This is a genomic window from Pedobacter sp. KLB.chiD, from assembly GCF_047040275.1.
Classification (GTDB): domain Bacteria; phylum Bacteroidota; class Bacteroidia; order Sphingobacteriales; family Sphingobacteriaceae; genus Pedobacter.
On sequence record NZ_CP178207.1, the window covers coordinates 1,960,215 to 2,075,557 of the forward strand.

The window sequence follows — 115,343 nt, forward strand, 5'->3', positions numbered from 1 at the left end:
AAAAAGCCTTAATTTTATTCAGGCAGCAGGGGTTCCATTGGTAAGTCTGACTGCTTGGACCGCTCTTTTTGCAGAGGAAAGCGTTAAGGCTGGTCAACGAGTGCTGATTCAGGGTGCTACAGGTGGTGTGGGTAGTTTTGCCGTGCAATTTGCAAAAGCGAAAGGGGCTTATGTAATTGGTGTAACCTCAACAGATAACGTGGAATATTTGAAACAACTGGGAGCAGATGAAGTAATAGACTACATGAGTCAAAACTTTGAAGAACTTTTAAGCGATATTGATGTAGTTGTTGAGGCATCATCCCTGCGTAACAGTTCCGAGCGGCTTAAAGCAATAAGTGTATTAAAAATTGGCGGTACCTTTGTCAGTGTTAATGTAGATTTTCCAGCCGATCAGCAGGTACTTTCGGCACTTAACAGCAAACAGGCTAAGGGAGAATTTCCTGCTTATCAGCCTAGGCAGGTATGGCTAGAGGAAATTGCCGGGCTAATTGACAATGGGGAAGTAAGCGTGGTTATTAACGAAGTTTTTCCGATGGAAAAAATCGCTGATGCCCATAGAAAAAGTGAATCTGGGAATATTGCTGGCAAGTTAATACTGCAAATAAAAGAAATTAATCTAGGTGAAAAGCTTTAAGACTCTTAGTGAATTCCATGAATTCAGACAATTGCCTAAACCTTTGCACCCACTATTTAGTGTAGTGGATATGAGCGATGTGCCACTGATTGACGACGAAACCCCAGTTACCATGATTTTGGAGTTTTATTCTATTTCGATTAAACGTATGAAGAACGTCAGTGTAAAATACGGACAAAATTCTTTTGATTTCGATGAGGGGATTTTATTCTTTATCGCGCCGAACCAGGTTTTTAGTGTTGCCCTCACAGAAGAGGCAAAACCGGTCGAAAGATCAGGATGGGTAATAAATATTCATCCTGATTTTCTTTGGAATACAACGCTGGCCAAGACTATTAGAAATTATGATTTTTGGGGATATTCAGTAAATGAGTCCCTTTTTCTTTCGGAAAAAGAAGAATTAATTATTCATCAAATCGTGCAAAACATCCTTCAGGAATACAGGTCTAATATTGATAAATTCAGCAAGCAAATCATTATCTCACATATTGAAAGTCTTCTTGGCTATGCCGACAGATTTTATCACCGGCAATTTATTACACGAGAAAAAAGAAATTACCAGCTACTAGACCGTCTTGATCAATTATTGGCGGACTATTTTGACAACAGCGATTTATTTAACAATGGACTGCCAAGCGTGTCATTTGTTGCCAATGAATTAAATCTCTCGCCTAAATATCTTACAAGCATGCTTAAAATGCTAAGCGGACAAAGTACCCAACAGTATATACATAATAAATTGATTGCCAAAGCCAAAGAAATGTTGACAACCACCGAGCTATCCGTTAGTGAAATTTCATTCCTGTTAGGTTTTGAGCACATACAATCCTTCAGTAAATTATTCAAGGCAAAAAATAATATTTCGCCTGTAGAGTACAGAAAATCCTTTAAGTGATGGCATGATATACCTAAAGGTGTATGTTTCGACCAACCAAAGTTTTCTAAAGGGTAGTCTTTTCTCAACCAAAATTTTTTTTCGGACAGCAAAAAGCCGCATTCCAACAGAGAAGAGGGTAAATTGTTCTCTGCAAAATTTACAAAAAAGTTATGCCGAAGTAAGCCGCCTCTTAAAAATATCAGAAGCCGCATTAAGCGATCATATTACCAAAGCCAACTACGATAAAGCCATTCCGTTTGCTATCGTCATGTTCTGTCAAAACATTCTTAAATAATTTAGATCCGATTATCAGTTGCTTAAATTATTTTAATTCTTTTTTGTTTTTGGAGCTATTGGTTTTTAACCCATCAGCGTATTACAATAAAATACGCTATGGAAAATACCCCAAACATTAGGCAATTATTTACAGAATATCTCGATAATAGAATTGATAGGGAAGGATTTATCCAGTTGCAAAAATACTTTGGGGAACAAACCAGTCGAGAAGAATTGCACAACCTTATTATTAATGCTTTGTATGAAGAGCATTATTTTGACCAGGAAAAAGAATTGCAGCATACCGTAGATAGTGTACAACAGCGCCTACGGCAAAGGCTGCAACCGGCAAAACCAAAAACGATGTGGCTGCGCCGTTACTTACCTTATGCGGCAATTATCCTTTTATCAATTGTATTTGGGATCTCCTATTATATTTTAAATAAAGCAAAACACAATGCGGTTGCTGTAATAGAAGATGTTAACCCAGGTACCAGGGGTGCAACACTAACGCTGGCAAATGGAAAAAAAATTCGCCTGAATTATAATATTGGACATATTGCTGATGAGGGAAATGTTTCAATTGATAATAAAAAAGGCGAGCTTCAGTACAGCATTGAAAATGATGAAATCACTACTGAAAGTTCGAACACGCTGAGCACTGGCAACGGTGAAACGTATAGTATTGTGCTGCCAGACGGCACCAAAGTATGGCTCAACGCCGCTACCACTCTAAGGTATGCTCCAACCAAACTTGAGCGAATGGAAAGAGTTGTCTGGGTAGCCGGCGAAGCCTACTTTGAAGTGGCGAAAGATAAAAAGCATCCCTTTATTGTAAATAGTAACGCTCAAAAAATTGAGGTACTAGGTACGCACTTTAATGTGAATACATATAAAGCTGATGGCAGCGCGATTACCACACTCGCTGAAGGGTCTGTTAAAGTTTTAACCGATCAAAGTTCAAACTACCTGAAACCAGGGCAACAAGCTATCACAAATGGCGGCACAATCACAATAGAAACGGCTGATTTAGAAACAGCACTGGCATGGAAAAACGGAAAAGCATATTTTAAAGACGCGCCATTAGAAGAAGTGATGGATGAAATAGCCAGATGGTACGATGTGCAGATTAAATACGAGGGTAAACCCGCAAAAGCACTTTTTAATGGTGGTTTTAGCAGAAGCACCAAACTATCAGAAGTATTAGAAATTTTAAAAGCCAGTAATATTCAAGGCAAACTGATCAAGGAAAATAACCAGGTTACACTTATAATTAATTCCAATAAAACTTAAACCGCTGCCTATGTAGAAATTGAAAATTTAGTTAATGATGATTAGCCACATCTAAATAAAACCGGAGCATTGTTGTAGCAATACTCCGGGGGATGTGGTTTACCGAGACTGAAATGCCAAACAAATCAATCAACTAATAAAGAGGGATGATATTCCTCTAAAAACCATAACCAAACTTATGTTTATTTTCCATCAATACCAAACCAGGTATAGAGGTAAATTTTGGTGCATACCAAAGTTTTTTCGGCCTGTACCACTGATTACCTTCTTATTGCTTCTTGCGGCTATATCCGGCCATGCCCAAAACAGTATAAACCTTAAAGTTAAAGATAAGCCCATTAGTGAAGTAATAAAAGCAATTGAAAAGCAAACCGGGTATACGGCTTTTTACGACGCTACTGTTTTAGACAAGAGCAGGCCAGTAAGCATTACAGCCGACGGTTTATCAATAAAAACTGTGCTTGATAAGCTGTTTGCCAATACAAATTACAGCTACCAGATTATTGCGAAAACCATTGTAATAAAAGAAAAGCCCCGCCCCGCCGGGCAGGAAAAAGCCAAAGCCAACCCTATTAATGGCCGTGTACAGGATGAACAGGGCCAACCATTGGTAGGTGCGAACGTAAAAATAAAAGGAACCGATAAAACTACCACAACCAATATTGATGGGTCATTCAGTTTCAGTGATGTAAATAATAATGATGCATTGCAGATAAGCTTTGTTGGCTACCAGGTACAAGAGCTTACAGCCACCAATAATATTGTGGTAAAATTAAAGATGGCAACTGCTGATCTTGGTGATGTAGCAGTTGTAAGCACCGGCTACCAAACTATACCGAAAGAACGCGCAACAGGTTCTTTTGTACAGATTGACAATACTTTGCTAAACCGTAGAGTAAGCACAAATATATTAGACCGTTTAGATGGTATAACGAGCGGCTTAATTTTCAACAAAATAGCTGGCCCTGTAGGTATAGCACCCACCAATGAAAAACTTGGCATCAATATCAGGGGGCGGGTGACCATTGATGATAAAGTTAGTGCCGACCCATTGGTAGTTTTAGACAATTTTCCCTACGAAGGTGATATCAATAATATTAATCCGAACGATATTGAGAGCATTACAATCTTAAAAGATGCCGCTGCTGCGTCAATATGGGGAGCAAGATCAGGAAATGGAGTAATTGTTATCACAACCAAGAAAGGAAGATTTAGAGAGGGGCTTAAAATTGACTTCAATTCAAATGTAACAACCGGCATGAATCCTGATTTAAAGTATTCCCGCAATTACCTTAATTCATCAGATTTTATTGATGTAGAAACATACCTGTTTAATAAAGGGCAGTACGATGTAAATCTAACTGACGTCAATTATTATCCTGTGATATCGCCCGTTGTCGAACTTCTGTCCAAACAAAAGGCAAATCCATCAAATACCGACATATTAGCGCAAATAAACAATTTACGTAATGTCGACGTCAGAGATGAGACTGCTAAATACTTTTATCAAAAGAGTATAAGACAACAATATTCACTGAGTTTAAGTGGTGGTTCTGAGAAATCTATTTACGCTCTCTCTGTAGGTTACGACAATAACAGGGAGAATCTGATCGGATCTGGCAATAATAGATTTACCATCAATAGTACCAACACCTACCGTCCACTAAAAAACTTAGAACTTACTGCATCAGTAATATATACGAAAAGCAAAAATGCTGTTGGTTACCAATATACATCACCTTATCCTTATGTAAGCTTGGCGGATGAAAATGGTAATCCGCTTGCAGTGCCATATGGAAGGCGTACGAGTTATTTAGAAAGTACAGCTGCATTAGGTTTTTTGGATTGGAAATATAGACCGCTGCAAGAACAGGAGTATAATGATAATACAACCCAACTCAGCAATATTTTGTTAAGAGGTTCTGCACGCTATAGCTTTACCAGCTACCTAAATGCAGAAATTCAGTACCAATTTGAGCAGGAAAACGCGAAAATTCGGGGATATAGAGATCCCAATAGTTACGAAGCGAGGAATAATGTAAATTTATATAGCCAACGTGCCAGTAATGGATCTTTTACTTATCCCTTTCCAAAGGGTGGAATACTGTATTTAACAGATCGAAATCTTAATTCAAACAATTTCCGGACTCAACTAAATTTTAATAAAAATTTTTCAGACAAACATTCAGTAAGTGCAATTGCAGGTACAGAAATACGGGAAATAGTAAATGAAGGCAATAATCGAATTCTATACGGTTACAATGATGATTTTGGTACCGCCGCTACCAATCTGAACTATAATGTTGCGTATCCTGTTAACCCTTCTGCATTGGGGTCAATTGTACTACCTTCGCCGTTAGGGACGGTAACTGGTCGGACGAACAGATATCTGTCCTATTATGCGAACGGCGCATATACATTTCTTGATAGGTATACCTTCTCGCTAAGCGGCCGTAAAGATGGCGCAAATATTTTTGGTGCTAAAACCAATGATAAAATTACCCCCTTATGGTCAACAGGGCTAGCTTATGATATCAGCAAGGAATCTTTCTACAATTTTCCGCTTATACCATATCTAAAATTTAGAGCTTCCTACGGCTATAATGGAAATGTTTACAATGCATCGGCGTATTTAACAGCAATTTACGATGTTAGTGCAGCAACAGGACTACCAACGGCAACAATTACCAGCGCACCAAATGCTGAGTTAAGGTGGGAAAAGATCAGGAATAAAAATTTAGCAATAGATTTTGCATCAAAGAAGAACCGGGTGAGTGGTTCTATTGAACTCTATGACAAATTAGGAAAAGATTTGATTGAAGATGCCTTATTGCCCGCTTCAACTGGCTTTACAAGCTACAAAGGAAATGCCGCCACAGTACAAACAAATGGACTAGATTTAATTTTGAATACTATTAATATAAACGCGGAATTAAAATGGACAACAAATTTTTTATACAGCTACAATAAAGACAGGGTTATTAGTTACGATACAAAATACACTTCATCATATTTAACCGCCAATCGATCAAACATTAGTGGCCCAGCAAGGTACGGCCTGTATATCAACGAAGGAAAGAGCCTGTTTGGCGTTTACAGTTTTAAATCAGCTGGTCTCGATCCCCAAAATGGAGACCCTATGGGCTATTTAAATGGCGTTGTAAGTAAAGATTACACCAGCATCCTTAACAACACTAAAATTGATGATATCACCTATCACGGCTCTTCAAGACCAATGAACTTCGGTTCGTTCAGAAATACGTTTTCATACAAGGGATTTACCCTATCGGCCAATATGACCTACAAATTCAATTATTTCTTCAGGCGAAAATCTACACCACTCGTATATGCTGATGTGCTAACCAATGGCAGTATAAATGCAGACTTTACTGCCCGATGGCAAAAACCTGGAGATGAATTGATTACCAACATCCCGTCAGTTGTTTATGACTTTAATTATAATCGCAATACCTTTTATCAAAGCTCAGAAACCCTGGTCGAAAAAGGAGATCATGTTCGCCTCCAAGATATTACACTGGCTTATAGTTTTACCAAAAATGCATTGAAACAACTACCTTTTGCCACACTTGAAATATATAGTTATGTAAACAATGTTGGCATTCTGTGGCGCGCGAACAAGTTTAAGCTCGATCCCGATGTGAGTGATTACAGCTTTGCGGCTTACAATTCCTATCCGCTTCCAAGAACATTTTCTTTAGGCATTAGAACAACTTTTAAATAACATGAAAAAAATTATAATTTTTATCCTTCTCATGCAGGTAATGCTGGGATGTAAAAAGCAGGATGCCTGGTTAGATGCCAAATCAAATAAATCAGATGTTATCCCATCAACATTGGAAGACTTTCAGGCTTTGTTAGATAATAATGCGGTAATGAATACCAATTATCCATCTAATGGTATTGTTGGAGCTGATAATTCATTTGTCCTTGATGCCACTGCATTAACCGCGGGGCAGGTTAATGAAAGAAATGCCTACAAATGGTCGCGAGACATCTATGAAAACAGTTTGGATGGCGGTGCACATTGGCAATATCCCTATCAAACTATTGAATATGCAAACGTAGTTCTTGATGGCTTGGCAAAAGCTGAAATTTCAGCAAATGCATCCTTCAACAATATAAAAGGGCAGGCGTTATTTTTCAGGGCCTTTGCTTACTACAGCCTTCTTCAAATATACGCCAAGCAGTATAGTAAAGAGACAGCTTCAACCGATTTGGGTCTACCACTCAAAGTGAGTTCAGATGTGAATATTGTGGTAGGGCGATCTAGTGTACAGGCTGTTTATGACCAGATCATTAACGATTTAACTTTAGCTGAGCATATTTTAAATGACGTGCCACTGTTTAAAACGCGTCCTTCCAGGCCAGCGGCGCAAAGCCTTCTTGCCAAGGTGTATTTGAATATGGGCAATTATGCAAAAGCAAAAGAATATGCTGATCAAGTGTTAAGCAGCAATAGTTCTTTGATTGATCTAAATACGCTGAATGCTGCATTAACTTACCCTTTCCCCACATTTCAATCTAATAACAATACTGAGATCTTATTTTATGCTACCGCAGTTGGACTATCCTTTAATTCCCTAACCAATTTACTTGTAGTTGATGAACTTTATAATCAGTATGATGCTAATGATTTAAGAAAAACCATTTTCTTCAGGACCAACGCAAATTCAACCCGTTCTTTTAGAGGAAGATATTCTGCTGGCACAGTAATTTTTTGTGGGCTTACAACCAATGAGGTTTATCTGATACGTGCTGAATGTTTGGCAAGATTAGGGAATTACCAATCGGCAATGGCCGATATCAATACGCTTTTGAGACAACGATGGAAAAAAGATAATGGTGTGTCAAGGTATGTTAATCAAACGGCAAGCAATGAAAACGATGCATTAAATATTATCCTTTCAGAACGGAGAAAGGAACTGCCTTTTAATGGAAGTATTCGCTGGGAAGATTTAAAGCGACTAAATAGCGATCCCAGGTTTGCTAAGACTTTAAGCCGTACAATCAATGGCCAGCAATATACATTACCTCCTAATGATAATAGGTACGTGTATCCTATCCCTTTAAATGAGACCAATTTTAATCCACTAATAATCCAAAATGAAAGATAATGATAAAATATATTTTTAAAACTTTACTGCTTATTATTATAGCCTTTAATGTAAAGGCTCAAGATACAAAAACAAGACAAACTGCTTACTTAAGGTTTTCATACGATGATACCCTGCCGATAGACAGGGTGAAATTAAAATTTTTTGATCACCACTGGGCTAATAGTATTAACGGCATACTACAGCCAAAGATAATCGTGGGAGATAGCTTAACAAACAAATTTGAAATTGTATTTAAAAACAATGAGGAATTTATTTTTGGTACCTTCTCTGGCGCACGTACACCGATTTTTAACAATTACATAATTGAAAAAGGAGACAGTGTAACCGTTAGGATAACGAAGTTTGGCACCAGATTTAGTGGCAGGGGGATTGAAAAATATCAATGTATTTACCAAATTGAGCAAGCTCTTCAAGTGATAGAGGACAGGAGAATTGATTCTCTAGGTGCTTTATTTGCTGCTGGTAAAGAACCTGATTATACCTCCCTTTCAGGTTATAAATTAATGTTAAAGGATAATGTAGAAAGATCTGCAAATAAAAAGAGGGTGATGGTTGCGATTCTTAAAAAGTACGAAGGCAAAATTTCAAACAAAATACTGCAATTAATCAAAGCTGAATTTTTAGGGCGTTTCGAGACCGAAACTGTTAGCATTGCATTTAATGCTCATGCACGCTTAGCCGGTTTGCCATCAAATGTTGTTTTGAACGAAAAAAAGGAAATTGAAAAGCTCTACGATCTTAAAGTGTTGGCAGATTTCAGCGAGTTTGATCCTGATGTTCTCGAAATATCCAACGGCTATCAGTATTATTTATATGAACTTCTGCGGTTCCGACCAAAACAACAAGATTTTGGCGATGGCTTTGAAATTATAAAAAGCAATTTTTCAGGCAATTTAAGAGATAAAATATTAACAGCTTATGTGGTTTTAAGCTATAATAGCAGACCTGATATGCCCCAGCTTAGAAATGAAACATTAAAGCTGGTCAAATTAGATTATTGCCTGGAAGCTTTAAATAACATTTTTGGTAATAGGATGCCTGGTGCTAAAGCCTACGATTTCGCATTACAGGATAGCAGTGGAAATGTTGTTAAACTAAGTGATTTTAAAGGTAAAGTTGTGGTAATGGATTTTTTCTTTACGGGTTGTGGTGGTTGCTGGCAATTAAATAAAGAGATGGCCAACATTTACAAACAGTACCAGGGCAACCCTAAAATTGCTTTCGTATCTGTTAGTATTGATAAAGACATCAACGAGTGGAAAGCTTCACTTCAAACAAACCTTTATACCCATCCCCATAGTACTAATCTATATACCAATGGTTTGGGAACTACACACCCCATAATTACGCATTATGGGATAGTTGCTTATCCAACAGTTATCATTATTAATAAAGCCGGTAAAATTGCCAATGGTAACCCGCCACGGCCCTCAACGAAGGAAAATGAGAACATGATAATTAAAATGCTGGACGATCTAATGTAATTTTTATGAGCAAAGAAGGAACTGCCTTTTAATGGAAGTATTCGCTGGGAAGATTTAAAGCGACTGAATAGCGATCCCCGGTTTGCTAAGACTTTAAGCCGAACAATCAATGGCCAGCAATATACATTACCTCCTAATGATAGTAGATACGTATATCCTATCCCTTTAAATGAGACCAATTTTAATCCATTAGTAATCCAAAATGAAAGATAATGATAAAAAATATTTTTAAAACTTTTCTGCTCATTATTATAGCCTTAAATCTAAAGGCTCAAGATAAAAAAGCAAGGCAAACTGCTCACGTAACGTTTTCATATGATGATCCGCTTCCAACTGACAATGTAAAATTGACATTTTTTGCTCATCAGTGGGCTACTAGTATTTATGGCGTACTACAGCCAAACATAATCGTGGGAGATAGTGTAGCAAATAAGTTTAAAATAGTCTTTGAAAAAAATGAGGACCTTATTTTTGCCACCTTTTTACACACAAATAAATTTGGAGCAGCTATACCGATTTTGGCCAATTACATAATTGGAAAAGGAGATAGTGTAACCGTTAGGATAACGAAGTTTGGCACCAGATTTACTGGCAGGGGGATTGAAAAATATCAATGTATTTACCAAATTGAGCAAGTTCTCCAAGTGATAGAGGATAGGAGGACTGATTCGCTAAATGCTTTATTTGCTGCTAATAAAGAACCTGATTATACCTCGCTTTCAAGCCGTAAATTAATGATAAAGGATAACGTAGAAAGGTCAGCAAATAAAAAGAGGGTGATGGTTGCGATTCTTAAAAAGTACGAAGGCAAAATTTCGAACAAAATACTGCAATTGATTAAAGCTGAATTTCTGGGGCGTTTCGAACGCGATAAAGTTGACCTTGCATTTCGAGCTTACAAAACCTTAGCCGATTTGCCGCCAAATGTTGTTTTGAACGAAAAAAAGGAAATTGAAAAGCTCTACGATCTTAAAGCGTTGGCAGATTTCAGCGAGTTTGATCCCGATGTTCTCGAAATATCCAATGGTTATCAGTATTATTTACACGAGCGGCTCCGGTTCCGCCCAGATCAACAAGATTTTGGCGATAGTTTTGAAATCATAAAAAGCAATTTTTCAGGCAATTTAAGAGATAAAATATTAACAGCTTATGTGGTTTCAAGCTATCACAGGAGACCTGATATGCCCAAGCTCAGAAATGAAATATTAAAGCTGGTCAAATTAGATTATTGCCTGGAAGCTTTAAATAACATTTTTGGTAATAGGATGCCTGGTGCTAAAGCCTACGATTTCGCATTACAGGATAGCAATGGAAATGTTGTTAAACTAAGTGATTTTAAAGGTAAAGTTGTTGTAATGGATTTTTTCTTTACAGGTTGTACCGGTTGCCGGTGGCTAAATCAACAGATGGCGAATATTTACAAACAGTACCAGGGCAACCCTAAAATTGCTTTCGTATCTGTCAGTATTGATAAAGACATCAACGAGTGGAAAGCTTCACTTCAAACAAACCTTTATACCCATCCCCATAGTATTAATCTATATACCAACGGTTTGGGAACTACACATCCCATAATTACGCATTATGGGGTAGTTTCTTATCCAACAGTTATCATTATTAATAAAGACGGTAAAATTGCCAATGGAAACCCACCACGGCCTTCAACAAAGCTAAACGAAGATATGCTAATTAAAATCCTTAATGATTTAATATAATTTTTATGAGCAAAGACGGCAACTATGAAATTGCCGTCTTTATAAAAGATCATTAATCTTCCTCTCTATTAATATCAATTTGCTTGAAATTAATTATTCTATTCTACCCAAGTTCCTGCACGATAGGGCTGAAAATTCTGAGAATCGGTATTGTTCCCGTTAGGATTGATTTTGGTGTAGTCGCATATATCATTTGACTGCTCGCAGGCACCCGTATCTGGCCGATCACTTTTTAATTGATAAACACCATCAACTAAAACGTACTCTCCGGCAGCACTACTTTCGCTGGCTGCAAATGAACTACCTACAGCGATGATAATCGCTCCTGCTAATAACAATTTAAAATTTTTCATGATAATAAAAATTTGGAATTAGTTTGCCTACTCTAATACAGGTTTTCGGCTACGCCTGTTTGTTTCTGGCCAGAAACGTTTATTGTATTTCTATACTCATTTGTTGTTTTTTACTGTTTTGTTGTTTAATGGCTATGGATGTAATCAGTACAAAGAATAGATTAAACAAGAGGTGTTGCGGCCAAGATAAATGCTTAATTACGCCCCCGCAGCTACAGGGTACATAGGCAAATACGTGGAGTAGTACCAGAGCAGTGTAAATGGTAAACAGGCTCATCAATACCAGGGAGGCGTAAAGACCGATCAATCTTGTTTTATCATAGATCAGCGCGCCAACAATTGCAATCTCTGTTAATGGTACAGCCCACCTCAAAAACGGCGTAAAACTGTTGGGGAATGGTTGGTTGTTTAAATCTCTGGTAAAGCCCTTAAAATCTATAAACTTGCTTAAACCAGTGTAGAGAAATAAAACCACCAGTAGCAGTACCGTAATCTCGGTGATGATTGTTTTGTGGCTCATGGCATTAGTTTTAGATTAATGTAGAGTGAGAAAGCTATCGGCACTGAACAGGCCGTAAACATGCAGATATGATCGGCGATCATGGTTATCTAAACCAGAAACGATCAACACATCAAATGTAAAATATTTAGTAGTTACCACGCAAGAGGTTAATAGGAAACGCACGCGTAATAGCAAGCGGTAAGTAGTATAAGGCGCATAAATAGGGCATTTTAATTTTTTCCATGTGCGCGTAATAGCATTAAGGATGTAATTAAAGCAAGAAAATTATTCTATATTTCTATTATTCGCCCATTTTTTAATAGCCGAAATATGCTCTTTGGTTACAATCAATCGCTCCTTTTCCGTTTTCGATATAATATTGTTTATAGTGTGTTTAAAAACGAGTGCTAAGGTGTCACGCTTTTGCCCCTCTTCATAATCAACTACGAAATTCAAATTTATAATTACGGAGCGGTTGATCTGCATGAAATTTAAATTTTCAAATTGTTCTTCTAATGAAGATAAGGTTTTCTTTATCCTGTATTCATTCCCATCCAAAGTAACCAGGAATATAAGGTGGCTAACTCTATAGAAGTATAAAACTTCAAGGGGCGCATCAAATATAACGCTCCGCCCCTGATGTAAAACTTCTAACTTCCTACTGAAATTGGGGTTGGTTTCCATGATTGAGTAGTTTCCGCACACATCCGTGTGGTTATTAGTTGTATAAATTTACGAAATTATGGTGTAGGCACCACATTTCTAAAAATAATCAGGTTCGTTATATGAACCTGCAATAAGTTGGCAAGGGTATTCTATCATGTTCTCGCTCCAGTATCTGCTTTGGCGAACAGATAGAATCTTCTTGCGACAGATGCTTGAAATGGATAATTTCCATCAAGGGCAGGAATTATCTTTATCTCATTAAAGATGTATTTAATCAATGTAACTATTGGTGGATAGTTAATGTTTTTTCAGCGAAAAATTTTTAAAGAATTTAGCTTAAGTAATTTTTGGAAGTTGTTAAATTAGTAAAAAAGAAATTAAATTATGAGTAAAGAAAATACTGGCCAAATTACTACGCTGCCATTAACTGGCGCGATTCTGGACGAATTTATAAATGTAGCTAATAAGAAATTTGATGATGTACTGGACACCATTGAAGCCAGACATCCGGCATTAGTGCGAAAAATGTGGCGGCCAAAAGATTATATTAATGATGCCCTAAAGCCAGATATGCTCCCGATAAATCGAGATTATGCACTTTCATTAATTGAAGCATTTTTGATTCATCATGTAATTGATCTTGCTACCGAAGTAGACGATCAAGGTGTGCAAATGAACTAAATCACAAGTAAGGGCGAAAAATCTTATCAAAGTTAACTCCTATATGCCTGGATATTGGGCATAGACCATAATAAATCTGCAAGAGTATTCAATTTGTTCATGCCAGGGAAGAAGCTGTGAGAACTGATTGAATTTTCTTGCGCCTTATTATTTGAAAAAGATGTTTCCGCCGAAGGCAGGAATTATCTTTTTCTTTAACTTATCATTTTCTCAAAATTCAAATATTTGGCGAATTGTTTCATTAATTGATACTTCGGTACTTAGGTCATTCTGTCATTACAGCTCTTACTTTCGTAAGATAATATGTTCTGCAACATCATTTCCAGATAGATATTGGACGGCGTATTATAAACTCGTTATTGTTGAATGAATAACGCCCGAATAAACGCTTTATTTATAGCCTGCTATCAAGAAAAATTAGTGGTCAATGATCGATGGTATCACTTAAATGACGTTCTGAATTTCAACGGTGAAAGCTTAGCCTTTGCTTTAAACAACTTGCTGAAGGACTGCGGATGTTCAAAACCAAGTTCATAGGCAATTTCACTGATGGTTAAATTAGTAGTTGACAGTTTTTCCTTGGCTTTTTCGATTAACTTGTCATGTATATGTTGTTGTGTGCTTTGCCCTGTTAAGGCTTTTAGTAAGCTACCTAAATATTTTGCTGATATATTCAGTGTGCCGGCAATGAATTCGACTGTCGGCAAGCCATTTAACATCAGTTCACTGTTGTCAAAATAATCTGCCAATACTTTTTCTAAGCGTTCCAGGATTTGATGATTGGACTTTTCCCTGGTGATAAACTGACGATTGTAAAAGCGTTCTGAATAACTTAGCAAACTTTCAATTTGTGATACAATAATTTGCTTGCTGAATTTATCTATATTGGAAAGAAGTTCTGCCCGGATGTTTTTAATAATACTATTGATTGTGGTTTCTTCTTTCTCTGAAAGCCATAATGCTTCGTTTACGGAATATCCAAAAAAGGCATAGTGTGTAATCGTTTTTATAAGCGTTGTATTCCACAGGAAATCTGGGTGAATCAGTAAGATCCAACCCGAACGCTCAATTGTAGGGTTGGGGACGGGTTCGATCCTGAAAACCTGATTGGGTGAAGTGAAAAAGGCAACACCATCCTCAAAATCATATTCCTGCTGTCCATACCTGAATTTGGCATTCATCCCTCTTTTGATAGATATCTGGTAGAAATTAAATATCCAATTGGTTTCACAGATATCAGCGGGTCGTTGAATTTCGGCATAATTTACAATGCTGATCAACGGATGTTCCGGTTGTGATAAGCCTCTTAACCGATGAAATTCGCTGATCGATTTTATTCTTCGTGTCTGCCGATGTTCCATAATACAAATTTAACCATTGTTATCTTCCCAAATGCCAAAAGTCTTGTTATTGTTTACCCAAATTTGCTAAACAACTGTTATAGTGAAGTTATTCTTCTATTCTGTGTTGCGTTCTTAATTATGCGTTATATTGCATTGGTGTTAATTAATCGTTCCCAGTTAGCAAAAGCAAATTTTTCTTTGTTCTCCTGACTGAGCGATGTTGCTTCCAAAAAGTTGCGGGCATCCCGCCCCGGGCGGTATTGGTAAGGGTAGTCTGCAGAAAAAAGGATGCGGTCTGTCCCAATAATTTCAATAGTACGTTGTAGATACGAATGGCTGAACATTCCACTTGCCGTCACATATAGGTTTTGACGCACATAATCAATAAATGGCTTATTAAGTTTAGTAGCTCTGTTCATTGAAGCCAATCGTTCTGTGTAAAATAAAATCACTTCGCCCCAATGACCAAGAATGACTTGAAGATTAGGAAAACGGTCAAAAACACCAGCTAATATCAGCCTGATAAATTGTATGCCTGCCTCATAATGCCAGCCCAGCCCAAAGGTAGAGAAGGCAATATCGGTCAATTCATCAAAACCTGAATAATAAATATCTCTGACTGCTTTTTGGGGAATCTGCGGATGAATAAATAGCGGAACACCAAGAGATTCTGCACATTCAAATAATCCCCAGAAGTCTTTATGATCTAAATTTTTCTCGCCGGTTCGACCGCATAGCATTACGCCTTTCATTCCAAGATCTTTTACGGATCGTTCTAATTCTTTTACTGCATCCTTTGGTGAAAAGATGGGCAATGCTGTAAGCCCATGGAACCTGTCAGGCGTTTTCTTTACAATTTCCGAAACAAAATCGTTAGTTTCAATAGCTAAGTTAATACTTTCTCTCCCTAAATTATGAAGGCTAGGACTGGTTAGCGAGAGCACCTGAACATCAATACCTGTTTCGTCCATCAACTGAAGCCTTCCGTTTCCCATGTCCATAAGGCGAGTTTCAATTTCACCAAAGTGCAGCTTATGGGTTGGGTCATCTTTGTCTGCATTTTTTTCCCATGCATCTTTGACTTTCTTTGTCAAAAAATGTTCTTCTATAGCAATTAATTTCATATAACTGTCGAATTTTGTTAATACAAAGATCAGGATGGTTGTAAAAAGAAATGTAGCCAATTTTCTTTTTTTTCAAGCCAAAAGGTATGAACACCGTTTATTGTTAAGCGCCAGTGCGATCGTCCTGGAGATCAGAAAATTGACTATGTTCGGTCTGATTATCTCACTATTGGAGTGGTAAACCTACAATATATTAATTTCTTCAGCTACAGTTCCCCGTATTATACCGGTCAAACTCATTGTAGCAAGCACAGCTTCGGTCTTATCAACTTGTTAAACTATACAATTATCATTCTATTTAAAGAAATTCATAATGATTTTTTCCCCATATAAAATGAGAAACATACGTCAAACCACAAGCTGTTTATTGCGAATAGGACAGGAGAGTGGCAAACAAAATGATTGCACTTATTTCTGCAAAACGATGTACTGTCCTGCAAGCCTATTGTATTTGTTAATCAAATAAATACACCGATCTATACAGGAAATGGGATTGTATAGCACGTATTTGAACCTATATAGGTAAAGAGGGACTATCAGCTAGAATACCAGCTTGAAAATACATACCTTTAAAATTAAGGATAAATGGTAACCCAGGTAAGTAACAGATACTTATGGCATCAGTTTACTTAATTGCACGATGATAAAATTCCGAAAAGGAGAAAACTTTTTAAAACCGGTATATACTTATTCACCAGATTGTATTATACTGTTTATGGGTTTAGCAATTGCTGTATACTTTGAAAGCAGTGCCTTCTCAATCGGATTTACTACAGCTATTTTAACAGTATTCTTTTTAATAAGGAAAACTAAATTTACCCATAGCGTATACTTAATAATAATTTTGTGCTTATTTCTTTTAACACCGCCCTATTTCTAGCATTTGCAGTATTCTATATACCTGCTACGTTCGCCCAGGGTTTACCAAAGAAAGGTTCCAACCTATCTAATCCAAGCCTAAGTAAGTATAAAGGTAGCTGGATTTCGATCAATGGAACAGATACTATCAGAATGAAATTGAAAGTTGAAAATGTTTCCATTCAACATGGGCTCGACATACATGCCGATGCACTTGTAGGTTACGTTTCTATTAAGCATGGTAACCAACTAATATATGACAACCTTAAAAACTTTGCCTCCAGTTATAAAGATAAAGCTTATTCAATATTTGCTGGATTAGATCAAAAAAGTGATACTATAAGCGGTACTTTGGTAGATGAACCAAAAATCAAATTTTACGATATTAAAATTATCAGAAAAGACAATAGAAATCTTGAAATTGTGTTAGGTCGTGACAAGGTGTTGAAAAGCGGTACGCCAACAAAAAGTGGAAGAACATTTCCATCAAATATGATATTCAGAAGGGAAAAAGAATAGGCTTATAGAACAAAACATCTTTAATTCTATTCTTCTGCAGTTTAACTTTAATTTTAATATGGGCATATCGGTATGCCCATATTTTGTAGGTACTGATATGGTTTGGCAACTAAAACCTGATTTTACAATTAAAATTGTTTAGCCACGTTTTCAAATATTTGAAATTCGTTTAATTTTTATAGAAAAATTTGGTTAATTAAAGCAAAAGACTTGACAGTATGGTGATACCTACAATTACTAAAAATAAAAAAGCCCGCAATCTGTTTGTTGCGCGCGGCTATCAGGCTGGGAAAAACAAAGTGATTGCACCTATTGTACCGCGAACAGACGTCCTCAACTGCAAGGCGAGGTTGTCTTTTGGCCGCCCGGGAATTTCCCAGGCAGCGGCAAAAAACCAACTAAATTCTAATGCCTTGTGTGTTAAAATTTTGAAGGTTATGAAAAAAGCCCCGGTATTTTATCATCCCATTACGGAAAAGGTTCCACAAAAGGGAACAGCCCATCTGTACGAGTGATGAATTGATAAATAAATCCTGTTTTGTCAATGCCTCAGCAAGACTGCAACTCGGTGTATTATCAACCTCTTCTGACTGCTTCAATAGCTCACCAAATTCTTCGGTTACAAAAGGTAGTTGCGCTACTGGCTCGTAGCGTTCCGACTTTGGTTGTATAATCTCGCCTACGGTGGATAAGATGACCTGCCCGGTGTATTGGCTGTTCCCGAAATCCATCCAATAGCGTGGTCGGTCATGATAATAAGACTGCAAACAACACTGATGAAGAATATCAGCGATAACGAAACGAGCCTTTACATTGTCCACGCATGAAATGGTAATCATAGCACTTGCGAAATTAGGGAGATTATCGGACTGATCCCTTTCAAACCTTATTTGTTCTGCCTTCCAGTTATTGCCTGACCATCGGTTAATGCGGTTAATGAGTGCGACTGATTTATGCAGGCCAATTTCGCATTCCGCAAAACGCTGTCTGCCAATATTTGCATGGGAAATTACATCATCATCCCACAGCCTTACGGACAAACCGGGGTGCTCCAACTCTAAAAGACTGTGGTTCATCTCCATCAATGCTGTCATTACTTTGGAACCTGTACCACCAGCGCCTATTACATTAATAGTAATAGGATTAGTTGCAGTCACTAATTCGGTCGCGGTAAAATGGGCTTTAATTTTCATGACAGAAGGTGTTTAACGGTAAAACTTGTTTTTTTAAGTTGTTCTTTTGGGAATTTCACATCTGTATCAATTAAACCTTTCCAGAGCTGTACAGCATCTCCCTTTACAGGATTGTGACCATCGAATAGGTGGCTGAAATAGCTGTTGAAGAAATAATTTTCCCATAATTGCATAAATTCCTCGGTCGAGGTTGAACTTTTAATATCGACATCGACACTTCCCATGCATACGCTGCCATTCTCATAAACATTGAAAAAGGGTGCATGGAGTAGAGTAGTGTTTTCGGTGGGTCTGTGGTTGGTGGCCAAAGCAAAAACGGAAAGTTCTTTCTTTGTTGCTAGCCATAGCATTGCCGGCACGTTTGCTGTTCCATTTTGTATTTCAAGACCAGGGCTAAAATACAGTTGTCTTCGCTCGCCTTTGGTAAACCATAGCAAGCAACCTTTTTTATCTGCATCTATCCTCAGCACTTTTTCGGGGATAATAGCTTTACAGTTGAGAAAACCATTTTCTCTCTCTTTGGCTGTCACTAGTGCCTTTGCTAACTGCCTACCTTCACTTTCCGTAAGTGGATGGGCATTTTTCGGCCTGCCATTATGGTCAAAGTCAAAATGTTCTACATACGTATTGTTGATCTCGTCTTTTGACTGATAAAATACCAACGCAGATGACGGGTAGTGTAGTTTTCCGAAATGTTGTGTTATATCGTTCATAGTAATAATTTTTTGATATTGTTAAGTAAGTAGGTTAGTTTATCGATCATGGAAAACACCCTCTTTTCAAAATCCAGATTACTTGTACAGTGTTTGCCATTAAATTTATTTATGATCGTTGGTTCTTCGATTGCTCCGCACTCATTAAACTCGCAATTGATGGTGTCCCACAGCTGATCACTGACAAGACCTACCGAATCCGAATAAAAGGAAATGTATTGATCCATCCGCAAAATCAGATCGGGGTCTTCGTCCTGATCAGGTGGCAGGTTACGGTATATGTTGGATGCCGGAAAGTCAGAGTATAAGGCATACGCTTCCTTAGCTACCTCCATGCATTGCAGGTCAAATTCATTCTTAGGGATAAGCGCATCAATACGTTGTTTAAAATAGGTTAGGTTCTCAGACTTCGTTATCTTCTTTTTGATCAGGTCACCTGCGTACTTAGCAACTTTAAACTCTTTACTGTATACATCACGGCAATCTGTTTCCTCATCATCATCGAAGAATATCCAATCCTGTAGCATATCGTATTGCCAAAACAGGTAGCTACTTTCATCCCGATAATATGGAACATCGACAATTTGGTATAGGTAGCCGAAAACAGAAAACAATACAACTGCATTTTCCTTACGTTCTCTATATAACCAGTACAATGGTACAACAGGGATATAATATATTGTACAATTGTTGCTGTAACGTTCACATGTTGCAAAAAAGGACTTGCCTTGGTCATGCATGATGTGAATACTTTCACAATGTTCAATGTTGTTTATTTTTTCCGTGAGATTGGCTAAAGCTGTTGCAATATTGTATGGAAAATCATAACCCTCCAATGGCTTCAATTCAATTGAGTAATGTCTGGCCAGTTGTGAAAGGGATTGCTTTAAATCCCTTTCTATCTCTAATGGCCTCTTGCGAGTTTCTACAATTGTAGCTCCACAAAGTTTTGGGCTGAACCGCATTCCTATAATACCATTGGCAGCATGTTCACTGGGACTGCCTTTTGCCTGTCTTTTCTTATTTGGCTTGCATCTTTCGGTTTTTTTATCCAATTGACGAAGCTTCCCAACTGATTGTGCAAGTCTATTTGCTTTTGCTTCAGCCGCTCGGTGATGATATGTTGCTGCATAATTCATGATGTAAATATTTGTTAACCTTTTGTTCCCATAACGCTCTCGAAGCGGTATTGTACCTGATCTTCCTTAATTACTGGGCCTGATATTTTACACGTTGTCAGGATCGGATAAATATTGGCATAAAAGTTCATCACTGCCTGTACTGTCCAGTGCGGCTCGGGGTCGGTGAGTTTTATATCCTGCCCTTTGTCTTTAAATATAAAAACCCTTTCTAGTTGTGTTGCTAATAACATGATTTGAAGTTTTTAAGGTTCGACATTGATCTGCATTTCAGATTCCGTTTGTACAGGCTGTGAAAAAATATTTGGCGCAAACTGCCTTTCGCAGATTTCCTGCTTTTCTCTGATCTGTTCCCGGAATTGAGGAAAATCCGAAAGCTTTGAAAGTACCGTCCACGCATCCCTATATTTTTTTTCATGAATAAGTGTATCGGCCTTTTTCATCGCTTCGTGGTATTTCTTATCCTTTCCGTCTGCTTCCTTCTTCTCCTGATCTGCCTTCGCCTTTTCCATTGTCGATTGTTTTTTCATTTCCTCAACCTGCTTGACGAAAGCGTCCATGTTATCCAATAAGCCGGACACGGATTGCATCGGTGCAGTGATCCTTTCAAAATATTGTTCGCATAGTTCCCGCGGTGTGCCTTTAATGATGAGCGGTAGAAGATTGGCACTTGCGCTGTCCGCGCAGTTGACGTTCTGCAACATCGTAGATACGATAAGCTGATCGTCAATTCCTTTGCTGATGATGATCTGTAGGTCGCCATTTAATTTGAGTTGGGCGATCTGGCCAAAAAAATTAGTCGTTGCCATAAGTTTCTTTTTTAATGTTTAATAAATAGTTAATTGTCTCCTCGTCGAAATCTGTATTATGTAGTTCCTTCTCGTATGCTTCAATAATGCGATTAAAATCTGCCGTAAATTCGGCTCCCGTGTAGTGAAGCTTTTTCAATGCGCCACCTTTTGAAGCCTTCAAAATCTCCTTTAGATGAGCTTTGGCACGTTTTTTCATTGCTGTGTATTTTCTACCCGATGGCAAAAGATTATTAATCTGGTGCAAAACGTCTTCGTAGATGAAAATCTTGCGATAATCATCGTTCCGAACCGCTTCAACGAAGCGATTGTATAGCCAGTCTACCAATGTGCTGTCAGTGATTGTTTCCATGTGAGTTATTTTAAGCGTTCAACGTATTCATTATATCGTTTGGTAAGGTCAGCACCCCTCTTGAACCGTTCAGTTTTATAACTAAAAATTTCTTCAAATAGCTTCACAGTTTTATTTTGGAGATCAATATAGTAGCGGTAACAAGCGTTGCAACGTCTGTCGTGCATCGTGCAATGTTCCTCCAATAGTTCAATTTCGTGAGCGGGATCGCCAAGTTCCAATAGTGGCCTGATTAGGTGTTCTACAATGTAGCCCTGCTCCGGGGTACTGCTTGAATCGGCAACGCAGATCAGTTTTTTGCCGTTGCTCAATGTGATATGGAGATTTGATCGTGTCATGGCGTTGGATTGTATATTTCTAGCTTACGATCGCCAAAAAGTAGATTGATGGCCAGTTTAAAGTTATAGTCACAGTGCTGTTGCCCTGCATACTCGATCAGGCAGGCAATTGGGAAAATGGAGCGGTAGGTATCAAAAAGCTGATCGGCAAAACGTCTTGGTCGCTTCCAAATCGTACTTTGGTTTTTTTCGATCGCAATTTGTGCATGCGCTACAAGGCTGTACCAATAATCAGCCGTGCAAAACCCTTTCTCGTTCCACTGCGCACGGATTTCGATTTCATTGTTTTGATAATATTCGCATTTGGCTTTGATAGCCTTCACGATATTGTTCAGTTCCTCCGGAAATAGTTTGGCAAGTAAAAGCCCCTTGTCCAGATTGTCCATGTTTTGTAATGCTTTCATATTTTATATTTTAAAAGGCTACCACCTTTACAGGCGGTAGCCTGTTTGTTTTAGTTAAGGTTAAAAATGACTGATCCATCCAAAGCATAAGCTGAACACAACTCAAATGCCTTTTGCGATTTCAATTGTGCGGTACCGCCCAAAACGATGCTCTTTAGCTTGGCTTCTTGATCGGTGTATTTGCGTACATTCTGAAAGTAGCCCGTTACTGCATTGTATGCGCCGTAAATAGTACCCTTTGTTGTTTCCAACTGTTGTGTTTCGCTCATCATGGCATAGGCAAAGGCATCATCTACCGTGTTTTTAAATACGGTGGAAAGCTTGTCATCTGCTCCTTTCTTGATATAATCAAGGGTTTCCTTGTTTGGCGCAAGTGCCATTTGAATCAACTTTTTTACCTCGTGGTCGTTGATGCGAACCTTTGCCCATTTGTTAAAAATACCTTCAAGGTTTTGGCTCATCATATTAGCCATGCCCATGATCTTATGGGCGTCTTTTAGGCGTTGGTTTGCCCCTGCGGTATGCTTGATCCTTACTACATTGCTCATGTTGTGCAGTGCAGCGTTGAGCGTATTTTGGCAAACGATACGGACAGGTGTAAATGCGGCTGTGATACTTCCGCTTCCATCGTGTGAGGTGGTGAGGAAAAGGTATTTTTCGGTTACATCGTCCCCCTTGCCGACACGGATATAATCCGGAAGTTTGGCGGTAATAAAAATACGCTCTCCATTGCCTAAAGCCCCTGCTGTCTCGTACAAAATCCCATCACCACCGCCTACGATGGCATCAAAGAAGGTGAAGGCTTCACGGTTTTGCACAATTTCGTATGCCGACCCTACTACGCCCAGTGGCGTATTGTTGTCCGCACGGACTGTGGCATAATAGTTAGGTACCATAATGTCGGTAGCTTCGATCAGCTCACCGCTGTCGCCTATACTTATTGTCCTGCCCTGGGTGAAAAGTGGGGATTTGATAACCTCGTAATCCAGTCCCGCATACCTGATTGCTTCTTCGCTCGTTGGGTGATGGTCAACAATGCTGCCCAGTCCGTGCCATGCTTTTTTCTTTACCGAAAAAAATGAATATTCGCCTGTCTGTCTGTTTTTATTGATGTTATGTGCCATGACTTTAAAATTTGTAGTTTTTAAAAGATTGAATTTTGTTGTTAAAATGGTAGGTCGTCATCACCTTCGCTGTAACTGGCTACCAAACCTGCTGACGTATTGTGTTTCGCACTGTCCTGTACAGCATTGGTTGTAGTCTTTTTGCCACCCCCATGAAATTTGATCTGTGAGGTAGTGAAGTTTAACGCTGCTTGCGGCTGTCCGTCCCGGCCTGCCCAAGCCCTGGCAAAAACCCTCCCCGTAAGTTCTACCAGGGTGCCTTTTGTCAGAAACTTTGCCACTTTAGGGCTTAGCCAGTAGGCGCAGTCAAAAAAGGTGGTTTGCTCTACACGCTCGCCCGCTTTGTTCTTGTAGCTCTCGTTAATGGCTACTGAAAAGTTTACCACTTGCTTGTCTTCTGCCACGTTGCGTACTTCCGCATCCCGTGTCAATCGTCCGATAATGTTCATAATCGTTCTTTTTAAAGGTTATACATTAATTTTTATGTTTCCCTTTTTCGCCGTGGCCCTGAGCTGTCAGCCCCTCCCACGAAAATTTTCCAAAAGAAAACCGGAAAAAAGAAAGCAGACATTTAGTGCGGTCAAAGCGCAAAGACCAAAAGGAAACGGAATAATTGGAGGGGACCCATTTATGGGGAGGAAACCGTTTATGCCGTAGTCTTTTGGTGGGCATGAGGGTTGGCTGGCCGCAATACCTTGGCTGCCTTTTTACCGGTTGATTATGGAAATGTTTCTTTAACGATTTATAAAAAAAAGGCAATTATTGATCACTACTAAGAAAATTTAAATAGTCTTTGTTATATATGAAGCCTCAGCTCCTGATTAATATGCGCAATATCATGATGCAACCATGTTAAGCATCCTATAAATAAATGTTTGGATTAGAATTGATTGCATCAGGGATTGCAGCGGCATCCTCCTGGAAGGAGATACAGCGGAAAGCCCGGCCTGAAAGGGATGCCGTGAAATAAATTGCAATTGATAGTTTCTTAAGATACATTTACAATTGACGCCTGTGCCTCCTTGCAATTACTTACAAAAAGATTAAGTCGGATGCGAAATATGCTTTGAAAAAACAACAACGGGGGTGCTATGAGGATAAAAAGATATTTTTAGTCTTCTGTAAAAAATAATTCTGAGTTGCAGAGTTCAAATTTTTGTATATCGAAACGGAAAGAAGTTTTCATTAAATTGGCTTTAAGATACTTTCATTGTTTTGTGCCATTTTTAAATTTCTTAAGATCTTGCGAGATTTCAAACTTGAATCGGCACACGCGTATCGGAATATTTGATCGATAATTTCCTGAATTTTTCCTGGTTAAGTGCGTAGACTTTTTACATGTGATTAAAGAAAAATTCGCCTACTGCAAATAGGCTGGCCTTTTTTAATCATAAAATGATCCTGAAAATTTATTAATATAATCAATGGTAATTCAATGTATTATTGATTTTTTATATGTATCAAAAAACTATTTTTTTGTATTTCTTTTATAGTTAATTTTACTTCAATATCAAACTAACTCGTTCAGCAAATGCTGCAAATGGAATTAAGTCATGATATAAACTTAACCATCTAAAACAAAAACTATGAGAACGCCTTACTACTTTATCCCTTTCCTAATTCTACTATTTAGTTGTACGATTGATCAAGAATCGTACGGAAACGATTCCATTGGAAAACTTAGCCCACTTACCCAAGAGGTAATTTCCAGGCCTTCTTTGCAGGAACTCAAACAGGCACAAGGTTTTCTTTCAATTGCGGAAAGACAAGCACTTTGGGAGACTAAATTAGACTTCATTTTAAACAATCCTAAAGAGAACTTTACTATTGATCAAAGAGGTATTATTTTGTCTTTAAAAACCTTTTTGCATAAACATGATATGCATACATTACTCTCCAACCCCCAACTAGGTATAAATTTTTTAACTAGAAATTTAGCTTATTGGGAAAAAAATTTCAGTAAGGCCCAGCTGAATATACTAATAGAAAGTCCTTATCTAAATAAAGATATGTTAATATCATCATTTTCAGAAGTAAAGATGCTTAAGATGATTGGAATGTCGGAAAAGGCGGCGGTTGCCGGAGGACACTGTACTTGTATTTATGATGGAGGATGTCATGGAGCTGGAAACTTTTGCCAGGGTGCAAGTAGCTGCAATGTTGATGATGACAAAGAAATGTGTGGCATATTTGGAACAGCGCACTGTGAAAATAGATGCACCGGTGTTCAGCCTGATCTTGATTAAAGATGATGGGAAATTTTAGAGCGATTTCTGCTAGCGTGATAATCAGCAGCATTTTGTTTGCTATACTAACTACAGCTTTAGTGTACAATCTTTCTGGGACTCTGGCCTACCTTAGAATTCAAATTGATTCATTTGCATATGTTCCGGAGTTACGATTTTGTATATATTTTTTATATGCGACTTATCTATTTTCCGGAATTAATCGTAATCCGGTGCTTTTTTTAATTATTTGTCTACCATTCATTTTGATTGATGCTACAGCTTTGATTGGCGGCGGCAAAACAATTCCTGTACGCTTTCCTTTTCAAACCATTTATCCATTGCTTGGAACACTAGCTGCCTACTTAATCGTCAAGAGCTATAAGTTAGGGATAATGATACTGGCCTTCTGTATGGTATTCTTTATCATTGCAAAAACATACATTACGCCAAACCTATTATGGTATATGCACAAGAAAAATCAGTCGGAGCATTTAAGTAAAATGGAACTCTTAAAAGATACTTTTATCACCATAGATCAGAAAAATATTTGCATTAAAGATACGGTAATGTCTGAAGTAATATTAGCCGAGTTTTATTTTGAAGGCTGTTCTCCATGTACAGAAAAATTGCAAAGTCTCGTTGATGTATCGAAAAAATTTAATAGTTCAGATTTGGGTCTTGTACTAATTTGCGATGGTTCAATTACTTCATTTAAAAAATTCCAACAAGCTGCGAAGAGGCTTGTTAGTACGGGTTTTACATTTTTATATGATGATAAAAGGCTTTGCCAAAAATATGGTATAAGAGGATATCCAACAGAATTTTTAATTTATAAAGGGAAGATCGCAGGAGCAGATACCGGGTTTGGAAAAGACATCAGTATGCTTTGGCAAAAAAGTGAGATAACTAAAATAAAAAAGCTATTAAACCATGAAAATTAAACTCGAGCAATTCTTCTTATTACTTTTTATTATTCTTATTTCTTGTAATGACGCTGCGAGAGCGGAAATTTCTATTGATGGATTGAGTAGTAGATCAAAGCATAAAAGTTTTACTATTTACAACCTTGGAAATTCAGATCTGATCATAGAGGGGTTTACTTCGAGTTGCGAATGTACCATTATGAATCTAAAAAGGGGAAGCAGGATAGCCTCCGGTGATTCGCTCGTGGTACCTGTGAAGGTTAACCCGGAAAATCAAGACAAAGATATGACTGTCTTTATTTCAATCCTGACAAATGCTAAACCAAGGGTTACATCATTTAAATTTGAACCGTAATAATTCTGTATTGAGCTTTTCCATTCTTCAGATTATCTAGCTTAAAATTGGAGATCTAGTTTGCATAAAAAATCATGTTCTGCAGGATCAAAACCCCACTGTTAAGAGTTTCTGTGCAATAGTTTTTAAGCAAAATGATAAAAACTACATTTTTATACGCTAGGTTTAGGAAGTTCTAGATAACTTGTTCTGCTTATGAAGCGAAAAATTGCGGGTAAACCCGAACGAAATACCGTGCAATAATTTACAATTGATAGTTATACTGAAAGCGAAGTAATGTATTGTTAAAGACCACATTATATGTTATTCCAAAAAGTTTTCCCAAATATAGGTTGGTTCGAAAACGTCAAGGCAAGGAAGAAGTTACAGACAGATAATCAAGAATTGGCGATTAAATTGGTGCCCACATCTGCGAAGAAACACCCGATTTTACCCATCCGTCAGATTGTGATGAATAATATCAAATTTTGTTTTCTATTTCTTGTTTCAAATTTTTTGGCTTAGCTTCATCGGCTCAAAGTCTCTATCAACCTATGGAATTATCATATTTATTCATTGACGGAAAAAGTGCGATTGATTTTATTAAGTCTGATTTTCAGGAGTTAGAAACTTTAACAGATACTGAAAAAATATTTCATCCAATATTGTATCTGAAATTCAATAAAACTTTAAAGATTGCTGATAAAAAATATACATTTTTTGACAAACGTATTGATCAAATCTATGCATATTATGATGTAACTGAAAAAGATAAGTTTGCGCTATATATTTTACTCGATATCAAAAAAGACGATTTAAAGACATTTTCCAAAATCTGGGGGCATCCCGGAAATGTTTCTTATGATGATTTTGCCTCTGGCGAATTTGATTCGCAGATGTGGCATAAGGATGGAACTGATGTAATTATCGGACGATCATTTGCCGATGATTATGGGCAGGATAGCCAAATAGTTCAGCTAAGTAATATAAAATTGCAAAAGCTGTATGGAATAGAATAGTTAGGGAACCGCAAACCAAAGCCCTAGGAGCAATCCTAAGGGCTAATTTTTTAAAGAAACATTGACTACTTTGATTTTGATGGGGCAGTAACCTTCAGGTTTATTATGCATTTAATTACCAGAGCTGGCCTATCTTAATTTATACTTCCAATATTTGTGAGGTTAAGACTGTAAAAACTCATCGAGATAATATAACTTTTTAAAAAAAAAGTAAATACAAAGGCTAATTATAGAATTCAAATGCATGGCTGGGGATTATTCCAAAAGTGGCCACTTGTTTTTCTGCAAAGTGGCCACTTTTTTCGATTTAAAATGACCACTGTTTTCGCTTAAAAGTGATCACTTGGCTCATTTTAAGCGGTTTTAAGGCTTATTTAAAGCCAACTTGGTTCAATAGGTTGTTTTTGTGCTCAAGGCAGCTTCAGCGGAGCGCTAAAGTGCTTAAAAATGGTTTTTTTAGAAAGGGTGTTGCTGGAGTTTTTTGTCTGTCGGTTTTTGGATGTAATCGCGCCCCAGAACAGCTTTATTGACTGGATAATCATATCCGGGATGCCGTGGAGCGGAGTTTTGTGCGGATGGGAGGCAGAGCATTGACAAAATTTCTTTTGCGGTGGTTCTGATAGGAATGGATATATTTGGGACCTTTCTCAAGATGTCCTGCTCAAAGTCGGGCTAATCTACGGGTGTACAGTTTGGAACGGAATCCGCTGTCTACTATTACCGAAATCCCCAAGCATACATTTGAACCGAAATGTTTAATTATTGAAGCCGGTAGTTGACATAAAAAAATCTATTGAAGATGTTAGCGAAGATCTCGTCAATGGTCTCGAGATAGATATCGTCCTTACCGGTCAAGATATCGTTGATCTCACTATTAATTTCTTTAAAATTTTATAAATGAGAACTTTATTGCCAGACATTTTTATAATTTAGTTCAATAAAATCATTATTGAAAATCCAATAGAATATGAAACAATTTCTTCTGATTATAACGATCTCAATCTCTTCAACATTCTTGCACGGGCAAATAATCAGCAGAATTGACGGAAGCCAGATCTCACTGGACAGTCTGGATGAAAAAATTGAACATTTAATGAAAGTGGCTAATGTTTCGGGAGTTGCAGTATCTGTTCTTAATGATAATAAGCCGGTTTTCAGTAAAACATACGGTCTTGCCAATGTTCAGGAAAATATTCCCTTACAACCTAATAAAATAATGTATGGAGCTTCACTGGCAAAGATGGTATTCGCGTATATCGTCATGCAGTTAGTTCAGGAAAAGGTTATTGATCTGGATAAACCACTTGTTGACTATCTGGAAAAACCTTTACCGGAATATATCATAAAGGGCTGGAATAGGGGTTATAAGGATCTTAAAAATGATTTCCGATACAAAAAAATCACTGCCCGGATGTGCCTTGATCATACTACTGGCTTTCCAAATTGGCGCTGGTTTGAAGCAGATAAGAAGCTTAAGTTCAAATTTGACCCGGGTACACGATACAATTATTCTGGCGAGGGACTTTATTTGTTACAGTTTATCATTGAACATATAACCGGCAAAGACTACGAAACCCTATCACAGGAAAGGGTTTTTAAGCCTTTGGGGATGATCAATACCAGCCAGATATGGCAGCCCCGATTCGACGCAAATATCTGCTATGGGCATAACTCAAAAGGTGAACCATACGAATTGATGAAATGGAAAGAAGCCAGTGCAGGGGGCTCAATGAGTACTACTTTAGCAGATTTTACCAAATTTTATACAGCGTTGATCAATCATGTGGGACTTTCAAAAAAAAAATTTAATGAAATGACCAGCGTCCAGGTCAGAATAAGATCAAAAAGTCAGTTCGGACCCCTGGCATCGGTAGATGGTCCAGACAATGAAGATATAGAGCTTGGATATGGTTTAGGAGTCGGCATTTTTAAAACACCATACGGAAAAGCATTTTTTAAAGAAGGACACGATGATGGATGGGGACACTATTCGGTGTGTTTTCTTGGCAAAAAAACGGCAATTATTGTAATGACAAACAATGATAATGGAGAAAGTATCTTTAAGGAACTTTTAGCTTACGCTATCGGTGACACTTTTACACCATGGCGTTGGGAAAATTATATTCCATATCATATAAAAAGATAGAGGAAATAATTTATTTTTTAGAATTTGAAGCAAAATATTTACACTCAAACTTTTTAAATCCAATGTCTTAATTCATAAACCTTATTGCTCAGAAAGATAAAAGTTTAAACAACTTTTATGAGTTAAATATGCTATTAAATACTATAGGTGCTTAAATATTAATTGATGTTGTAGCAATTTTCTCATTTGAATAATGGAGAAAAAGATCATATCGCCATAACAGCAATCTATTTCGTGAATTTATATCCTGAAGAGATTTGAAACAAAACAATCGTGATAACGGGAGGAAGCAGAGGAATAGGTTTAGTTGGATCCGAACGGCTAGTGAATGAGTGAGCAAAAATTTTGATTCCTGGTCGAACCTTAAAGCACTTTTTTGACGTGCAAATTTTACTAATATTTTTAGCAAACAAAAATAAATCGTAAAATAAGATAGATATAGCCAGAGCTCGCCAATAAGAGCCATGTAAAGATGTAAAGTCAATCAATGTATATTTTAATAATAATTTCCATCTGAAAAATATTATTCAGATGGAAAACGTTACAAAGGATGACCTTCGAGAGTTAAGAATTTTAATCATAAATGACATTGAGAAGCTCATTGATGAGAAGTTCGCAGATAAGACTGAGAAAGAGCCTCAAGAATGGCTACGTAGTAAATCAGTACGTCAAATCTTGAACATTTCGCCAGCAACCCTTCAAAACCTCCGTATCTCAGGAAAGTTGGGGTTTAAGAAAATCATGGGCTCTTATTATTACAAAACAGTAGACATGCAAAAAATGTTCACAGATGGAAAATGAGGTTGCTAACCCTTGGATGAAACTCTTTACAGTCGCAATTAAAGATTCAAAACTTAATGCTTGGCACATATCATTATTGTTTGCCATTGCTTATCTTGCTCTTTTACAAAAGGAAAAGAAAGTTGTGCATGTTAGTCGAAGTAAACTTATGATGATATCGCATATTAGCACACTACCAACATATCACAAATATTTTAAGCAACTTCAGGATTTTGGCTATTTAAGATATACACCATCATATCACCCGGCCTGTAAGAGTACAATTGAGATCGTAAAGTTTTAAGCACTATAGGCGGCGAAGTTACCTCTATATTATTGTAAAAAGTGACAGCTCTTGCCTTTTGCTTCATGGATTAAAATCTATAAAATTTTAAATTTCAATGTTTGATTTTTAAACAGCGAGCATCAGTTTTAGTGTATTTAATCTCTGACCTAAATCACTAAGAAGCATTTCTTTAGTTGAATTTAATTCCGTACTTTTCAAAATTTCTAAATCTTTTTCAAATCTTTTTAAGAGCATTTCGACATTAAACTTTTCCTCATTTTTTGTTTCCGACAATCTTTCAGTAAGATTAGTCATTTCTTTGCTAATTGCTTCGTGTTCTGTCAATGCATATTCCTCCGTTTGTTTCACTGAATGATGGCCCAGTAGTTCCTTCACCACATGGATTGAAACTCCATTATTAAGCGTGACTGTACTAGCAAATGTTCGTCGTGCTTTATGGGTGTTAAGTGTAGAGGTAATTCCACACAATTCAGCAATCTCCTTAAGATATTCATTCATCTTTTGATTTGATCTTACAGGTAAGACAGATCCTCTCTGAATACAGACTGGGTGATCTTTATATTTTTCCATTATCTCCAGTGCTTTCGGGAGTAAAGGAATGTCCGTATTGGATTCAGTTTTTTCACGCCTGCTAATAATCCATAATCTACCATCAAATCCCATTTTAATATTAGTTTTCTTTAATTGGAAAACATCAATGTAAGCCAAGCCGGTATAGCACTGGAAGATGAAAATATCTCTGACCGTATTAAGTCGGTCCGTTGAAAACTGCTTATTCTCAAGTATTGAAAGCTCAGCTTTAGTTAAGGGATATTTTTTGATTTTAGTCTTTTTCCTGGTGAATAATCTGAAAGGATCTGCTGGAATAATTTCTTTCGCAACAGCCCTCAAAACAATCTTCTTGAAATTTGAAATATATTTTAAGGTAGTATTATTAGCGCATTTTCTAATGGTCCTTAAATAGAACTCATAGGCTGTAATAAATTCAAAGTTTAGTTCACGAAATTCCAAATCATCCCTGTTATACTTGGACTTAATAAAATCGTACACATGCGATCGGGCAGTTACGTATCTCTCATACGTACCCTTTTTAACACCTTGTCCAATTAAAGCAAATAATTCGTCATTATGCTGCTGAAACTCCTCCAAAACCTTCATTTTAGAAACTGTTTTACCATTCACAAAATCAATGATGCAGGATGATGTTATTGTTTTTCCTTCCCGCAGAGTGGAAGTGCGAAATTGATTTATCCTGACAACCAACTCGTCAAGATATGTATTAACAGTTCTTGCATCCTCCTTGCTGCCGATTGCTCTTGCAGACTGTTGATCCCATCGTCGATAGTCCCAACGCATTTTGGTAGATGTCTCTTTTGGAATGCCATTTACCGTGACACGCATGTAGACAGATCTGATCTGCTGTTTTTTGTTTCTTGGAACCTTGAGAAAGAAATTTAATCCAAAACTTAGGTCTAACATAATTCAATAATTTAAAGGTTAATAAATATCGAATAAAGATGTTCTCAAGTCAAGTCATTAACGTCCTTTACTAGCTGGTATACAGTTATTTAAGCTTCGTTTCATGGCGCATTTCTGCATTACATGTACGCGCCACGAATGTGCCACAGAGATTATGAGTGTTTTTAAAAATTTTAGCAGTCCTTAAACAAAAAAGAAGCCTGCAATTTTTAAAAAAATGCAGGCTTAAAAGGTTTTTCCGCGATATAAGTGAGTTAGTAATTATCGCCTTAGCGGAGAGTGAGGGATTCTCACCTATCGCTTGAATGTACGATAAACATTGATTTTTTTATTTTAAAATCTTGAAGCGCCACGATAATGCCACGATTTAAAACTTTTACTCAAAAAATCAACTTTCTACTATCGTTTAACCTATTGCGGAGAGCGAGGGATTCGAACCCCCGGACCTGTTACAGTCAACAGTTTTCAAGACTGCCGCATTCGACCACTCTGCCAGCTCTCCGCTGCAAAAGTACAAACTCAGCGTAACTCTGCAAACTCGGAAAGCTTTTTTTTTATATAAACTTGATAATTACTTAACACAGAGGGAGAAAAAATTATTTCTTCTGTATATTTTCTTCAATCGGCTCCGATTTTTTGAACAAATTAAAGGTAGGGCGAATGATCTTTACGCTCCGTTTGCTCACATCAACGCTGGCATTCAGCTCAAAACCGATCAATAAAATCAATGAGTTGAGGTAAAGCCAGATCATCACTACGATTAATGTTCCGATAGAGCCATACACCTTGTTATAGGAAGCAAAATGGTTAATGTAAAAAGAAAAACCCCAGATGGTCAGAAAGGCCAGAATAGTGGCCAGCCAGGAGCCTGCACTAAACAGCCGCCATTTTTTGGTATGCGAGGGTCCGTAACGGTATAAAACGGAAATGGTAATGAAATACAGGATGGCCAATAAAGCCCAACGGGTAAATTTGATGGTATAACTTAAAAAACTGTCTTTAAGATGCAGTTCATCGTTGATTTTGTTGAGCAGCACTTCACCCAGGGCCATCGCACTGATACAGATGATGATCGAAAAACAAATAATCAAGGTAAGTATAAGCGCGATTAAACGTTGTTTAATCCAGCTTCTCGTTTCAATGATCAGGGATGATTTATTGAACGCCTTCATGAGATTTTTAACCCCATTGGTGGCAAAAAACAGTGCCGATAAAAAACCAAAAGATAATAAACCGCGATTTTGATTTTTAATGATATCTTTCAACGTCGCTTCAAATGCATCGAAAGCATTATGCGGCAATACCAGCTGGATTAAGTTTAACAGCTGATCCTGGAAACCCTTGATCGGGATAAAAGGGATCAGGGTAAACAGGAAGATAATGCCAGGGAAAATGGCCAGCATGAAACTGTATGCCAAAGAAGATGATTTGTTTACCAATGCATCTTTTCCGATTTCACGAAAGAAAAATGTAGCTACCGTATACAGCGGAAGAGGGCTAAAACCTGGCAAAATACATCTTTTGGTCCATTCTATAAATCTAGAATAGAGCTTAAGATGTAATAATTGCCTGTGTAACCATTCCATGATATTGATTAATTAAAAAAAACCGACAATTTTTCGATAAAATTTTCAGGCGGATTTGTCGGTTTATTTCTCTTCATGTCAACAAAAACCAAGGTAGTTGAACCAATGTTAATCAGTTCTTCTTTTTCGTTATATAATTCATACTCAAAAAAGATCCTGACGCCAGGTAAAGTTTTGATGATCGTTTTTATGGTAATTTCCTGATCGTAAAGGGCAGGTTTAATGTATTTGCACTTTAGTTCCAACACAGGCATCATAATACCGGCTGCTTCCATCGAGCTATAACTCATACCTAAACTGCGCAACATTTCCACCCGGCCTACTTCGTAATACTGGGCATAATTGCCATAATACATATAACCCATCTGGTCGGTTTCGCCATAACGAACCCTGATTTTTGTACTGTGGCTAAACATTATTTAAATATATTTCTTTTGTTTAAGGCCTCGCGGTATTTCTTTGCATTAACTTCGTGTTCGGCCTTGGTTTCAGCAAAGTTATGGTACCCTGAAAAATCTTCTTTGGCACACATATAAATGTAGCTATTGTTATCGCGGTTAAGTACGGCATCAATGGCATTAATGCTAGGCATCATAATGGGTCCGGGAGGTAAACCTGCATATTTATACGTGTTATAAAGCGATTGCACCTGCAATAATTTTCCGGTTACCCTTTTCACTGTAAAATCGTTATTGGCAAAAATCACCGTTGGATCGGCCTGAAGTAATATGCCTTTATTTAATCGGTTTAAGTACAAACCCGCAATAATCGGCATTTCTTTATCATAAAGTGCCTCCGCATCAACGATAGATGCCAGTGTGTACACCTGTGCAGGGCTCAGGTTTAAGCTTGCTGCTTTTTGCTTGCGTTCTGAAGTCCAGAATTTCTCATACTCTTTGTGCATACGTTCAAAGAAATCAACAGGCGAAATATTCCAGTACATCTCGTAGGTATTCGGGATGAACATGGCATACACATTATCCTGATTAAAACCATACTTGCTGATCAGCGCGGTAGAATCCAATACCTTGATAAAGCTTAGCGAATCGGCTTCCAAATTGCTCGCCAGATAGGCGGCAAAATTTTCTTTTTTACGGATGTTATGGAATTTCAGTTTAACCGGATCCTGGTTTCCTGCTTTGATCATGTTAATTAAGGTCCTGTTGGTCATTCCTTTTTCCAGTCGATAACGGCCCGGTTTAACACTGGCAGCTAAATTCATTTTTCCGGCAGCAGCTGTAAACGAAGAAACACTTTTTAAGAGATCTTTCTTTTTAATTTCCGAAATAAGATCGTCGTAACTGCTTCCGGTTTTGATATACAAGTATTTTTGATTTTCGGTAACGTTAGGGGCAAAGTAAAGCCTGTAAATATTCAATGCAAAGTAACCGGCAATTAAGACAACAATCAACGCAATCATTATTGCCGCTTTTTTGCCTGTACTCATGTTCTTTTTTTCTACTTCAGTCATCTTTAATATGATACTTATTTATGGTTGTTTGTTAGATAGGGTGATATTGATTCTGGTACCTATAGGCACTTTGGTTACCGAATCAACTGGCATAGGATCTTGTTTAATAATAACGGCGGCAGCACTATCCGTAATAGGTCCATCGTATAGGATATTACCTAAACTCAGGTTTGATCCCCTCAGGCTAAATTTAGCTTCATCCATGGTCAGGCCCGTCAGTTGTGGAATATCTACTTCTTCATTTCCACGCCCATCGCCTAATACCAGGTTGATCCTGGATCCAACAGGTATCATCTGTCCGGCTGTAATCGGTTGGCCACCAAAAGAAGCTTCCAGAACTACATCTCGACTTACATCAGGCTTGTAGGTGGTATCGCCAAGTTTTAGTCTCGAACTCTCTATAATCGCCTGTGCTTCTCTCAAGGTTTTAAACGCGATATCTGGGAATTTTGTATTTGGAGTTTTGCCCGCATTGATGGTTAAATAAATGGTACGGTTATCCTTCACAAAAGTATTGGGATCAGGATCCTGATCGATTACTATTCCTGGAGGCTGATCCATGATAAAAACAGAATCCACTTCGTATTTTAATCCGGCATCTTCCAGTTTCTTTACGGCCTGTTCAAAAGATAAACCTTTTACCATAGGTACATTTAGGCCCTGCCCGTGTTTGGTATAATATCTTAAACTAAAAAAAGCAATCAATAAAAGGACTATAACGGTTACGATAGCGGCTAAAATGTTGTTTCTAAACGATTTGGTTTTTAAATATTCTATAAATTTAGACATGAATCTTAATTTGGGTTATGCGTACAAGCTCAAATGTAACTATTTTAATGATGGATTGGATGATCGAATCTTTTTCAACATCCGACCGTTCTTCAACCCCTTCCGTAAATTCTCTCCTTCAATAATACTAAAGCACAAAGATATTTATATTTTTGAGGATATATTTATATTCAATTTCTATTTATAAAAGGATTTTTAACATGAAGAAAACGATAGCATTGTTAACGGGCGGTACCACAGGCGAGTGGGTTGTTTCCATAAAAAGTGCGGCCACTATTGCTCAAAATATCGACGCCGATTTATACGACGTATATAAGATTATGCTGAACGAAAAAGGCTGGTTTTATGAGCCTGCCGATTCTGTTAAAATTGAGATTGATAAAAACGATTTTTCATTAACGCTGGAAGGAAGAAAGATTAAATTTGACGGCGTTTTTATCGCCATACATGGTTCTCCCGGCGAGGATGGAAAATTACAGGGCTATTTCGATATGCTGGGTATTCCCTATACCACCTGCGATGCATTAACTTCATCCATTACCATGAATAAAGGTTATACCAAAGCTATTGTAAATGGTATTGAAAACCTGTATACCGCAAAATCTGTTCAGATATTCAAAGATGGAAACCATCATTTAAATCAGATTAAGCAGGATTTACGCTTACCTTATTTTGTTAAACCCAATAGCGGGGGCAGCAGCATTGGTATGAGTAAGGTAAAACATGCTAATGATCTGGAAGAAGCTATTGAAAAAGCATTTAAAGAGGACGATCAGATCTTAATCGAAGAATTTGTAAGCGGCAGGGAATTCTCAGTTGGCATTTTCGGCTCAGAAGGCAAGGTAGTTGTTCTACCTGCAACGGAAGTGATCCCCCACAATGAATTTTTTGATTTCGAAGCCAAATATACACCAGGCGCGACGGAAGAAATTACCCCGGGCAGAATGAATGCCGAAGAGTTGAACCGTGTGCAACAGGTGGTAAAGGAAGTATATCAGAAACTAAATTGCAGGGGAGTGGTACGTGTTGATTACTTTCTGGAAGAAGGAACCGGTAAATTTTATTTTATTGAAATCAATACCATTCCCGGACAAACAGCAACGAGTTTTATACCACAGCAGGTAGCGGCTATGGGCATTAGCCTGAAAGAGTTTTATACCCGTTTGATGAAGGAAACACTAGGTTAGCCTTCGCAAATTTCGTAATGCTGAGCACCCGGTTTTTGTGAAAAAAGTTTGAGTTTAAATGATAGGCTTTTATGTTAGTCGTTCCCAACTTTATCCGATAGCGACCGAACGTAAACCATCTTTTGAGGATATTTTAGGCATCATAATATGCTTGCTTTGAAAAACTACCGCTTTGAGTGAAGAACGCCGTCAATCCCAGGGGCCGGAGAAATTTAAAAAACAGTTGCACAGAGGAACAAACAGCACTATCAAACATAAAAAATAATGGTTTGCGTTCATCTGTACTTATTCGATTTCAGAAAATATTTGAAAACAAACCCCGCAGGGCTCAATCAGGAAAGGAAAATACAAAAATGCCTGATTAAATAAAGTGCTTAGTTCTTTTGATGTGTACAGGATTGTGTCGAAGGGCCACTGTGGGATCCGGTAGCACGGCTGGCAGGGCACTTTGGTACTTTGGCGCGGTAAAATGCAGCGCATTCCTCAGTACAATAAAGAACTACCAACAGCTGCGAAGAAGCCCGGGCCCCGCGGCATAGCATATAAAAATCTGTATTCCGCTTAAATAATGATTTTTTTGTTATAAATACATTTAATGGTTTTAAAGATGCTGAAATCGGGTCAGCATGACGATCACTAAGAGCAAAGATGAACATCCAAAAATTGATTGATAAAGGTTTAAAACTCAAAAACTATCCTAAAGATTCGGTGATTTACGAGCCTGGTATGCAGCCCCGTTTCGTATATTTCATCAAATCGGGCGAGGTGCGCATGGTTACGGTGAGTAATGAAGGTAAGGAGTTCATTCAAGGCGTTTTTAAAACCGGGCAATATTTTGGTGAGCCCGCCTTGTTAATTGATCGGCCTTATTTAGCCTTTACCATTGCCAATAAAGATTCACAGCTCATTGCCGTAAATAAAGAAGATTTTTTTAAGCTGATTAAAAATGAGCCGGATTTTAGCATGGAACTGATCTGTACTTTAAGTAAGCGGCTATTTTATAAATCGATGATGCTGGAGGAACTGGCAAGTGAAAAGGCTGATCATCGTTTGTTAACCATCATCAATTACCTCCTTGGCGATGTTAATGTTGGCGAAAATTTAAAAGTGACACGGCAGGAATTAGCCGACATGACCGGGCTAAGGGTAGAAACAGTGATCAGGGGGACTAAAATACTTGCCGGGAAAGGCTTGATTAAAATTATTAAAGGAAAAATTGTTAAACTTTAATTATCCTTATGTGGTTTATAAATCAGCCGATAAATAGCTATATGTTCAATAACAAATAACTGTTAAACTTATGCCTCGAACATGACCTAGATCATAAATTGGTATTCAGTATAAGGCTTATCTTTGTACGATCAAATCAAGAGATTATGGCTGAGTTATCGAAATTCCAGGCTTTTTTACAATGTAAGTGTCCGAGATGCCGCAAAGGAGATATTTTTACAGGAAGTGCTTATTCATTCCGGTTACAGAAAACAAATGTGAACTGTCCGCATTGCAACTTAAAATTTGAACGCGAACCCGGTTTTTTCTACGTAGCCATGTTCGTAAGTTATGCCATGAATGTTGCCGAAATCATTACTATTGGCGTGGCATCGTATATTTTAGGATTGGATTTAGTATATGATAACCTGTGGTACTATGTGGGGCTGATATTGGCCGGTGTTTTATTGTTGTCGCCCATCAACTACCGGTATTCCAGAGTGATTTTGCTTCACTACCTTACGCCGGGCCTACACTATGTACCTGGAAGTGGTGATCAGAAGTGAAATTGTTTATTCTTTTAAGGAAACGAGATACTTTGTCGGGCGATAGCGACAGGATGCAAGGAGGGGAGACAGTTTGCGAATACGATTTGTGGAAGCAATCTTATAAAAGATCGTCATTTTGTGATAGGTCTCACTGGGTAACTAAGTACTATTTCAAATTATACGACTCGTTTATGCAATCAACTAACGCCTTCACTCTATTTTCCGAAGTAAGCTCATAGCGGTATTCGTCTTTAACAGTACCCATTTTGCTTTCTGTATTTCTGAATTCCATTTTACTTGAAACAAATTCTTTTGCAGAGGCATGGAATTGTGTGGCCCCGGTTTGCTCAATAAGGGTCTTGATATTTTTTTCATTGATTCCCGCACCAGGCATAATGGTAATCCGTCCGTTTGCCTTTTTTACCAGCTGCGCCAATTTTTCCGCTCCCAGTATTGCTGAAGAAGAACCTCCGGAGGTTAGTACCCGTTTGATTTGCAGGGAGATTAAATCTTCCAGCGCCTGATCCATATCGTTACTCATATCAAATGCCCGGTGGAAAGCTACCCCCATAGGTTTGGCCAACTGTATCAGTTCAGCGCAACGCTCCTTATCTATTGCGCCATCAGCTTGAAGTATTCCGATAACTACACCATCACAATTCAATGACTTACAAATTTTTATATCTTCTTTCATGATTGCGAATTCCATTTCAGAATATAAAAAATCTCCTCCACGGGGACGTATGATAGGCCAAACTTCGATGGAGAGATTTTTCTTGGCGAGTAACAACTGACCATAACTCGGTGTGGTGCCGCCTTCTGCCAGGTTATCGCAAAATTCAACTCTTTTTGCACCGCCATTTTGGGCAGCCACTGCTGACTGGTAAGAATTGGCACATACTTCTAGACAAGGAATAGATCCTTTATTCATGGTATTTGGATTTATATTCGAGAAACCGTTTTATCTTCTTATCGTCATCCTGACGCGATAACTATCGGATTTAATTAAAGGGCTATTTAAAAGTAAGGATACTGCAAATGGCCCCTCCATTAAATATCCGGACTCAGGTTAATAATAACTTTTACCTTTAATTAAAAGATCCTGTTTTTCTGCGTTGCAGACCGCATAACTAAAACCCTGTTGGATGGCATAAGCACCATATTCGCCTTTTTTATTGAGGGCTAAAAAGCCTACCTGTATGTTTTTGGCCGTTTCCGGTTTCTTTTTGATAATACGCATCACTGCTTCCTTGCAGGCTGCTTCTGGCGTATATCCCTGACGCATCAATTCTACCACCAGGAATGAACCCACATTTCGCACCACCTCTTCGCCAACCCCCGTTGAGGTTGCCCCGCCAACCTCATTATCTACATAAAGGCCCGCGCCGATAATCGGACTATCGCCAATTCTGCCATGTAATTTATAAGCCATACCGCTGGTGGTACAGGCACCGGAAATATTGCCTTTGGCATCAATAGCCAGCATCCCAATGGTATCGTGGTTATATTGGTTACCCGGTAATTTTTGTGGAGCGGCTTTCTCGTAAAGTTTATTTTCGATATTCATTACCGGGGCATACTTTGCTGTTTTAAGCCATTCTTTCCATGCTTTCTCGCTGGCAGGGGTAAGCAGGTTTTCCTTTTTAAAGCCCTGCTCCAACGCGAACTGTAAAGCGCCATCGCCAGCGAGCATAACATGAGGTGTCTTTTCCATCACTTTACGGGCTACCGATATGGGATGTTTAATGTATTCGAGTGCCAAAACAGCACCACAGTTACCCAATTCATCCATGATACAGGCATCCAGCGTAACATGGCCATCACGGTCTGGCAAACCACCATAACCGACCGATTGGTTTTTCTCATCGGCTTCAGGCACCCAAACACCCTGCTCTACGGCATCTAAAGCACGTCCGCCAGATGATAACACTTTCCAGGCATCAGCATTTGCCGCAATGCCAAAATCCCAGGTAGAAATTACAATGGGAATATTTCCGGCTTTCGACGATTTTTTAGGAAAGGCCTTGGCAATACTGCTTTTATCAATAGCCATTAACCCAGCTGACAGGGCTGAAGCTTTTATAAATTTACGACGGTTAAACATTTGTTTGGTTTGTTTACGGTTTAATTGGTATATCGATTAATGTTATCGGGAAGTTGCGGATTAATTGTTGAATATTTTCGAATAATCAATCGTTTCACGACGGGTCTGAAAATAGTAGCTCAATCATTGGCTAACTCTATTCAATGGTAAACCGGTCGGCATCTTTTAGAAAAGGAAACTGCCTCCTGATTTTAACCAGCTCTTCATAATTGATACTGAAAGTATATAAATCTTCGTCTTCGGGTTTGTAATAAACGGTATTACCATATGGATCAAGACACATTGATAATCCGCTATGGTAAATCTGGTTACCATCATGCCCAACACGGTTTACCGCAATTACATAACTCTGGTTTTCGATAGCCCGGGCCGGGATCAAAGCCTTCCAATGCGCCGATCGTTTATCAGGCCAGCTGGCTACCAAAAGTAAGATATCGTATTCTTCATCTACATTACGCAGCCAAACCGGAAAGCGCAGATCATAACAGATGGCCAACCTGATTTTCCATCCTTTAAGTTCAACAATGAGTTTTTCTTTACCCGGACTAAAATGCTGATCCTCGTTGCCCATGCCAAACAGATGGCGTTTATCGTAATGTTGATGTTTGCCATCAGGCTCCATCCAGATCAAACGGTTAAAATATTGGCTATTTTCTTTGATAATCAAGCTGCCAGTAACCACACAATTGTACTGATGCGCCATTTTTTGCATCCACTGCATGGTTTTTCCACCCATTTCTTCTGCCAAAGCTTCAGAATTCATGCTAAAACCCGTGTTAAACATTTCGGGTAGAATAATGATATCGGTTTTTTCCCTCACACCCATTGACAGTCGAAGCGCCAGATTCAGCAGGTTTTTCTCAGTGTTTTCCCAGAAAAGATAGGCCTGAAATACAGTTACTTTCAGATTTTCGATTTGGGTATAAACAGGTGCTTCCATGGTGTATCGGTTTAGTCTGGTTAAACGTTTTTTAATTTCGCTGCTGCCTGGGCGAGGGTATCATTTTCTTTGGCAAAGCAGAACCTGATAATTTTATGATCAGTTGCCTTTTGATAGAATGCAGAAACCGGAATGGTGGCCACTCCAAATTCTTTGATCAACCTGATGCTAAAATCGGTATCTTTTTCATCGCTGATGCTGTTATAACTCGCACATTGAAAATACGAACCATTACAAGGCAAAAGTTTAAAGCGGCTTTCAGCCAGGAGCTTTCTAAAGTAATCCCTTTTTTGCTGAAAGAAACTGCCAATTTCGGTATAATTTTTTGGTTCTTTAAGGTATTCGGCAATGGCCTGCTGCATCGGACTATTAACGCTGAAAACATTAAATTGGTGTACCTTCCTGAATTCTTTGGTTAAATCTTCCGGTGCAAGGCAATATCCCAGTTTCCACCCTGTAGCATGCAAAAGCTTACCAAAAGACGCCACAACGAAACTTCTTTGCCTCAGTTCAGGATAACACATCACACTTTCGTGCTTTTGTCCGTCATAAATGAGGTGTTCATAAACTTCATCACTTAAAATGATAATATCGGTCCCGCTAATGAGTTTAATAAGGGATTTCATGTCATCTGACGATAGGATACTACCCGTTGGATTTTGTGGTGTATTTAAGATGATCATTCTGGTTTTTACCGTAAATAACTTCTTAACCATATCCCAGTCAATCGAATAATTTGGCGGGGCGAGTTCGTAAGTTTTAACCAGGCCGCCTAAAAGTTTAATCGTTGGTGCATAGCTATCGTAAGCCGGTTCAAAAATAATCACCTCATCACCTGCATGGATAATAGCGGCCAATGCAGTAAAAATTGCCTGTGTTCCACCCGCCGTAACGGTAATTTCAGTTTCAGGGTTATATTTGATGTTATATAGTTTTTCAACTTTCTCTGCAATGGTTTCTTTTAAAAAAGTAGAACCAGGCATTGGTGCATATTGATTAAAACCATCTTTCATTGCTTTATTAACCAATTCTGTTAGTTTTGGATCACAAGCATAGTCGGGAAATCCCTGAGAAAGATTAATGGCATGGTGTTCAGCGGCAAGTTTACTCATCACCGAAAAAATGGTGGTATTTACACCAGGAAGTTTAGATTGTATATGAAGCATCTTATAAGCGAAAATAGGAAAAAAAAGCTTAAGACGTAAAGGCCCTCTGCCAAAAGCCCTGCAAAATGATTCTAAATATAACTGATGGAATTCTTTGCAAAGGATTAAACGCCAGGATTAAGTTGCGTCAACCATAAATTGGCAAATGTTTAGCTTCGGCAGATTTATTCCGGAAATACCCAATAATGCTAAGATATGGCAATTACAGGGAAAAGATCAGTGCCCTACAACAGTAGCATCTGCCGATGCCTCGACTTCTTCGGTAATAAACCTGCTTCCGATCAATAAGCAAACTAAAGCAATAAATGCAGCAGCCGTCATCACCAAAGGCATGGGTACCACTGAGTGTTCACTAAATAAACTCACCATTACTGAAGCCAGCGCACCTAGTCCCATTTGCAAAGCGCCCATTAAGGCTGAGGCACTACCTGCATTTTTAGAAAATGGTGCCAGTGACAAAGCTGCTGCATTAGGATTAATTAATCCGAGACAGGCTAAGAACAGGGCGATAAAACCAATGGTCGTGTATAAATCAAGCCAGTTATTTAAAGCAAAGATCAAAAATATTAAGCTGAATATGCATTGGGCAATAAGCGCATAAGTGACTATATTCATGCTGGTAAACCATTTTAGTATGAGGCTATTGATCTGACTGGAACCAATAAAGGCTACCGATAGCAAGGCGAAAATCCAGCCGTAACCCGTTTTACTTACTTCGTAAATCTTCATAAACACGGTAGGAGATGAAGATACATAGGCAAATAAACCTGAAAAAGTGATCGAACTGATTAAAGCGTAGGTATAAAATTGAGGTTCTTTTAAAACCATCAAAAAATTGGTCAGAATGGGTTTAGGCTTTAAAGAATAATTGGGATCCGGTGTATAACTCTCGGGTAGTTTGAAAACGGAGGCGAGTAGCATTAAGATGGCCATCAACCCTAAAAACACAAATACATATTTCCAGCCTAATGCCGAAATTAAGTAGCCTCCAGCCGTTGGAGCCAGCATGGGCGAAACCGCGATTACCAGCATTAGGGAAGCAAATACTTTTGGGCTTTCTTCTACGGAAAACAGATCCCTAACCATCGCAACCGAGGCTACAGCGGTAGCACAGCTTCCGATGGCTTGTACAAAACGTAACCCGATCAATTGGTTTACATCGGTTACCGCTAAACATAAAAAAGAGGCGAAGATATAAAGCGCCAACCCGAAATACAGTGGTTTTTTCCGGCCAAATTTATCCAAAAGCGGACCGTACAATAACTGGCCGGCAGAAATCCCGATAAAAAAACTGGATAAAGAGAGTGCCACAGTAGATTCGGAACTTTTTAAATCCTTTGCAATATCAACAAAACCAGGCAGGTACATATCAATAGAAAAAGGACCGAGAGCAGCCAGTGAGCCCAAAATAAGAATTAATAAAAAGTGTTGTTTTCCAGCCATAATCTGATTGTTTTTCGGAGGCGCAAAGATTGGGAGATTAAATTTGCTAACCTAATTTACACGTTGAAAGATTGTAAAATTGTGGTTTAGCATTCAATTGCAAGCTGAGTGATGATAAGCTTTCTAGTAAAAAGCATAATCTCTGTGATAATTCGCCAGATTATTTTTAGATTTATTGCCTATGACTTTTAAGACAAAAGAAAGCCGTTTGCTGCTCGTTCTGGGTAGCTTTTTTGTAGCAAACGCTATATTATCAGAATTTATTGGTGTCAAATTATTTAGTGTTGAAGAAACACTGGGCTTTAAAAAGTTCGATATCAATTTGTTTGGTGTTCCAAATCTGTCTTTTGTAATGTCTGCAGGGGTATTAACCTGGCCCATTATTTTCATTATGACAGATATTATTAACGAATATTTTGGTGTAAAACAGGTCCGTTTTTTATCTATCCTTACTTCTATTTTAATTGCTTTTGCTTTTTTGGTGGTTTGGGGATCAATGCATTTAAGCGCCGCTGATTTCTGGGTACACCAGAATATCAATGGCGAAGACCTTAATATGAATAATGCCTTCGCCGGGATTTTTGGACAGGGCATGTGGATTATCGCTGGTTCCATCACAGCTTTCATTATCGGGCAAATGGCTGACGTACTCATTTTCCATCGCATTAAAAAAATAACCGGAGAACGTGCTTTATGGCTGCGTGCAACCGGTTCTACATTGGTTTCTCAGCTGATCGATAGTTTTGTGGTCATTTTTATTGCATTCTATTTAAATCCGCAATACCACTACAGCTGGAAAATGGTTGCCGCAATTGGCCTCGTGAATTATACTTATAAATTTATTGTGGCCATTTTAATGACACCTATATTGTACGTCGTGCATACCATCATTGATCGTTATTTAGGCAAAGACCTTGCACATAAACTGATCAAAATGGCGGGCAGAGGATAAATATTACAAATAATAAATCAGCTGATTTATGAAAAATATCTTAATGTTATTGGCCGTTTTCTCTTTATTTTCCTGCGCGAATAAAGACGAAGATAGAAAAGATTCAGTCCTTGATATTCAGGGGACCTGGCAGTTGATTTCGGCTACAACTATAGAGAATGGAACCAGTAAAACGACTGATTATTCTGGGAAACTTAAAATGATCAAGTTATTTAACAACACACATTTCGCTTTTTTGAAACATAGCCTTGACCCCAAGGACAGTACCAGTTTTGATGCGGGAGGAGGAAGTTTCATCTTAAACGGCGATAATTATATTGAAAAACTTGAATATTATAAAAGCAAAGATTGGGAAGGCAAAACATTTAAGTTTAAGTTAGCCATCCATAACGATACATTGATTCAGAAAGGTGTGGAGAAGGTAGAAAAGGCTGGGGTAGACCGTGTGATTATCGAAAAGTATATTAAAATAAAATAGTTGCTATCATTTAATTCGTATTGTCTGATAAAAATGCCTCGAGACTTTCCCCGGGGTTGTTTATTCCAAGAGAAACGAAATTAAAACACTGGTTGTTCTGAAATAAATCATACCGTTGTTTTATTTTAAAACATGTTATAGATAAAGTGATTGAGCAGATAAGCGATTACTCGCATAAAGATTTGCCATGGGAGTTTACAGAGCAAGGGACGGATGTTAGCTACGAACCTGCATTTTCAGAGAATTGCCATATGCTGTAAGCGTATACGATGAGGATGATCATTAAATGTATGTACTTGGATTCACTTATCGGATTTAACAGGGATCTGAAATTTCTGCTAAAAAAGTACTGAACATAAATGATGACTTGGACATGGTAAAGAAAATTATAAAGGTTAGGCCAAGTCAGCAACCGCCAGTTAGCTTCACCAGATATAACTTAGAAATTAAGACCTGTGTTATTAAAATAAAAATGGCCTGCAAATCTTCAAAAGGCCGGGGAGTAAACGCTGGTTTAAGGTTGATTTGTACCTATTTCGAAAAAGAAGAGAAGATTGCGTTTATTGAGCTTTACCATAAAAATGATAAAGAAAATAAAGACTAACTGCGTATTTTAGAAAAATTCAGCTAATGCAAAAGGCCGGACTCGCTCCGGCCTTTGTACTTAACAACAAAACAAATAAAAAAAATAATTCTAAAAAATAAATTAAAGGCTGGCCAGCTCTGCAGCAAAAACATTTTCACTTAATTGCTCTTGTTTGTAAATCTGTCTGCCTGTGTATGCCACAAAAACAGATGGGTCTAAAAGCAAATCGCGGTTTTTTATCAAACTTTCCAACCTGAGTGTACCCACCACATATTTATAACTGCTGGCTGCATAACGCTCGCTGATGTGATCAAATTCCAATAACGTAATCAGATCTTCATCTGCGTAACGTAAATAAACTTCTAAAAGAATTTCTTCTGTATGTTTTACACCGTTTTCTGAGTGATATTTTTTGTATTCATAACGGTAGTCATACCGTAGGGCAGCAATATCAGAAAGTACTGCAGCACCGGTAGGGTGGCCGCCTGCGCCTTTACCATAGAAAAACTGTTTATCAGCAAAAGCCGCCTGAACGGCAACGGCATTGTATTCGTTTTCTACATTGTACAGAAAATCATCTTTTGCCACGAGTTTAGGTAATACATAGGTCACAATATCCTTCGTATTTACTTTACGCGCGGTAGGGACTAATTTAATTTTGAAATTTTTCTCACGTGCATATTTAATATCATGGTTGGATAGGTTCTGTATACCAATGTTTAAAATGGCGTCAGGATTTACAAATAAACCGTAGGCATGTGCGGTAGCAATAGCCAGTTTGTATTTCGGATCATAACCTCCAACATCTAAAATTGGATCAGTTTCAGCGAAACCTAAATCCTGTGCTTCTTTTAATGCGGAATCGTAACTTTGATTCTCGTTAAATATTTTCGACAGGATGTAATTGGATGAACCATTAAAAATTCCGCTTAACGCATGGAACAATTCATTGTCGTAGTATTCTTCCAAATTCCGGATAATTGGAATACTGCCACAAACTGCCCCTTCATATAATAATGAAGTGCCATACTCTTGTTGTAAATCAACCAGCTCTTTTAGGTGCGTGGCGATCATTTTTTTATTCGCAGAAACTACATTTTTACCATTTTTTAATGCGGTAGTTACAATTTCGTAGGCTGCATCGGCATCATTGATCAATTCTACAATCGTATTGATCTCTGTATTGTTCAGTATTTCATTACGATCAGTAGTAAACAGATCCTTATTCAGGGTACGCTTTTTTCTAGGATCTTTTATCGCGATTTTAATGATCTCCAGGTTAAGGCTCTGACTTTGGATGATATCCAACAAACCTTGTCCTACAACCCCAAAACCAAATAAACCGATTTTTAAATTCTTACTCATTATTTTAAAGTGATTAAACAGATAGGTCGATTACACCGATAGAGCTGTTCTTATTTCTGTATTTTGTTTAAATTTTTTGTTCTGGTACCAGGTTTCTTTTACCCCCTACCTTTTTAAGCAGTATGCTGTAATTTGATGATCTTTTTGTTACGGCTTTCTTTCATAAAGTTTCCGATTACATTGGTCAGTGCATTCGTTTCAATTAAAAAACCATCGTGTCCATAGTCAGAATGCAAAGCAATAAATTCTGCTCCGGGAATATGATTGGCCAGGTACTGCTGCTCTGAAAGTGGAAACAATACATCGTTTTCTATTCCGATAACCAGCGTATTCGCCGTAATTAATTTTAAAGCATCGCCAATACTTTTGCGGTTACGGCCTACGTTATGGCTATCCATTGCTTTGGTTAAATAATAATAGCTGTAAGCATTAAAACGATTGATCAATTTTTCTCCCTGATAATTCTGGTAAGAAGACGACCTGAAATGGTCAGTTTTATCGTTTATACTTTCTACCTGTGTACTGCCATAGGCACTGTAGGTTCTATAACTTAAGAGTGCAATACTACGGGCCGTTTTTAAACCTTTACTGCCGCCGTTAGGTTGGTTGGCATAAAAAGTCCTGTCGGTGGTAATGGCCAAACGCTGACTTTCATTAAAAGCAATGCCCCATGGAGAATGAGCTGCATTAGTAGCAATTAAAATTAGGTTTTCTATTTTATTCGGTTCCGAAATACTCCATTCCACAGCTTGCTGCCCACCTAGGGAACCACCAATTAACAATTTTATATAATCAACACCCAAATGCAAAGCCAATAACTGGTGTGCAGATACTAAATCGCGAATGGTAAATTGCGGAAAAGAAAGGTAATAAGGTAAACCCGTTACCGGATTGTTGCTTAATGGATTGGTGCTGCCATAGTGAGAACCTAAAACATTGGCGCATACAATATAATGCTCTTCAGGATTGAACAAAGCATTTCTCCCGAACAAACCTTCCCACCATTCAAAAACATCAGCATTAGCTGTAAGTGCATGGCAAACCCAGATTACATTATCTTTAGCTGCATTTAGCTTTCCATAAGTTTGATAAGCAATTTGCAGGTTACGGATTTTCTTTCCGTTTTCTAATTTGAACTGTTTGTTATGATTATATATTGATGCTGTACTCATTGTTTTGCTGTATTCGGGAAATAAACGGGCTTAGGCTGATAAACTCTCAGAAGAAACTTGTGCGTTAATGGCCGCAAATGCTTGTTCAAAATCTGCTTTAATGTCATCGATATGTTCAATACCAACTGAAACCCTTAAGGCATTTGGTTTTACACCTGCAGCCAATTGCTCTTCTTCGCTCAATTGCTGATGTGTTGTGGCCGATGGTTGGATAATCAGGGTCTTGGCATCGCCCACGTTCGCAAGATGTGAAACCAATTTTAGCTTATCGATAACCTGGGTGGCGTTTTCCTTACTTCCATTTAATTCGAAAGATAACACAGCCCCAAAACCATTACTTAAATATTTCTTTGCGAGGTTGTTGTATTTGCTGCTTGCTAATCCCGGATAATGCACTTCCTTAACCAACGGATGATTTTCCAGCCAGGTAGCCAGTTCAAGGGCATTATCAACATGGCGTTGTACGCGGAGCGATAAGGTTTCCAATCCTTGCAACAGAAGAAAAGAATTAAAAGGTGATAGCGCAGGACCAAGGTCTCTTAGTCCTTCAACACGGGCACGGATGATGAACTGGATATTACCAAACGGCCCGCCAATACCAAAAACATCACTAAAAACCAAGCCGTGGTAACCTGCAGAGGGTTCAGAGAACTGAGGGAATTTTCCATTGCCCCAATTGTAGTTTCCGCCGTCAACAATTATTCCACCGATGCTTGTTCCATGTCCACCAATCCATTTCGTTGCAGATTCTACCACAATGTTGGCACCATGCTCTAATGGCTTAAATAAGTAACCGCCTGCACCAAAAGTATTATCAACCACTAATGGAAGATCATATTTTTTGGCAATGGCCGCAATTTTTTCAAAATCAGGTACACTAAACGCAGGGTTGCCTATGGTTTCGAGGTAAATGGCTTTGGTTTTATCCGTAATTTTTGCCTCAAACTCTTCTGGCACATCCGGATTTGCAAAATCGACATGAACACCTAAACGCTTAAAGGCCACCTTAAACTGGTTATACGTTCCGCCGTAAATGTGAGAAGAAGAAACAATGCTGTCGCCAGCTTCCAGTATATTGTTTAAAGCTATAAATTGAGCAGCCTGACCTGATGCCACAGCCAAAGCCGCAACACCGCCTTCTAAAGCTGCAATACGTTTTTCGAAAACGTCATTGGTCGGATTCATGATCCTGGTATAGATATTGCCAAACTCTTTCAAAGCAAATAAATTGGCGCCATGCTCGGCGCTGTTAAACCCATAAGAAGTAGTTTGATAAATCGGTACAGCTCTTGAACCTGTTGTTGGATCTATTTCCTGACCCGCGTGTAATTGTAAAGTTTCAAATTTATATGATGTTGACATGATTGCTGTTTTTATTTGTTGAACAATTTAATAGGGTGGCTTAGCTTAATCCTAAAGCCTGCAGGGCGTATCCCAATGATTCGGGACCTTCCAGTTTGAAAGAAACAAAAGAGGAAGATTTTTAAATTACCGTATGCAACAGCACATACATGCCATGGCAGACATATGGTAACAAGCAATAGAAACAGAAAATGGTTTCACCGTTTTTAGTTCAGCAGTAGGTTCGCTTAGCGATCGAAAGTTTAATGTTTTCATCAGTTCTAATTTATATCTCCAGATAATACCATATTATCCGGTCAGGAATTGGCACCTTCTCTTTCTGAGGGTTGCCAGTGGGTCGTGGAGCCAGTCTCTCGCCACTTCTTTATAAATCAACCTATGAAGATTGACTTTTATTTAGCTTTCCGCCAAATAATATTTCAAATGTCTGAATTTATTTTAAATACACAAAATAAAATTTCGAATTTTAAATAACTTAATGAAAATGAGGTATTTATTTTTTCAGCGACAAACCATCCGCTTAAACGGATCAGGGATTTATCATAGTAAATAAGATTTTAATAACTGGTCTTCATGCCGGGGATGACCATACCGAAAACGTCTTATCCTAAGGCCTGCGCTAAATCGGCTATGATATCATCTGGGTGTTCCAATCCCACAGAAATCCGGAGTAAATTTTTTGGTGTTTTACTGTCAGGACCTTCTACCGAATAACGGTGTTCAATCAAACTCTCTACGCCGCCCAAACTGGTTGCCTGCGCAAATAATTTAACTTTATTGACCATTTTGTGAGCTGCTTCAACACCCCCTTTAACCAGAAACGACATCATGCCACCAAAATCTTTCATTTGTTTTCCGGCAATTTCATGCTGAGGATGATCTTTCAGGCCGGGATAAAAAACGGCCTCAACATTTGGATGCTTATTTAAATAATCAGCTATAATCTTTCCGTTTTCACAATGCCCTTTCATGCGGTAGGCAAGGGTTTTTATGCTTCTGCTTAATAAAAAGCAGTCAAAAGGTGAAGGCACTGCACCACCGGTTTGCTGAATATTTTTGATTTTCTCCCACAACTCGTCTTTTTTCGCGGTTATCAAAATTCCGCCAAGCACATCGCTATGTCCGCCTAGATATTTAGTGCTGCTATGCATTACGATATCAGCCCCCAATAAAATCGGATTTTGTAAAACAGGAGAGGCAAAAGTGCTATCGCAAACCAAAGTGATGTTTTCAGCTTTAGCGATTCTGGCAATTTCCTCAATATCCGTAATCTTTAATAGCGGGTTGGATGGCGTTTCGATCCAGATCAGTTTAGTATGGGGTTTTATGCTTGATTGGATCAGATTTAAATCGGTCTGGTCAATAAAATCAAATTCCAAACTATCATTAAAAATCGTCAGTAGCTGTTTTTTAATGCCCCAATACATATCATCAGGCGCAATGATGTGGCTACCAGGTTTCAAAGCCTGAAATAAAGCCAAACCGCAGGTATTGCCCGAAGAAAAAGCTGCCGCATCTTCGCCATATTCTAATTTGCATACAGTGTTTTCTAAAGCAGACCGGTTAGGATTGCTTACCCTGCTATACATATGCCCCCCAGGATAACCACCATCCTCGCCACGAAAAAAAGTGGTGGATAAACTGATCGGCGGAGTAACATCACCAGTATTGATTTTTACAAGATTAGCGGTGTGAATAGCAAGGGTTTCTGGTTTCATGATAATTGATTTTGGACGAACTGATATAGAAGCGCAATTTAGTAATTTACCGCTAATTTACGGCTCATAATGGTTTTGGCAAGATTTATGTAACAAGTTTGAGAAAATTTAAATTACACAAAAATGAAAAGATTATTTATAGCTATCGCCATAGCATGTTCTACTTTGGTAATGTTACAAAGCTGTAATACGGCAAAACGGGTAACTGCAGGTGTAACCGGCAGCAGAGGCACGGTTGTACGCGAATGGGTGGTAACAAACGTTGCTTTAGAAGGATTGCCTGATGGCGCTGTTCAAGGCTTATTCGGAGAGAAATCCTACAAATGTTTTGAGGGGAGCACATGGAATTTGACCAATAGTGGTAACGGTTCTTACACTTTACCGGCGTCGAGCGCTTGTGGTTCGGTCATGCAAACGATTTTCTGGTCGGCCGCACCAAAAGATCAAACTTTCCAGTTTAAAAAGATATACGAGGGTGATAAAGCTAAAAATGTAACCGAAGGTTATCGTTTAGTGTTAACTGAACTTTCCAGCACACAAATGGTATTAAAATCGCCAATCGAGTTTGGCGGCAGAACTGCGAATATTATTTTGACATTTGCGCCTGCAGCAAGATAATATCTAACATCGAAAAACATACCCTTAAAGCACCTTTTGAAAAAGGTGCTTTTTTTGTTTGTTACGCTTTCACTCTTATCGGGTCTGATTTATTTTAGAAAACAGTTTAGGTTCCAAGATGCCGTCATTCCCAACTCGATCCGATTGCTATCGGATGGGAGTCGTAAGGCAGGCGCTTTAAGATGCCCGCATGCGCGGGAATAATGACCGAGGTAGTTATGCTATCAATGGCTGTTAAACTAATGTGTCTATATACAAATTTTTTCTTTTGTATTTTTTCCGCGCCTTCCGTGTTTCTGTGGCGGATGTTAAATTAATACCCACTTAATATCCGTGTTCATCTTTTATTAATTGTTGCGATTGACTGTCAAAAATCACGGTTTGTTACAAGAAAATGATTTTCAAATCGGCTCAATATTGTATTTTTGTTGAAAATTAATCAGGAATGAATACAACTGAACAAGTTGAAAAAATATTAGCTGATACCAATTTATCAACTGAACTACAAAACATCGCGCACAAAGTTCTTCATAAAGAGCGGATTACCTTCGACGAGGGTGTGTACTTATACGAACATGCAGAATTGGGTTATCTCGGAGTGCTGGCCAATTTTATCCGGGAAGAGAAACATGGTGATAAAACCTATTTTAACCGCAACTTTCATCTGGAGCCGACCAATCTTTGTGTTTACGACTGCAAATTCTGTTCCTACTCCCGCTTAATCAAGCAAAAAGAAGAGGGCTGGGCCTTAACAATGGAGCAAATGCTTGATATTGTTAAAAAATATGATGACGAACCGGTAACGGAAGTGCACATTGTGGGCGGAGTCCTTCCTCAGTATGATGTGGCATTTTATTCGGCACTGTTTACCGCTATCAAACAGCACCGTCCGGATTTGCATGTTAAAGCGTTAACTCCTGTAGAGTACCATTATATCTTCAAAAAGGCCAAAATTGATTACGCAACGGGAATGCGTTTGATGAAAGAAGCAGGCCTGGAATCGATACCGGGTGGTGGAGCAGAGATTTTTCATCCCGAAATCAGGGAACAAATTGCTAAAGATAAATGTACCGGTCAGCAATGGCTGGATATACATGAAGAGTGGCACAAGCTGGGCATGCGCAGTAATGCGACCATGCTGTATGGCCATATTGAAAAATACTGGCACCGCGTAGACCATATGGAAAAACTCCGCGAGCTGCAGGACCGTACAGGTGGTTTCCAAACTTTTATTCCTTTAAAATTCAGAAATCAGCATAACCAGATGAGTAATGTGCCCGAATCTTCAGTAATAGAAGATTTAAGAAATTATGCCATTGCCCGTATTTATATGGATAACTTTGATCACATTAAAGCCTACTGGGCCATGATCAGTCGGGAAACGGCACAGTTATCCTTAAATTATGGCGTCGACGATATTGACGGCACTTTGGATGATACTACGAAAATTTACGCCATGGCTGGGGCGGAAGAACAAAATCCGGCTATGAGTACCAAAGAATTGGTTAATCTGATTAAACAGGTAGGCAGAAAAGCAATAGAACGCGATACGCTATATAATGTGGTTACGGATTTTGAAAATGTTGTTTTTGAAGAAGAGCAGAAACCGCAATATTATAAATTACCAGTGGTGAATTAATATTAGCATGAAGGAATGATAGAGTGAGTGAGTATTAAGGTTTATGTTTCAGATGATATTTAATCATTCAAAACTCACTCATTCAATAACTTAATAAATGAAAGAAATATACATCATACGCCACGGCGAAACAGAACTCAACAGGCAGGGCATAGTACAGGGCAGGGGTATAAATTCTGACTTAAATGATTTAGGCCGTGCCCAGGCAGAGGCTTTTTATCAAAAATATAAGGATGTTCCTTTTGATAAGATTTACACATCTGATCTGAAACGCACCTGGCAAACCGTGCAGAAGTTTATTGATGCAGGATTACCCTGGGAAAGACTTTCGGGATTAGATGAGTTGGCCTGGGGTATATGGGAAGGAAAACCAAATACCGAGGAAGCGCGTGAGGCTTTCCGAATGATGTTACAAAGCTGGGAAAACGGAGATTATACCGCTCATTTTGAAGGTGGCGAAAGTGTTCAGGACGTTTATGAACGGTTGAAACAACCTATGGAAGTTTTAATGACGAGGCCCGAAGAAAAAACGGTTTTACTTTGTATGCACGGTAGGGCAATTCGCGTTTTTTTATGTTTATTGTTAGGCAGACCATTGAGCGAGATGACCGAATTCCCGCATCAAAATACAGTACTTTATAAAATGGGTTTCGAAAATGGAAAATTTACGGTATTGGAGTTTAACAGCGCTGTTCATTTAGACGGTTTGGTAATTGGATAATGAACGGCTTAGGTTCTTATCTTTAGCAAACGAAATATATTAAAGGTTCGTCGGGAACACGACCCTTGGCAAGCAGAGCGTTTAATCTGTTTAAAGACTCTTTATCATTCGTCATCCTGAACTTCCGCCCGGCCGGTCGAACGGGTGTTTCCAGGATCTAAGCATAAATAGACTTTAATGATATAGTGGTTTATGCGGAGAAGAATCATGGCGAGTTTATTAATTAAATAATAACGCTTATCGCTAAACACGAAGCGCAAAACATAACACCTTGAATAAGATTAAAATATCGGCTGTTGCCTATACCAATACAAAAGCTTTTATATACGGACTAAAACATTCAGACCTCATCAATAAAATTGATTTGAGTTTAGATATTCCTTCAGATTGCGCTGCAAAAGTAATTAACGGACAGGCAGATATCGGTTTAATGCCAGTAGCAGCCATTCCGCTGGTTCCAAATGCCAACATTGTAGCAGATTATTGTATAGGCAGTGACGGGGGAGTAAATTCTGTATTTATTTTTAGTGAGGTTCCGGCCCGGGAAATTAAAACGCTAAGGCTGGATGCCCACTCGCGCACCTCGAATAACTTAGCAAAAGTATTGCTAAAGTTCTATTGGAAAAACGACGTGGAATTTACCACCGATCCTGATGCCAAAACGGATGCTTTTGTTTTGATCGGCGATAGAACCTTTGGCAAAAAACAGGATTTTGCCTACGCCTACGACATGGGAGAGGAATGGCAGAATTTTACTGGTTTGCCCTTTATGTACGCCGCCTGGGTAGCCAATAAAGAAATTTCACAAGAATTTAAAACTGAATTTAATGCTGCTTTAAAATTTGGTTTAGACCATAGAAAGGAAGTTCTGGCGGAATTGCCGGAGTCGCCAAATTTCGATCTGGAAGATTATCTGTACCATAAATTGCAGTTTGATGTTACAGATGACAGAAGGAAGGCTTTGAAGCTGTTTTTGGGATATATTGAGCAGTTGTAAAGAACTTATCGATAAATTCGTCATTCCCATTGATCCGATAGTTCGCTATCGGAAGGGAATCCTAATATATGCTAAAGCGTTAAGATTCCGTTTTATCGGGAATGACGATAAAGGCTAATTTAATGTGCTTTCATCTTACCAGCCACTTTCTCTAATGCGCTTTTCAATTTCGTTAAGGCACCGGTGATGGCTATATCATAAGTATCGCCCATATTGGTTACTGCAATTGGTTCTTTACCGGTAATTCTAGCCTCTAATAAACACCTTTTATCGTCCAATCCTTCCTTACTGCCATTTTCATCAGAAAGATGAACTTCTATTCGCGTAATTAAGTCACTAAATCTATTTAAGCCTTCGGTTAACTGGCTATTGATTTTTTCTTCGTATTCCTGATGTATCGTTAAATTTTTGTCGGTGTTGAGTTGGATCGTCATAATTGAAAATGAGTTTTAAATTTATACTAGCTTAACAGCAGACGGGTCAAAACGTTTTAAAATTAATTGTTAATTTTAGTTAATTGGCTCGGTATATATTTGTTTTCCCCAAAGTTGTAAATCTACAACCGGCAGGTAAGGATGTTCAAAGAGATGGTCAATTTCTTTCCTTATTTCTCGTATTGCATTTACATCAGTTGTTCTGACTCGCGTTTCATGATTAAATTGAGTACCACTCTGGGTGAAGTTTAATGAACCCAAATATGCTATCTGGTCATCAATTAAGTAAATTTTACTGTGAATAAAGCATGTTTTTTCATTGGCTATATATACCTTAAACGGAAATAGCTGCGTATAATAATAGGAGTAAATCTGTAGTTTTTTAATTTTAGTTTTATATAAACTTTGAATTAGAAAAATGATGATAATTGGCATAAAACCAAAAAATATCTCAACACTCCTGAAATAATATGCCAAAACAATTAACAGGGCTATTAAACTAAAGCCAATATAAGAAAGACGACTTGTAAAACTGATCCACTTCTCTCGGAGTTTCTGTTTCTGAACGTCTGTATTCCGATTTTGAATAATCAATTTATAAATATTTTTTTCACGGTAACCATAAAAATCTTCTATGTTATCTGTTGTAATTAATTTGATATCAATGTTGTTGCTTTTAAGATAAATCAACTCTGTAATCAAATAAGGCGATAAAAAAGGGGAGACTATTTTGACTGAACGCTTTGCAGCTTTCATATCATTCATGAGCTTTTTGCCGGCTCCGCTTCCAATATAGATATCACAAAGAGCATTATTGTAAAACATATCAAAGATGAGGGAATGGTTTGGTCAGATTTATTAATTTAGATTGCTGAAAATAAACTTAAGAAAATTTATTTATTTATAAAAGTCTGATTCTTAAGTGCGTTAAGGTGTGATCATCGGAACAGCCCGTTGTACCTAAACCTGGTAGGAGCGGGCACGGAGTGTAACGAAGTAAAGCAAATAACAGGGCTACAGTATCCGAAATGTACGGAACCTTTCATTTCCAAATAAGGCTCAATTGTTAATTGCCCAATCTGTTATATAACCGGGTTAAAACAGACCATTGTGCCTAAACCTGATTGAAGCGGTAGCGCCCGATTGAAAAGAGGGACTACAAGCGTAAAGCAGGGCTACAGTATCCGAAATGTACGGAACCTTTCATTTCCAAATAAGGCTCAATTGTTAATTACTCAATCTGTTATATAACCGGGTTAAAACAGACCATTGTACCTAAACTGATTGAAGCGGTAGCTCCCGATTGGAAAGAGGGACTACAAGCGTAAAGCAGGGCTACAGTATCCGAAATGTACGGAACCGGTGGTTTTCAGATGATGCTTAACTGTTTAAATTGTGTAAACCGGTTAACTGTGGTATCCTACAATTAACCAATTTAAACAGCTAACCAATTAGCCTTTCTCTTTTAAACAATCTTTCAACTTTTCAACAAAACAGTTGTAAAATGCTTATTCGTGTTATCTTTATGGCTTTTGTAAATTCATTTCAGTTTTGGCTAAAGACACAAATAAAGAAACCCCGTTAATGCAGCAATACAACGCGATAAAAGCGAAGTATCCAGGTGCACTTTTACTATTTAGGGTTGGCGATTTTTATGAAACCTTTGGCGAGGATGCCATTAAAACGGCACAGATTTTAGGCATCGTATTAACCAGAAGAGGTACCGGCCCTAATGGTGGGGCTTTAGAATTGGCCGGTTTTCCGCACCATTCTTTAGATAATTATTTATCCAAGTTGGTACGTGCCGGGCAACGCGTAGCCATTTGCGATCAGCTTGAGGACCCCAAATCAACCAAAACCATTGTTAAGCGCGGCGTAACAGAGCTGGTTACGCCTGGTGTGGCTTATGGCGACAATATTGTAAACCAAAAGTCGAATAATTTTCTGGCTTGTGTTTACTTTGACAAAACACAATTGGGCGTTTCATTTTTAGATATATCAACGGGTGAATTTTTAATTGCCCAGGGCAACAGCGACTATATTGATAAACTTTTACAAGGTTTTAAACCCACAGAGGTTATATTTCAGAAATCTAAAAGACAGGCATTTACTGAAAACTTTGGTGATCGTTTTTACACTTTTGGCTTAGATGAATGGCCATTTACCACTGATTTTGGCAACGAAACACTGATGAAACATTTTGAGGTTTCTTCGTTAAAAGGTTTTGGTGTAGAACGTTTGCAAAGTGGAATTGTGGCCGCTGGTGTGATTTTGCACTATTTGGGTGAAACGGAACACCGCAACCTGCAGCACATTACTTCGATTAGCCGGATAGAGGAGGACCGCTACATGTGGCTCGACCGTTTCACTATCCGTAACCTGGAGCTGGTGAATTCGCCTAACGAAAATGCGGTAACGCTGTTCGATATTTTGGATCATACCTGTACCCCAATGGGTGCACGTTTGTTGCAAAAGTGGATCATTATGCCGTTAAAAGAATTGAAACCTATTCAGGAAAGGCTGGGCATGGTGGAATATTTTGTGGCCCATGGAACTTTACAGGAAGAATTTTTATCACACATCAAACAGATTGGCGATTTAGAACGCTTAATTTCAAAAGTAGGCCTGCAACGGGTTGGCCCGAGAGAACTGGTGGCTTTAAAGCGTGCACTTTATCATATTGAAGCGGTTAAAAAACTGGCTGCCGAATCTAAAAATCCTTTCCTCATTAAAATTGCCGACCAGCTAAATCCTTGTCTGGCCATAAGGGAACGGATTGAAAAAGAATTACAGGCTGATCCACCGGCATTGCTCATCAAAGGAAACGTAATTGCTGATGGGGTAGATGAAGATTTAGACCGTTTACGCAAAATTGCCTTTGGGGGTAAAGATTATCTGGTTCAGATCCAGAAGCGTGAAGCAGAAGCAACCGGTATTCCATCGTTAAAAATTGCCTTTAATAACGTTTTCGGGTATTATTTAGAGGTTACCCATACCCATAAAGATAAAGTGCCAGAGGGTTGGATCCGTAAACAAACGCTTGTAAATGCCGAGCGTTATATCACACCGGAACTTAAAGAATACGAAGATCAGATTTTAGGTGCAGAAGAGAAAATACAGGCTATTGAAATTCGTTTGTATAACGAACTGATGTATGAAACGGCCAGCTATATCAAACCGATCCAGCTTGATTCGTATTTAATCGCACAGCTTGATTGTTTATTGTGTTTTGCGCAATTGGCGGCTAAAAATCATTACAACAAACCTAAAGTTACTGAAAATAAGGTTCTTGATATTAAAGGCGGCCGTCACCCGGTAATTGAAAAACAGCTACCTGTTGGCACAGAGTACATTACAAACGATGTATATCTCGATACGGAAAGTCAGCAGATCATTATGATAACCGGCCCCAATATGGCAGGTAAATCAGCCATTTTACGTCAAACCGCACTGATTGTGTTAATGGCACAGATGGGGTCTTTTGTTCCGGCTAAGGATGCAGAAGTCGGGATAGTAGATAAGATTTTTACCCGGGTGGGGGCATCTGACAATATCTCGTCGGGAGAAAGTACATTCATGGTCGAAATGAACGAAACTGCAAGTATCTTAAATAACATTTCGGACGATAGCCTGATCTTGTTGGATGAGATTGGCCGCGGAACAAGTACTTACGATGGTATATCTATTGCCTGGGCGATTGCTGAATTTTTGCACCAGCACCCTACAGCGCGACCAAAAACCTTGTTTGCCACACATTATCATGAGCTAAACGAATTGGCCAATACCATGCCGCGTATCAAAAATTTTAACGTTTCGGTAAAAGAAATGGCCAATAAGGTGATTTTCTTACGGAAATTGGTACCTGGCGGCAGTGAGCATAGTTTTGGTATACATGTGGCAAAAATGGCCGGTATGCCGTCCAGATTGATAGGCCGTGCCAACGAGATCCTGAAAAAACTGGAGATAGACCGTACTGAAGGACAAAGCATAAAAGACAGCATTAAAAAAGTGCAGAACCAGGCCTATCAGTTACAGATGTTTGCCATTGATGATCCTATACTGGTGAAAATACGCGATACCCTGAATAATCTTGATGTAAATGCGTTAACACCTGTAGAAGCTTTGTTAAAATTGGATGAGATACAAAGATTGATTAAGAATTAGGAAAGGTTAGGGGTTTAGGGTGTATGGTTTAAGGACAAAACATCTTAATCCCTAATTAAATATCATATTTATGCAAATTACCTTAAACCTTCTGCCTTGCACCTTGCGCCCCGAAAAATATATTTTATACTTAATAGTGTTCATGCTATTAGTATCTTCCTGCGGAACAAGAAAATATACCGTGAGGAGTGATACAAAAGCGGCAAGAGCGGCTGACGCAATGGCACAGCTGCAAAGCAAATCACTCTATCGTTTTATTACCGATTGGACAGGTGTAAAATACCGTTTCGGAGGTTTAGATAAAAATGGTATTGATTGTTCCGGTTTTGCATTTCTATTGGAGAAAGAAATATACGGCGTTACGCTTCCACGTATCTCACGCGAGCAGGCCAGTGTGATCAGACGAAAAGATGTCGGCAATTTAAAAGAAGGCGATCTGGTATTTTTCTCATTTGGTGGAAATGATGTAGATCATGTGGGTGTTTACCTTAACAACGGTTTTTTTGTACATGCCAGTACCACAAGAGGGGTAATTGTAGATGATTTGACTTTACCCGCCTACCAGCGGGTGCTGGTTAAATCGGGTTCGGTGAATTAGTTAATCTCTCTACTTGTTGTCATGCTGAACTGATTTTATTAGTTTTTTTTGTTTTTTAAAGGCCTAATAGCTAATTCGTGGTCAGCATCTTTTTAGTAAAATGAATTTATGATGAGTATTATTCTTTTAAAGACCCTGAAACACCCGACCGGCCGGGCGGAAGTTCAGGGTGACGGATCCCAAAAACAAAATAATCCCATCATTTTCCATTGTCCATCTATGCGTATATTCAGCATCATCATCTTATCAATAATCACTTTTTCTGCCCATGCACAAGTAAAACTGCTGACGCTGGATGATTTGGATGAACGCATTACTAATGGTAAAGACACTACATATGTGATCAACTTTTGGGCAACCTGGTGTTCGCCGTGCGTAGCGGAGCTGCCAAATTTTGAAAAGCTGCGTTTAGCCAATTTAACAAAACCTGTTAAGGTACTGTTGGTGAGTCTGGATTTTAAATCAAAGTTACAAAAGGAAGTCATTCCATTTGTGGAGCAGCATAAGATTAATGCGGAGGTATTTGTCTTAAATGAGCCCGATCAGCAGCAATATATAGAAAGGATCGATAAAAAATGGTCGGGTGCTATTCCTGCTACCCTTTTTGTAAACAAGAAGACCAGGCAATTCTATGAAAAAGAATTTACAGAAACCGAGCTGAAAAAAACGTTGTTTAACTTAAATAAATCATCCATCAGAAGGAAAAAAGGATAAACACAACTAAAGCACCATTACCGGTTCACTTCCCTATATTTTTTGACGTTATGGAGGGTGCGTATCGAGAAATCACCGTGCCATAACTATTGGTAAATTAAAGCCAGATATCGAAGGCAGAAATAAAAACAGAGCCTACACAATTTCTTTTGCAACCGATCCACCCAGAAAAATAACTATCACCGTTCTAACATAAGAAAATCGATTTAGGAATAGTTTAATTAGCGATTGTGATTTTGAAGTTCAGAAAATTATCCTATTTTTGTTAAGGACTAACCGAATAACATGCTGCCCTTACAGGTGATATGGATTGACGATAAAACGGATGTCGTTCACAAGAAAACTAAACCAAAATATCATAATACACCATAATGAGAAGAAGAACATTTATACAAAACACAGGCCTGTTAGGGGCAGGAGTGGTTGCATCGAAATTTTCTTTTGCGGCTGATCTCGCGTCTGAATTCCCTGTAGTACGTGTAGCTGCAACGAAAAGGCATTTTCAAAGCAAAGCGATAGATGCTGCCATAAAAACTTTCCAGTCGAATGTTAAAAATCCTGAATTGGGCTGGCTGTTTGAAAACTGTTTTCCAAACACCTTGGATACAACAGTTTATTATACCGAAAAAGAGGGCAGACCAGATACTTACGTGATTACAGGCGACATAGATGCCATGTGGTTACGGGACAGTTCAGCACAGGTTTGGCCTTACCTACAATTCGTTAATGAGGATGAGCCATTAAAAAAACTGATTGCTGGTGTCATTATCCACCAAACCAAATGTATTTTAAAAGATCCTTATGCCAATGCTTTTTACGGCGATGCGAACAAGGTAGGCGAGTGGAAAACCGATAAAACGGCTATGCAGCCGGGTGTACACGAGCGCAAGTGGGAAATTGATTCGTTGTGTTACCCCATCCGTTTGGCATACCATTATTGGAAAAAAACAGGTGATAAAACGCCGTTTGATGCCAATTGGAAGAAAGGAATTGAGGCGACTTTAAAAACTTTCAAAGAGCAACAACGTAAAGCCGATAAAGGACCGTACCATTTCCAGCGGGAAACGACTCAACCAACCGATTCGTTACCCATGGCGGGTTATGGTTTTCCGGTAAACCCTGTCGGACTGATCTGTTCTGCATTTCGTCCGAGTGATGATGCAACCATTTTCCCTTTTTTGGTTCCATCTAACTTTTTTGCTGTATCGAGCTTAAAGCAGGCTGCAGAAATGATTAAAGCACTAAACAGCGACAAGACATTAGAAAGCAATTTGTTAAATCTTGCAGATGAGGTAAATGCCGCCCTGCAAAAACATGCCATTGTAAACCATCCAAAATATGGCAAAATTTATGCTTTTGAGGTTGATGGTTTTGGCAGTTCGTATCTAATGGACGACTCTAACGTACCGAGTTTATTGAGTTTGCCTTATTTAGGGGCGATGAAAATGGAAGATCCGATTTATCAGAATACCAGAAAATTTGCACTTTCTAAAGATAATCCATATTTCTTTAAGGGTACTGCTGCAGAAGGCATTGGTGGCCCGCATGCAGGGCAGGACATGATTTGGCCAATGAGTATTACGATGCGGGCTTTAACCTCTAAAGATGATGCGGAGATTAAATATTGTATAGACACTTTGCGTAAAACGCATGCGGGCAAAGGTTTCATGCACGAATCTTTTAATAAAGATAATCCGGCAAATTTCACCAGGGCCTGGTTTGCCTGGTCAAACACCTTATTCGGAGAGCTGCTTTGGAGAACCTACCACGAAAAACCAGCTTTATTGAAAGCCTGATCTAAACAACCGTATTGATAAGTATGATTAAATTTTTGTAATGTATAGTTTAAATATTAATCAATACGGTTGTTTACTAACCGCATAAATAGGGGAGATTCATACTCAAATCAGGAATAAAGAGATCAGTTTACGTAAAAGCGCTATTAGAACATTGTTTAATGCCTTGTACATTTGTATTTTTTTGTAAATTGCTCAAAATTATCCTCCTTAGTATTGCAAAATTTTAATAATAGCATCCATAGCGACATCGAATCCATAAATAAGATTCCTGCAGTCGCGCATATTTTAGAAATTGTTTGTAGAACTACGGGAATGGGTTTTTCGGCGGTGGCCAGGGTAACATCAGATACATGGACGGCCTGCGCGGTTCGGGATGAAATAAATTTCGGATTAGCTGTTGGAGGTGAGCTTAAACTTGAGACGACCATCTGTAATGAGATCAGACAGCATAGACAGGCCGTTATCATTGATCATGTAGCGGAAGATCCCGATTTCGCACATCATCATACACCGTTAATGTATGGTTTTCAAAGCTATATTTCAGTACCCATCATCTTAAAAAATGGTACGTTTTTCGGTACACTTTGTGCCATTGATCCTAAGCCTGCTAAATTAAAAAATGCAACTGTCAGGGGGATGTTTACCATGTTTGCTGACTTGATTGCCTTTCATTTAGATGCGCTGGAAGAACTTGCTAAAACAGAAAAAGAATTAAAAAAAGAACAGGAAATAGCTGTTTTAAGAGATCAGTTTATTGCTATTTTGGGTCACGATTTACGTAATCCTTTAAATGCGATTTCGAGTAGTGCGCAGCTGTTATCGCGTTTAAATTTAGACGAACGTACGGGTCGCATTACCAAAATTATAAGCGATTCGTCATTCAGAATGAATGGTTTGATTGAAAATATGCTCGATTTTGCCAGCGGGCGTTTAGGCGGGGGAATTACACTTAGCAGAACAGCCGACGAAGATTTAGAGAAGCTGCTGCTCCAGGTGGTAGAAGAATTGCAGGCGATTTGGCCGTTGAGGAATATCAGCGTGAGTTTTAGTTTTGATCACCCTGTTCATGCTGACGGGAAGAGGGTGGCGCAGCTTTTTTCTAATTTACTGGCTAATGCTTTAAATTATTCTCCATCAGACTCTACTGTTGAAATCACTGCCTTTAGCAACGAAAAAGAATTTAATCTTTGTGTAATCAATCAGGGCAAACAAATTCCGGATGCTGCTATGGAACGTTTATTTCAGCCTTTTTCCAGAGGTGAGGTAGAACCTAATCAAAAAGGCCTCGGCCTGGGTTTATATATTGCATCAGAGATTGCCAATGCCCACAACGGTACACTGAAGGTTTCTTCTACATCGGTAAATACATCGTTTACCTTACATATACCTTTTACAGATGACAATTTTAAGTGATAGCTTGCCCACTTCTACGCTTTTGGAACTGAAAGCAGGTGATGCTATAAAAAAAGCAGATGGTCAAACCGATACCATAAAAAGTATCAACATCAGTGAAACTGATGAGTTTTTAATGTTTCTTTTTCAGTTGGAGAGTAGCCACATCATAGTAAAGAAACTTAAGCAGGTCTGTTAGTTATCCGGGTTTGTCGTTTACGGATTCTTTATAACTATTGTCACGCTAATTGCCCGAGGCAATCTTAAAGCGCGCATTGTGGTTTCCATCCTGCTTATAAAACTGGTCTCGGATCGAACAGTACCTGAAAGGAGGTAATCTTCCCGTCGGCAATTTTGTACCAGCCACAGGCAAAAATCGTTTTCGATCCCATGTTGATATCATACCACAGGCAAACTTCTTCCTCATCTACAAAGACCTTTTTAATATCGTATTTGAATTTCATTTTCTCCATGTCTTCGATATAAATATCGGCTCCATTTCTTTCGCCCATAACGCCTCTAAAAGCCATATGATCATGAAGTTTAGCTCTGGCCATTTCAAAATTTTCAGCATTTAAAGCATGGATAAAATCCAGTACAACAACCTTAGCATTATGCTCTGTTAATAATTTATTGGATGTATTCATGATTATTAATTTAGAAATAAACGATCAGCTCACGATAAATGTTTAATTGATATGAAAATGACCCAATATCGAATTAGTAACACTTGAATCAAGAACACCGAACCATTATTCTATGCAGCTTTTTTAAATTGATATATTTTGCCGGCCTGAGTGTTAAAGCTATACCTGAAATCTTTGCCAGATGTTTCTTCGGTAATACCTTTTGCATTTCCTTTCAGCTGATTAGGGCTTCTTACCACGCATTTTTCGCCGGATAAGGATTTGATAGACAAGGCCGCTACTTTACCATTTTGCCATTGCAGGTTTGTGATTTCGAAGTTTCCACGAGCCCTTAAACCCTGAACGCTTCCCTCGGCCCATTGATCAGGCAGGGCAGGTAGCAGTTGCAATTCTCCAGCCTGGCTTTGTAACAACATTTCCGAAACACCAGCTGTGTAGCCAAAGTTCCCGTCAATTTGAAAGGGTGGGTGCGCGCAGAATAGATTGGCATAAATCCCACCTCCTTTATTGTAATCAGTACCGGAGCCGCCAACGGGCGTAATAAAATTTTGTAAAATTTTATAGGCATGGTTTCCATCCTGTAATCTCGCCCAGAAATTCATTTTCCAGGCCATTGACCATCCCGTTGATTCATCCCCGCGGGCTGTTAAAGTTACCCTGGCAGCCTTTGCCAGTTCTGGCGTTTTGATGGTGCTGATCTCTCTGCCGGGATGTAAACCAAAGAGATGAGAAATGTGCCTGTGCTGGTCATTTGGGTCATCACGATCGGTTTCCCATTCCTGCAGCTGACCCCATTTTCCGATTTTAGGTTTTAATAAATGTGCTTTTAAATCGGCAATGTGTTTTTTATAATCGGAATCAATGCCTAAAACTTCTGCTGCTTCAATATAGTTGGTAAACAGATCAAATACAATTTGTTGATCGTGTGTTACTCCATCTTCGGTTGGTCCGTGTTCCGGCGACCAGCCCATTGGCGATACCAGTGTTCCATCAGGTCTCCTTTTTAAATGATCATCCCAAAATTCAGAGATTTCTTTGATGATCGGATAAGCGAAATTCTTTAAATAATTTTTGTCTTTTGTAAAGGCATAATGTTCCCACAGGGCTTGTGCGTACCAGGCGCTGCCAGGCGTATTCCATAGAAAGCTCATGCCGCCAAAAATATTGTTTTCGGTTCTAACCGTCCAGCCTCTGGTATTTGGATACTGCTTGCGGGTATGCATGGCACTCACCTCGCGCATGCTGTTGATGTAATCTAAGTATGGGATTACGCATTCCGAAAGATTGGTCGGCTCTGCCAGCCAGTAATTCATCTGGATATTGATGTTGGAGTGGTAATCGCTGCCCCAGGGTGGGGTATTGCTTTCGTTCCAAAGGCCCTGCAGGTTGGCCGGTAAGCCACCTGGCCTTGATGAACTGATCAACAGATACCGGCCATACTGAAAAATCAGGGCTTCGAGTTCCGGATCGGAAGTTTTTTTATAATTGATCAGCCTTTGGTAAGTTGGCAATTTTTGGCTATCGGTATTACTCTTGCCCAGACTTAAGGAAAGCTGATTATATAAATGGCCATAATCATCGATATGTGTTTTTAACAATTTATCGTAACTTTTAGCCTTAACAGCACTTAAAATTCGTTCAATTTTAGGTGCTGGTTCCTCACCTTTCCAGTTTTCTCCGCGTTTATTGATGTAATTGGTTGCTGCCGTAAAAATAAGGGTAATGGCATCAGCACCCGTTACTTTTAATTTTTCCTGCCCGCCGTCTTTAACTGCTTCCAGCTTTCCATTTTCTATATGAACCACAGCTGTAGCCTGATACGTCATACCGTTTGGAAGTTTACCGCTTAGCTGAATGGTATTTCCACCGGTTGTAATTGTACCCTGATGCGCATCTTTTAATCCAATAATGGCTGAGTAAGCTTTTTTCCGATTCGCCGTAAAACGCAGCACCATCACTTTATCCGGAAAACTGCAAAAATATTCACGTTTAAACTGGATGCTGTTTTGGGTATAATTAATGGTATGTAACGCATTAGTAATATCCAGTTTTCGACGGTAGTTGGTAGATTGCTGATCTTTATGATTGAAATCGATAAACAGATCGCCAAAGGCCTGATACATTCCCCGGTCGTTTTCATCACCGGTCCACAGCGAATTATCGTTAAACTGGATGTGTTCCTGATCAACTCCGCCAAAAATCATCCCGCCAATGCGGCCATTCCCAATAGGGTAGGCCTCAGTCATCCATTGCTGTGCCGGTTTATTATCCCACAGGGTAAATGCAGAATTTTCTTTGGTTTGAGCGGGAAGCTGTGAGGCAAAACAGAAAGAAAACAAACAGGATAATATGATCCGAAATAGGTCTCGCCTAAAATATAAAAGCATGCTGATAATTTGATTAGTGTGTAACCCAAAGATAGATAAAATAGCTATTTAATCATGTTGTACGCCGAACTCCTTATAATTTATCGGTAACTATTATGTTAGGTTATGGACATGCATGATAGATTTAATATATTTGATGTGATACTAAAACGTTTTATGTAAATGAAATCGCTAACCAAATCCTTAACTATTCTCTTAATTATTAGTGTTGCGATGCTGCACCAATCTCAAGCCCAAACCAAATTAACAACATATGTCAATACCTTTATTGGTACAGCGCCCTTAACCGATCCTAAAGTATTGGGTTATGAATTACCTGAAGGCTGGCGATCGTGGGCAGGTTTAACTTTTCCGGGGAGCTCCCTGCCAAATGCCATGGTACAATTGAGTCCGGTTACGGAATTTGGTTCAGGCGCGGGCTACGAATATGAAGACGATACCATTTATGGTTTTGCGCACACCAACAAAGGACATTGGAATTTATGTAATATTCCCATCTTACCTCTATCCAACCCAAAAGGTAAATTTGGTTCAAAGTTTTCACACAAAAGGGAAAGTGCGGCCCCTGGTTTCTACCAGGTGTATTTAGATGACTATCAGGTAAATGTGAGACTGACTTCAACGTTAAGATGCGGTTTTCACGAATACACCTACCAAAATAATATTGATAGGCAGATCCTGTTGAGTATGGGGAAAGCCAATAGTAGCGTGAATACCTGGAATATTGAACAAGCTGGTTCGTCGGCCATACAGGGGTTTCAAGGTGGTGAAAATATATATTTTTATGCGGTAGTGAATGGAAAGATTGATAAACTTGACATCACTGATGCCGGCAAACGTTCAGGTTATGCCATCGTTCACCTCGCTGATGGGAGTAAAGGACCTGTGGAACTTAAAATCGGGTTATCATTTGTGAGTATCGCCAATGCCAAAGAAAATCTGGAGAAAGAAATTGGCAATAAAACTTTTACGCAGATCCGCAAGGAAGCAACAGAAAAATGGGAAACGCTCTTATCGAACATCCAGGTGAAGGGCGGAACGGAAAAGCAAAAACAGCTGTTGTATTCCTGCCTGTACAGATCTTTTTTATGGCCGGCTTTGCGTAGTGATGTTAACGGTGAGTTTAGAGATGCAAAACGCAATGTGGTAAAAAGCGATTTCAATTATTATACAGAACCATCACTTTGGGACACCTACCGGAATAAAGATGTGCTTTTAGGCTTGATTACACCAAAAGTAACGTTAGATGTCATTAAATCAATGAAAGATGTGGGCGATAAAACGGGTTTTATCCCGACGTTTTTTCATGGCGACCATGGTGCTTCTTCTATTGCGGGCGCATATTTAAGGGGAATCGATGATTTTGATATTAAAGGTACTTACCAGATTTTATTGCGTAATGCCAATGTAGATGGTGGTGCCCGCCCGTTTGTAAAAGAATATATCGAAAAAGGGTATATCTCAGACCCTGATGTTAAAAATCCTCATGTGGAAACCAAGGCCAAGGCTGGTGTTTCCAAAACGCTCGAGTATGCTTATGATGATTATTCGCTGGCCCAAATCGCTAACAAATTAGGTGATAGCAGTAATTACCACACGCTGATGACGCGTTCGAAAAATTATAAGAACGTATTTGATCCGGCTACCCGCTTTATGAGGGGCAGATTGGAGAATGGCGACTGGATTAAACCTTTTAACCCTCAGTACCCATATTACGAATATATGTACAGAGAGGCTAATGCCTGGCAGGTTTCGTTTTATGCTCCGCATGATATGCCAGGATTAATTGAGCTATATGGTGGTGCAGAAGGTTTTGAATCTAAACTGGATTCTTTATTTACGCTACCCTGGAACCCGAAATATATTGCCCGCAATGTAGAAACCATGATCGGACAGTATTGCCAGGGCAACCAGCCCGATCATGAAGCACCCTTTGCTTATACTTTTATCGGCAAACCGGAAAAATCGCAAAAGATTATCGACAAAATCTTAAACGAACTTTATGGGATCGGAGAGGAGGGTTTGGCCCTTTCCGGAATGGACGATGCCGGCGAAATGTCTGCATGGTATGTATTTAGTGCCTTAGGCCTATATCCGTTCTCTGCAACTGATCCGAATTATATTGTTACGGCCCCGCTTTTCGATGAGATAAAATGGAAAACGAATACCGGCAAACTTTTAACGATCACTAAACCGGGTAAAGGAAGAGGAATTAACCAGATCAAAGTAAACGGACAAATCAGCAATGGATATTTCATCTCTCATGATCTGTTTAAAAATGGCGGGAAGGTAGAAATAAGTACTAAGTAACGTTGAAGTACTGATAATTGAGGTTTTATAACAGATAGAAATTGTCAATCCTGAGGAATGATTTATGTTTATTGGGTACAAATCGGTAAACGTGACAGATAATTTAAGCTTTATTTGAGCGCAAGGGCTCTGCTAAGAGGGTAGCGTGTTCCCGTCTTTTGCTTATACGCTTTGCCGCCTCGTACCTCGTTGCTGCAGGGTAACGCTCCAGCCTGGGCTATGTAGCTTTGGCAGTATTTCATATTAAAGTTTGTAAGGTGCATAAACCCTTGGCTCTAAGGGGCAGAAGCAGTAGCATCCGATTTAAGCAATGGTTTATATGGTTACAAAGATTTTCTTTCGGAGCGATAAGGAATGGCGGCACAGCATAGGGTCGAGAACCACAGATTGCTCATTTTCTGCATCAGTAATTGATGTCGGGCATTAAAACACCAACCAATACGATCATATTGAAGCCTGTAAATGATAACTCTAGGATATTTTCAAACATTTTAAGCTGTTTCGATACTTCCCTAAGCTCGGTAAAGGCCCTTAAAAAAAAGAAATAGTGATGCAACCTTAATGAGTTCATTGTCGTCTTTGCTACATACTTAATCAACAATACTTATAGCATCAAGGCATTCTACACATGAAAAAATCAATTTACCTTCTTATCTTATTCTTTTGTATTCTTACCAGTTCTTGTACCATGATGGTGAAGGGCATTGCTAAATTCGTGGTTAAAAATTATAACGACTATACGAGTACGCATATTTCTGAAATACAAATTACAGATCCGAAAGGAAAACTTCAAACTTTTGGTGATTTGTACCAGGGAAAAACAGTTTATCTATATGTTTGGAAAGATAAAAAACTGTCTGCACAGCAAGAAAAATCGTACTTATTGTTAAAGGAACGTTTTGCCAAGTATCCCGACGTGGCTTTTGCCAAACTTGATATGGGTTCAGACAGCACATCAAATACGAACAGGCTGGTTAATAATGCTTCATCAGCTGAGTTCAGAAATATTTCGAAAATTAACGATCCTGCACCCTTTATTATTGGAAAAGACGGGGCAATCTTATCTTATAAAGGGCCTAAACCTGAAGATAAAATTATAGTCGACTATGTAATTTGCCAGGCCATGAATGGAGAAGACGGAACCAAATCTGCCAAAAGATTCATAAGGGGGGTAAATGGAAACAGCCGGTTTAAATCGGAGAAACTGGTTGAATGGTATACCAATCACTTTGGAGAAGCACCTTCGGATCACCTTTCCATGTCGTTATCTACAACAAACTAAATTTTACTGCATTAACCAGATGATGTCACTTTTAAAAAAAAATTAAAGAACTGCCTGATCATTGATCAGGGACGAAGTCCTAATCTTCACCGAAAATGAGTATTTTTTTGGTACCTCTTTGCTAACACAACCGTTTTGTTCAGCCATTTATCAAAAACAGCGTGGCGTTACGGATTGAGTCTTTGTTTTGTATCCAATCCGTTACAATCGACTTTGGCCTGATTACCTGGTATTTTATATTTTTGTGTGGATTGTAAAGATGGTTACACTATACAAAAACACATATCGTCGTCTCGGATTTTTATGCGGAAGCTTTTTCTGCTTCTCTTTCCTGCTGGCCATGTTTTTGGTTTCTGCCCCGCAATTAACGGATACACTGAACGATCACCTGGAAACAGTAGGGGAGAAAGTTTCAGATATTTTCGATACCGGCAATGATCATCACGCTTTTCAGCATTTTATAGTTAAAGCGCCCCTTAGTAAGTACAGAAAAAGATATAAACATATTCCAGACTCCGGCATTCGTTTGGAATGCTTCCGGAAAGAACGCCTTAAAGATTATATCATCCCGCTTTCTGTAGCAATTTACCAGACCCCTTTTTTCTCGTCTGTACTGCACACCTTTCTTTATCGTTTGGCTTGTTTCTAACGCCGGTTAATTGTTTTTAAGCAGCCTTAGGCTGAACATTTTAACGGATATGGCCGGAATCGCTTTTTCCCGGCAGGTTTAAACACAAACACACAAAATGAAATTTAATATAATGGCATGGGCTGCGCTATGCATGGCAATACAGGCATGTTCGGGCGGCGGCGCAAAAAACAATACAGCAGACCTTGCAGAAATTCCGGTAATGAAGATCCAGCCACAGGATACTTCCCTTTCTACCGATTACGTGGCAGATATTCAATCCGTACAGCATGTGGAATTGCGTTCCAGAATGCATGGGTTTATCGATAAAGTATTGGTAGATGAAGGGCAGGAGGTGAGCAAAGGTCAGTTGCTTTTTCAATTGAGTGATAAGGAATATAACATTGCGCTGAACAAAGCAAAAGCCAATCTGGCAAGTGCTGTTTCAGCAGCACGTATTGCTGAAGTAGAACTGGAAAGGATCAGAACCCTGGTTGAAAAAAAGGTCATTTCACCTTCTGAACTTTCTTTAGGCGAAGCCCGGAAAGCTGAAGCTGAGGCCAGCATCAAAACCGCGCGTTCTTTAATTGAAGACGCCAACCAAAAACTAACCTATGCCAGGGTGCGGGCACCTTTTTCCGGACGTATTGATAGATTGCCCCTCAAACCGGGCAGTCTGGTAGAAGAAGGATCGTTATTAACTACGCTATCAGACAGCCGCAGGATGTACGCCTATTTTGATGTATCAGAAAATGAATACCTGCAGTTTGTGCGTAAAGGTAAGGGCCGTTTTGATGTAGATAAGGAAGTAAGCCTTATTCTTTCGGATGGTAGTCAGTATCCATTGAAAGGTAAGATCCAGACACATGAAAATGCCTTTGCCGAAAATACCGGTTCCATTGCCTTTCGTGCCATATTTGAAAATCCGAATCATATCCTCAAACATGGCGTATCCGGAAAAGTAAGATTGGTTTCGGCTTTAAAGGGAAGCTTACTCATCCCTCAACAGTCGGTTTTTGAAATCCAGGATAAAAGTTATGTTTTTGTACTTGGAAACAACAATCGGGTTAAAATGCGAAGCTTTGTGCCCAAGCTCAGCCTGTCTGGCTTTTACGTTATCGGTTCCGGATTGAAGGCTGGGGAAGTTATCGTGTACCAGGGCGTGCAGGAGCTGCGTGATGGAACCGCCATCAAGCCCGTTTACACCTCTTTCAGGAAGCTGTTGGCCAGTAAATAATCAATTTCATTTTTATGAGCCGTTTCATTGCTGATGAGACTGGCTTTGCAATACAATCATAATGGTAGAAACATTTATCAGAAGACCTGTGCTTTCGCTGGTCATCTCTTTGATTTTAATTTTACTGGGTGCCCTTGCCCTTTTCAAATTACCCATCACCCAATTTCCGGATATTGTACCGCCTTCGGTGGTGGTTACTGCAAATTATAATGGTGCCAATGCAGAGGTTTGTGCCAAGGCGGTAGCTACTCCGCTTGAAAGGGCTATCAACGGCGTTCCCGGTATGACATACATGAACTCTGTGAGCAGTAATAACGGCGTTACGCTTGTACAGGTTTTCTTCAACGTCGGAACCGATCCGGACCAGGCCGCCGTGAATGTACAAAACAGGGTAACTACGGTTCTGGATGAACTTCCTGAGGAAGTAATCAAGGCGGGTGTAACCACTGAAAAAGAGGTGAACAGCATGTTACTTTACCTCAACCTAACCAGTTCGGATCAGGAAATGAACGAAGAGTTCATTTATAATTTTGCCGATATCAATGTTTTGCAGGAACTCAAACGTATTGACGGGGTGGGTTTCGTAGAAATTATGGGAGCCCGTGATTATGCCATGCGGGTATGGCTCAAACCAGACCGCATGAAGTCTTATCACCTCTCTGTAGACGATGTGGTAGGCATGATGCGTAAACAGAATATTGAAGCTGCACCGGGTGTGGCCGGAGAAAATTCAGGCAAGGGTAGGGAAGTACGTCAGTACGTATTGAAGTACGGTGGTAAGTTTAACAACAAACAACAGTATGAAAACATGGTGATCAAAGCCGAGCGTAATGGTGCATTGATCCGCCTGAAAGATGTCGCTGATCTGGAATTTGGTACGGTAAGTTATGACATGGTATCTAAAACAGACGGAAAACCATCGGCATCCATCATGATCAAACAACGTCCCGGATCAAATGCAAGCGAAGTCATCAAAAAGATCAAAGATAAAATGGCTGAACTTAAGGCCACCAGCTTCCCGCCGGGCATGGAATATAACTACGCTTACGACGTTTCCCGCTTTCTCGATGCCAGTATTCATGAAGTGCTGAGAACGCTGGTAGAGGCCTTCATCCTGGTGTTTATCGTGGTTTTTATTTTTCTTCAGGATTTCAGGAGCACATTGATCCCGGCATTAGCCGTACCTGTGGCACTCATCAGCACCCTGGCCTTTTTACTGGCCATGGATTTCTCCATCAACATGCTCACCCTGTTTGCTTTGGTACTGGCGATCGGAATTGTCGTTGATAATGCCATCGTGGTAGTAGAGGCCGTACACGTAAAAATGTCGGAAGAACATCTGCCACCTATGGAAGCTACCATCGCCGCGATGAAAGAAATCAGCGGTGCTATTGTCGCGATCACCCTGGTAATGTCGGCTGTTTTCGTACCCGTGGCCTTTCTTTCAGGTCCGGTGGGTGTTTTCTACAGGCAGTTCTCCCTTACACTGGCTGTTTCCATTGTGATCTCCGGGATAAACGCGCTTACGCTTACACCAGCCCTGTGTGCACTGATGCTCAAACACGAACCGGATAAAACACCTAAAAAGAGTTGGCTGCAAAGAGGTTTCAGTTTATTCAATACGGGCTATAACAAAACCGAACATCGATTTGGCGCCATTGTGAGCTGGATTACGGTAAAGAAACCCGTAACCCTGATCTTACTCGTATTGTCTATACTTGCTACCTGGCTGGGCATTAGTATGCTACCTTCAGGTTTTATCCCAACCGAAGACCAGGGTATGATTTACATTAATGTCACCACGCCTCCAGGTTCTACCGTTGAACGTACGGAGAAAGTGCTGGATGAAATCCAGAAAGTAACCAAGGGTTTTAAAGCGATAGAAAATGTGAGTACACTCGCGGGATATAGCCTGATGAGTGAAATTACGGGTGCATCTTATGGTATGGGCATGATTAACCTGAGTCCATGGGACTCCAGGAAAGAAAGCGTAGACGAACTGATCAGGGAGCTCAAGCATAAAACCCGTCACATCGCCGATGCCAGCATTGAATTTTTTTCTCCCCCAACTGTACCGGGCTTCGGAAACGCCAGTGGTTTCGAGTTGCGGCTTCTGGATAAGAACAAAGGAGAAGACCTCTCCCGTACCGCTTCGGTAACGCAAAACTTTCTGAAAGAACTGAACGGCAGTGAAAGCATTTCTGGTGCTTTTACCAGTTTCGACCCCACCTTTCCGCAATATATGATCCATATCGATCAGGATATGGCTGCGCAAAAAGGGGTATCGATTGATAATGCCATGTCTACGCTGCAAACGCTCGTGGGCAGTTATTATGCCACTAACTTTATCCGGTTCGGACAAATGTACAAAGTAATGGTGCAGGCCTATCCGCAGTATCGTGGCAAGCCGGAAGATCTCTTACAGCTTTATGTAAAAAACGACAGGGGAGAAATGATTCCGTACTCCACCTTTATTTCCCTGGAAAGGGTTTATGGGCCGGAACAGATTAACCGGTACAACATGTATCCATCAGCCATGATCACCGGTGAAACCGCCATGGGTTTCAGTAGCAGCGATGCCATTAAAAAAGTGGAAGAAACAGCCCTGCATAAATTACCAAGAGGTTATGCCATAGAGTGGTCGGGTATCACGCGCGAGGAAATCTTATCCGGAAACCAGGCCATTTATATTTTTATCATTTGCCTCTTGTTCGTGTATCTGCTGCTGGCCGCACAGTACGAAAGTTTTCTGTTGCCCTTGCCCGTTCTGTTGTCGCTCCCGGCGGGTATTGCCGGCGCCTTTTTTACGCTTAAGCTGGCCGGATTGGAAAACAATATCTACGCGCAGGTGGCCCTGGTGATGCTCATCGGTTTGCTGGGTAAAAATGCGATTCTGATCATTGAATTTGCAGAGCAAAAACGAAAGAGCGGCTTATCGGTATGGGAATCGGCTAAACTTGGCGCCGTATCACGTCTGCGTCCCATCCTGATGACTTCATTTGCCTTTATTGCCGGGTTGATTCCGCTCTGTTTAGCCTCGGGAGCAGGCGCCATCGGAAACCGTTCTATCGGGATGACAGCTGTTGGCGGAATGCTGATCGGAACCCTGTTCGGACTGATCCTGATCCCCGGATTATATGTCTTAATGGCACCCAAAAAACAACATAAAAATCTACAGTTATCTAAATCTGAATAAATGAAATTGAAGAGATTCATTCCATCTGCCATAGTCAACATGTTCGCTCTTTCTTTACTGTTAGCCTCTTGTGCATCGATAAAGGAAACTCCGGTTCCATCCTTAAAACCATTTCCGGGTGGTTTTGATACTTTATCCCACAGCCAGGAAAAGGCTTTGAGCTGGCATACTTTTTTTAAATCAAAAGAGCTGGATACCCTGATCAACCTGGCCCTGGCAGAAAACCTTGATTTAAAATCAGGATTGCAAAAGGTGCTCATTGCAGGTGCAAACCTCAAACTGAGTAAAGCAGCGCTGTTGCCCAGCGTACAGGCTAACATCAGTGCCGGTCTGGACCGTTATGGAAAATATACTATGGATGGGGTAGGTAATTACGATACCAATTTTTCAGGCAACATTAGCCGCGATCAGCGTATTCCCAGTCCCGTACCCGATTATTTTGCCGGCTTTAGAAGCAGCTGGGAAATTGACGTCTGGGGTAAATTATCCAAAAGAAAAGAAGCAGCCTATCACCGGTATCTGGCCAGTGCCAGCGGATTAAAGTGGTACCGTACCCAGTTAACCTGTCAGGTTGCAGCGTTATATTATGAACTGATCGCCCTGGATAAACGCCTGCAGATTCTGAAAAGCAATATTCTGCTACAGGATAAGGGACTGGAAACTGTAGAAGCGCAGATGGCCGGCGGGCGGGCAACGGCCCTGGCCGTCAGTCAGTTTAAAGCCCAACGAACAGCCACAATGGGCAAGCAGTTTGAGATCAGGCAGCAGATCAGAAGTGTAGAAAATGATTTGAATAATCTATTGGGACAATTTGCCAAAAAAATACCCAGAGATACGGCATTGATATCCTTAGCACTTCCTAAGGAAGTATACGTGGGACTTCCTGCTGAAGTCATTTTAAACCGCCCGGATGTAAAAGAGGCCGAAGAGCAGCTTAAAGCGGCAAAGGCCGATGTTTCGGCGGCAAGAAAAGCATTCTTACCCAGCTTAACACTTGATGCTTATGCAGGCTACAATGCCTTCCGTTTACCACTGCTTTTTTCTCCGGGATCTTTAGCCGCAGGGCTGGTCGGCGGCCTTACCGCACCAGTACTGAACAGGGCCACACTAAAAAACGCACACCTGGTGGCCAGCGCCAGCCAGCTGGATGCCTATTACCAGTATCAGAAAAGCCTGATCAACGGTTATCAGGAAATTACCAGACAGCTTGCCGCCCTGAACAATTATAAGGAAGCCTATCGTTTTAAAACCATTGAAGTAGCAGAATTAAAAAAGGCCGTATCTACCGCAAACGATCTTTACCTGGCAGGTTACGCCAGCTATCTGGAAGTAATTGTGGCCCAAAGCAGCGTGTTGAACGCCGAAATGGAACAGGTAGACCTCAAACAGGCTTCTTATGCCGCTTTAATTGGTTTGTACCGGGCAACAGGTGGATAGCATGCTGAAAATAAAAAAGGAGACGATCAATTTTGATCGTCTCCTGATGTGATCCCGCTGGGATGTGAACTTCGTTCAGTTTTCAGCGTTTAAAGGCTATCTGTAAGGTTTTTTAAAGCGACTCACCGAATCACTCACCTTTTTAATTGTATTTTTTAGTTGCAATTGCTATGATATAAAAATAAGAATTTCTCTTGATATTTAATAACATATACGAGATAATTTTCTAACGATCTTAATTACTCATTAATTGTGTGGAATCCTTCCTTGATTAATAAGCTGCATATTAATTATTCTCTTTCTGCTATAACAAAGGCTGTAGAGCAATTTGAAGAATGAGAAATAGAAATGTGCCATTTAGTAATGGACAGTTGATCTGCTAATATTTTAGTTTTCCCGGATAAACGTATTTGAGGTTGGCCGTTTGGAGTTTTAATTATATCAATTTCCCGTAGAGATAAACCATCGATCATCCCTGTCCCTAAGCATTTCAAAACAGCTTCCTTGGCGGCAAATCTACCTGCCAAAAATATCGAATCCTTGCTGGATGAGTAATATTCGAATTCAGCATTCGAAAAGATTCTTTTTGGCAACCGTTCTGATGCATCCCATTGAATCATTTTTGAATTCAACTCATGATCCACTGAATCGGTACCAATATTAACTATCATAAGAGCAAATATTTAGTTAAGCGTATGAAATTTAATATCTTTCTTAATCATATCAAAATCAACCCTCCCGCCATTATTAGCGATGAGCAATCTAAAGATTTCATATGATTTTAAAATTGCAAACTCCCAATCGGTTGAACTTCTGGTTCGGACTTCGAAATTTTCTGTCATTTCCTTAATGATTCTCAGTGTTGTTTTGGAGACCTTCTTCTCTTTTGCGAAGAAAAGTTTTCGTTTCGCCTCGTTGAAAATTATCATTGATAATGCTTCTTCGGTAATAGTTGCCCTGGCACCATCTTCGATTTCATCAATCAATTGATTGCTTTTTCGTTTACGCTTCATCATTGCCCTGGCACATGGCGACCACCCAAGCAAAGTAGCAAAAGAGTAGTGGAATATATCATGATAGCGATAAAAATCATTTTGATAAGCATTATCATTAATAATGTCTCCTAGCTGCAAAGAATCATTGATTATAACTTTAACTTCAGCTTTTCCATATGTATTTACTTCCTCAAAGCTCACAGTAAAGTGTCTTGGTATTTGCTCACGCTCATCCAAAGCTGAATCAAAAAAATGTTTCTCTCTCATTTCAATTCTTTTTTTTAGATTGCTGTAAATCATATTTTATACGCTTTAAACTATCTATCTGTTTTAGAAGTAACTTCTTTTCAGATAATCTCAAGTTAATAATCGAATCCGCCTTTATCTCTTTATTTTTTATATCAGCACCTTTAGTTAATCCTTTTTCAAATAAATACCAATCAAATGCAAATTTAAGCAAAATTGCAATAACAATTCCGATTGCAGTTACTGCAATATAATTATTTGCTTTCTGATCTTTTTCAAGAACACTAATTCTTTTATCAACATTAGAATTAACTTCTTCAATTTTTTTATGGGTAGCAGCGTTACTTTCTTCAATTCTTTTGCTCAATACATTAGGCGAAGCCAATTCCCCCTGACTTAATGCCTCTACAGGATCATCTGGTATTCTGGTTTGTTTTTCATGTTTACCTGTATAGTCTTGATTTTCATTGATTTCTGCAAACCACATGGGGAAATAGTTTGTGCCACTGCTTAAAATGATATTGGATGGCCCCGCGTTATAAACCGAAAACAATAACTTCCCTTCATACCCTGGGTCAACATGGAAGCCTGAAACATTTACTAACCCCTTGAATTTTATACCTGCTTTTATGGAAATAAAAGCAATTTTATCCTCTGGTATTTTGATATACTCTTTTGTTAATAAAAGGGCGAATTGACCAGGCTTAATCTCTATCTGTTCACCATCCTTTAAATCTTTTACCGCTCTCGGCGAAGAATCAGTTTGAAATACCTGGGAGCCTAGTGATAGTTCATAAGCTCCATTTTTAATCCTTTTGGGATTAAAATCAGAGATTAGATCTGATCCTGTTAGTAGTGTCGTTAATGAAGTGTTTCCTATAAAAGCCATATTTGATCACTTTTTATTTAATATTTTTAGCTATTTTATCATTTATACCCCATTTCGGTGGGAACCAGTAATTTATAGGTTTAGGATTTCCTTTAAACTTTTGTTTAATCTTTATCCTATCACTATTCCCCTTGATGTCAGGATGTTTAACTCTGGCGTATTTATCGACTTCGCAAAAAAGATTCTGACAATCAATCAGTTGCAGATCTCTTCCCCACAAGTTCTTAAAGTCCAAATCTAAACGTTCAAACTCCTTATGTTGCCTATCAGTCATTAATTTTATCGCCTCCACATAATTCAGACCACCTAAATCAGCAAAACATTTACTGATGCCTCCCCGAGCACCAGGACCCGGCACCACAAATGAAGACTCTGAAAAGTCAATAATGTTCGAATAATTAATATCAATAAGGAACTGGTAAGCTAAAAAATCACCAAGACCTGGAAATCGTTTCACCACTTCAAAAGCCTGCTGCATGGTTTTGGCGCTCATCAATGACTCATGTGTTTCTTCTTCAATAATCATTTCAATCAACTTCAGGTGATTGGTGTGTTTCTTCTGGTAACCAAAATACGATCCGCCTGAGGGCATAATATAAGCTGCTGAATAAATTTTTTCTTTAGCTGCCATTGCCTGATGCAGTATTTTATCATAGGCTTCAAAATTGTAGTCTTCAAATGTAGGAACATCAAATTCCGATAATAAAAGCTCCCAAGTCTCTATTTTATTAAACAATTTAAATAGTAAAATCCTGAAAAGTGTTTCTTTAGGGGAATCGGGGTACTTCGGATTATAGATTACTTCTTTTATCAAGTACTGACTTACCCGATCAGCAGCCCGGTAAGCATTAGTAAACTTGTAATTGTTTAATATCACATCATCCGTCCATGGCAGCGGATTCGCATCAACACGTTTAAAAAAAACCTCCTGTCTCAATGCTGCAAATTTCCAATAAGAGTCATACACCTCAGTTACTTTCGCAGGAGAGAGAACATTGTGGATATGGATACCGGACGAGCTTGGTTTCTTACGCTCCTTTTCAAACTTAATTTCTTTCTGACTAAACATGGTGCAAAGATAGCTTCTCTATGAACAAGCAACATCAATTTCAGCTAACAATTTTGAGGCCTCAGTTTTGGTAATTTCGTCCAGATGTTCCACTCCAATGAAACAATTCATCCGTTCGAAATTTAGACCTGTTTCCTGAGCAATAAATTTCCCAAGATAGATTAGACCGAGCCAATTTCCATATGCTCTCCTATAAAAATGCTGTACAGCATAAAAACTATTCAAAACTAAACCTCCTTTTTCAGATTTATAAAAAGTTACGTGCTGAAGACATGGGAACTTTTGGAACATCCCGGTAGTATGGTCTTTCCCAGGATCGAATATAGAAGCCTGGAGTTTAGACCTGCGTTTTACTTTCGTATCCAGCAAGGAATTGATAATGACTTCCAATTGGTTTACTTCCTTATCACCTGTCTGATAAGCGATCAGGCGCTGAAAATAAGTTCCCCTGTTATTTCCAGCATCTATACGACGAATTCTTGGATAATTTTTCATATACTGTGCATACAATTCTTTCCTGTCAAATTCACACATCATATAAAGCGATTGGGGAAAAATTGTTTCTGCAACTGTTGTAATACCTGGTAGTCCACTAGCCCTTAGCGATTGCTCAATCACAGTTCTGACTTCAGGTGACTCATCAAAATCAGTCAAACTCATTACCAAAGGACTAATGTCCAGTCCAGAGTGATTACAAAAATGTTCCAGAACATCACACCATGCACCGGTAAGATTATTATTATTCATTAATAGTGGTTCCATAAATTCAATCTATATCATTTTCCAAATGTCTGTTTTCGCTGAGTCCGACATACCCCATGTTTTGTATGCGTAAAAAAGAGCCAAAACCCAACCTATCAGAACTTATTCTTAAAACACCGGGCTTATTCGCCATAAATACTTTTCCCAAGCTACTGCTACACAACTCCTGAATATGATTACCCTCCACCTTTACATCCTCCGGCAAGAAAATATAATTAGAAGTCTCCAAATCAATAATTGAGGGCGCACTAATGCCATCAATTACCTTAAAGGGTGCTGGCAAAATACGAAGTCCCTTAATACCGGCAAGTAACTTAGCAGGTGAGGTTTTTAATAACTCAGCAGCCCGATGTTCAGAAACAATACGGTGGATTTTGCAATGTGATACCAAGGTTTGAAAACCTACACCAAAAAAAGAAGAAATAATATAATAATCCATTTGAGAAGCAGTTTCCGGCTTCCAATTTCTGCAGTTAAATTCCCCAATAATGCTAGCAATGGGCATTAATAGCAAACCTGCAAAAGTGTCAGCAAGCCACTCATCATTATTATAAATTCCGCTTCCCGAAGTATGATCAGCCAAAATATCCATCCGGCTTCCATGTCCGAAAACGTGATGACCAAGCTCATGTGCACAAGTGTAAACCCGTCGTGCCATCGGCCTTTTACTGGAAATCAGGACTGTCGGATGTTTTCCACTACTCTGGCTAATGTACATTCCTTCCATATTGATGTCGATGAAACGAACAGTCAGATCTAATGACTGGCAGATATCAAATACGTTTACCGGCTGGAAACTATCATAGGAAAACTTAATCCGTATCCGCTCAGCTTTTTTTGCAGCAGCTATAAAACTTGGATTCATCTTTACTTGGGTAGAATTTTTAATACATCAAACAGTTTCTTTACATCCTCGGGACTCAATTTGCTAAGTTCCCTGGCAGCAAACTTAAATTCTTCATTCATTTCAGTATCATCAGTGGCTTCCTGTCCTAATAACCAAGTTGTGTTAACCCGGTAAATATCACCAAACTGAATAAGCTCCTCTGCACTTACCTTCCTGTTACCCGCTTCAATTTCCGAAATTGCAGGCCGTTGCAAATTCATCTTAACGGCAGCCTGTGCCTGTGAAAGCCCTGAAAGCATCCGAGCTTCTTTAAGCCGAGAAGCTATTTTTTCTCTATCCAACATTTTTTCCTTTGTTTATCACCTTCCATAATTTTTCTGAAGCTTCTCTAATTGATAACTGTCTAAGGCTATTGTTATCGTGGAAAATGTAACAATTTTCCGGGATTTCAATATCCAGAATCCCTTCCAATCGACACATTGCCGTTACCAATACCTGACTGGTCAATCCCGCATAACCGGGAGCACAGGCTGAATCAACCTTCATTGCAACATTCATGTGTGTAGCAGCTTCCTGTACTACTTTAATAACCTGTTTTTCGATGTCATCAATAGCAAGAGTCTTCATAATGTATGATTTTTAAACAAATTTAGTAAGAAAATCTTACCATCAAAATTTTTTTGTATTTTTTTATTGGAGCTTTGCAAGTTAGCTCTTTGAAAAGCAATAAGTTTACGGGAAACAGTAACGCTCAAACTAATGAATAACTGCCGTGCAACCCGCATCAGGTTTTACAGAAATCAGTATACTAAATGTCTTCGATCACTATTAGCAGATTGCAGTTCCGTGATTATGACGATTACTTCTTTTATTCTTCAGATCTAACTGGCGAGCCTACCAAGCCATAAAATAAAAATTACCTAATTTAGTATTTAACAAGCATCTATAGAATATGAACGGCTTAATTCAGTTTTTAACTACAATACAAACTTTCAACCTCCATATTGTAACTAAGGCCGAATTGAAAAGCCCAATAAAACAAGATGGAGACAAGCCAGCTTATAGCCTCGCTCACGAAACACATTTTTATGACTCGTATACCTATAAAAGTGAAATAAGAGTATTAAAAGACATGGCTTTAATTGATCTGCTGTCCCTTAACGACACCAGTTTAAAAAGAGAATTTGAACAGCTCAAAAAATTAAAAGAAAGGTTTAAACTAATATGGACAAATTTCCACCAACATTACGGTGAGCTTAAATCTGAATATCCAAGTAACTTCATATTTTCGATTCAACTTGATTATTTGTTTATCGTTAACAACCTGCAATCAGACTACAAGGATATTTATATTGGTGATGAGTTTGTGGAAAGTCTGCACGATACTTTGAAGATCAGGGATAAGTTCTTAAGTGAGCTGATCAGCGAAGTAGATGAAATTCTAAATCCCCGTGAAACGTTCGAGGAATGGATGGCCAAACAGAAAAGCCCAGAACAAGTTGAAGATGCTACGGCAGAGCTATCCCCAAAAATCCCATATAATCCTGAGCCTTCCAGAATCGAACCTGGCCGACCCTTCTGTTCGAACCCCAGCCGTCTAAAACAAAAAACCTCCAAGGTTTAGGCTTGAAGGTTTCTGTGATCCCGCTGGGATTCGAACCCAGGACCACTACATTAAAAGTGTAATGCTCTACCAGCTGAGCTACGGAATCATTCCTTTTGTTTAAGGAGGTGCAAATATAGAGATTAATCCTTGCTTTGCAAATGATTTTTTAAAATGTTTTTGATGTCAGGCATTGAAATCAGGTTCTCGGTTTGTAATCCCCTGATTTTAAAATCGCTAGGCATGAAAATATTTTTTATCTCTTTAACTAAAATTAGCTGATCGAAAAATCAAGGTCGATAAAACCGAGATTTTTATTTCGCCGTTTTGGGTATAAAGTTCAAAAACGACTGAAATTGTGCCTTGTGTTTGTTTTTGTCGAGCTTAAAGTAGAAAGCGCCACGCCTTGAGCTTGATTTATCTTTCTCGTTTTGTTTGATGAGCAAACCACTGGCCGTTATTTTACGGATAAAATTCCGGTTATCAATGGGTGTATCATACACTTGTTCATACAATGCCTGCAGTTGTGGTATGGTAAAACGTTTTGGTAATAACTCAAATAAAACAGGGTGGAGGGCTGCCTGATAACGGATTTTATCCATCGCTGCCTGAACCATTACGTTATGGTCGAAAATCAGTTCGGGTACTTCCTTAACCTTAAACCACTCGGCATGGTACTGATCATTAATCTGTTTGCTGTACTTATTAATATCGATCAGCGCAAAATACACGACCGATACCGTACGCTCAATCGGATCTCGCTCGGGACTACCATAAGCGTGCAACTGCTCTAAATATACATCATGCAGTCCGGTAAGTTCCAGGAGGATCCGTTTGGCAGCGCCATCCAGGTTTTCGTTTTCGCCAATAAAACCACCCATTAAACTCCATTGATCTTTTATGGGCTCAATGGCCCTTTTTATCACCAAAAGTTTAAGATGTTCACCGTTGTAACCAAAAATAATGCAGTCTACAGCTACTAATACCGGTTTCTGATTTAAGTATTTTCCCATCTTCAAAAAAGCAGATTTAATTTGGTATCGTTGTAATCGGTAATATAGCCTAAAATATTGGAATAACCGCCAAATTCTCCAGCAGCGTGTGTAGTGGTTAACACGATGCACTGCATACCCGCATTCAAAGCTGATTCTACACCTTTAGGCGCATCTTCAAAAACCAGGCAATCGGCAGGTGATACATTTAATGCTGCGGCCGCTTTCAGAAAGGTTTCCGGATCGGGTTTGCTCCTTTGCACATCATCGGCACTTACAATCGAACTAAAATAATGGCGGATGTTTAAACCATCCACTACAAAATCGATATTGAAAGGAATAGCTGCCGAGCCAATGGCCATCAATATCTGTGCAGCTTTAGCCCGCGCTAAAAAATCATCCAAACCGTCAATCAGGGCCAGATGAGGTAAATAACCAGACTGGTAACGTTTTTCCTTGTTTACAGAAAGGCTTTCTATTTCTGACGGACTAAACTTGCCTTTGCCAAAAACGCGTTCCAGCACTTCGTGGTTTTTACCATACATTTCTTTTTTTACACTGGCATAATCCAGGTTTGCACCTAAATCTTCGGTCATGATACTGAACCAGGCCAGGGTATGATGCTCCATATCATCAATCATGGTTCCGTTCAGATCGAACAGAAAAGCTTTAGGCTTGAAATTTAAATCGCACATATTCCCGCTAAATTATGTGATTTTTTTGAGGTATGGAATGCTGATCAATATTAATGGAAATAATATGATAATCGTTAACCTGACGTTAATTATTTTTTATTACTTTAGCCGTAACCAAAAATAAATCTATATGCAAGCGTCAGGAGTTTTGCTATGTAAAAATCACGATCGCTTCATCAACTTAAAAAATAATAACTGATGAAAAAACAATTTCTTAAGGCATTACCACTGGCTACGTTATGTTTCGCCCTTGCTTTTAGCGCATGTAATTCTAAAACCGATAAAGGTACAGCGGGAAGCACCCTGCAGGATTCATCAAAATACAGCACCAACATTGATGGCAAAGCGGTTAAACTTTATACCTTAAAAAATAAACAAGGGGCCTCTGTATCCATTACGAATTATGGCGGGAGGGTAGTTTCGTTGCTGGTACCCGATAAAAACAATAAATTAACCGATGTAGTACTGGGTTACGATAGCATAGGGGCTTACCGTAAAAAAGGTGAACCATTTTTTGGTGCCTTGATTGGACGCTACGGAAACCGCATTGGCAAAGGCAAATTTACTTTAGACGGAAAAACATATCAGTTACAGCTTAACGATGGCGTAAATACCCTGCACGGCGGTACTGATGGCTTTTTTGGTAAAGTGTGGGATGCTAAACAATTAGATAGCACCAGGCTCGAATTGAGTTATGTTTCTAAAGATGGTGAGGCAGGCTATCCGGGTAAACTGGATGTAAAGGTGATTTATACATTAACTGACGATAATGCACTGCAAATTGATTACGAAGCAACTACTGATAAAAATACTATTGTAAACTTAACCAACCACGCTTATTTTAACTTAAACGGTGAAGGCGATAGTACCATTTTGGATCATGAACTGATGATCGATGCCAATGCCTACACACCGGTTGATTCGACCTTGATTCCAACAGGAAAATTACAGCCTGTTGCCGGTACTGCTTTTGATTTTAACAAAGCGAAATTAATCGGCAAGCAGATTGACGATAAGGATGAGCAGTTAAAATTTGGTAAAGGTTACGACCATAACTTTGCTTTGACCCACCACGATGGTAAAACACCCGTAGCTATCGTAAAAAGTAACAAAACGGGAATTGTTTTATCGGTGATCACCACTGAACCAGGCTTGCAGTTTTATAGCGGTAATTTCTTAACCGGGGCTGATAAGGATGGTAAAGGCGGCAAAGCTTACCCACACCGCTCGGCATTCTGCCTGGAAACACAACATTTCCCTGACGCACCAAACCACCCTAATTTTGCCTCTACTGTACTTAAACCTGGCGAAACGTATAAAACAAGTACAACTTATCAGTTCTCGAAATAGGATTAATCGGTTAACTGTTTAAATTGGTTAACGGTAAGTTTTACTCAGACCCCGGCGTTTTTTTAAACATCCGGGGTCTTTTGTTTTACATCAGATTGCCTTCTGATCAGAATCAAGCTGGCCATGACGTTTTATACTTCCAGTAACCTTTCGGGGAATTGAAAAATTTTTTCTATGGTAAGCTGCTGCATAATCTGATACAAATGGGTTTTAAACATATTGATGGTATGATCTCCACCTTCATTGCCCAACGCCCCAACTCCGTACATAAAGGGACGGCCCATAAAGTTAAAGGCAGAACCTACGGCATGTGCCCTCGCCAGGTCAACACCCGAACGGATTCCTCCATCCAACATGATTTTAAGTTTTGATTGATAAGCATCGTTTCCTGCCAGTCTAATTAAAGAGTTGATCGATGATTCACCTGCGTCAATTTGTCGCCCGCCATGATTGGAAACAATAACGCCATCAACACCGATCTGTATCGCGGCCTGCATATCTTCATCGGTGGCTATACCTTTTAATACCAATGGTCCTTTCCAGATTTCTCGGATAGCCGAAACCTTTTCAATATCAACTTTTCCCGTAAAGGTTCTGTTCATAAACTGTCCCAGCTGCGATATGTCCATTCCCTTTTCCATATATGGTTTTAAGGTGGCAAAAGAGGGTATGCCATGCTGTAGTGTTTTAATACCCCATAACGGCCTGGCAAAAGCCTGTAAAATATTACTAACCGACATTTTTGGGGGGATAGAAAGGCCACTCTTAATTTCTTTGTACCTTAATCCAAAAGCGGGAACATCTACCAATACAACCAAAACCGGACATTCAACCGCCTTTAAACGTGATAAAATATCATCCCTCAGTTTATTTTCGGTGGGGTGATAAAGCTGAAACCAGGCTTTACCCTCCGAAACTTCTGCTATCCGTTCTATACTGCTGGTAGATACCGTACTCAGGATATAGGGGATATCGTGCCTGGCAGCTGCTTTGGCCAGAATTTCTGGTGCATTAGGCCACATTAAACCCTGTAAACCGATAGGGGAAATGCCAAAAGGCGCGCTATATTTACGCCCAAAAAGCTCAACCGACATATCAATGTCTCCACCAACACGCAAATAGTTAGGCTTTAGATAGATGTTATCAAAATCGGTTTCGTTACGGGCCAGATTTAGTCCTTCATTACAGCCACCTTCTAAATAATCGAACGCAAATTTGGGTATTCTTTTTCTTGCCTTACTTCTAAGGTCTGCTACCGAAGGATATTGAGAGTGATAAGGAAAAGTAGTTTTTTTGCTCATTTTTAATTTATTGTCTTAGCCTTTTGCCTGCAAAAACCGAAAACCAATACCCTATATGCCAGTCTCCGCCCTGTACGATCGGCCATATTTTTGCTGCAAATCCAATTGCCTGATACTCTTCAAAATAAAATAAAAAAAACAGGCTTTAAATGCCATAAAATCCTTTTGCATTATCTGAGAAAATCATTTTTCTTTCTGTTACGGTAAATCTTTCAGTGTATTTATTGACCAGATTAAACCAATCCTGATAAGGCCTGCTGATCAGCATTACCGGCCAATCGCTACCATACATGACACGCTCAGGGCCAAACGTATCAAATATGACATCAAAACAGTTAAATAATTCTTTTTCCGTCCAATTTTGCCAATCGGCTTCAGCTAAAAGTCCTGACACTTTACATCTTACATTTGAATTTCCGGCCAAAGTTTTGATATGTTCAGTCCACTCTTTTAAATCCTGACTTTTTACATCCGGTTTGCCACAATGGTCTAATACAAACGGCTGCTCTGGAATCTGATCAACCATTTTTATAATGGCTTCCAATTGATTGTGATAACACAACAAATCGTAGGTATATTCGTATTTTTTTAACTGTTTAACACCTGCAATAAAAGCAGGGTTCAGGATAAAATCAGGGCTCTCGGCCTGTAACACGTGCCGCCAGCCTTTAATGGTTTTATAATTTTGCCAATAGCTTAACCGTTCGTCCAGGTTGGGATCGAGCAAATCAACCCAACCCACAATACCTTTTATAATTTCATGCCCGGCTGCCAGTTTCAGGAGAAAATGGTTTTCTTTTTCCGACTGATTCGCTTGCACGGCAATACATCCCTCAATATTTAAATCATTATAAATATCCACAAGATTTTCCGGAGCAAAATCTTTGCGAATGATTTGCATGTCGTCGTTAATCCAGTTATCCCTAACCGGGTCGAAATTCCAAAAATGTACGTGGGTATCAATCATTCTGTAAAAGTATTAAAGTTTAAATATATGGTTCATCAGGATCTATTTTTCTCCAGGTCTGGCTCCTGGTAAAGCCTGGTGGAATTTCAGCATCAGGATTTCCCATTCCTGTACATTCGGTTTAGTCAGATCGGCCGAACCTTTAGCTTCGAAAGAAAAGCTTTCATTTATCTACATCATCATAAATAAACGGTTGCCGGTGAGCTATTTTCATGTTTTCGATACAGGATGATCTGATACTTGCTTTAATTTCGCGCCAAACCGATTGACGAGATGGATATACTCTTCAACAAGCTTTAATCATTAAGCAGCTCAGGTGTCGGGCCATATCTGTTCATCAGTTCCCGCCGTAAGCTTTAACCATTTGTCTGCTGGTCCCCAAACCATCGATACCCAACTCAACCACATCACCTGGTTTTAAATACCATGGCTCCGGTTTTTGTCCTAAGCCTACACCAGCAGGCGTACCTGTGGTAATCACATCGCCTGGTAGAAGCGTCATAAACTGGCTGATGTACGAAACCATAAATGGTACGTTGAAAATCAGGTTTGAGGTATTTCCATCCTGTAGGGTTTTCCCGTTAACGGTTAACCAAAGGCGAAGGTTGTGTACGTCTTCAATTTCATCCTGGGTGGCTATAAACGGCCCGATTGGTGCAAAAGTATCAGCACTTTTTCCCTTAACCCATTGTCCGTTACGCTCTAACTGAAATTCGCGCTCGCTGTAATCGTTGTGCAATACATAACCTGCAACATGATCTAAAGCATTTTCTTCCGTTACATAACTGGCTTTTTTACCAATAACTATTGCCAATTCTACCTCCCAATCGGTTTTTTTACTGTTCTTAGGGATAATGAGATCATCATTCGGGCCTACAATAGCCGAGGTGGCTTTAAAGAATAAGATCGGCTCGGTTGGAATAGGGGCATTGGTTTCGGCTGCATGGTCTTTGTAATTTAAGCCTACACAGATTATTTTTGAAGGGCGTGCCAAAGCCGGACCAAGCCGTACACCCTTATCTACCGGTGGCAGATCTGCAGATGCAATAGCCGACTTTAGTTTTTCTAAGCCGTCACCACCAAAAAAAGCTTCGTTATAGTCGCTTACCAATGCCGATACATCGAAATAATTATCGCCGATAATTACTCCGGGTTTTTCTGCTCCTGTTTCGCCAAATCGTATTAATTTCATGTTAAAAGGTTATATGTTGTATTAAAAAGAATATTAATTGTTTAAGGTAGTAAATCCGCCATCAATCGGGTAATCACAGCCGGTAATAAACGCAGCTTCATCGCTACATAAATATAACGCAAGCGCCCCGATTTCTTCGGGTTTTGCCATGCGACCGATGGGTTGTGTTCTGGATAATTTTTCAAACATTTCAGGGATATTATCCGGATAGTTTTTTTGTAAAAAGCCATCTACAAAAGGGGTGTGTACCCTCGCCGGAGAGATCGAGTTACACCTGATGTTTTCGCTAATATAATCTTTGGCTACACTCATGGTCATGGCTTTTACCGCACCTTTCGCTGTACTGTAGGCGAAACGGTCTGGCAGGCCAATTAATGCAGCAATAGAAGCCATATTAATAATAACACCGCCACCTGCTAAACGGATTTTCGGAATAGCAGCATACAAACAATTGTAAACACCTTTAACATTAACACGCATTACCCGGTCAAAATCGCTTTCTTCAGTAGTATCGGCTTTGCCAATATGTGCAATGCCAGCATTATTGATTAAAATATTGATACTACCGATCTGTTCAAAAACAGCTTTAACCGACTGGTGATCAGAAACATCGCAGGCATAGCTGAAAGCCTGTTTGCCGGCTGCTTTAATTTCATCGAGTGTATCTTGCGCCTGTGCAATACCCAGTTCAATAATGTGTACTTCGGCATCCTGCCTGGCCAGAATGGTTGCAATAGCCCTACCAATTCCACTTCCACCGCCTGTAACTACCGCTTTTTTATTTTTGAGTGAAAACATGTTTGTTATTTAAAATAATTGATGGTGTAATTTACTTTTTTCATTTGGCATCCGGTAATATTATAATTTATGTCTGATAGCACCTAAAAGAAGCAAAATGTTATAATTGATTAGAATACGACTACAAATAAAATAAATATTGTTGACTAAAAATTTGATCTTCTGATCTAAATATCAACAGATATTCTTATAACAACTGCAAGGCTTGAAATGAGCTTTACCTGATACAAATTTCACAAAATCTGAATGGCGGTTTACTGATATTTGAATATTGCTTTTATATTTAAATAATATGATAACCAGCTACCATATAGAATCCTTATTTTTAAGGGTGAGTTATAAGGGCCAGTTTGAATAAATTTAAAACCCAATCCTTTTCTCAATCTTCTTAACACATTTGTTGGCTTCGGCTAAAATTACCTCGCTGTCAATTGTCTGACCGGCGTGTAAAGCATTCAGCATCGAAATGGTTAAACAGGCAATGATGCCGTTGTTACTGGCAATACCAATTGGCACAGACATGTCGGTTATACCCGAAACAGTATCGCTGTGTTTAAAATAAAAACCTTTTTGCTGAATCTCGGTTAGGGAATCCAGAAAATCTTCCTGCAGTGGTTTGGCATATTTTTTAAAAATAGCATTATTCTTAAGTACTGTATTTCTTTCAACCTCAGACAGGTAGGCCAGCAATACTTTACCCGATGCAGTGAGCAGTAACGGAAACAGATTTCCCTCTTCAATAGAAAGCGAAATTGGTCCGGGACTTTTGGCATGATTAATTACCAGTACCTGGTTCATATAGATAATACTCAGATGGCACGATTGACGCACCGAATTTGCCAGTTCTTCTAAGGGAAATTGTGCAGCCTTCCTCAACTCATCAATAGGGGAGTGGCGATGCGAAAGGTGGAAAAGTTTAAGCGATAACCGGTATTTCCCGGAAACTTCTTCTCGTAAGATATAACCCCGGCTCTCCAGACTCATCAGCATGCGGTAAATTTCATTCGGCGTCTTTTCAATACCAATAGCAATTTCAGTTTGCGACACAGGAATGGATTGAATTGACAGATACTCTAAAATATCAAGCCCTTTATCTAAAGCCGGCGCCTGATATTTCGAATCATTTTCTTTCATACAGGTTAATTTGGTTGTATCTTATCTTTTAGAATTTTAAACATACAAATTACATTGATATTTATTACTTAGAACGAAGTCATGTAAATATTACGTTTTCAGATTCGAAAAAATATTTATCTGAATTGTTGGTAAAAAACTGATACGGAACGGTATTTTTATCGCTGAAGTTTTGGTTCTGCAAAAACCAATAGAACATGGAAACCCCCATGAAGGATCCGAAAGTCAGCCCGTTATTGGCGTTAATGCAGTCATCTTCAAAACCGAACATCGGGTTTTACGCCGTTTCACATCCATTACCAAAAGACAGTAAAACAGCAAACCTTTGTTATAAAACCTGCTGAATCGGAAACTATTCCTAATTTCGGTACTGTTTATTATTAGGTCGCTTCTGAGCGAAATGCTCCAAATACCCATCGGTTTAATTCACAGCAGTTACGGGATATATGAAATACCATTAAAGGCACTTAAAAAGTGAGAAAAATTCATAAATTTAAAATATTGCCCAAAAAAAGCAGAACACAATTAATAGAATAAACAACAGATAAAAAGATGAACGCACATTTTGATTTAGCAAATGATCCGTGCTCATATTGGAATCTGTAGTAAAAAAACAAATATGGATTTACAGTTAAAAGAAAAAGTAATCATCATTACCGGTGCTGCCAAAGGTATTGGCCGTAGTATAGCAGAGGTATTTGCCAAAGAAAACGCTATTGCCGTAATTGTAGGCAGAAAAGCGGCAGATAACCAAAAAGCGGTCGACGAAATTACCGCCCAGGGTAAAAAAGCCGACCAGTTTGTAGCCGAACTTTCCAAACCCGAAGATTGCGAAAAGGTAGTCAGCCAAGTTGTAGCTAAATTCGGCCGGATTGATGGCTTGGTAAACAATGCCGGTGTAAATGATGGTGTAGGCCTGGAGAGTGGCAATTATGAAGCGTTTATGGCTTCATTACACAAAAATGTGGTGCATTACTACCTGATGGCACACCATGCCTTGCCGGAACTGATTAAAAGCAAAGGGGCCATTGTAAACATTACTTCCAAAACGGCTGAAACCGGTCAGGGTAACACATCAGCCTATGCTGCAGCGAATGGCGGTAGAAATGCACTCACCCGCGAATGGGCTGTTGAACTTTTAAAATATGGTATCAGGGTAAATGCCGTGGTAGTGGCAGAATGCTGGACACCTGCTTACGAAACCTGGATCGAAACGCTAAGCGATGCGCAGGAAAAACTGAACGAAATTACGGCTAAAATCCCTTTAGAAAACAGAATGACCACTGCGGAAGAAATCGCCAATATGACGGTATTTCTAATGTCGGAACGCTCTAGTCACACTACCGGACAAATCATCCATGTAGATGGCGGCTATGTGCATTTAGACCGGGCTTTGGCGAACGCTTAATCAGTTAGCCGTTTAACAGTTTGCCGTTTTATGCCAATCATTAACCGATTAATCAATTTATACAATTCACAAACATTATCAAAACCCTTAACCTGTACAACTCCTGGCACTTTTGAATATCCAGAACCTGGAAAGCTGAACTTAAAAAAGACCAGGCCATAAAATAAAAAGAATCGGCATTTGCGGCCCGGTTTACCTGCGGCTTTTGAAGGTACACCACCTTTTTTCAGCATTCATAAACCAATTATTTTCTGCAGAAAGATCCCGAAACAAGTTCAGGAAGACGATTGAAAAAAAAGCCGATAACTTAGATTGTTACCGGCCTTTTCATTATCGGAGGCTTTTTTAGCTTAGCCTTTATAAAATACCTCATTCCAATGCAATTCATTTCTGAACTGATTGATTTTGGTATCGGCACCAATGTTAATATATTCTAAACCGGCGATATTGGCAAAATCAGATAGGTGCTCAGTAGTTAAATTCTGACTGTAAGCCGTGTGGTGTGCACCACCCGCATAAATCCATGCTGCACAACCCGTTTTCATATCAGGAAGTGGTTTCCAAAGTACACGTGCAACAGGCAGGTTAGGCAGGTCGTTTTCGGCCTCAACAGCTTTAACTTCATTTACCAGCAAACGGAATCGGTTCCCCATGTCGATTAAAGAAGCATTCAGGGCATCACCGCCACTTACGTTAAATACCAAACGTGCCGGATCAGCCTTACCACCAATACCCAATGGGTGTACTTCCAAACTCGCTTTTCCTGATGCTAAACTGGCATCAACCTCCAGCATGTGAGAGCCCAGAACCATGGCATTTGCAGGGTCAAAATGATAAGTATAATCTTCCATAAAGGCATTTCCACCAGGTAAACCAGCACCCATTACCTTACATGCACGTACCAAAGCTGCTGTTTTCCAGTCGCCTTCGCCGGCAAAACCGTAACCATCAGCCATTAAACGCTGTGCTGCAATGCCCGGCAACTGAATCATGCCATGTAAATCCTCAAAAGTATCAGAGAAACCTTTAAAACCACCATCAATCAAAAACTTGCGTAGTCCCAGTTCAATTTTAGCTGCATCGTAAACAGACTGGTGTCTCGCGCCACCGGCTTTCAAATCTTCAGCCATTTCATAAGTAGCTTCATATTCTTTTAATAAAGCCTGAACAGCATCTTCATCAATTCCATTAATTACAGCTACTAAATCACCAATACCATAGGTATTTACCGAAAACCCGAATTTCATTTCCGCTTCAACTTTATCACCATCGGTAACGGCTACAAAGCGCATATTATCGCCAAAACGTACAAACTTGGCACCTTGCCAATCATTCCATCCGGCAGCAGCCCTGCACCAGGTATCAATTTGTTTCGCTACTTCTTCATCCTGCCAATGTCCAACCACCACTTTACGGTCTTTACGCATACGCGAAACCATAAAACCAAATTCGCGATCGCCGTGTGCACTTTGGTTCAGGTTCATAAAATCCATATCAATGGTATTCCATGGAATATCGCGGTTAAACTGCGTATGTAAGTGTAGCAAAGGTTTTTGCAATACATTCAAACCCCTGATCCACATTTTGGCAGGCGAGAAGGTGTGCATCCAGGTGATAACTCCAATACAGTTTTCATCGATATTGGCCTGCTGTAAAGTCTCGAATATCTCTTCAGTCGTTTTTACGATAGGCTTGTATACCACCGAAACCGAGATATTTTGATTCTGGTTCAAAGAATCGGCAACTTCCTGTGCATGTGCCGCTACTTGTTTTAAGGTTTCTTCGCCATACAAATGTTGTGTACCGGTGATAAACCATACTTGTAATTTTTTTAAATCAATCATTACTAATTATGTTGTTTTTTATTTAATAATCTGTCATGCTCTGTGTCTTCACAGGCCATTATTTATATTCTTTTTTTTTAAAAGCAAGTTTCCGTATTCACCGGCACGTTTTTCCGTTCATTCGCCCAATTACGCTTTGGCTCATACTCACTCAATCGGGTTCAGGTTACCCTGGTAAACCTTGCCAGATTAAACCCGACAGTAGTGGCAGCTCCCGGTTTAAGCCATTTTTGTCTTTTATTTATGGTATGCCTGCTTGTTCCACAGGTTTCACCAGGACTATAACGCATGGCGGGGCTTTCGTTTCCTAAGTGCTACTGCAATTGCTTTTCAAATTCTCTAAACTCCAAACCCGCTACTTCTGGCCGTAATAAGCACCGGCACCATGCTTGCGCTCATAATGTTTTTCAATCAGCGAATTTTTCAATTTTGGTGCCTGCGGATTAATCTGCTGTGTTAATAAGGCCATTTTTGCTACGGCTTCCAGTACCGCGCTATTATAAACCGCTTTACCGGCTGTTTTACCCCAGGTAAATGGCGCATGGTTACCCACTAAAATCATTTCTACTTCTTTATAACTTAAGCCTAAACTTTCAAAATGATTAATAATCTGGAAACCGGTTTCATATTCATAATTTCCTTTAATCATGGCATCATCCATGGGAGGTGCGCAAGGAATGTCAACTGTTAAATGGTCAGCGTGTGTGGTACCAAAAATCGGGATGGCCTTTTGCGCCTGTGCCCAGGCCGTGCCATAAGTAGAGTGGGTATGCACCACGCCACCAATACCTTCCCAATGCTTATATAAAACAGCATGAGTTTGCGTATCAGAAGAAGGTCGGAGCGTACCTTCAACCGTTTTCCCTTCAAAGTCTACAATGACCATTTTTTCAGGGTTCAGATCCTCGTAAGGCACCCCACTGGGTTTGATGGCAAACACACCTTTCGCGCGGTCTGCCGCACTCACATTACCAAAGGTAAACAGTACCAATCCCAGTTTGGGCAACTGCATATTGGCCTCGTAAGCTTGTTCTTTTATATCCTGATAGTTGCTCATGACAAATAAGGTTTTACATCTTTCTTACTATATTTCTCCAGGTAACGGCCCAAGCCTAAATATTGCTGATAGTGCTGGCGGTAAAGCTTTTGCTTTTTAACATTAGGTTTATACTCTTTTTCAAAACCAGTACCCATAGCCTGCATAGCAGTCTCAATATTAGGGTAAATGCCGGCCGCTACTGCGGCAAACATGGCCGCACCTAAAGCACAGGTATGCTCAAAACGGTGAATGCGGATAGGCATTTCAAGAACATCAGCCATCATTTGCATAATGTAGGCCGATTTTTTAGCCACACCACCAATACCGATAATTCCCTTTACCGGTACACCCTGTTCTTTAAAACGATCTACAATAGCTTTGGCACCAAAACAGGTAGCAGCTGCCAAAGCGCGGAAAAACCTCGGCGCATCGGTACCTAAACCCAAACCGGTAACAGCACCTTTAAGTTCCTGGTTGGCATCGGGTGTTCTTCTGCCATTTAACCAATCTATAGCCAGTTCTGCATAATCTTCATCGTCTAAAGCCTCAGCCTGTTTACTTAAATTGGAAATAATTTTGCCTTCCAGTTCTTCCTTTAAAGCTAATGCTGTGGCTTCATCAATAAGTTGTGATTCTTTTAATAAATTGTTTAATGGCCAGCTGATTAAATTTTTAAACCAGGCATACACATCACCAAAAGCTGATTGCCCTGCTTCTAAACCGGCCATACCGGGAATTACCGAACCATTTACCTGTCCGCAGATGCCGTTAATCAGTTTACCATCTAAATCCTGATTAGGGGCTACTAAAATATCGCAGGTACTGGTCCCCATTACCTTACTGAGATAGTAAGGCTCAATTTGCCCGCCAACTGCACCCATATGTGCATCAAAGGCACCTACACCAATTACTACATCAGTACTTAAACCCAGTTTGCTTGCCCACTCTTCGCATAAGGTGCCGGCGGCAACATCAGCAGTATCCGTATCATTAAATAATTTCTCTCTGAAACCAGCCAAAAGCGGATCCAGACTGCTAAAAAAATCTTCTGGTGGTAATCCGTTAAACTCTTCTGCCCATAAAGCTTTGTGTCCGGCAGCGCAGCGACTTCTTTTCATCTTAGCTACATCGTTGCCACCGCAAAGTAAAAACGGAACCCAGTCACAATGCTCTACCCAGGATTGCGCACTATTTCGTATAGACTGATCTACCCTTAAGGTACGCAACAGCTTCGCCCAAAACCATTCGGAAGAATAAATTCCACCCACATACTTCAAATAATTGGTTTTGAACTGGGTAGCATGCTCGTTGATTTCTGCAGCTTCTTTAACTGCTGTATGGTCTTTCCAGAGTACGAACATGGCATTGGGGTTTTCTTCGAAACCAGGGGTTAAAGCCAGGGGAGTGCCTGTTGCATCAACAGCAACCGGACTGGAACCAGTGGTATCAACCGAAATCCCTCTTACCAAACGTGCAATTTCTGCACCTCCGGCTTTGGCCAGGCAATCTTTTATGGTGTGGATCAAACCTTCAATATAATCTAAGGGATGCTGGCGGAACTGATTAACAGAGGGTTTACAATACAACCCTTTCTGCCATCTTGGGTAAAGAAAAACCGATGCGGCAATTTCCTTTCCATTTGAGGTATCGACTAGAACAGACCGGACAGAGTCTGTCCCGTAATCTACTCCAATTACATAGTTTGCTGTGCTCATAACAATAAATAAATGTCTAATTAACGTTTATTTATTTGAATTAAAAAATTTTATTGATTTTTTAATCACAAACATCAATTTTAACCTTAAAAAGGCATATTTATTTGTGCAAACGCATTCACTATGCTTTTATCTTTTCGCCAGTAAATCCGCATCAACTTTCATTACGCTGATATTTCAATTGGCATTAAACCTTCTTGCCATTATACTTGCATTTCTAGCGGTTAAAGTAAACATCATGAAATAAGAGAGTGTAAAATAGAAGATTGTATTTGGTAATAGTGTAAGCAAAGGATCAGAATGCTCCCTAATCAGTTAGGCCTTCAAATGTTTACTTCCAGTTTTAATCCACTTTAGCAATATCGGCATATTCTCAAATTTACCTTTTTTTTACTTTTGACTAAACCAACCCGTATTCCATTTATGAAATCAATCTCACCGAACATTTTTGTCAATGACTTAGCCGAAACAATAACCTTTTACACCAAACTTGGCTTCAGTGTAATTCATGAAGTGACTACATCAGAAGGAGAAAAGGTATTTGCGATGATGACGAAAGAAAGTGTCACTTTCCTGTTTCAGACCTTTGCCAGCATTGAAGGCAAGCTCCCGATGGTGCATCGTGCCGATGGCGGATCGCTTTTATTGTATGTGAGTATGCAAAATATCCGTGAATATTATGAGCAGGTCAGAAAACAGGTCAACGTGCTTACCGGTCTGGAGAAAACTTTTTATGGTGCAACCGAGTTCTCCATTTGCGACAACAATAATTACCTGCTAACTTTCGCAGAACATGATTAAAAAGGTACTTAACCCGCTGGAGGTAACACCTGCAGAAGCGAAAAAGCTGCGTACGCTGAAAATTAAAAAAAGTGAAATGCACCTGCATCAGGTAGAGGTGCTACAGCAATTGCTTGATACGTCTAAAATCAGGGAGATGGAGCTATTTGCGCTATCCGAGTTTCAGCGTGTGCCCTCCATAGGTATACGCTTTGCACACGACCTGATTGGAATGGGCTATTATTCGCTAAAAGACCTGAAAGGAAAAGACGGCGCGAAGCTTACCGATGAATACGAATTGCAAAAAGGGGTGTGGGTAGATCCTTGTGTGGAAGACCAATTCCGGCTGGTGGTCCATTTTGCCAGGCACCCGGATAGCAAACTGAATTGGTGGAATTTTACACCTGAGCGTAAGGCCTTCCGTGAGCAGCAGGGCTATCCGGCTACACGGCCAAAGAGGCCTTGGTTTGAATTGCCACAATATCAGACCGCAAAACAAATTCCGGCCACGCACGAGGCTACCCAAAAAGACCTGCATAAAAAACTCAAACGGGCATTGGCGTACATGACCAAACACCCGGAAGAGAAAATCACCATTGCGCAACTGGCTGACTTAGCACATATTTCTCCATATCATTTTATACGCTGTTTCCGCAGTGCCTACGAACTGGCACCATTACAGTACCTTACGCGATTGCGATTAAAGAAAGCATCTTTACTATTAAAACAATCAACCATCACGATAGGCCATATCGTTCCCCAATGTGGCTTTGAAGACGAGAGTGCTTTTATACGGTTATTTAAAAAAGAATTCAGGATGACGCCAATAGCATACAGAAAGGCATTTGGAAACAAAAAACACTCGACAAATGAATAATTTATTTAATTTGCCACCTGTTTTTTGAACACGGTTTGAATAGCCGTTCCAACCTCGTGACCTGCATTTGATTTAAAATCCAGACCTAAAAGTATAGCCATAGTCTGCGCCAGTTGTTTATGATATGTAATGGAGGCCGTTTTGATTTCTCCGCTTGCAGGGCTATCCGGACCTAATACGGCAAACCAGGTATTTCTGCACCGTTCACATCTGCGCCGTGATCACGCCACTTATCCAATGGCTGTTCGCCACGTCCATGGTCGCACGTTATCAGTAAGGTTGTCTGGTCTTTATAAAATGGATCTGACTGAATCATTTTCCATAAAGCTTCCAGGTAGCCATCTTACTGTTTGGCCCTTTCCAGATAAAATTTGTAGTTGCCTGCATGGGCCATATCATCACACCGGAGAAATAACCATTGGCGATTCTCATGAATACGGTCTGGTTCATGATCCTTTCGATAAAGACTTTATTAACCACCTGATATGGCAATATTTGAAGACTTTCTGCACTTTTAAACAAACTAAAGTGGTTCAGACCTGGCACGGAATCTACCCTAAAATGACTAACGGTGAAACGGAATTAATTCTTACCGCGGAAGATGGGGTAACCATCATTAACGGACTGGGTGGTAACGGCATGACTTTGTCTTTTGGCTTATGTGAACAGATAATTGGTGCTATGTTCGATTAGGTCTGCAAATCAACTCCTTTTGCAGATATCGTTTAGCTGATAACTATTCATTGCTCATCCAAACCACTGAAATACTTACTTATGGTCTGCTAAGAAGTCCGACACGATGGGTGCAATAGCAACTTATCTGGGAAATTGATAACGATTCGTACTGGAGGCAACCCAGCGCAAAATTTAAATAATAAAGATTTTCAAAAATTATTTGGTCCCTTAAAAATTCATCGGGCGGGAAAGATGGAGTTATCAACAAAAACCCTTTCATTTCTGAAAGGTGTCAAAACTTGGTGATCCCGCTGGGATTGGCTCAGTCGCTTCAGGCCTTAACGCATAGCCTGAGCCTTCCAGAATCGAACCTGGCCGGCACTTTTGTTCGAACCCCAGCGGGCTTAAAATAAGAAAACCCCACATTACTGTGAGGTTTTTCGTGATCCCGCTGGGATTCGAACCCAGGACCACTACATTAAAAGTGTAATGCTCTACCAGCTGAGCTACGGAATCTACTTTGTTAAAAACGTTATCCGTTTCCTTTAAAGTGGTGCAAATATAGGCGTACAGACTGTTTCATGCAAATAAAAAATAGATAAACGCGGTAGTGTATTGATTTATAGGCAAATTAATTATTCGGACATTATGTTTTAAATACATTTTGATATTTTTCATCCTTAACTTAACCTATCTGTATCCACGATATACGATGGTACAGAGAAATGTTAAAATTAAAATTACGAAAGCCCTGACTCATAATAATTAAATATTATTGTTTAGTTTGGCATAAACAAATAAACCGAACCAAACCTTATGCAACAAACAACAAAACCAGTCCAAACACAGGGACCAAAACCGCTTATTATTATTTGTGCCTTATTTTTTATTTTTGGCTTTGTAACCTGGGCAAACGGAACCCTCATTCCTTTCTTTAAGTTATCTTTTGGCTTATCAAACTTACAGGCGTTTTTTGTAACCTTCGCCTCTTATATGGCTTATTTCTTTCTAGCCCTACCGTCATCGTGGATACTTAAAAAGGTAGGGTTTAAAAACGGGATCGTTTTAGGTCTGGTCATTTTAGGCCTGGGTTCATTGATATTTATTCCGGCTGCCCAAACCAGAACTTTTGGTTTATTTTTAACCGGCATTTTTGTTCAGGGCGCAGCATTGGCTTTGCTGCAAACAGCATCAAATCCTTACTTAACCATTATAGGCCCGATTGAAAGTGCTGCCAAACGCATCAGTATTGCCGGTATCTGTAATAAGTTTGCCGGAATGATTGTGCCTTTGATTATGGGTACTTTGTTTTTGAAAAATGCTTCTGAAGTGGAAAAACAGATCAAAGCGGCTACAGGTGCAGTTCATGAACAGCTGTTAAATGACGTTTTAGGCCGTGTAAATATGCCTTACATTGTTTTAGCCATAGTTTTCTGCCTTTTCGCAGCACTGATTAAATTTACCAATTTACCGGAGGTTGAAGTTGAGGAAGATGTAATCGATGAAAGCAAAGGAGAAGTGGTAAAACACAAGAGTATTTTCCAGTTTCCACATTTATTCTTAGGGGCACTCTGTATTTTTGTGTATGTAGGGGCAGAAGTTATGGCTGGTGATATCATCGGAATCTACGGCCGCGAATTAGGCATTAAAGCGGAGATTAGCGGAAAATTAACGTCGATTACGCTCTTTAGTATGTTAATCGGTTATATTATTGGTATTGTAACCATTCCAAAATATATCTCTCAACAAAAGGCTTTGAGGATTTGCGCTATTTTAGGTATTATATTCACTATTTTATCATTTATAATTTCCAGCTGGTTTGCTGTAATTTTTGTAGCCTTATTGGGGTTGGCCAATTCACTGATGTGGCCGGCGATTTTCCCATTGGGCATCAGCCATCTTGGTAAATTCACCAAAATCGGTTCGGCCATTATGATTATGGGTATAGCAGGGGGAGCCTTAATGCCATTATTATATGCTTTCCTGAATGAAAAATTGCATATTAATTTTCAACTGGCTTACCTTTTAACGGTATTGCCGTGTTACTTATACATCCTGTTTTTTGCAATAAAAGGCCACAAGGCAGGATTAAGTTTGAAATAAGCAAAATCAAATAAATTTATGAGTTAAGCCCGGTCTTTAATGAGACTGGGCTTTCTTTTGTGCTTTATTTTCAGTTATTTTGGCAAAATTATAACAGTGATCGAATCTGGATACCTAATGTCCAAATCTTGATATTGATTTCACAACATCCATAATCTCAACAATGAACAAAGCTATTTTTCTAGACCGCGATGGTGTACTTAACCATGAAATATACGATTACATCTGCCGTGTTGAAGATTTTAAAATTCTGGATTACCAAATTCCTGTACTGAAAAAACTGTTCGATGAGGGTTACCTATTAATTGTAATTACGAACCAGGGCGGTATTGCGTTGAAGCGTTATACTGAGCAGGAACTTGCCATTATGCACCAAATGCTTCGCAATGCTTTCCTGGCTAAAGGCGCTGATATTGCCGGCTTTTATTATTGTCCGCATCATCCCACCGTTGGCGGGGAGTGCAAATGCAGAAAACCTGCATCTGGAATGATTTTGGATGCCATTGATATGTACGATATTGACCCTACACAATCTATCATGATCGGCGATAAGCCGAGAGATGTAGAAGCTGCAAACGGAGCAGGGGTGAAGGGAATTTTAATCGAACCGGATGAACAGATTAGTTACGAGAAGGTTAAGGAAGTCCTTAGCCGTGAATCTTTAGTCTAGCGGCCGCCCTTAACAGCCCGAAAATCTACGTCTAAGGTTTGATATTGATTTATTTGGGCGTTTTAACACGCTGTACACTGTATCTTTTTGGCTGTCATTTGCTAATCTAAGGATGGTAGCCAAAAAGGATGCCGTTCCCATCGTTAACGCAGAATGCCAGCAATCACTTACGAACCTAAGAAAGGAAAGTAGCGGACCGGATGAATACTTTGCCAGTCAGAAGCTTCTGAAATTTTATTGCGTTTTCCCAACTTAATCATTATGAAATCCTTCCTCGCGCTTGCCCTTTGAGATTTCTTAAGGTACCCCGGGAAACCTAGACCTGATTGAAATGGCATTCCGGTGTTAAAGCAATTGATCTTTTCGGAAAATTCACCGGAATATAATGGAAAGCAGGACCGGAGCAACCCATTGGCACTGGTTCTGCTCTCCAAAAAATACAAAATAGAAAACGCAGCGGTGTAGCACCAGTAATCACCCATTAATCACCTTTCCCATAAAAATCTTAAGTCATAACGGAAATTGGACTTAAGACTTACTAAAGCTTCCAGACTTTAAAAATTACGAAATCCTTCCTCGCGCTTGCCGATTGAGATTTCTTAAGGTACCCCCGGAAACCTAGACCTGATTGAAATGGCATTCCGGTGTTAAAGCAATTGATCTTTTCGGAAAATTCACCGGAATATAATGGAAAGCAGGACCGGAGCAACCCATTGGCACTGGTTCTGCTCTCCAAAAGATCATTTAAAATGGGAGAGGGAAAGTGAATGATGTAATCTGCAAGTTGATCTGGCCTGCAATTGAAGTATTAAGCTGCAGTGGTCTTGGTTTCCTGATGTCCGAAAGAATGCAACACATAATCATCAATTGATCCATTTCCCATCATACATCTTAATTTATCCATAAAAAAAAAGTCTTAAATCGGGTTTCCGATTTAAGACTTAAGACTTTTGAATTTAAAACTTACTTACCTGCTGCTTTGGCATGGTCGGCCAAAAAAGTAGCTAAACCACTATCTGTTAACGGGTGCTTTAATAAACCCACAATAGCAGCCAATGGTGCAGTGATTACGTCGGCGCCCAATTTCGCACAGTTTACAATGTGCAATGGCCCGCGGATGGATGCTGCTAAAATTTGTGTTTCGTATCCGTAGTTATCAAAAATTGTTCTGATATCTTCAATTAAAACCAAACCATCGTTAGAAATATCGTCTAAACGTCCTAGAAATGGAGAAACGTATGTAGCGCCTGCTTTAGCTGCCAACAAAGCCTGTCCGGCAGAGAAGATTAAAGTACAATTGGTTTTAATTCCTTTTGAAGAGAAATATTTAATGGCTTTTAAACCATCTTTGATCATCGGAACTTTTACTACAATTTTAGGGTTTAAGGCTGCCAGTGCTTCGCCTTCTTTGATAATTTCATCAAAAGTGGTCGAGATTACTTCTGCGCTGACATTATCGTCAACAATATCGCAAATTGCTTTATAATGGTTGATTACATTTTCATCGCCGGTAATGCCTTCTTTAGCCATTAAGCTAGGGTTGGTGGTTACGCCATCTAAAATGCCAAGATCCTGCGCTTCTTTGATTTGATCAAGATTTGCTGTGTCAATAAAAAATTTCATGTTTATAAATTCTTAAAATGATTATTAGGTTCTGTTGCTGGAACCCCTGAAGAATTTAATATCCCCCCTTCAGGGGATTAAGGGGGTAAAAAAAGGGCAAGCACCTTCTATCGCACCGCTACAACCTTCTACCCTTGCTGCGTTCCCACCCTGGGGGAGTTCAAAGGGAGCTGGTCGTAAAAGACTTGCCCGGCCACAAAGGTAGAAAAAGAAGTTGTTTCGCAAAACGCATTTTTGCATTTTTTTTCACTTTTAAGCTATGTAGTTGATTAGTAAATTAATAAAGTGAGAAGTTTAGTTTTTATGCCAATTAAATTATCAATTTAAATAAGTTTTATGTGTTTATTTATATTTAAATACAACATTCATATTTAAAATTATAATTGAAACGATTTATCTTTAATTTTCATAAAAAAAGTAGATTTATCGCCCAATATTGCCATTATCAATTTGATAAAACAAAATAATTATAATTACCATTTTTCAAATTTAAACGCTTTAAATTACCTAAGAACTAAAATTTTTCCAAAAATCATGTCAACTCTGTAATTTAACATATCTTTTTCATATCTTAGTGTTTCCTATACACTAACAACTAACGAGCAAAGAATGGAACCAAACAGTGGATTGTACGATGCGCAATTTGAACACGATGCCTGCGGTATTGGGTTTGTTGCACATGTGAAAGGGCGAAAATCGCATCAAATCATCTCTGATGCACTTACTATTTTAGAAAACCTGGATCATAGAGGGGCATGTGGAGCAGAACCCAATACAGGCGATGGAGCAGGTATTATGATTCAGATTCCTCACGAATTTTTTTACGACGAATGTTTAAAAGCGGGCTTTAGCCTGCCAGAAACCGATAATTATGGTGTTGGCATGTTGTTTATGCCAAAGGATATCAGATCCAGAGAAGAATGCAGAGAACTGATTTACCGTGCTGCCGAAAAACTAGGCCTGGAAATTTTGGGTTTTAGAAAAGTTGATGTCAATACTACAGATATCGGTAACATGGCCCTCTCGGTTGAGCCAGAGATTGAGCAGGTATTTATTGCCCGCCCATACGCGGTAGCCCCAGGTGCAGATTTCGAACGCAAACTTTATATCTTTAAAAATTACCTGATCAAACTGATCGTCAATACCGTTCATGGCGGAAAAGATTTCTACATTGTTTCGCTTTCCGCACAAACCATTATATATAAAGGTCAGTTAACTTCGTTACAGGTACGTACCTATTTTACCGATCTTACCGATAAGCGAATGGTTTCTGCTTTAGGTTTGGTGCACTCGCGTTTTGCGACCAATACTTTCCCTTCATGGAGGCTGGCCCAACCATTCCGCTTCATTGCACACAATGGCGAGATCAATACTTTACAGGGAAATTTAAACTGGTTTAGAGCAGGGGTTAAGTCTTTTGCTTCTACTTACTTTACACCGGAAGAACTCGATATGTTATTGCCTGTAATCGACGAAACCAATTCAGATTCAGGTTGCTTAGATAATGTGATTGAATTGTTGCTCCACTCGGGAAGAAGCCTGCCTCATGTATTAATGATGTTGGTACCAGAGGCATGGGATGGCAACGAGGATATGGATCCGGTTAAAAAGGCATTTTACGAATTCCATGCTACTTTAATGGAGCCATGGGACGGACCTGCAGCGATTGCGTTTACCGACGGCAAGTTAATTGGTGCTACTTTAGACCGTAATGGCCTCCGTCCTTCGCGTTATGCGATTACCTCTGATGACCGGGTAATTATGGGTTCTGAAGCCGGCGCATTAGCCATTGATCAGAGCACAATCATCGAAAAAGGCCGTTTAACGCCTGGCAAAATGTTCGTGGTAGACATGGAGCAGGGCAGAATTATCAGCGATAACGAAATTAAACAAGAAATTTGTGGCAAAAGCCCTTACGGCGATTGGATTAACCAATATCAGATCCGTCTGGAAGAATTACCCGAACCACGTGTAATGTTTACGGGCTTATCTACTGAATCTATTTTCAAATATCAGCAGGTTTTCGGTTACAGCAGAGAAGATGTGGACCTTTTGCTTAAACCAATGGCTATTGAAGGCAAAGAACCAATCGGTTCTATGGGCACCGATACGCCATTAGCTATTTTATCAAAAAGGCCGCAACACCTATCATCTTATTTTAAGCAGTTATTTGCACAGGTAACTAATCCGCCAATCGACCCGATCAGGGAGAAAGTGGTGATGAGTTTGGCCAGTTTTATGGGCAGCATGGGTAACCTGTTGGAAGAAACGCCAAAGCAGGCACACTGTGTAGCCATTAAACATCCGATTTTAACCAATCAGGAACTGGAGAAATTAAGAAGTATCGATACCGGTGTTTTCCAGGCAAAAACTTTACAGACCTATTTCAGGGCTGATGGCAAACCGGGTGCTATGGCAAAAGCCTTAGACCGTTTGTGCCGTTATGCAGTTGATGCGGTTGAAGATGGTTTCCAGGTGATTGTATTAACTGATCGGGCTATCGATTCTGAACATGCTGCAATGCCTTCATTGCTGGCTGTTTCAGCGGTACACCATCACCTAATCCGCAAAGGGTACCGTGGTGCTGTAGGCATTGTGATAGAGGCTGGTGATATTTGGGAAGTACATCATTTTGCCACTTTGTTGGGCTTTGGCGTTACGGCAATAAACCCTTACCTGGCTTTGGAAACCATTAATGGTTTTCAGCAGGAATCTGGTTTATCAGCAGAACAGCTTACCAAAAACTATATTTATGCGGTAAACAGCGGTTTACTTAAAATTTTCTCTAAAATGGGAATCTCTACCCTGCAATCGTACCAGGGTGCGCAAATTTTCGAGATTTTAGGTTTAAACAAACAGGTGGTGAATACTTACTTCACCGGCGCGGTTTCCCGCATTGGTGGTTTAGGCCTGGATGAAATTGCAAAAGAAACGTTAATCAAACATCACCGCAGTTTTGGTCCGCTAACGCAGACGGAAAACTTATTGCCGGCAGGCGGAACATACAAATTCCGCCGCAAAGGTGAAGCACATTTGTTTAACCCACAAACTATCCACTTATTGCAAAATGCAACCCGTAGAAACGACTACAATATCTTTAAGCAATATTCCAAACTGGTAAATGAGCAAACACAACAGGCTTATACCATCCGTGGATTGTTTGAATTTAATTATAGCCGTCCTTCCGTTCCTTTAAACGAAGTAGAATCTACGGAGTCAATCTTGAAAAGATTTGCGACAGGGGCCATGTCTTTCGGTTCAATTTCTCATGAAGCGCACTCTACTTTAGCCATTGCCATGAACCGCATTGGCGGAAAGAGCAATACCGGAGAAGGGGGCGAAGATGAAATGCGTTATACGAAATTGCCAAATGGCGATAGTATGCGTTCAGCGATCAAACAAGTGGCTTCAGCACGTTTCGGTGTAACAAGCTATTATTTAACCAATGCTGACGAGTTACAGATTAAAATGGCTCAGGGGGCTAAACCAGGGGAAGGTGGTCAGTTGCCGGGGCACAAAGTAGATGATTGGATTGCAAAAGTTCGTCACTCCACGCCAGGTGTAGGTTTAATTTCGCCACCTCCGCACCATGATATTTACTCGATCGAAGATTTGGCACAACTTATTTACGATCTGAAAAATGCCAACCGTGCAGCCAGGATCAATGTGAAACTCGTATCTAAAGCCGGTGTAGGTACTATCGCAGCTGGTGTAGCTAAAGCACATGCCGATGTAATTCTCGTGTCAGGCTTTGATGGCGGTACCGGCGCTTCACCATTAACCTCTATCCAGCATGCGGGTTTACCATGGGAACTTGGACTGGCAGAAGCGCACCAGACATTGGTTAAAAATAAATTGCGTAACCGCATCATATTACAAACAGATGGGCAGCTGAAAACCGGTAGAGATATCGCCATTGCCGCCTTATTAGGTGCGGAAGAATGGGGAGTGGCAACAGCGGCCCTTGTAACTTCAGGATGTATCATGATGCGTAAGTGCCACTTAAATACTTGTCCGGTTGGGGTGGCCACACAAGATCCGGAACTAAGAAAGTTATTTACCGGCGATGCAGACCATGTAGTGAACTTATTTCATTTCCTTGCCGAAGAATTACGTGAGATTATGGCCGAACTAGGTTTCAGAACCATTAACGAGATGATTGGCCAGGCCGATATTTTAAAATTACGTGAACTGCCTGCCGAAGACTGGAAATTGAAACACCTTGATCTATCAGCCATATTGTATAAAGCGGAAGAAAATGGCTTGCCTTTGTATAATACAGAGGGCCAGGATCATGGATTGGATCAGGTTTTAGATCATCAGTTGATTGCGGCTGCTCAACCTGCTATCGATCATAACGAACCCGTATTTGCCAGCTTCAATGTAAAAAATACAGACCGCGCAATCGGTACCATGTTGTCTAATGAAATATCTAAAGTTCATTTAAGCGCTGGTTTGCCTCCGGATACGATCAACTTTAAATTTGTAGGATCCGCCGGACAAAGTTTCGGTGCTTTTAATACGCGTGGCGTTACCTTATCTTTGGAAGGTGAAGCGAATGATTATGTAGGTAAAGGACTATCGGGTGCAAGATTGGCTATTTATCCTTTCTCCAACTCCACTTTTGTTCCTGAACAAAATATTATTATTGGTAATGTGGCGCTGTATGGTGCAACTTCCGGTGAGTTATTTGCCCGTGGTAAAGCAGGTGAACGTTTTGCTGTACGTAATTCCGGTGCAACAGCTGTTGTTGAGGGTGTTGGCGATCATGGTTGTGAATACATGACAGGCGGTGAAGTGCTGATTCTTGGCGACACGGGAAGCAATTTCGCTGCTGGTATGAGCGGCGGTGTTGCTTGGATTTATGATGCCAACGGAACTTTTGAACGCAAATGCAACAAAGAAATGGTGGACCTGGATCCACTGCAGGCAGAAGATGAAGAGCGTATTTTAGCATTGCTTAAAACACATATCCGCTTAACAGACAGCAGAGTAGCTGAGTTTATCTTAAGCGACTGGAAAACGCAATCTGCTCATTTCGTAAAAGTATTCCCTAAAGAATACAAAGCAGTTTTAAGCAAACGTAACCAACAAGTAAAAACACACTAGGCCATGGGAAAAGTAACAGGATTTCAAGAATACGATAGAGTTGCACCCACTAGAGAAGCGGCTGCAACACGTGTAAAACACTACGGTGAATTTTTAAATAATTTACCTCCACAAGAATTAAATAATCAAGCTGCCCGTTGTATGGATTGCGGCGTGCCTTTCTGCCAATCAGGTTGCCCTTTGGGTAATGTGATACCAGAATTTAACGACGCGGTTTATCAAGGTAAATGGGAATTAGCAACCAATATTTTATTAAGCACCAATAATTTTCCTGAATTTACAGGTAGGATTTGTCCTGCGCCATGCGAATCGGCATGTGTATTAGGCATTAACAGACCACCTGTTTCTATTGAGGAAATTGAAAAACACATCATCGAAATTGCTTTCGAAAAAGGATTTATCAAAGCTAAAGCACCATTAATCAGAACGGGAAAAAAAGTAGCCGTAATTGGTTCAGGTCCTGCGGGCTTAGCTGCTGCTGCACAGCTAAATAAAGTTGGGCATGAAGTGACGGTTTTTGAACGCGATGACGCACCTGGTGGTTTGTTAAGATATGGCATTCCTGATTTTAAACTACAGAAAAATGTAGTAGATCGCCGTATTGATTTAATGAAAGAAGAAGGCATCATTTTTAAATGCAATGCAAATGTAGGCGAAAATGTAGAGATAGGTACTTTGTTACGCGATTTTAACGCCATTGTACTAGCAGGGGGCTCAACAATTCCGCGCGATTTACCAATTGATGGCCGTTCGGCCAAAGGTGTACATTTTGCAATGGACTTTTTAAAGCAGCAGAATAAACGTGTAGCAGGCAGAAGTGTAGGAGTAGAAGATATTATGGCTACCGGTAAAAACGTAATTGTAATTGGTGGCGGTGATACGGGGTCTGACTGTATTGGTACTTCAAACCGTCATGGCGCAAAATCGGTTACACAATTCGAGATTATGCCAATGCCACCTCAGGTACGCAATGAACATATGCCGTGGCCAAACTACCCGATGTTATTGAAAAACACCTCTTCACACGAAGAAGGTGCACAAAGAGCCTGGTCGGTTAATACCAAAAACTTTATTGCTGATGAAAAAGGGAATCTTAAAGCATTAAAAGTAGTTGATGTGGAATGGGAGATTGATGCGAACGGGCGTCCGGTTACCTTTAAAGAAATAGCGGGCAGTGAACGAGATCTACCATGCGAACTGGTATTATTGGCGATGGGATTTTTACATCCTCAAAAAGAAGGTTTAATTGAAAAATTAGGAGTAGAGTTAGATAACCGCGGAAACGTAAAGGCATCTGAACATACCTACCAGACCAACATTGCGAAGATTTTTGCTGCAGGTGATGTTCGCCGCGGACAATCATTAGTAGTTTGGGCTATTTCAGAAGGTCGAGAAGCTGCCCGCAAGGTAGACGAATACTTAATGGGAGCAACTAAACTGGCATCGAAAGATGCAGTGGCATATGCTTAATAGGTTTTAAATTTATATTTTTAAGGTCGTGGTGCAAATCACGACCTTTTTTTATGCTATGAAAACGGTATTGGATTCGGTCGTCACGCTGAATTATTTTAGCATCTTTCTGACATAGACCCTGAGATAAATTACCTTCGGTGAGCTCGCCTACCGCTCGGTTTACGGTGTAGCTTTCCGCTGCGCTACAGGTCAGGGTGACGGCTAGAAATAAAAACGTTGATGAAACATCTTCAAAAAGAATGCTGCCCCTAGACTGTCCGTAGACTTAAGCGCAGTGTGTCTACGGATTTGGGAACAGAGTTGATTTATAAACTTAAAATAAGGATATATCAAAGACTTATCTGATCTTAACGTTTCGCTAAGACCTCTCACAATATGTGATTTTGCCAAGGAAGCACGGAAATCATGGACTTGACATTTATTTCTGTGATATACGAAATAAGCCTGTCGCCACATTGAACTTATTTCGGTATTTAACATAAACTTTGGTCATTACTTCATTCGCTGCTACATTAATCACGGGATAAATACTTGTAAAATGTAATTACTGGATAGATCCTGAAACAAATTCAGGATGATGATTTTTTAAAGGATAATAGCCTCATTAGTGAGGAGGACTATCGCTAGCGCTTAAAACAACTTCAACTGTTGATCGCTCGGTGCTTTCTCTTTTCCAAAAACCGTTCTGCCCCCATATTTCCAACTTTCATTACGTTCTTTTTGAATTACTTTCTCAAAATCCATATTCGGTACAAAGTCTTTCTCTGCATTTCGTGCAATCTCATGCAGTGATTTTATCGCGTGTTGCTTATCCGAATTGCCTATCTTAGCCCTATCAACAGCTTTTTGCAAAACATTTATCGTTTCATCATAAACATTTACCGGAACAGGGAAGGGGTGACCATCTTTGCCTCCATGCGCAAATGAATAACGTGCAGGATCAGTAAACCGCGACGGCGTACCATAAATCACCTCACTCACTAAAGCCATTGATTGTAAAGTTCTTGGTCCCATGCCTTCCAGTAGCAATAATTCCTCAAAATCACGGGGTTGTTTTTCCTGTGCCAGCCATAATATACTTCCTAAACGTTTTAAATCTACATCTTTTGCTTTTACATCATGATGATGGGGCAAGGTCAATTTTTGTATTTCATTAAGCATCCGGCCAGGTGATTCGGCAGTGATACCCATCATGCTTTGCCTGGTCTGAGCGGCACGACTAGCCGTTAAATTCAGAATCTGACCTTGATTTATGCCACAGATCCCCGTGTGCGGTTCCTCGACAAAAGACTTGATGTTTTTGGAATGCCAGTGGTATCTCCTCGCTGTTGAACTACTGTCACTCATCCCTTGTTGCACCACCGTCCAATCGCCATCATCGCTTAAAATAAAACTATGAAAATATAATTGAAACCCATCCTGGATGGCCGTATTGTCTACTTTAGCACTAAGTTTACTGGCACGGACCAAGTCTGTACCATTTAATCCGGTTTTGTCTGCAATTTTTAAAAGTTCATTTGGCGTTTCCCTACTGTGCTTTCCTTTGCCGCCACAGATGTAAATACCCAATTCTTTTGATAAGGGATTTATCGCTTTCTTTAAAGCGCCAATTACCGATGTTGTAATCCCTGAAGAATGCCAATCCATCCCCATTACCGCACCCAAACTCTGGAACCAAAACGGGCTGCTTAATCGCCGTATTACTTCGGCTTTACCATACTCCAATAGTATGGCTTCTGTTATTGCCAAGCCAAGTTTGGCCATGCGTTGTGCAAGCCATGGCGGTACATGGCCATAATGTAAGGGTAAATCTGCGCTTCCTGATCTTTTCAATACTAACAAAATTAGCAAAATATCCTCATAAAATCAAAAGGATAACTGATTTGATGGAAAAAAAACGATTAATCATATTTTTTGTTATTTTAAGAAATAATATCCTAGCGAAGGCTCATTTATACATGCGGAAATTTTTACAACGTTTACTCAGTTCCTGGATTATTCGCATGTCGAATAAATTTGGCTCAAATCCTAACCGTAAACGTATCCATGAAGCTTTAAATAAACTTTACAAAACTATTAATGATAACCCTGGAAAACGCGGACTTATTTTTAATGTTAAAGAGACTGATAAATTCATTATTTTTTCCGATCAACATA

General features: G+C 39.5%; 102 protein-coding genes, 3 tRNA genes, 1 other RNA gene and 1 riboswitch (2 of these 107 cut by a window edge). Of the genes, 49 read left to right on the plus strand and 57 right to left on the minus strand.

Annotated elements, in window-relative coordinates:
• The 7 genes from ACK1I8_RS07845 to ACK1I8_RS07875 form a co-directional block, all read left to right on the plus strand.
• Window positions 1-637: the 3' portion of an NADP-dependent oxidoreductase gene (locus tag ACK1I8_RS07845; RefSeq protein ID WP_412468779.1), read on the plus strand. The gene continues 344 nt to the left of window position 1, outside the view; only the last 637 of its 981 coding nucleotides appear in the window; the start codon falls outside the window, past its left edge; its stop codon occupies window positions 635-637.
• A complete protein-coding gene (locus ACK1I8_RS07850) occupies window positions 624-1,532 on the plus strand; it encodes a helix-turn-helix domain-containing protein (protein ID WP_412468780.1) in 909 nt (302 codons plus the stop codon). The genes ACK1I8_RS07845 and ACK1I8_RS07850 overlap by 14 nt, the downstream gene beginning before the upstream one ends.
• Before the next feature lie 375 nt (window positions 1,533-1,907).
• Window positions 1,908-3,083: a FecR family protein gene (locus ACK1I8_RS07855; protein WP_412468781.1), complete on the plus strand. Its 1,176-nt coding sequence runs from the start codon at window positions 1,908-1,910 to the stop codon at window positions 3,081-3,083.
• A gap of 178 nt (window positions 3,084-3,261) precedes the next feature.
• Entirely contained in the window at window positions 3,262-6,825 is a 3,564-nt protein-coding gene (locus ACK1I8_RS07860; protein ID WP_412468782.1) for a SusC/RagA family TonB-linked outer membrane protein, read from the plus strand.
• Between the two features lies 1 nt (window position 6,826).
• Entirely contained in the window at window positions 6,827-8,218 is a 1,392-nt protein-coding gene (locus ACK1I8_RS07865; protein WP_412468783.1) for a RagB/SusD family nutrient uptake outer membrane protein, read from the plus strand.
• Window positions 8,218-9,705 (plus strand): TlpA family protein disulfide reductase, encoded by a 1,488-nt coding sequence (locus ACK1I8_RS07870; protein ID WP_412468784.1) that lies wholly within the window; start codon window positions 8,218-8,220, stop codon window positions 9,703-9,705. Before ACK1I8_RS07865 ends, ACK1I8_RS07870 begins: the two co-directional genes overlap by 1 nt.
• A 212-nt stretch (window positions 9,706-9,917) precedes the next feature.
• Complete coding sequence (locus tag ACK1I8_RS07875) at window positions 9,918-11,420, plus strand: TlpA family protein disulfide reductase (RefSeq protein ID WP_412468785.1); 1,503 nt, start codon at window positions 9,918-9,920, stop codon at window positions 11,418-11,420.
• A gap of 98 nt (window positions 11,421-11,518) precedes the next feature.
• Here ACK1I8_RS07875 and ACK1I8_RS07880 read toward each other — a convergent pair whose 3' ends face one another.
• The 3 genes from ACK1I8_RS07880 to ACK1I8_RS07890 all read right to left on the minus strand — a co-directional run bounded on the left by ACK1I8_RS07880 (window position 11,519) and on the right by ACK1I8_RS07890 (window position 12,959).
• Complete coding sequence (locus ACK1I8_RS07880; RefSeq protein ID WP_412468786.1) at window positions 11,519-11,773, minus strand: DUF6520 family protein; 255 nt, start codon at window positions 11,771-11,773, stop codon at window positions 11,519-11,521.
• 79 nt (window positions 11,774-11,852) lie between these two features.
• Complete coding sequence (locus ACK1I8_RS07885; protein ID WP_412468787.1) at window positions 11,853-12,293, minus strand: MauE/DoxX family redox-associated membrane protein; 441 nt, start codon at window positions 12,291-12,293, stop codon at window positions 11,853-11,855.
• 267 nt (window positions 12,294-12,560) lie between these two features.
• A complete protein-coding gene (locus ACK1I8_RS07890; protein ID WP_412468788.1) occupies window positions 12,561-12,959 on the minus strand; it encodes a LytTR family transcriptional regulator DNA-binding domain-containing protein in 399 nt (132 codons plus the stop codon).
• Window positions 12,960-13,325: 366 nt separating this feature from the next.
• On the opposite strand from ACK1I8_RS07890, the gene ACK1I8_RS07895 reads away from it, so the two are divergent.
• Window positions 13,326-13,622, plus strand: coding sequence for a hypothetical protein (locus ACK1I8_RS07895; RefSeq protein ID WP_412468789.1), 297 nt, complete (start codon window positions 13,326-13,328; stop codon window positions 13,620-13,622).
• A gap of 440 nt (window positions 13,623-14,062) precedes the next feature.
• Here the strand turns inward: ACK1I8_RS07895 and ACK1I8_RS07900 are convergent, their stop codons facing one another.
• Together ACK1I8_RS07900 and ACK1I8_RS07905 are read right to left on the minus strand one after the other, a co-directional pair.
• Window positions 14,063-14,983, minus strand: a complete 921-nt coding sequence (locus ACK1I8_RS07900; RefSeq protein WP_412468790.1) for a helix-turn-helix domain-containing protein — start codon at window positions 14,981-14,983, stop codon at window positions 14,063-14,065.
• A gap of 125 nt (window positions 14,984-15,108) precedes the next feature.
• Window positions 15,109-16,089, minus strand: a complete 981-nt coding sequence (locus tag ACK1I8_RS07905; protein ID WP_412468791.1) for an amidohydrolase family protein — start codon at window positions 16,087-16,089, stop codon at window positions 15,109-15,111.
• Window positions 16,090-16,935: 846 nt separating this feature from the next.
• Between ACK1I8_RS07905 and ACK1I8_RS07910 the strand changes: the two genes are divergently transcribed.
• Window positions 16,936-17,466, plus strand: a complete 531-nt coding sequence (locus ACK1I8_RS07910; RefSeq protein WP_412468792.1) for a DUF6705 family protein — start codon at window positions 16,936-16,938, stop codon at window positions 17,464-17,466.
• Window positions 17,467-17,864: 398 nt separating this feature from the next.
• Here the strand turns inward: ACK1I8_RS07910 and ACK1I8_RS07915 are convergent, their stop codons facing one another.
• From ACK1I8_RS07915 to ACK1I8_RS07960, 10 genes are read right to left on the minus strand one after another with little or no spacing between them, the layout of a single operon-like run.
• Window positions 17,865-18,659, minus strand: coding sequence for a PRTRC system ThiF family protein (locus ACK1I8_RS07915; protein ID WP_412468793.1), 795 nt, complete (start codon window positions 18,657-18,659; stop codon window positions 17,865-17,867).
• On the minus strand, window positions 18,656-19,372 hold the full coding sequence (locus tag ACK1I8_RS07920) for a PRTRC system protein B (protein WP_412468794.1): 717 nt from the start codon (window positions 19,370-19,372) through the stop codon (window positions 18,656-18,658). The genes ACK1I8_RS07915 and ACK1I8_RS07920 overlap by 4 nt, the downstream gene beginning before the upstream one ends.
• Complete coding sequence (locus tag ACK1I8_RS07925; protein WP_412468795.1) at window positions 19,369-20,511, minus strand: hypothetical protein; 1,143 nt, start codon at window positions 20,509-20,511, stop codon at window positions 19,369-19,371. The genes ACK1I8_RS07920 and ACK1I8_RS07925 overlap by 4 nt, the downstream gene beginning before the upstream one ends.
• 14 nt (window positions 20,512-20,525) lie before the next feature.
• Window positions 20,526-20,744 carry a PRTRC system protein C gene (locus ACK1I8_RS07930; RefSeq protein WP_412468796.1) on the minus strand — a complete coding sequence of 73 codons (219 nt, stop codon included), beginning with the start codon at window positions 20,742-20,744 and terminating at the stop codon, window positions 20,526-20,528.
• Window positions 20,745-20,756: 12 nt separating this feature from the next.
• A complete protein-coding gene (locus ACK1I8_RS07935; protein WP_412468797.1) occupies window positions 20,757-21,320 on the minus strand; it encodes a prtrc system protein e in 564 nt (187 codons plus the stop codon).
• Window positions 21,307-21,672: a hypothetical protein gene (locus ACK1I8_RS07940; RefSeq protein WP_412468798.1), complete on the minus strand. Its 366-nt coding sequence runs from the start codon at window positions 21,670-21,672 to the stop codon at window positions 21,307-21,309. Before ACK1I8_RS07940 ends, ACK1I8_RS07935 begins: the two co-directional genes overlap by 14 nt.
• Window positions 21,673-21,677: 5 nt before the next feature.
• A complete protein-coding gene (locus ACK1I8_RS07945) occupies window positions 21,678-22,010 on the minus strand; it encodes a penicillin-binding protein (RefSeq protein WP_412468799.1) in 333 nt (110 codons plus the stop codon).
• Window positions 22,007-22,414, minus strand: a complete 408-nt coding sequence (locus ACK1I8_RS07950; RefSeq protein ID WP_412468800.1) for a hypothetical protein — start codon at window positions 22,412-22,414, stop codon at window positions 22,007-22,009. Before ACK1I8_RS07950 ends, ACK1I8_RS07945 begins: the two co-directional genes overlap by 4 nt.
• 50 nt (window positions 22,415-22,464) lie before the next feature.
• Window positions 22,465-23,538 carry a DUF932 domain-containing protein gene (locus tag ACK1I8_RS07955; RefSeq protein WP_412468801.1) on the minus strand — a complete coding sequence of 358 codons (1,074 nt, stop codon included), beginning with the start codon at window positions 23,536-23,538 and terminating at the stop codon, window positions 22,465-22,467.
• A gap of 41 nt (window positions 23,539-23,579) precedes the next feature.
• Window positions 23,580-23,987 (minus strand): single-stranded DNA-binding protein, encoded by a 408-nt coding sequence (locus ACK1I8_RS07960; RefSeq protein ID WP_412468802.1) that lies wholly within the window; start codon window positions 23,985-23,987, stop codon window positions 23,580-23,582.
• A gap of 1,137 nt (window positions 23,988-25,124) precedes the next feature.
• Here ACK1I8_RS07960 and ACK1I8_RS07965 point away from each other — a divergent pair.
• The 7 genes from ACK1I8_RS07965 (at window position 25,125) to ACK1I8_RS07995 (ending at window position 31,272) form a co-directional block, all read left to right on the plus strand.
• A complete protein-coding gene (locus ACK1I8_RS07965) occupies window positions 25,125-25,784 on the plus strand; it encodes a bacteriocin fulvocin C-related protein (RefSeq protein ID WP_412468803.1) in 660 nt (219 codons plus the stop codon).
• Between the two features lie 2 nt (window positions 25,785-25,786).
• The gene (locus ACK1I8_RS07970; protein WP_412468804.1) at window positions 25,787-26,707 is read left to right on the plus strand and encodes a peroxiredoxin family protein; all 921 of its coding nucleotides are present in this window, start codon (window positions 25,787-25,789) and stop codon (window positions 26,705-26,707) included.
• Window positions 26,697-27,044 (plus strand): DUF1573 domain-containing protein, encoded by a 348-nt coding sequence (locus tag ACK1I8_RS07975; protein ID WP_412468805.1) that lies wholly within the window; start codon window positions 26,697-26,699, stop codon window positions 27,042-27,044. Before ACK1I8_RS07970 ends, ACK1I8_RS07975 begins: the two co-directional genes overlap by 11 nt.
• 533 nt (window positions 27,045-27,577) lie before the next feature.
• Window positions 27,578-28,042, plus strand: coding sequence for a hypothetical protein (locus ACK1I8_RS07980; RefSeq protein WP_412468806.1), 465 nt, complete (start codon window positions 27,578-27,580; stop codon window positions 28,040-28,042).
• A gap of 967 nt (window positions 28,043-29,009) precedes the next feature.
• A complete protein-coding gene (locus ACK1I8_RS07985) occupies window positions 29,010-30,188 on the plus strand; it encodes a serine hydrolase domain-containing protein (RefSeq protein ID WP_412468807.1) in 1,179 nt (392 codons plus the stop codon).
• Window positions 30,189-30,719: 531 nt separating this feature from the next.
• Complete coding sequence (locus tag ACK1I8_RS07990) at window positions 30,720-30,989, plus strand: helix-turn-helix domain-containing protein (protein ID WP_412468808.1); 270 nt, start codon at window positions 30,720-30,722, stop codon at window positions 30,987-30,989.
• A complete protein-coding gene (locus tag ACK1I8_RS07995) occupies window positions 30,979-31,272 on the plus strand; it encodes a hypothetical protein (RefSeq protein ID WP_412468809.1) in 294 nt (97 codons plus the stop codon). The genes ACK1I8_RS07990 and ACK1I8_RS07995 overlap by 11 nt, the downstream gene beginning before the upstream one ends.
• A 108-nt stretch (window positions 31,273-31,380) precedes the next feature.
• On the opposite strand, the gene ACK1I8_RS08000 is transcribed toward ACK1I8_RS07995, so the two are convergent.
• From ACK1I8_RS08000 to ACK1I8_RS08025, 6 genes are all read right to left on the minus strand, one after another.
• Window positions 31,381-32,754 (minus strand): site-specific integrase, encoded by a 1,374-nt coding sequence (locus ACK1I8_RS08000; RefSeq protein WP_412468810.1) that lies wholly within the window; start codon window positions 32,752-32,754, stop codon window positions 31,381-31,383.
• 417 nt (window positions 32,755-33,171) lie between these two features.
• Window positions 33,172-33,256, minus strand: a tRNA-Ser gene (locus ACK1I8_RS08005).
• Between the two features lie 94 nt (window positions 33,257-33,350).
• Window positions 33,351-34,340 (minus strand): YihY/virulence factor BrkB family protein, encoded by a 990-nt coding sequence (locus ACK1I8_RS08010; protein WP_412468811.1) that lies wholly within the window; start codon window positions 34,338-34,340, stop codon window positions 33,351-33,353.
• Between the two features lie 8 nt (window positions 34,341-34,348).
• Entirely contained in the window at window positions 34,349-34,756 is a 408-nt protein-coding gene (locus ACK1I8_RS08015; RefSeq protein WP_412468812.1) for an acyl-CoA thioesterase, read from the minus strand.
• Complete coding sequence (gene mltG, locus ACK1I8_RS08020) at window positions 34,756-35,811, minus strand: endolytic transglycosylase MltG (RefSeq protein WP_412468813.1); 1,056 nt, start codon at window positions 35,809-35,811, stop codon at window positions 34,756-34,758. The genes ACK1I8_RS08015 and mltG overlap by 1 nt, the downstream gene beginning before the upstream one ends.
• Before the next feature lie 18 nt (window positions 35,812-35,829).
• Entirely contained in the window at window positions 35,830-36,600 is a 771-nt protein-coding gene (locus ACK1I8_RS08025) for a PASTA domain-containing protein (RefSeq protein WP_412468814.1), read from the minus strand.
• Window positions 36,601-36,800: 200 nt separating this feature from the next.
• On the opposite strand from ACK1I8_RS08025, the gene ACK1I8_RS08030 reads away from it, so the two are divergent.
• The 3 genes from ACK1I8_RS08030 to ACK1I8_RS08040 all read left to right on the plus strand — a co-directional run bounded on the left by ACK1I8_RS08030 (window position 36,801) and on the right by ACK1I8_RS08040 (window position 39,562).
• The gene (locus ACK1I8_RS08030; RefSeq protein WP_412468815.1) at window positions 36,801-37,787 is read left to right on the plus strand and encodes a D-alanine--D-alanine ligase; all 987 of its coding nucleotides are present in this window, start codon (window positions 36,801-36,803) and stop codon (window positions 37,785-37,787) included.
• A gap of 648 nt (window positions 37,788-38,435) precedes the next feature.
• Window positions 38,436-39,017, plus strand: coding sequence for a Crp/Fnr family transcriptional regulator (locus ACK1I8_RS08035; protein ID WP_412468816.1), 582 nt, complete (start codon window positions 38,436-38,438; stop codon window positions 39,015-39,017).
• 146 nt (window positions 39,018-39,163) lie between these two features.
• On the plus strand, window positions 39,164-39,562 hold the full coding sequence (locus ACK1I8_RS08040; protein WP_412468817.1) for a DUF983 domain-containing protein: 399 nt from the start codon (window positions 39,164-39,166) through the stop codon (window positions 39,560-39,562).
• Window positions 39,563-39,710: 148 nt separating this feature from the next.
• On the opposite strand, the gene ACK1I8_RS08045 is transcribed toward ACK1I8_RS08040, so the two are convergent.
• The 5 genes from ACK1I8_RS08045 to ACK1I8_RS08065 all read right to left on the minus strand — a co-directional run bounded on the left by ACK1I8_RS08045 (window position 39,711) and on the right by ACK1I8_RS08065 (window position 45,197).
• Window positions 39,711-40,475 carry a copper homeostasis protein CutC gene (locus ACK1I8_RS08045; protein ID WP_412468818.1) on the minus strand — a complete coding sequence of 255 codons (765 nt, stop codon included), beginning with the start codon at window positions 40,473-40,475 and terminating at the stop codon, window positions 39,711-39,713.
• 138 nt (window positions 40,476-40,613) lie between these two features.
• Entirely contained in the window at window positions 40,614-41,648 is a 1,035-nt protein-coding gene (locus tag ACK1I8_RS08050; RefSeq protein ID WP_412468819.1) for a N(4)-(beta-N-acetylglucosaminyl)-L-asparaginase, read from the minus strand.
• 136 nt (window positions 41,649-41,784) lie between these two features.
• Window positions 41,785-42,588 carry a nitrilase family protein gene (locus ACK1I8_RS08055; protein ID WP_412468820.1) on the minus strand — a complete coding sequence of 268 codons (804 nt, stop codon included), beginning with the start codon at window positions 42,586-42,588 and terminating at the stop codon, window positions 41,785-41,787.
• Window positions 42,589-42,608: 20 nt separating this feature from the next.
• Window positions 42,609-43,754, minus strand: coding sequence for a methionine aminotransferase (locus tag ACK1I8_RS08060; RefSeq protein WP_412468821.1), 1,146 nt, complete (start codon window positions 43,752-43,754; stop codon window positions 42,609-42,611).
• A 216-nt stretch (window positions 43,755-43,970) separates the two neighbouring features.
• Window positions 43,971-45,197 (minus strand): multidrug effflux MFS transporter, encoded by a 1,227-nt coding sequence (locus ACK1I8_RS08065; RefSeq protein ID WP_412468822.1) that lies wholly within the window; start codon window positions 45,195-45,197, stop codon window positions 43,971-43,973.
• A gap of 181 nt (window positions 45,198-45,378) precedes the next feature.
• On the opposite strand from ACK1I8_RS08065, the gene ACK1I8_RS08070 reads away from it, so the two are divergent.
• The 3 genes from ACK1I8_RS08070 (at window position 45,379) to ACK1I8_RS08080 (ending at window position 47,231) form a co-directional block, all read left to right on the plus strand.
• Window positions 45,379-46,149, plus strand: coding sequence for a queuosine precursor transporter (locus ACK1I8_RS08070; RefSeq protein WP_293788182.1), 771 nt, complete (start codon window positions 45,379-45,381; stop codon window positions 46,147-46,149).
• Between the two features lie 28 nt (window positions 46,150-46,177).
• Window positions 46,178-46,627 (plus strand): hypothetical protein, encoded by a 450-nt coding sequence (locus ACK1I8_RS08075; RefSeq protein WP_412468823.1) that lies wholly within the window; start codon window positions 46,178-46,180, stop codon window positions 46,625-46,627.
• Between the two features lie 472 nt (window positions 46,628-47,099).
• The gene (locus tag ACK1I8_RS08080; RefSeq protein ID WP_412468824.1) at window positions 47,100-47,231 is read left to right on the plus strand and encodes a hypothetical protein; all 132 of its coding nucleotides are present in this window, start codon (window positions 47,100-47,102) and stop codon (window positions 47,229-47,231) included.
• Between the two features lie 102 nt (window positions 47,232-47,333).
• Here the strand turns inward: ACK1I8_RS08080 and ACK1I8_RS08085 are convergent, their stop codons facing one another.
• From ACK1I8_RS08085 to ACK1I8_RS08100, 4 genes are all read right to left on the minus strand, one after another.
• On the minus strand, window positions 47,334-48,578 hold the full coding sequence (locus ACK1I8_RS08085; protein ID WP_412468825.1) for a homoserine dehydrogenase: 1,245 nt from the start codon (window positions 48,576-48,578) through the stop codon (window positions 47,334-47,336).
• Between the two features lie 113 nt (window positions 48,579-48,691).
• Complete coding sequence (locus ACK1I8_RS08090) at window positions 48,692-49,750, minus strand: homoserine O-acetyltransferase family protein (RefSeq protein WP_412468826.1); 1,059 nt, start codon at window positions 49,748-49,750, stop codon at window positions 48,692-48,694.
• A 30-nt stretch (window positions 49,751-49,780) separates the two neighbouring features.
• Window positions 49,781-51,112 (minus strand): O-acetylhomoserine aminocarboxypropyltransferase/cysteine synthase family protein, encoded by a 1,332-nt coding sequence (locus tag ACK1I8_RS08095; RefSeq protein WP_412468827.1) that lies wholly within the window; start codon window positions 51,110-51,112, stop codon window positions 49,781-49,783.
• 262 nt (window positions 51,113-51,374) lie between these two features.
• Window positions 51,375-51,485, minus strand: a riboswitch (SAM riboswitch).
• Window positions 51,486-51,714: 229 nt separating this feature from the next.
• Window positions 51,715-52,830 carry a trans-sulfuration enzyme family protein gene (locus ACK1I8_RS08100; protein ID WP_412468828.1) on the minus strand — a complete coding sequence of 372 codons (1,116 nt, stop codon included), beginning with the start codon at window positions 52,828-52,830 and terminating at the stop codon, window positions 51,715-51,717.
• 123 nt (window positions 52,831-52,953) lie between these two features.
• Between ACK1I8_RS08100 and ACK1I8_RS08105 the strand changes: the two genes are divergently transcribed.
• The 4 genes from ACK1I8_RS08105 (at window position 52,954) to ACK1I8_RS08120 (ending at window position 56,805) form a co-directional block, all read left to right on the plus strand.
• The gene (locus tag ACK1I8_RS08105; protein WP_412468829.1) at window positions 52,954-53,448 is read left to right on the plus strand and encodes a hypothetical protein; all 495 of its coding nucleotides are present in this window, start codon (window positions 52,954-52,956) and stop codon (window positions 53,446-53,448) included.
• A 445-nt stretch (window positions 53,449-53,893) separates the two neighbouring features.
• Window positions 53,894-55,087 (plus strand): aminofutalosine synthase MqnE, encoded by a 1,194-nt coding sequence (gene mqnE / locus ACK1I8_RS08110; protein ID WP_412468830.1) that lies wholly within the window; start codon window positions 53,894-53,896, stop codon window positions 55,085-55,087.
• A gap of 97 nt (window positions 55,088-55,184) precedes the next feature.
• The gene (locus tag ACK1I8_RS08115; protein ID WP_412468831.1) at window positions 55,185-55,808 is read left to right on the plus strand and encodes a histidine phosphatase family protein; all 624 of its coding nucleotides are present in this window, start codon (window positions 55,185-55,187) and stop codon (window positions 55,806-55,808) included.
• Window positions 55,809-56,079: 271 nt separating this feature from the next.
• A complete protein-coding gene (locus tag ACK1I8_RS08120; protein WP_412468832.1) occupies window positions 56,080-56,805 on the plus strand; it encodes a menaquinone biosynthetic enzyme MqnA/MqnD family protein in 726 nt (241 codons plus the stop codon).
• Between the two features lie 119 nt (window positions 56,806-56,924).
• Here ACK1I8_RS08120 and ACK1I8_RS08125 read toward each other — a convergent pair whose 3' ends face one another.
• On the minus strand, window positions 56,925-57,239 hold the full coding sequence (locus tag ACK1I8_RS08125; RefSeq protein WP_412468833.1) for an HPF/RaiA family ribosome-associated protein: 315 nt from the start codon (window positions 57,237-57,239) through the stop codon (window positions 56,925-56,927).
• Window positions 57,240-57,314: 75 nt separating this feature from the next.
• Window positions 57,315-57,995, minus strand: coding sequence for a phospholipase D-like domain-containing protein (locus ACK1I8_RS08130; RefSeq protein ID WP_412468834.1), 681 nt, complete (start codon window positions 57,993-57,995; stop codon window positions 57,315-57,317).
• A 795-nt stretch (window positions 57,996-58,790) separates the two neighbouring features.
• Between ACK1I8_RS08130 and mutS the strand changes: the two genes are divergently transcribed.
• The 6 genes from mutS to ACK1I8_RS08160 all read left to right on the plus strand — a co-directional run bounded on the left by mutS (window position 58,791) and on the right by ACK1I8_RS08160 (window position 66,105).
• Window positions 58,791-61,403, plus strand: coding sequence for a DNA mismatch repair protein MutS (gene mutS, locus ACK1I8_RS08135; RefSeq protein ID WP_412468835.1), 2,613 nt, complete (start codon window positions 58,791-58,793; stop codon window positions 61,401-61,403).
• A gap of 142 nt (window positions 61,404-61,545) precedes the next feature.
• Window positions 61,546-62,001, plus strand: a complete 456-nt coding sequence (locus ACK1I8_RS08140; RefSeq protein ID WP_412468836.1) for a C40 family peptidase — start codon at window positions 61,546-61,548, stop codon at window positions 61,999-62,001.
• Window positions 62,002-62,109: 108 nt separating this feature from the next.
• Window positions 62,110-62,715 carry a TlpA disulfide reductase family protein gene (locus tag ACK1I8_RS08145; protein WP_412468837.1) on the plus strand — a complete coding sequence of 202 codons (606 nt, stop codon included), beginning with the start codon at window positions 62,110-62,112 and terminating at the stop codon, window positions 62,713-62,715.
• 371 nt (window positions 62,716-63,086) lie between these two features.
• Complete coding sequence (locus ACK1I8_RS08150) at window positions 63,087-64,511, plus strand: glycoside hydrolase family 125 protein (RefSeq protein ID WP_412468838.1); 1,425 nt, start codon at window positions 63,087-63,089, stop codon at window positions 64,509-64,511.
• Window positions 64,512-64,727: 216 nt separating this feature from the next.
• Window positions 64,728-65,927, plus strand: a complete 1,200-nt coding sequence (locus tag ACK1I8_RS08155) for an ATP-binding protein (RefSeq protein WP_412468839.1) — start codon at window positions 64,728-64,730, stop codon at window positions 65,925-65,927.
• Entirely contained in the window at window positions 65,911-66,105 is a 195-nt protein-coding gene (locus ACK1I8_RS08160) for a hypothetical protein (RefSeq protein WP_412468840.1), read from the plus strand. The genes ACK1I8_RS08155 and ACK1I8_RS08160 overlap by 17 nt, the downstream gene beginning before the upstream one ends.
• Before the next feature lie 94 nt (window positions 66,106-66,199).
• Here the strand turns inward: ACK1I8_RS08160 and ACK1I8_RS08165 are convergent, their stop codons facing one another.
• Window positions 66,200-66,553: a nuclear transport factor 2 family protein gene (locus tag ACK1I8_RS08165; RefSeq protein ID WP_412468841.1), complete on the minus strand. Its 354-nt coding sequence runs from the start codon at window positions 66,551-66,553 to the stop codon at window positions 66,200-66,202.
• Between the two features lie 110 nt (window positions 66,554-66,663).
• Window positions 66,664-68,940: a glycosyl hydrolase family 95 catalytic domain-containing protein gene (locus tag ACK1I8_RS08170; protein ID WP_412468842.1), complete on the minus strand. Its 2,277-nt coding sequence runs from the start codon at window positions 68,938-68,940 to the stop codon at window positions 66,664-66,666.
• A 162-nt stretch (window positions 68,941-69,102) separates the two neighbouring features.
• Here ACK1I8_RS08170 and ACK1I8_RS08175 point away from each other — a divergent pair, with 162 nt between their 5' ends.
• The 6 genes from ACK1I8_RS08175 to ACK1I8_RS08200 all read left to right on the plus strand — a co-directional run bounded on the left by ACK1I8_RS08175 (window position 69,103) and on the right by ACK1I8_RS08200 (window position 79,030).
• On the plus strand, window positions 69,103-71,250 hold the full coding sequence (locus ACK1I8_RS08175) for a GH92 family glycosyl hydrolase (protein WP_412468843.1): 2,148 nt from the start codon (window positions 69,103-69,105) through the stop codon (window positions 71,248-71,250).
• A gap of 628 nt (window positions 71,251-71,878) precedes the next feature.
• Window positions 71,879-72,532, plus strand: coding sequence for a hypothetical protein (locus tag ACK1I8_RS08180; RefSeq protein ID WP_412468844.1), 654 nt, complete (start codon window positions 71,879-71,881; stop codon window positions 72,530-72,532).
• Window positions 72,533-72,791: 259 nt separating this feature from the next.
• Complete coding sequence (locus ACK1I8_RS08185) at window positions 72,792-73,181, plus strand: hypothetical protein (protein WP_412468845.1); 390 nt, start codon at window positions 72,792-72,794, stop codon at window positions 73,179-73,181.
• Between the two features lie 97 nt (window positions 73,182-73,278).
• Window positions 73,279-74,397, plus strand: a complete 1,119-nt coding sequence (locus ACK1I8_RS08190) for an efflux RND transporter periplasmic adaptor subunit (RefSeq protein WP_412468846.1) — start codon at window positions 73,279-73,281, stop codon at window positions 74,395-74,397.
• A gap of 61 nt (window positions 74,398-74,458) precedes the next feature.
• Window positions 74,459-77,593 (plus strand): efflux RND transporter permease subunit, encoded by a 3,135-nt coding sequence (locus tag ACK1I8_RS08195; protein ID WP_412468847.1) that lies wholly within the window; start codon window positions 74,459-74,461, stop codon window positions 77,591-77,593.
• Window positions 77,594-79,030 carry a TolC family protein gene (locus ACK1I8_RS08200; protein ID WP_412468848.1) on the plus strand — a complete coding sequence of 479 codons (1,437 nt, stop codon included), beginning with the start codon at window positions 77,594-77,596 and terminating at the stop codon, window positions 79,028-79,030.
• Window positions 79,031-79,320: 290 nt separating this feature from the next.
• Here the strand turns inward: ACK1I8_RS08200 and acpS are convergent, their stop codons facing one another.
• The 8 genes from acpS to ACK1I8_RS08240 are packed head-to-tail and all read right to left on the minus strand — an operon-like array spanning window position 79,321 to window position 84,465.
• On the minus strand, window positions 79,321-79,701 hold the full coding sequence (acpS, locus tag ACK1I8_RS08205) for a holo-ACP synthase (protein ID WP_412468849.1): 381 nt from the start codon (window positions 79,699-79,701) through the stop codon (window positions 79,321-79,323).
• A gap of 12 nt (window positions 79,702-79,713) precedes the next feature.
• Window positions 79,714-80,325: a hypothetical protein gene (locus ACK1I8_RS08210; RefSeq protein ID WP_412468850.1), complete on the minus strand. Its 612-nt coding sequence runs from the start codon at window positions 80,323-80,325 to the stop codon at window positions 79,714-79,716.
• Complete coding sequence (locus ACK1I8_RS08215; RefSeq protein WP_412468851.1) at window positions 80,294-81,160, minus strand: dCTP deaminase domain-containing protein; 867 nt, start codon at window positions 81,158-81,160, stop codon at window positions 80,294-80,296. The genes ACK1I8_RS08210 and ACK1I8_RS08215 overlap by 32 nt, the downstream gene beginning before the upstream one ends.
• 13 nt (window positions 81,161-81,173) lie before the next feature.
• Window positions 81,174-82,229 (minus strand): nucleotide kinase domain-containing protein, encoded by a 1,056-nt coding sequence (locus ACK1I8_RS08220; protein WP_412468852.1) that lies wholly within the window; start codon window positions 82,227-82,229, stop codon window positions 81,174-81,176.
• Between the two features lie 18 nt (window positions 82,230-82,247).
• Window positions 82,248-82,991 carry a hypothetical protein gene (locus ACK1I8_RS08225; protein ID WP_412468853.1) on the minus strand — a complete coding sequence of 248 codons (744 nt, stop codon included), beginning with the start codon at window positions 82,989-82,991 and terminating at the stop codon, window positions 82,248-82,250.
• 4 nt (window positions 82,992-82,995) lie between these two features.
• Window positions 82,996-83,856, minus strand: coding sequence for an ImmA/IrrE family metallo-endopeptidase (locus ACK1I8_RS08230; RefSeq protein ID WP_412468854.1), 861 nt, complete (start codon window positions 83,854-83,856; stop codon window positions 82,996-82,998).
• A 2-nt stretch (window positions 83,857-83,858) separates the two neighbouring features.
• The gene (locus ACK1I8_RS08235) at window positions 83,859-84,182 is read right to left on the minus strand and encodes a helix-turn-helix domain-containing protein (RefSeq protein WP_412468855.1); all 324 of its coding nucleotides are present in this window, start codon (window positions 84,180-84,182) and stop codon (window positions 83,859-83,861) included.
• Entirely contained in the window at window positions 84,172-84,465 is a 294-nt protein-coding gene (locus tag ACK1I8_RS08240; protein ID WP_412468856.1) for a hypothetical protein, read from the minus strand. The genes ACK1I8_RS08235 and ACK1I8_RS08240 overlap by 11 nt, the downstream gene beginning before the upstream one ends.
• Window positions 84,466-84,790: 325 nt before the next feature.
• On the opposite strand from ACK1I8_RS08240, the gene ACK1I8_RS08245 reads away from it, so the two are divergent.
• A complete protein-coding gene (locus ACK1I8_RS08245; protein WP_412468857.1) occupies window positions 84,791-85,462 on the plus strand; it encodes a hypothetical protein in 672 nt (223 codons plus the stop codon).
• A 15-nt stretch (window positions 85,463-85,477) separates the two neighbouring features.
• Here ACK1I8_RS08245 and ACK1I8_RS08250 read toward each other — a convergent pair.
• The 3 genes from ACK1I8_RS08250 to ACK1I8_RS08260 form a co-directional block, all read right to left on the minus strand.
• Window positions 85,478-85,550, minus strand: a tRNA-Lys gene (locus tag ACK1I8_RS08250).
• A gap of 205 nt (window positions 85,551-85,755) precedes the next feature.
• Window positions 85,756-86,454 carry an NUDIX hydrolase gene (locus ACK1I8_RS08255; RefSeq protein WP_412468858.1) on the minus strand — a complete coding sequence of 233 codons (699 nt, stop codon included), beginning with the start codon at window positions 86,452-86,454 and terminating at the stop codon, window positions 85,756-85,758.
• A 2-nt stretch (window positions 86,455-86,456) separates the two neighbouring features.
• Window positions 86,457-87,128 (minus strand): HAD family hydrolase, encoded by a 672-nt coding sequence (locus ACK1I8_RS08260; RefSeq protein WP_412468859.1) that lies wholly within the window; start codon window positions 87,126-87,128, stop codon window positions 86,457-86,459.
• Between the two features lie 198 nt (window positions 87,129-87,326).
• Here ACK1I8_RS08260 and ACK1I8_RS08265 point away from each other — a divergent pair, with 198 nt between their 5' ends.
• Window positions 87,327-88,478, plus strand: a complete 1,152-nt coding sequence (locus ACK1I8_RS08265; RefSeq protein WP_412468860.1) for an aldose epimerase family protein — start codon at window positions 87,327-87,329, stop codon at window positions 88,476-88,478.
• A gap of 131 nt (window positions 88,479-88,609) precedes the next feature.
• Here ACK1I8_RS08265 and ACK1I8_RS08270 read toward each other — a convergent pair whose 3' ends face one another.
• The 5 genes from ACK1I8_RS08270 to ACK1I8_RS08290 form a co-directional block, all read right to left on the minus strand.
• Window positions 88,610-89,779, minus strand: coding sequence for an alpha-hydroxy-acid oxidizing protein (locus ACK1I8_RS08270; RefSeq protein WP_412468861.1), 1,170 nt, complete (start codon window positions 89,777-89,779; stop codon window positions 88,610-88,612).
• A 145-nt stretch (window positions 89,780-89,924) separates the two neighbouring features.
• Entirely contained in the window at window positions 89,925-90,746 is an 822-nt protein-coding gene (locus ACK1I8_RS08275; RefSeq protein WP_412468862.1) for an amidohydrolase family protein, read from the minus strand.
• A 337-nt stretch (window positions 90,747-91,083) separates the two neighbouring features.
• Complete coding sequence (locus ACK1I8_RS08280) at window positions 91,084-91,938, minus strand: fumarylacetoacetate hydrolase family protein (RefSeq protein WP_412468863.1); 855 nt, start codon at window positions 91,936-91,938, stop codon at window positions 91,084-91,086.
• A 33-nt stretch (window positions 91,939-91,971) separates the two neighbouring features.
• Complete coding sequence (locus ACK1I8_RS08285) at window positions 91,972-92,736, minus strand: SDR family NAD(P)-dependent oxidoreductase (RefSeq protein ID WP_412468864.1); 765 nt, start codon at window positions 92,734-92,736, stop codon at window positions 91,972-91,974.
• Window positions 92,737-93,096: 360 nt separating this feature from the next.
• Window positions 93,097-93,870 (minus strand): IclR family transcriptional regulator, encoded by a 774-nt coding sequence (locus ACK1I8_RS08290; RefSeq protein ID WP_412468865.1) that lies wholly within the window; start codon window positions 93,868-93,870, stop codon window positions 93,097-93,099.
• Window positions 93,871-94,489: 619 nt separating this feature from the next.
• Here ACK1I8_RS08290 and ACK1I8_RS08295 point away from each other — a divergent pair.
• Entirely contained in the window at window positions 94,490-95,278 is a 789-nt protein-coding gene (locus ACK1I8_RS08295; RefSeq protein WP_412468866.1) for an SDR family oxidoreductase, read from the plus strand.
• 350 nt (window positions 95,279-95,628) lie between these two features.
• On the opposite strand, the gene araA is transcribed toward ACK1I8_RS08295, so the two are convergent.
• From araA to ACK1I8_RS08310, 3 genes are all read right to left on the minus strand, one after another.
• On the minus strand, window positions 95,629-97,122 hold the full coding sequence (gene araA / locus ACK1I8_RS08300; protein ID WP_412468867.1) for an L-arabinose isomerase: 1,494 nt from the start codon (window positions 97,120-97,122) through the stop codon (window positions 95,629-95,631).
• Window positions 97,123-97,477: 355 nt separating this feature from the next.
• A complete protein-coding gene (locus tag ACK1I8_RS08305) occupies window positions 97,478-98,179 on the minus strand; it encodes an L-ribulose-5-phosphate 4-epimerase (RefSeq protein ID WP_412468868.1) in 702 nt (233 codons plus the stop codon).
• Window positions 98,176-99,876 carry a ribulokinase gene (locus ACK1I8_RS08310; protein ID WP_412468869.1) on the minus strand — a complete coding sequence of 567 codons (1,701 nt, stop codon included), beginning with the start codon at window positions 99,874-99,876 and terminating at the stop codon, window positions 98,176-98,178. Before ACK1I8_RS08310 ends, ACK1I8_RS08305 begins: the two co-directional genes overlap by 4 nt.
• A gap of 423 nt (window positions 99,877-100,299) precedes the next feature.
• Here ACK1I8_RS08310 and ACK1I8_RS08315 point away from each other — a divergent pair, with 423 nt between their 5' ends.
• From ACK1I8_RS08315 to ACK1I8_RS08325, 3 genes are all read left to right on the plus strand, one after another.
• Window positions 100,300-100,677, plus strand: a complete 378-nt coding sequence (locus tag ACK1I8_RS08315) for a VOC family protein (protein ID WP_412468870.1) — start codon at window positions 100,300-100,302, stop codon at window positions 100,675-100,677.
• Window positions 100,670-101,533: a helix-hairpin-helix domain-containing protein gene (locus tag ACK1I8_RS08320; RefSeq protein ID WP_412468871.1), complete on the plus strand. Its 864-nt coding sequence runs from the start codon at window positions 100,670-100,672 to the stop codon at window positions 101,531-101,533. Before ACK1I8_RS08315 ends, ACK1I8_RS08320 begins: the two co-directional genes overlap by 8 nt.
• 129 nt (window positions 101,534-101,662) lie before the next feature.
• Entirely contained in the window at window positions 101,663-102,226 is a 564-nt protein-coding gene (locus tag ACK1I8_RS08325; protein ID WP_412468872.1) for an FAD-dependent oxidoreductase, read from the plus strand.
• Between the two features lie 425 nt (window positions 102,227-102,651).
• Here ACK1I8_RS08325 and ACK1I8_RS08330 read toward each other — a convergent pair.
• Window positions 102,652-102,724, minus strand: a tRNA-Lys gene (locus ACK1I8_RS08330).
• 300 nt (window positions 102,725-103,024) lie between these two features.
• Between ACK1I8_RS08330 and ACK1I8_RS08335 the strand changes: the two genes are divergently transcribed.
• The gene (locus ACK1I8_RS08335) at window positions 103,025-104,311 is read left to right on the plus strand and encodes a sugar MFS transporter (RefSeq protein ID WP_412468873.1); all 1,287 of its coding nucleotides are present in this window, start codon (window positions 103,025-103,027) and stop codon (window positions 104,309-104,311) included.
• Between the two features lie 163 nt (window positions 104,312-104,474).
• Window positions 104,475-104,981, plus strand: a complete 507-nt coding sequence (locus ACK1I8_RS08340) for a D-glycero-alpha-D-manno-heptose-1,7-bisphosphate 7-phosphatase (RefSeq protein WP_412468874.1) — start codon at window positions 104,475-104,477, stop codon at window positions 104,979-104,981.
• A 963-nt stretch (window positions 104,982-105,944) separates the two neighbouring features.
• On the opposite strand, the gene fsa is transcribed toward ACK1I8_RS08340, so the two are convergent.
• Entirely contained in the window at window positions 105,945-106,604 is a 660-nt protein-coding gene (gene fsa, locus ACK1I8_RS08345) for a fructose-6-phosphate aldolase (RefSeq protein ID WP_378936904.1), read from the minus strand.
• A 91-nt stretch (window positions 106,605-106,695) separates the two neighbouring features.
• Window positions 106,696-106,795: signal recognition particle sRNA small type (gene ffs, locus ACK1I8_RS08350), an RNA gene on the minus strand.
• Between the two features lie 418 nt (window positions 106,796-107,213).
• Between ffs and gltB the strand changes: the two genes are divergently transcribed.
• Together gltB and ACK1I8_RS08360 are read left to right on the plus strand one after the other, a co-directional pair.
• Complete coding sequence (gene gltB, locus ACK1I8_RS08355; RefSeq protein ID WP_412468875.1) at window positions 107,214-111,713, plus strand: glutamate synthase large subunit; 4,500 nt, start codon at window positions 107,214-107,216, stop codon at window positions 111,711-111,713.
• A 3-nt stretch (window positions 111,714-111,716) separates the two neighbouring features.
• Window positions 111,717-113,183: a glutamate synthase subunit beta gene (locus ACK1I8_RS08360; protein WP_412468876.1), complete on the plus strand. Its 1,467-nt coding sequence runs from the start codon at window positions 111,717-111,719 to the stop codon at window positions 113,181-113,183.
• A gap of 633 nt (window positions 113,184-113,816) precedes the next feature.
• Here the strand turns inward: ACK1I8_RS08360 and ACK1I8_RS08365 are convergent.
• On the minus strand, window positions 113,817-115,019 hold the full coding sequence (locus ACK1I8_RS08365) for a DUF763 domain-containing protein (RefSeq protein ID WP_412468877.1): 1,203 nt from the start codon (window positions 115,017-115,019) through the stop codon (window positions 113,817-113,819).
• Window positions 115,020-115,144: 125 nt separating this feature from the next.
• Between ACK1I8_RS08365 and ACK1I8_RS08370 the strand changes: the two genes are divergently transcribed.
• On the plus strand, window positions 115,145-115,343 hold the 5' portion of the coding sequence (locus ACK1I8_RS08370; protein WP_412468878.1) for a metallophosphoesterase. Its footprint extends 905 nt past the window's final position; only the first 199 of its 1,104 coding nucleotides appear in the window; the start codon lies at window positions 115,145-115,147; the stop codon falls past the right edge of the window.

What these genes read in the sequence shown, in the direction of transcription:
- ACK1I8_RS07855 (WP_412468781.1), top strand. Translation starts at nt 1,908, where the DNA reads ATGGAAAATACCCCAAACATTAGGCAATTATTTACAGAATATCTCGAT.
- ACK1I8_RS07860 (WP_412468782.1), top strand. Translation starts at nt 3,262, where the DNA reads ATGTTTATTTTCCATCAATACCAAACCAGGTATAGAGGTAAATTTTGG.
- ACK1I8_RS07865 (WP_412468783.1), top strand. Translation starts at nt 6,827, where the DNA reads ATGAAAAAAATTATAATTTTTATCCTTCTCATGCAGGTAATGCTGGGA.
- ACK1I8_RS07870 (WP_412468784.1), top strand. Translation starts at nt 8,218, where the DNA reads ATGATAAAATATATTTTTAAAACTTTACTGCTTATTATTATAGCCTTT.
- ACK1I8_RS07875 (WP_412468785.1), top strand. Translation starts at nt 9,918, where the DNA reads ATGATAAAAAATATTTTTAAAACTTTTCTGCTCATTATTATAGCCTTA.
- ACK1I8_RS07880 (WP_412468786.1), bottom strand. Translation starts at nt 11,773, where the DNA reads ATGAAAAATTTTAAATTGTTATTAGCAGGAGCGATTATCATCGCTGTA.
- ACK1I8_RS07885 (WP_412468787.1), bottom strand. Translation starts at nt 12,293, where the DNA reads ATGAGCCACAAAACAATCATCACCGAGATTACGGTACTGCTACTGGTG.
- ACK1I8_RS07890 (WP_412468788.1), bottom strand. Translation starts at nt 12,959, where the DNA reads ATGGAAACCAACCCCAATTTCAGTAGGAAGTTAGAAGTTTTACATCAG.
- ACK1I8_RS07895 (WP_412468789.1), top strand. Translation starts at nt 13,326, where the DNA reads ATGAGTAAAGAAAATACTGGCCAAATTACTACGCTGCCATTAACTGGC.
- ACK1I8_RS07900 (WP_412468790.1), bottom strand. Translation starts at nt 14,983, where the DNA reads ATGGAACATCGGCAGACACGAAGAATAAAATCGATCAGCGAATTTCAT.
- ACK1I8_RS07905 (WP_412468791.1), bottom strand. Translation starts at nt 16,089, where the DNA reads ATGAAATTAATTGCTATAGAAGAACATTTTTTGACAAAGAAAGTCAAA.
- ACK1I8_RS07915 (WP_412468793.1), bottom strand. Translation starts at nt 18,659, where the DNA reads ATGAAAATTAAAGCCCATTTTACCGCGACCGAATTAGTGACTGCAACT.
- ACK1I8_RS07920 (WP_412468794.1), bottom strand. Translation starts at nt 19,372, where the DNA reads ATGAACGATATAACACAACATTTCGGAAAACTACACTACCCGTCATCT.
- ACK1I8_RS07925 (WP_412468795.1), bottom strand. Translation starts at nt 20,511, where the DNA reads ATGAATTATGCAGCAACATATCATCACCGAGCGGCTGAAGCAAAAGCA.
- ACK1I8_RS07930 (WP_412468796.1), bottom strand. Translation starts at nt 20,744, where the DNA reads ATGTTATTAGCAACACAACTAGAAAGGGTTTTTATATTTAAAGACAAA.
- ACK1I8_RS07935 (WP_412468797.1), bottom strand. Translation starts at nt 21,320, where the DNA reads ATGGCAACGACTAATTTTTTTGGCCAGATCGCCCAACTCAAATTAAAT.
- ACK1I8_RS07940 (WP_412468798.1), bottom strand. Translation starts at nt 21,672, where the DNA reads ATGGAAACAATCACTGACAGCACATTGGTAGACTGGCTATACAATCGC.
- ACK1I8_RS07945 (WP_412468799.1), bottom strand. Translation starts at nt 22,010, where the DNA reads ATGACACGATCAAATCTCCATATCACATTGAGCAACGGCAAAAAACTG.
- ACK1I8_RS07950 (WP_412468800.1), bottom strand. Translation starts at nt 22,414, where the DNA reads ATGAAAGCATTACAAAACATGGACAATCTGGACAAGGGGCTTTTACTT.
- ACK1I8_RS07955 (WP_412468801.1), bottom strand. Translation starts at nt 23,538, where the DNA reads ATGGCACATAACATCAATAAAAACAGACAGACAGGCGAATATTCATTT.
- ACK1I8_RS07960 (WP_412468802.1), bottom strand. Translation starts at nt 23,987, where the DNA reads ATGAACATTATCGGACGATTGACACGGGATGCGGAAGTACGCAACGTG.
- ACK1I8_RS07965 (WP_412468803.1), top strand. Translation starts at nt 25,125, where the DNA reads ATGAGAACGCCTTACTACTTTATCCCTTTCCTAATTCTACTATTTAGT.
- ACK1I8_RS07970 (WP_412468804.1), top strand. Translation starts at nt 25,787, where the DNA reads ATGATGGGAAATTTTAGAGCGATTTCTGCTAGCGTGATAATCAGCAGC.
- ACK1I8_RS07975 (WP_412468805.1), top strand. Translation starts at nt 26,697, where the DNA reads ATGAAAATTAAACTCGAGCAATTCTTCTTATTACTTTTTATTATTCTT.
- ACK1I8_RS07980 (WP_412468806.1), top strand. Translation starts at nt 27,578, where the DNA reads ATGGAATTATCATATTTATTCATTGACGGAAAAAGTGCGATTGATTTT.
- ACK1I8_RS07985 (WP_412468807.1), top strand. Translation starts at nt 29,010, where the DNA reads ATGAAACAATTTCTTCTGATTATAACGATCTCAATCTCTTCAACATTC.
- ACK1I8_RS07990 (WP_412468808.1), top strand. Translation starts at nt 30,720, where the DNA reads ATGGAAAACGTTACAAAGGATGACCTTCGAGAGTTAAGAATTTTAATC.
- ACK1I8_RS07995 (WP_412468809.1), top strand. Translation starts at nt 30,979, where the DNA reads ATGGAAAATGAGGTTGCTAACCCTTGGATGAAACTCTTTACAGTCGCA.
- ACK1I8_RS08000 (WP_412468810.1), bottom strand. Translation starts at nt 32,754, where the DNA reads ATGTTAGACCTAAGTTTTGGATTAAATTTCTTTCTCAAGGTTCCAAGA.
- ACK1I8_RS08010 (WP_412468811.1), bottom strand. Translation starts at nt 34,340, where the DNA reads ATGGAATGGTTACACAGGCAATTATTACATCTTAAGCTCTATTCTAGA.
- ACK1I8_RS08015 (WP_412468812.1), bottom strand. Translation starts at nt 34,756, where the DNA reads ATGTTTAGCCACAGTACAAAAATCAGGGTTCGTTATGGCGAAACCGAC.
- mltG (WP_412468813.1), bottom strand. Translation starts at nt 35,811, where the DNA reads ATGACTGAAGTAGAAAAAAAGAACATGAGTACAGGCAAAAAAGCGGCA.
- ACK1I8_RS08025 (WP_412468814.1), bottom strand. Translation starts at nt 36,600, where the DNA reads ATGTCTAAATTTATAGAATATTTAAAAACCAAATCGTTTAGAAACAAC.
- ACK1I8_RS08030 (WP_412468815.1), top strand. Translation starts at nt 36,801, where the DNA reads ATGAAGAAAACGATAGCATTGTTAACGGGCGGTACCACAGGCGAGTGG.
- ACK1I8_RS08035 (WP_412468816.1), top strand. Translation starts at nt 38,436, where the DNA reads ATGAACATCCAAAAATTGATTGATAAAGGTTTAAAACTCAAAAACTAT.
- ACK1I8_RS08040 (WP_412468817.1), top strand. Translation starts at nt 39,164, where the DNA reads ATGGCTGAGTTATCGAAATTCCAGGCTTTTTTACAATGTAAGTGTCCG.
- ACK1I8_RS08045 (WP_412468818.1), bottom strand. Translation starts at nt 40,475, where the DNA reads ATGAATAAAGGATCTATTCCTTGTCTAGAAGTATGTGCCAATTCTTAC.
- ACK1I8_RS08050 (WP_412468819.1), bottom strand. Translation starts at nt 41,648, where the DNA reads ATGTTTAACCGTCGTAAATTTATAAAAGCTTCAGCCCTGTCAGCTGGG.
- ACK1I8_RS08055 (WP_412468820.1), bottom strand. Translation starts at nt 42,588, where the DNA reads ATGGAAGCACCTGTTTATACCCAAATCGAAAATCTGAAAGTAACTGTA.
- ACK1I8_RS08060 (WP_412468821.1), bottom strand. Translation starts at nt 43,754, where the DNA reads ATGCTTCATATACAATCTAAACTTCCTGGTGTAAATACCACCATTTTT.
- ACK1I8_RS08065 (WP_412468822.1), bottom strand. Translation starts at nt 45,197, where the DNA reads ATGGCTGGAAAACAACACTTTTTATTAATTCTTATTTTGGGCTCACTG.
- ACK1I8_RS08070 (WP_293788182.1), top strand. Translation starts at nt 45,379, where the DNA reads ATGACTTTTAAGACAAAAGAAAGCCGTTTGCTGCTCGTTCTGGGTAGC.
- ACK1I8_RS08075 (WP_412468823.1), top strand. Translation starts at nt 46,178, where the DNA reads ATGAAAAATATCTTAATGTTATTGGCCGTTTTCTCTTTATTTTCCTGC.
- ACK1I8_RS08080 (WP_412468824.1), top strand. Translation starts at nt 47,100, where the DNA reads ATGGCCTGCAAATCTTCAAAAGGCCGGGGAGTAAACGCTGGTTTAAGG.
- ACK1I8_RS08085 (WP_412468825.1), bottom strand. Translation starts at nt 48,578, where the DNA reads ATGAGTAAGAATTTAAAAATCGGTTTATTTGGTTTTGGGGTTGTAGGA.
- ACK1I8_RS08090 (WP_412468826.1), bottom strand. Translation starts at nt 49,750, where the DNA reads ATGAGTACAGCATCAATATATAATCATAACAAACAGTTCAAATTAGAA.
- ACK1I8_RS08095 (WP_412468827.1), bottom strand. Translation starts at nt 51,112, where the DNA reads ATGTCAACATCATATAAATTTGAAACTTTACAATTACACGCGGGTCAG.
- ACK1I8_RS08100 (WP_412468828.1), bottom strand. Translation starts at nt 52,830, where the DNA reads ATGAAACCAGAAACCCTTGCTATTCACACCGCTAATCTTGTAAAAATC.
- ACK1I8_RS08105 (WP_412468829.1), top strand. Translation starts at nt 52,954, where the DNA reads ATGAAAAGATTATTTATAGCTATCGCCATAGCATGTTCTACTTTGGTA.
- mqnE (WP_412468830.1), top strand. Translation starts at nt 53,894, where the DNA reads ATGAATACAACTGAACAAGTTGAAAAAATATTAGCTGATACCAATTTA.
- ACK1I8_RS08115 (WP_412468831.1), top strand. Translation starts at nt 55,185, where the DNA reads ATGAAAGAAATATACATCATACGCCACGGCGAAACAGAACTCAACAGG.
- ACK1I8_RS08125 (WP_412468833.1), bottom strand. Translation starts at nt 57,239, where the DNA reads ATGACGATCCAACTCAACACCGACAAAAATTTAACGATACATCAGGAA.
- ACK1I8_RS08130 (WP_412468834.1), bottom strand. Translation starts at nt 57,995, where the DNA reads ATGAAAGCTGCAAAGCGTTCAGTCAAAATAGTCTCCCCTTTTTTATCG.
- ACK1I8_RS08140 (WP_412468836.1), top strand. Translation starts at nt 61,546, where the DNA reads ATGCTATTAGTATCTTCCTGCGGAACAAGAAAATATACCGTGAGGAGT.
- ACK1I8_RS08145 (WP_412468837.1), top strand. Translation starts at nt 62,110, where the DNA reads ATGATGAGTATTATTCTTTTAAAGACCCTGAAACACCCGACCGGCCGG.
- ACK1I8_RS08150 (WP_412468838.1), top strand. Translation starts at nt 63,087, where the DNA reads ATGAGAAGAAGAACATTTATACAAAACACAGGCCTGTTAGGGGCAGGA.
- ACK1I8_RS08160 (WP_412468840.1), top strand. Translation starts at nt 65,911, where the DNA reads ATGACAATTTTAAGTGATAGCTTGCCCACTTCTACGCTTTTGGAACTG.
- ACK1I8_RS08165 (WP_412468841.1), bottom strand. Translation starts at nt 66,553, where the DNA reads ATGAATACATCCAATAAATTATTAACAGAGCATAATGCTAAGGTTGTT.
- ACK1I8_RS08170 (WP_412468842.1), bottom strand. Translation starts at nt 68,940, where the DNA reads ATGCTTTTATATTTTAGGCGAGACCTATTTCGGATCATATTATCCTGT.
- ACK1I8_RS08175 (WP_412468843.1), top strand. Translation starts at nt 69,103, where the DNA reads ATGAAATCGCTAACCAAATCCTTAACTATTCTCTTAATTATTAGTGTT.
- ACK1I8_RS08180 (WP_412468844.1), top strand. Translation starts at nt 71,879, where the DNA reads ATGAAAAAATCAATTTACCTTCTTATCTTATTCTTTTGTATTCTTACC.
- ACK1I8_RS08185 (WP_412468845.1), top strand. Translation starts at nt 72,792, where the DNA reads ATGGTTACACTATACAAAAACACATATCGTCGTCTCGGATTTTTATGC.
- ACK1I8_RS08190 (WP_412468846.1), top strand. Translation starts at nt 73,279, where the DNA reads ATGAAATTTAATATAATGGCATGGGCTGCGCTATGCATGGCAATACAG.
- ACK1I8_RS08195 (WP_412468847.1), top strand. Translation starts at nt 74,459, where the DNA reads ATGGTAGAAACATTTATCAGAAGACCTGTGCTTTCGCTGGTCATCTCT.
- ACK1I8_RS08200 (WP_412468848.1), top strand. Translation starts at nt 77,594, where the DNA reads ATGAAATTGAAGAGATTCATTCCATCTGCCATAGTCAACATGTTCGCT.
- acpS (WP_412468849.1), bottom strand. Translation starts at nt 79,701, where the DNA reads ATGATAGTTAATATTGGTACCGATTCAGTGGATCATGAGTTGAATTCA.
- ACK1I8_RS08210 (WP_412468850.1), bottom strand. Translation starts at nt 80,325, where the DNA reads ATGATTTACAGCAATCTAAAAAAAAGAATTGAAATGAGAGAGAAACAT.
- ACK1I8_RS08215 (WP_412468851.1), bottom strand. Translation starts at nt 81,160, where the DNA reads ATGGCTTTTATAGGAAACACTTCATTAACGACACTACTAACAGGATCA.
- ACK1I8_RS08220 (WP_412468852.1), bottom strand. Translation starts at nt 82,229, where the DNA reads ATGTTTAGTCAGAAAGAAATTAAGTTTGAAAAGGAGCGTAAGAAACCA.
- ACK1I8_RS08225 (WP_412468853.1), bottom strand. Translation starts at nt 82,991, where the DNA reads ATGGAACCACTATTAATGAATAATAATAATCTTACCGGTGCATGGTGT.
- ACK1I8_RS08230 (WP_412468854.1), bottom strand. Translation starts at nt 83,856, where the DNA reads ATGAATCCAAGTTTTATAGCTGCTGCAAAAAAAGCTGAGCGGATACGG.
- ACK1I8_RS08235 (WP_412468855.1), bottom strand. Translation starts at nt 84,182, where the DNA reads ATGTTGGATAGAGAAAAAATAGCTTCTCGGCTTAAAGAAGCTCGGATG.
- ACK1I8_RS08240 (WP_412468856.1), bottom strand. Translation starts at nt 84,465, where the DNA reads ATGAAGACTCTTGCTATTGATGACATCGAAAAACAGGTTATTAAAGTA.
- ACK1I8_RS08245 (WP_412468857.1), top strand. Translation starts at nt 84,791, where the DNA reads ATGAACGGCTTAATTCAGTTTTTAACTACAATACAAACTTTCAACCTC.
- ACK1I8_RS08255 (WP_412468858.1), bottom strand. Translation starts at nt 86,454, where the DNA reads ATGGGAAAATACTTAAATCAGAAACCGGTATTAGTAGCTGTAGACTGC.
- ACK1I8_RS08260 (WP_412468859.1), bottom strand. Translation starts at nt 87,128, where the DNA reads ATGTGCGATTTAAATTTCAAGCCTAAAGCTTTTCTGTTCGATCTGAAC.
- ACK1I8_RS08265 (WP_412468860.1), top strand. Translation starts at nt 87,327, where the DNA reads ATGAAAAAACAATTTCTTAAGGCATTACCACTGGCTACGTTATGTTTC.
- ACK1I8_RS08270 (WP_412468861.1), bottom strand. Translation starts at nt 89,779, where the DNA reads ATGAGCAAAAAAACTACTTTTCCTTATCACTCTCAATATCCTTCGGTA.
- ACK1I8_RS08275 (WP_412468862.1), bottom strand. Translation starts at nt 90,746, where the DNA reads ATGATTGATACCCACGTACATTTTTGGAATTTCGACCCGGTTAGGGAT.
- ACK1I8_RS08280 (WP_412468863.1), bottom strand. Translation starts at nt 91,938, where the DNA reads ATGAAATTAATACGATTTGGCGAAACAGGAGCAGAAAAACCCGGAGTA.
- ACK1I8_RS08285 (WP_412468864.1), bottom strand. Translation starts at nt 92,736, where the DNA reads ATGTTTTCACTCAAAAATAAAAAAGCGGTAGTTACAGGCGGTGGAAGT.
- ACK1I8_RS08290 (WP_412468865.1), bottom strand. Translation starts at nt 93,870, where the DNA reads ATGAAAGAAAATGATTCGAAATATCAGGCGCCGGCTTTAGATAAAGGG.
- ACK1I8_RS08295 (WP_412468866.1), top strand. Translation starts at nt 94,490, where the DNA reads ATGGATTTACAGTTAAAAGAAAAAGTAATCATCATTACCGGTGCTGCC.
- araA (WP_412468867.1), bottom strand. Translation starts at nt 97,122, where the DNA reads ATGATTGATTTAAAAAAATTACAAGTATGGTTTATCACCGGTACACAA.
- ACK1I8_RS08305 (WP_412468868.1), bottom strand. Translation starts at nt 98,179, where the DNA reads ATGAGCAACTATCAGGATATAAAAGAACAAGCTTACGAGGCCAATATG.
- ACK1I8_RS08310 (WP_412468869.1), bottom strand. Translation starts at nt 99,876, where the DNA reads ATGAGCACAGCAAACTATGTAATTGGAGTAGATTACGGGACAGACTCT.
- ACK1I8_RS08315 (WP_412468870.1), top strand. Translation starts at nt 100,300, where the DNA reads ATGAAATCAATCTCACCGAACATTTTTGTCAATGACTTAGCCGAAACA.
- ACK1I8_RS08320 (WP_412468871.1), top strand. Translation starts at nt 100,670, where the DNA reads ATGATTAAAAAGGTACTTAACCCGCTGGAGGTAACACCTGCAGAAGCG.
- ACK1I8_RS08325 (WP_412468872.1), top strand. Translation starts at nt 101,663, where the DNA reads ATGGAGGCCGTTTTGATTTCTCCGCTTGCAGGGCTATCCGGACCTAAT.
- ACK1I8_RS08335 (WP_412468873.1), top strand. Translation starts at nt 103,025, where the DNA reads ATGCAACAAACAACAAAACCAGTCCAAACACAGGGACCAAAACCGCTT.
- ACK1I8_RS08340 (WP_412468874.1), top strand. Translation starts at nt 104,475, where the DNA reads ATGAACAAAGCTATTTTTCTAGACCGCGATGGTGTACTTAACCATGAA.
- fsa (WP_378936904.1), bottom strand. Translation starts at nt 106,604, where the DNA reads ATGAAATTTTTTATTGACACAGCAAATCTTGATCAAATCAAAGAAGCG.
- gltB (WP_412468875.1), top strand. Translation starts at nt 107,214, where the DNA reads ATGGAACCAAACAGTGGATTGTACGATGCGCAATTTGAACACGATGCC.
- ACK1I8_RS08360 (WP_412468876.1), top strand. Translation starts at nt 111,717, where the DNA reads ATGGGAAAAGTAACAGGATTTCAAGAATACGATAGAGTTGCACCCACT.